Raw genomic sequence first — 113,801 nt, 5'->3', positions numbered from 1 at the left:
CCCAGCAGCGCCAGCGAGACCCCGGACATGAGCAGGATCGGCCCGCGCAGCAGCGCCTGATCGATGGTCCAGTCGCGTGCCAGCAGTGCGGTGACCGCCGAGGTGCCCTGCAACGCGACCACCACCAGGCCACCGGCCAGCGGTGTGCCGACGTGGAAGTGCACCTTCATGAGCGCGCCGCCCAGCGCCAGATAGAGCCCGCCCAGCGCCCACGTGGCCGCGATCGACGGCACCAGGGTGAGGAACGCCACCCGGACCTCTTGCGGCACCGACACTTTGGGCTTCAGTGACGCCAGGCCCCGCCCGTCGGGCGCGACCGTCTCCGGAATCAGCAGCACGCCGATCACGATGACGGTGAACGCCACCGCGAGCAGCCAGTACACCAGCCGGGTGGGCGCGGGCGCGTAGGCCACCAGTAGCCCGGAACTGATCGCGCCCACCGCGAGCCCGCCGCCGGCCGCCACATTCGTCATGAGCGCGCCCAGCCGCGATTCCGCCGGCTGCAGATCGATGAGCGTGGCGGTGATCGCACCCGTGGCCAGCCCGGTCGCGATGCCCTGCACGATGCGGGCGGTGAAAAGCCAAGTCACCGACTGCGCTTCGGCGAACGCCAGCGTCCCGGCCAGCTCCACCAGCACCGCCGCGACGAGCACCGGCCGCCGCCCGATGTGGTCGGACAGCGACCCCGCGAACAGCAGAGTCACCAGCAGCGCAATGGCGTTCGCGGCATACACACCCGTCGACACCAGCGACGAGTAGTGCCACATCTGCTGATACACCGGATACATCGGCGACGGGGCCGCCGACGCGAACAGCAGCAGCCCCAGCGCGATCGACAGCAGCCAGAACGCCGCGGAGTTCGAGATCCGGTAGCGCGCGGGGGTTTCGACGCGCACGGCGTCGTCGGGAAGGTTCTGCATCGTTCCTCGGGCGAATCGTCGTTTGAGTGCGGTTCGAGTGTGACCCATCGGGGACGGGAGTTCGACCCGTCATGCTGACCGGCCGCGCTGTCAGTCCGCTGGCAATCCGATACCAGGGCACTGCCAGCGGATTCGGCGATGCTGGCGGTGTTCGCCTCTCCCGGAACGAAAGTCGTCGAGTCAATGAACAGCGAAGAACACCGGCGCGCGGGCCGGCGGGAATGGAGCGCGCTCGCCGTGCTCGTCCTGCCGCTGCTGCTGGTCTCCATGGACGTCTCGGTACTGTATTTCGCGGTGCCCTTCATCGTGCGCGACCTGGATCCCAGTGCCACCCAGCAGCTGTGGATCTTCGACATCTACGGCTTCGTGCTGGCCGGGCTCCTGCTCACCATGGGCGCGCTCGGCGACCGCATCGGCCGGCGGCGGCTGCTGCTGATCGGCGCGGCCGGCTTCAGCGTGGCCTCCTTCGCGGCGGCCTACGCGCCGAATGCCGAGGCGCTCATCGCCGCCCGCGCCGTGCTCGGCATCGCGGGCGCCACCCTCATGCCGTCCACGCTGGCGCTGATCCGCAACATCTTCGTCCACGACGCCGACCGCACCAGAGCGATGGCGGTGTGGGCGGGCGTGATGAGCAGCGGCGTGGCCATCGGCCCGGTGCTCAGTGGCGCACTGCTGCAGTACTTCTGGTGGGGCTCGGTGTTCCTGATCAATATCCCGGCCATGGCGCTGCTGCTGGTGCTGGCCCCGGCGCTGCTGCCGGAATTCCGTGGGGCGCGGGCGGGACGGTTCGACTGGATCGGCGCGGTGCTGTCGCTGGCGGCGGTCATGCCGATCATCTACGGGCTCAAGGAATGGGCCGCCAATGGATTCACGATGTGGCGGTTGGTGATCCTGCTGGCCGGGCCGGCCGTGGGCGCGGTGTTCGTGATCCGGCAGCGGCGGGTGCCGGACTCGGTGCTCGACGCCGCGCTGTTCACCCGGCGCACCTACACGGTGTCGGTGTCGGCGCAGCTGCTGGGCATGTTCGCCCTCGTCGGCAACGCGGTCTTCGTGACCCAGTACCTGCAGTCGGTGCTCGGTATGAGCCCGTTCGTGTCGGCGCTGTGGAGCCTGGCCCCGGCCGTGGTGGTGGGCGGCGCGGCCCCGCTGGCGGCGGCGCTGGCCCCGAAGCTGGGGCCGGGCCCGGTGGTGGCAGCCGGATTCCTCATCGCCGCTTCGGGTTTCGTGGTGATGGCGCTGGTCGGGGTGCACTCGCTGGTGCTGGTGCTGCTGGCGGCCGCCCTGCTGGGCACGGGACTGGTGGTGGTGATGACCCTGGTCACCGATCTGGCCATCGGCGCGGTCGCGCCGGAACGGGCGGGCGCGGCCGCCGCGGTGCTCGAGACCGGCGGCGAATTCGGCGGTGCGCTGGGCATCGCCGTGCTCGGCAGCATCGGCGCGGCGGTATACGGCGGCAAGGTCGACCGCGCCCTGCCCGCGGATCTGCCCCCGGCCGCCGCGCACACCATTCACGAAACACTCGGCGGCGCAGTCGGTGTCAGCGCCGGCCTGCCCGGCGGGGAGGCCATCCTCTCGGCGGCCCGCGCCGCCTTCACCTCGGGTATGAACACCATGGCGATCCTCGGCGCGATCGTCATGGTGGTGGCCGCCCTCGGCTGCGGACTGCTGCTCCGCACCGACCGGCCCGCCGCCGAACCCAGCCCCGCCGACGACGCCCTGGTCTGATCGGCCTTCAATTCGGGCTGGATGCCAGGCGATTCCGCCCCCGCGCACAGCGCCGCGGGCCCCTCGTCCCCGACTCCGACGGATGTCTCCGGATCACGCAGGAGAAGTTCCACGACAGCTTCTGACCAGGACCTCACCGAGGACGAGGGTCTGGTCATGGCGGTCACACAGAAGCCCCGCTGGGCTCCAGCTTCGGTGACACCGTCACCGCCCCGGCCTGGAAGGCCGAGACGGCCTGGTGCCAGGTCTCCATCGAGGACCGCGTGATCAACCCGGGCAACGAGCGCCGCATGGCCGAGCGGATGGGCCCGCGCCGGACCGTCGAGCTGCCCTCGAGCCACGTCTCGCCGGCCTCGCAGCCGGTCGCCGTCGCCGACCTGGTCGATGCCGCGGTGACCGATCTGGGCTACCGGTAGCACGCTGCGGATTCGCGGCGCATTCTGGATTGGGGGTGCGCCGCGGAGTTCTTGACTTTCCCCTCCCGGGCGCCCATGGTGGAAATGTTAGCAAAGCTAATTGATGGGGAGAAAACCCGACGTCCGAACGAATTCGCGGCGTCGTGATCGCCGGAGACCAGGGAGGCCATTGATGGTCGAGGACGCCGTTCGGGCGGAGCTTACCCAGCGATTCGCGGATCGGCTCGCGCATGCCGAGATCGCGAAGCGGTTCGAGGAACTGATGGCCGACGATCAGGTACGGGCGCTGGTCCCGCTGCCCGAGGTCGCGGCCGCGGCCCAGCAGTCCGGGCAGGGTCTGGCCGGTGTGGCGGCGGTGCTCTTCGGCGGATACGCCGACCGGCCCGCCATCGCCGAGCGGGCCACCGAGATCGTGGTCGGCGCCGATGGGCGGCGTACCCGGCGGTTGCTGCCCGCGTACCGCACCACGAGCTATGGCGAGCTGTGGGTGCGTTCCGGGGATATCGCGGCCGCCTGGCACGCGGACCCGCGACACCCCCTACGCGCGGGAGACTTCCTGTGCATCCTGGGCTTCGCCAGCGGCGACTTCACCGCCGTCGAGCTGGCCGGCATCCGGCTGGGCCTGGTGAGCGTGCCGCTGCAGTCGGGTTCACCTGCCTCGCAATGGCATTCGATCATCACCGAGACCGGCGCCCGGACGCTGGCGGTGAGCCTGGAACTGCTCGCGCCCGCGCTCGACTGCGTGCTCGGCGGCACACCGGTGGAATCGATCGTGGTCTTCGACTTCGAACCCGGCGACGACCACCACGCCGAGACCTACGCCGCCGCACAGCGCCGCATCGCGGAGTCGGGAGCCGAGATCAGCCTGGAATCGCTTGCAGCCGTGGCGGACCGGGGCCGCGACCTGCCCGCGGTACCGCTGCACGTCCCCGCCGACGAGGACGAGCTCGCCCTGCTCATCTACACCTCCGGCAGCACCGGGACCCCCAAGGGCGCGATCTACCCGCAGCGCCTGGCGACCGGTATGTGGTTGGGGCCCACGGTCATTCCGGCCCCGGTCATCAATTTCTGCTATATGCCCTTGAGTCACGTCGCCGGCCGCATGGTGCTGAGCGGCACCTTCGCGCGCGGCGGAACCGCGTATTTCGCGGCGGCCAGCGACATGTCGACCCTGTTCGAGGATTTCGGCCTGGCCCGCCCCACCGAGGCGTTCTTCGTCCCACGCGTGTGCGACATGGTGTTCCAGCGCTATCAGAGCGACGTGCAGCGCCGCATCGCCGCGGGTGCGTCCCCCGCCGAGGCCGACGAGGCCGCGAAAGCCGCACTGCGGCAGGACTTCCTGGGTGGCCGCCTGCTCCGGGTCATGGTCGGCAGCGCGCCCATCTCCGCGGACATGAAGGAGTTCATGAACTCGGTGCTGGGCCAGCCGCTCGTCGACGGTTACGGCTCCACCGAGGCGGGCGGCGGCCTGCTCATGGACAATGAGATCCGCCGGCCGCCGGTCATCGACTACAAGCTGGCCGATGTGCCCGAGCTCGGCTACTTCGCCACCGACAAGCCGTACCCGCGTGGCGAGTTCCTGGTGAAGTCGACGCAGCAGATCCCGGGCTATTTCAAGCGTCCCGAGGTGACCGCCGAGATCTTCGACGAGGACGGCTACTACCGCACCGGCGATATCGTCGCCGAGGTCCGGCCCGACCATCTGGTGTACGTCGACCGCCGCAACAATGTGCTCAAGCTGTCGCAGGGCGAGTTCGTGGCCGTGGCCAAGCTGGAGGCCGTCTTCGCCACCAGCCCGCTCATCGCCCAGATCTTCGTGCACGGGTCCAGTGAGCGCTCGCACCTGCTGGCCGTCATCGTGCCCTCGGCGGCCGCCCTCGCGCTCGAACCCGCCGAGATGACCGCGGCCATCACCGAATCCATGCAGCAGATCGCCAAGGACGCCGAACTGGAGTCCTACGAGATCCCGCGCGAGTTCCTGATCGAGACCGAGCCCTTCACCCAGGACAACGGCCTGCTGTCCGGCATCGGGAAACTGTTGCGGCCCAAGCTCAGGCAGCGCTACGGCGAGCGGCTCGAGGAGCTGTACCGCGCGCAGGCGCGGCAGCAGGAGGACGAGCTGCTCGCGCTGCGTCGCGAGGCCGCCGACCGGCCGGTGCTCGAGACGGTGTGCCGGGCCGCCCGCGCCATCCTCGGCGGCGGCGAGCCGCAGGCGGATGCGCACTTCACCGATCTGGGCGGGGATTCGCTGTCGGCGCTGTCGTTCTCGACGCTGCTGCGCGAGATCTTCGATGTCGAGGTGCCGGTCGGCGTGATCGTCAGCCCCGCCAGCGACCTGGCCGGGCTGGCCGCCCGCATCGAGGCCGAACGGTCCGGTGCCGGCGGTCGTCCCACCGCGTCGGCCGTGCACGGCGGCAGCGAGATTCGCGCCGCCGACCTCACCCTCGACAAGTTCGTGGACGCGGCGACCCTGGCGGCCGCGCCCGGTCTGCCGCTCGCGCCGCAGCCGCCGCGTACGGTGCTGCTCACCGGCGCCAACGGTTACCTCGGCCGGTTCCTGTGCCTGGAATGGCTGCAGCGCCTGGACGACACCGACGGCACTCTCGTCTGCATCATTCGCGGCCGCGACGCCGAATCGGCGCGCCGGCGGCTGGACGAGGTGTTCGACAGCGGCGATCCCGAGCTGTCGCGGCTCTACCGGGAGCTGGCCGGGCGTCGCCTGCGCGTGCTGGCCGGAGACATCGGCGCACCGAATCTCGGTCTGGACCAAGCGGTTTGGCAGGAGCTCGCCGAGACCGTCGACTTCATCGTGCACCCGGCCGCGCTGGTCAATCACGTGCTGCCCTACGACCAGCTGTTCGGTCCCAATGTGGTCGGCACCGCCGAGGTGATCCGCCTGGCGCTCACCGCGACCCGCAAACCGGTCACCTACCTGTCCACGGTCGGTGTCGCCGATCAGATCGACCCCGCCGTGTTCACCGAGGACGGCGACATCCGCGAGATCAGCGCCGTGCGCACGGTGGGCGACGGGTACGCCAACGGCTACGGCAACAGCAAGTGGGCCGGTGAGGTGCTGCTGCGCGAGGCGCACGACCTGTGCGGGCTGCCGGTGGCGGTCTTCCGCTCCGACATGATCCTGGCGCACAGCGTGTACGCCGGGCAGTTCAACCTGCCCGACATGTTCACCCGCCTGCTGCTCAGCGTGCTCGCCACCGGTCTGGCCCCGAAGTCGTTCTACGCCTTGGATTCCGACGGCGGGCGGCGACGGGCCCACTACGACGGCCTGCCCGCGGACTTCACCGCTGCCGCCATCACGGCTCTCGGCGCCCGCGTCACCGCCGGTTTCGAGACCTACGACGTCCTCAACCCCCACGACGACGGCATCTCCCTCGATGAATTCGTGGACTGGCTCATCGAATCCGGCCATCCCATCGACCGCATCGACTCCTACCCGGACTGGGCCGGCCGTTTCGAGACCGCCCTGCGCGCCCTGCCGGAGCGGCAGCGCACCCACTCGGTGCTGCCGCTCCTGCACGCCTACCGCCGCCCCGGCCTGCCCGTCGCGGGCGCGGCGCTCCCGGCCAAGCGCTTCCAGACGGCCGTGCAGCAGGCGAAACTCGGCCCGAACGGCGACATCCCGCACCTGACAAGGGAACTCATCGACAAGTACGTCACGGACCTGAGGCTGCGCGGTCTGCTGTAGCCCTCAGTCGCCGCCCGCCGCCTGCCGCCGCGGGGATCTCGAGACCGTGCTGCAGCGCGGCGACGGTGCCGTCGAGGATCTCGTAGAGGCGGTCGAGGGACGGATCGGGGCTCGCCACCCAGTCGTCGAGCCCCACTCCGAAGGCCGCGAAGCAGGTCGCGGCGGCGAGTTTCGCCCGCAGATCGTCCTCGGCCAGTCCGCCGCGGCGGGCGAAACTCCGGGCCAGCGCGTCCCGGCGGCCGAAGGTGCCGGTGAAATTCTCCTGGCGCAGTTGCGGATTGGTGATCAGCACCAGCCGCGCCCGCCGGGCGGTGTCGGCCTGGCGGCGACGCAGCTCGGCCTCGGCATCGTCGAGGAGGAACTCGCGCAGCGCGGCCCGCAGCGCGACGAAGACCGCCTCGTGCGGCGGGCGGCGGTCCAGTGCGGCCAGCAGATAGGACATGACGTCCTCCTCGTGGCTGAAGACCACGGCCGCCTTGGCGGGGAAGTGGCGGTGGAAGGTGCGCCGCGAGACCTGGGCCGCGTCGGCGATCTCCTGCACGGTGGTCTGCTCGAAGCCGCGGCGCTCGAACAGCAGCAGCGCGGCGTCGATCAATTCGTGCCGCACCCTGGCCTTCTCGCGTTCCCGCAACCCGGTCGGTGCCGTCATCCCGCCCTCTCGTGTCGCCGATATCTACCCTGGTGTCTCAAAGTGACACTTCTCAGGATAGTCTGACCGAAGTGTCTCACTGTGACACCAAAGCGAGACGATACGAGAGGACTCCTCCGATGACGCGACGCACCGTGATCACCCTGGTCTCGGCGGCCGTGCTGGCCACCGGGCCGCTTGCCGCCACCGCCCAGGCCGACCCGCCCGTCCGGGCCGAGGGTGCGGCCCCGGGCGCCGTCGTCGGCAATGAGGCGCTGGCGCAGGACCTCTGGATCGACGGCACCGGCTCGGCCCGCAAGCTCACCTACTGGACCCGCGATTCCTCCGATCAGCCCGCGCTGTCCACCGGCGTGGTCTTCACCCCGGCGGGTACCCCGCCGCCCGGTGGCTGGCCGGTGCTGTCCTGGGAGCACGGCACCGTCGGCATCGGCGACGACTGCGCGCCCTCGGTGGCCGGCCGCTCCGACCGCGACATGGGGTTCCTCGCCACCTGGATGAAGCAGGGTTACGCCATCGTCGCCACCGACTACATCGGCCTGGGCACCCCCGGCGTGCACGCCTACCTCGACGGCCGCGCCGAGGCGCACGCCGCCATCGACATGGTGCGCGCCGCCCACGCCGTGGACGACTCGCTGGCCCCGAAATGGGTGGCGATCGGGCAGTCGCAGGGCGGCGGCGCCGCGGTTTTCACCGCCTCGCTCGCGACACGCTATGCGCCCGAACTGGATTACCGCGGCGCGGTGGCAACCGGTCCGGCCTCCAATATCGTCGACGCCGCGACCCTGATCGGGCCGGAGACCCCGCCCATCGGGTCCTCGCACATCACCGCCTACGCGACCTACGTGTTCAACGGCCTGAAGGCGGCCCGCCCGGACTTCGACCTGGACAGCTACCTGACCCCGCTGGGCAAGCAGCTGGTGATCGACGCCCAGACCCTGTGCTTCGCCCCGCTGGCCGAGCGTGCCGCCGGTGTGTCGCTGAACCAGCTGGTGTCGCGGCCGCTGGCGGACGGCGATTTCGTGCCCACCGCGCGGTCGGTCATGGATGTCCCGCTGACCGGCTACGACCGGCCGCTGTTCATCGGGCAGGGCACCAATGACACCGATGTCCCCGCGCCGCTGACCGCCAAGCTGGTCGCCGACATGGCCGCGGCCGGAACGCATCCCGAGGTGCACGTCTACGTGGGGAAGGACCACAGCGGCGCCATGCTCGCCTCCCTGGCCGACAGCGTGCCGTTCGTGGCGCGACTGTTCTCCTGACGCGAAAGGCCGAGTGGCACAGAGCCACTCGGCCTTGGCGACTGATGCTCCGGATCAGCCGATAGTGACGGTGGTGTCGATCAGACCGAAGACCTCGCCCTGCGGGCCCGACACGATGCCCATGCGCCCGAAGGGGCTGTCCGACGGGCCCATCAGTACGGTCGCGCCGAGCTCCTTGGCCTTGTCCAGCGCGGCGTCCGCGCCCGCGACCTGGAACCAGGTCAGCCAGTAGTTGGGACCGTCGCCGGGCTGGCCGGTGCTGTCGGCCACGCCGCCCATCGGGCGGCCGTCCGCGCCGGCGAAGGTGGAGTACGGCATCTGCTCGCTGCCGATCTCGTCGAAGGACCAGCCGAAGACCTGCTTGTAGAACTCCTGCGACGGCGTGTACGCGGCGGTGTGCAGGTCGTTCCAGCAGTACGCGCCGGGCTCGTTGAAGATCCCGGCGCCGGTGTGCGCCTTGGCTTCCCACACACCGAACACCGCGCCCCCCGGGTCCGCGCCGACGAACATGCGCCCGACGTCCATCACGTCGAAGGGCGGCATGAACACCGTGCCGCCGGCCGCCGTGACCGCGCCCGCGACCGCATCGGCACTCTCGGCGGCGAAGTAGGTGGTCCACACCGACGGCATGGCGGCCTCACCCATCTTGGGCCCGATGCCCGCGGCGGGCTTGCCGTTGAGCATCGCCATCAGATACCCGCCCGCCTCGGGCGGACTGTCGAGCACGTCCCAGCCGAGCAGCTGGGCGTAGAAGTCCCGCGCGGCGGCGGGATCGTCGACGGAACAGTCGACCCAACACGGAGTTCCTTGCGGCCAAACCTTGTCTGTTGTGGGCATACGGATCCTCCCGAGAGTCGGTCGGTTGCGGCCTGTCGGAGGGCAGGCACATGGTCAGCTAACCATGCTTCCCGGCATTCCGGTCACGGAATACCGACTGGTCACGAACTTGTGTTGAACATTCCGGGAGCACCCGGGCGTCGACCTGGCCAGTGACAACTCCGGGTTCACGGCCGGTATGGGTAGGCGCCGCCGTCGATGACGATGCGCTGGCCGGTGAGGTAACCGCCGGCGGGGGAGACGAGGAAGGCGACAACGTCGGCTACTTCTTCGGGGCGGCAGACATGGCCGAAGGGGGAGGTGGCGTCGAGGTCGGCGGCGTGGCGGTGGATGCCGCCGGACAGGGCCGCGGTCAGGCGGTCGCCCATGTCGGAGGCGACCAGGCCGGGGGCGACGATATTGACGTGGATTCCGTTGGGGGATTCCTCTTTTGCGAGGGTGTGGGCGAGGGCTTCGAGGGCGGCCTTGGCCATGTTGTAGGGGGCGCCGGCCGCGCCGAGCGCGTGGGCGGCGACGCTGCTGATCATGATGATGTCGCCGCGTTCGCAGGTGCGCATGCCGGGGAGGACGAGCTTGGTGAGGTGGTGCGGGCCGATGGCCTGAATACGCAGCAGTCGCTCGACCTCCGCCGGATCGGTGTCGGAGACCAGGCGGCCACGGCTGGCGACGCCGCCATTGTGGACGAGGATGCTGATCGGGCCGAGCTCCTTCGTCACGCGGTCGACCATGGCGGTCACGGCCACCGGATCGTCGACCGGGGCGTGCACGGCGAGGGCGGTGGCTCCCAGGGAATGCAATTCGGCCACAGTGTCTTTCGCCGATTGCTCATGGCGCACCCAGTTGACCGCGACCACGGCGCCGCGGGTGGCCAGCGCATGGCTGATGGCGCGCCCGATACCGCGCCCGCCGCCGGTCACGAGTGCGACGCGTCCCGCCAATTCGCCTGCTGCTGTGCTCACCTGATCAACATATGACACCCGCCACGATTGCGGTCGAGAGTGTCGGCCATTACAGTCCGACCGTTGGGTACGCAGAGGTTCCTCAACCACGGGGTCGGGATGCAATTCACCAAGTTCAGGGGACGAACGCTGGGCGCGCTCGCCCTGTTCGCCACCGCACTCACCGTCGGGGTGCTGGTCCGGCCGCTGGCCACCGCCACCCCGGACGCCGGATCACTGGGCGCGGCCTGGACCGCGACCGAGGACGGGCCGCCGAAATATCCTGGCGTGCACATCGATTGGGACGTCCCGATCGCCATGAGCGACGGCACCGTCCTGAAGGCCAATGTGTATCGGCCCATGGACGCCGACGGCCACATCGTCGACACCCCGCTGCCGACGGTCGTCAACCTCACTCCGTATACGAAACTCGTGTCCATGATCGCGGATTCGGCGCTGTCGATTCCCGGCCTGTCGGATGTGCTGTCGAACTTCCTGCAGGGTTTCGACCTGTACGGCGTCGGCCTCGGCGGTCTCTCCGACCTGGTGAAGGTGGTGCCCGGCGGCGCGGCCCGCGTCTTCACCGCCGACCGGAAGCTGGTCCAGTCCGGCTACACCCAGGTCGTGGCCGACGTGCGCGGGACCGGCTTCTCCGAGGGCGTCTGGCAGGTCTTCCAGGAGCGTGAGCAGCTCGACAGCGTCGAGGTGATCAACTGGGCGGCCCAGCAGCCGTGGTCGGACGGCAAGGTCGGGATGTCGGGCATCTCGTACTCGGCGATCAATCAGGTGCAGGCCGCCGAACATCAGCCGGACGCGCTGAAGGCCATCTTCCCGGTCGAGCCCGGCAGTGACCTGGTGCGCGATGTGCTCGCCACCGGCGGAGCACTCGGATTCGGTTTCATCCCACCGTGGTTGCTGGGCGTGGACAGCCTGAAACTGCTCCCGGATCTGACCTCGATCTTCTCCGGCGCCTTCGACTGGAGGTGGCTCGCCGACCGGCTGCAGAGCCCGTTCACCTTCTTCGACTACATCATTCAAGCGCTGACAGTGCAGTCCATCCCGGAGATCCCGGACAACCTGAAGAGCATCCTGGAACCCGACAGCAGCCTGCGCACCGCCTGGCTCGGGCATCCGGACCGGGTGCGGGTGCCGACCATGGTCTACGGCGGCTGGCACGACATCTTCACCTACTCCGAACCGCGCATCTACGACATGATTCCCTTGCCGCCCGGGCAGAAACAGCTGATCATGGGCGACACCTACCACGCCGATCCCGGCAGTGGCTTCGGCGCACCCGGGGCCCCGCCGCGCCTGGACGTGCTGGAGCGCGCCTGGTTCGACAAGTGGCTCAAGGGCATCGACAACGGCATCGACGGCTACGGCCCGGTGACGTTGTTCCAGCAGGGCGGCTCCTGGACCACGACGGACCAATTCCCGCGCATCGACGTCGATTACCGACGCCTGTACCTGTCCGGCGTGCCCAGCGGCACCGCTCCGATGAGCGTGCACGACGGCAGCCTGGTCGCCGATCCCGCCGGGCCGCAGCGGCTCACCGTCGCGCCCGGCATCAACAGCCTGTGCTCGCGTGATTCGGCGCAGATCACCGCGGGCGTCACGGCCATCCTCGACGCCTGCGCCAAGGACGCGCGGCCGATGGAGCTCAACGGCCTCACCTTCACCAGCCCACCGGTGGCCGCCGCGACTCTCGTCTCCGGGCCGGTGAACGTACACCTCAACACGGTGCTCGACGCCACCGACGGCTACTGGACCGCGACCCTCAACGATGTCGCGCCCGACGGCAGGTCCACGGTGCTGACCTCCGGCCAGTTGACCGCGTCGCTGCGAAAGGTGGACGAGGACAAGGCAACTCGCTCGGCCAACGGCGACTACACCGACCCGTACCCGGTCCTCACCCTGGCCGATCGCGAGCCGCTCGTCCCCGGTCGGCCCACCACCGTCGATCTGGGCCTGACCGCCACCGACGCCGTCCTGCAGCCGGGCCACCGCCTGCGCGTCGACGTCTTCGCGTTCAACTTCCCGCGCGGCCTGCCGCTGCGCCCGCTGTTGAACGAGAGCGAACTGCTGCCCCAGCACATCGACCTCGACCCGAACGCGCCCAGCTGGGTGAACGTCCCTCTCGGCGGAAATATCGGCTGGTAGGGAGAGAAAGAGGCCCTGTCGTCAGCGTGGACGGCAGGGCTTTCCGCTGTCCGGGTTCAGGATTCGAGCACGCCGACCACGTCGGCCTCGGCCATGACATCGTCGAAGGTGTCGCGGGCCAGCAGGTCGGCGTAGAAACCATTGCGCTCCACCAGTTCCCGGTGAGTACCGCGTTCCACGACGCGGCCCTGATCGAGCACCACGATCTGATCGGCGTCCCGGATCGTGGACAGCCGGTGCGCGATCGTGATGGTGGTGCGATTCGCGGACAGCGCGTCGATCGCCGCCTGCACCTCGCGCTCGGTCCTGGTGTCCAGCGCACTGGTCGCCTCGTCGAGCACCATGATGGGCGGATTCCGCAGGATGGCGCGCGCCACCGCCAGCCGCTGCTTCTCCCCGCCGGAGAAGCGGTAGCCGCGCTCGCCGACCAGGGTGCCGTACCCGTCGGGCAGGCTCATGATGTGGTCGTGGATCTGCGCGGCCCGGGCCGCGGCATGCAATTCCGCCTCTGTCGCATCGGGTTTCGCGAAGCGCAGGTTGTCGGCGACCGAGGAGTGGAACAGGTAGGTCTCCTGCGACACCACGCCCACCGCCGCGGACAGGTCGGCGAAGGACAGCTCCCGCACGTCCACGCCGTCGATGGTGACCCGGCCGGACGTCACGTCGTACAGCCGCGCCACCAGATACCCGAGAGTCGTCTTCCCCGAGCCGGTTTCGCCGACGATCGCCAGGCTCGACCCGGCGGGCACCTCGATATCGATGTCGCTCAGCACGTTCCGATCCGTGTCGTAGGCGAACCCCACGCGCTCGAACCGCACCGCGCCCGTCACCTGCTCCGGCAGGGGCGTCGGCTGCGCGGGCTCCTCGATGTCCGGTCGCAGATCCAGGTATTCGAAGATCCGCCCGAACAACGCCAGCGAGCTCTGAATATCGACGCCGGTCGACAGCAGCATGACGGTCGGCCGCAGCAGGCCGCTCTGCAGCGTGGTGAACGCGACCAGCGTGCCGATCGACACCAGCGGATGCCCCTGGGCCACGGTCATGCCCGCCGCCCAGTAGATGACCGCCGGCATGGCCGCCATCACGATCGAGATGGTCGACTGCCGCCATCGCCCGGCCATGCTGGAGCGGATCTCCAGATCCACCAGCCCCCGCGATTCCCGGGTGAAATCCTCGACCAGCGCGGGTGAGCGACCCATGGTGCGCGACAACAGGATTCCGCTCACCGACAGCGATTCCTCCACGATCGCCGACATGCCCGCCAGCTTGCGCTGCTTCTCCGCGGTGATGCGCCGGCGCTCGGAGCCGACCCGGCGGCTGATCCACACGAACAGCGGCAGCATGACCAGCGAGATCAGCGTGAGTCGCCAGTCCAGCGCGAACATGGCGATGACCGCCGCGACGACGGAGGTGAAGTTGGAGACCAGCGAGGTGATGGTCGAGGTGACCGTGGACTGCATGCCGCCGATGTCATTGGCGATTCGCGACTGCACCTCGCCGGTGCGGGTGGTGGTGAAGAAGGACAGCGGCATGGACTGCAGCCGCGCGTAGACGGCCGACCGCAGATCGTGCATGACGTCCTGGCCGACCGCGGTCGAGATATAGGTCTGGAAGACGCCGAACACGCTGTTCAGTGCGGCGACCGCGATCATGCCCACGGCCAGCAGGGTCAGCAGTCCGGTGCGACCGTGCGGCAGTGCGTCGTCGATGATGCCGCGCAGCAGGAACGGGGAAGCCAGACCGGCCAGCGAGGCCAAACCCACCAGGGCCGCGACCAGGGCCAAGCGCCCGCGATACGGATGGAAGAGCCGGACGATCCGGCTCAGTTCCGGTTGTGAAGCCATCAGCGCCTCCTTTCGCAGGGAGTCACGCGCTATAACTGAGTTTCGCTCATAATTGTTCCAAGGACAATGAGCTATGCTCTGGATCATGCCGAGCAGTCCTGCAGACGAGTCGCGTACGACGGGCGCGAGGCGTGTCGTTCCCGACGATGACCTGGCCGAACTCTTCCTGCGCACCACCAAACGACTGCGCCGCACGCAGTCGGCGCGGCTGTCGCCGCTCGGCCTCACCCCGGCCCAGGCCCGCGCGCTGCGCATCATCGGCCGTGCCGACGAGCACGGCGGCGAACCGTTGCGTATGTCCGCCCTCGCCGAGCGCCTCGGCATCGTGCCGCGCTCGGCCACGACCGTCGTCGACGCGCTGGTCGCCGCCGGACTGGTTGCCCGCGAACCGGATCCGGGCAACCGCCGCGCCACCCTGGTGACCCCGACCGCAGCGGGCCGCCGGGTAGTGGCTCGGATGTCCGACGCTCGCCGTGACGCCGCCGAAGAGATCTTCGCTGCTCTCTCGCCCGGCGAGCGTCACACTCTGCGCGAGCTTCTCGCCACCTTGGCAGTCGACGACTGCACACCGCCGAACGCCGCGCTGACCCCGCGAACCGGCCCGGAGTAGCAGGCCGAGGTTCCGGTCGGTCGCGCGGATGGGTGGCCGGGCTGTCGTGAGGCTCGAGTACGGTCGGGAGCGTTGTGCCGATCCGATCTTCACCTCGACCCGGTAAGGAACCGATATGCCACGGGAGCTGGCCGACCTGCCTTTCGCGCGTTTCCTGGAACCACAGGAGACGCTGCGCGATGAGGGCGCTTACGACTGTGCCCATTTCGACGGCCTCTCACTCGACGATCCGCAGTTGCGCGGGGTTACCTTCACCGAGTGCGCCATCTCGGCCACCACGGTGACCGGCGGTTTCTTCCGGTATTCGCGGTTCAACGATGTCTGGCTGAACGGCACGCGCTGGATCAGGACCGATCTGTCCGAAACCAATTGGATGGATGCGGAATTCGTGCTCGCGGCCATGTCGGGGGTGGAGGCGTTCGGGTCGGCGCTGCGGCGGGTGAGTTTCCACAACTGCAAGTTCGATTCGGTGAATCTGCGTGGTGCGGTGCTCACCGATGTCTCGTTCGTGGATTGCGTGCTGCGGGACGTGGATATCAGCGAGGCGAAGCTGGCCTCGGTGACCTTCCCCGGCTCGGAGATCTCCGGGCTGTCGCTGCGCAATGCCAAGTTGAAGAAGGTCGACCTGCGCGAGGCTCGGTCGATCGGTATCTCCGGTGGGGTCGAATCGCTGTCGGGTGCGCTGGTCACCAATACGCAGCTGCTCGAGCTGGCCCCGGTCTTCGCCCACTCCTTCGGAATCCTGGTCAAGGACCTGTAGACCGAAACGGCCGAGCGGCGCGAGTTAGTAGCGCTAGTGAACTTACTCGAGTTACGCTCCTCACATGACGGAGTGGCGGCCTACGGCGTGCATCCTGTGTGAGTGCAACTGCGGCATCCAGGTGCTGCTCGGGCCGGACGGCCGGTCCTTCGAGAAGATCCGCGGCGATAAGCTGCATCCGGCGTCGGAGGGCTACACCTGCAACAAGGCCCTGCAGCTGGACCGCTACCAGAACGGGCACACCGGCCGGCTGACCTCGCCGCTGCGGCGGCGTGCGGACGGCAGCTTCGAGGAAATCGATTGGGAGACCGCGATTTCCGAGGTGTCGGCCAAGCTGCTGGAGGTCGGGCACCACTTCGGCGGTGAGTCGATCTTCTATTACGGCGGTGGCGGGCAGGGTAATCACCTGGGCGGCGCGTACGCGCCGGCGACCATGGCCGCGTTCGGCATGAAGTACCGCTCCAGCGCGCTGGCGCAGGAGAAGACCGGTGACTTCTGGGTCGGCGCGCGGATGACCGGCTACCCGATGCGCGCGGACGTCGAGCATGCCGAGGTGGCGTTCTTCATCGGCAAGAATCCGTATCAGTCGCACGGGTTTCCGCGGGCGCGCACGGTGCTGAAGGAGATCGCCAAGGATCCGGCGCGGTCGATGATCGTGCTCGACCCGGTGCGCACCGAGACCGCCGAGCTGGCGGACTTCCACCTGCAGCTGCGGCCGGGGACCGACGTGTACCTGCTGACGGCCATGGCCGCGATCCTGGTTCGCGACAACCTGATCGACGAGGAATGGCTGGCCGAGCACACCAGCGGCCTGGATGCGGTGCTGCCGGTGCTGCGGGCTGTCCCGATCGAAAAGTACTGCGCCATAGCCGATGTCGACCTGGATCTGGTGGCCGCCGCGACGCACCGGCTGGCCCGCGCGGACTCGGTCGCCGCGCTCGAGGACCTCGGCGTGCAGATGAACCGGTACTCGACGGTCGTGAGCTATGTCGAGAAGCTGGTCTGGCTGCTCACCGGCAATGTCGGAAAGCCGGGCACCCAATACGCTTTCACCGGCCTGAGCAATCTCGGCCACGACCGCGGGCATCCGGCGGGCGAGGGCCCCAAGAGCCCGGTGGCCGGCGCGCAGATCGTGAGCGGTCTGGTGCCGTGCAATGTGATCAGCGAGGAAATCCTCACCGATCACCCGGCGCGTTACCGCGCCATGTTCGTCGAGAGCGCGAATCCGGCGCACTCCCTGGCGGATTCGGCCCGCATGCGCGAGGCGCTGGCGGCGCTGGAACTGGTGGTCGTCATCGACGTCGCCATGACCGAGACCGCGCGCCTGGCCGACTATGTGCTGCCCGCGCCCACCCAGTTCGAGAAGTACGAGGCCACGTTCTTCAACTTCGATTTCCCGCGCAATATCTTCCACCTGCGGCACCCGGTGCTGCCCGCGCCGGCGGGCGTGCTGCCCGAGCCCGAGATCCACGCCCGTCTGGTCGAGGCCGCGGGCGTGCTGAGCGAGGCGGACTACGTGCCGCTGCGGGCCGCGCTCGCGCAGGGGCGGGAGGCGTTCGCCCTGGCCTTCCTGGGGATCCTCGGCGATCCGGCGCGGTCGAAACTCGCTCCCGTGCTGCTGTATCGGACGCTGGGGGAGACGCTGCCCGACGGTGCGGCCTCGGCGGCACTGTTGTGGGCGGCGGCCTACAACATGGTGCGCAAGTTCCCGGCCAGCGTCGAACGCGCCGGGTACGGAACGGGTCTGGAGGCGGGGGAGCGGCTGTTCGAGGCGATCCTGACGGGCGAGCACGGCATCGTGATCTCCGAGGACGATTACGCCGAGACCTGGAATCGGGTGCGCGACAAGGTGATCCGGCTGGAGATTCCGGAGCTGCTGGAGGTGATCGCCACCCTGCCCGTACCGACCGAGGACGACAGCGCGGACTGGCCGTTCATCCTCTCGGCCGGTGAGCGCCGAGCCTTCACGGCCAACACCATCTTCCGTGACCCGGCCTGGCGCAAGCGTGATGCGGCGGGCACCCTGCGCATCAGCACCGGCGACGCCGAGCGGCTCGGGCTGACGGCGGGCGACCTGGTCCGGGTGACGACCCGGCGCGGCACCGCGCAGGTTCCGGTCGAGCCCACCGACCGCATGCGCCCGGGCCACCTGTCGCTGCCCAACGGTTTCGGGCTCTCGGTCGCCGCCCCGGACGGCACCTCTGTCACCACCGGCACCGCCCCGAACGAGCTGACCTCCGTCGACGACCGTGACGAATGGGTCGGCACCCCCTGGCACAAGTACGTCCCCGCCCGCCTGGATACCGTGACCGTATGAAACGAACGAGTTTCGCGAACTGGCCGTGCACCGTCGCCCGCACCGTCGACCTGCTGGGCGACTGGTGGACGCCGCTCATCCTGCGCGAAGCTTTCTACGGCGCCAAGCGTTTCGACGATTTCGAATCCACCCTCGGCCTCAGCCGCAATATCCTCACCCAGCGTTTGAACCGATTGGTGGACGCGGGACTGTTGACCAAGGTTCCGTATCAGGAGCGACCGGTGCGCCACGAATACCGGCTGACCGATCAGGGGCGCGATTTCTTTCCCGTCATCGCGGCCATGATGGCCTGGGGGGATCGGTACCTGGCTCCGGAATCCGGGGAACCGGTGGTTCTGCATCACACGGCGTGCGACCACGATACGCACGCCGAGGTGGTGTGCTCGCATTGCCGGGAGCCGTTGCGGCACGAGGACATTTCCGCTCGGCTGGGACCGGGGTTTCCGGCTCGGCTTCGGAATGCGGCATTAGCGACCGGTCGTTTTGGTGACGGTGATTGAAAATCCTTGTATCGGAATGGAATTCGGTACGAATGGATAGTGGGGGCGCAGTAGAATTAGTGCATAGGAATCAAGGCGGAGACACTCGACAGCTGTGGCATCGCTTGGGCTCGTCTGCTGTCGAGTCCGAATCGCCCGTCTCGGGTGAGTTGGGTCGGGATCGTTCGTCTGCTGTGGGTGGAGTCCTGGCCGCGGGTTTGGCGTGGGTGGAGTCTGAACCGGTTGTGGGTGGGGGCGGGGGTGGGCTCTAGGCTGCAGGGACTATGGCCCTGAACGCGACTCTCTACAACATGAATGTGCAGTTGGCTGATGTGGATCGGGGGGTCTACGAGGAGTTGGAGTTGCGGGTTGCGCGGCATCCCTCCGAGACCGGCGAGTACATGTTGACTCGGATCCTGGCCTTTTGCCTGGAGTATGAAGAGGGAATCGCGTTCAGTGATGGTGGCGTCTCGTCCACCGATGAGCCGCCGGTTCTCATCCGCGACCTCACCGGCCGCCTCACCACCTGGATCGACGTGGGCGCCCCGGACGCCGACCGCATCCACCGCGCCAGCAAACTGGCCGACCGTGTAGCCATTTACACCCACCGGGACCCTGCCAAGGTCCTCGCCCAACTCGCCGGCAAACGCATCCACCAGGCCGACCAGATCCCGCTCTACGCCTTCGACCGATCCTTCATCGACGCCGCCACCGCCCTCCTCGACCGCCGCAACACCCTCACGCTCTCGGTCACGGACCGCCACCTCTACCTGGACCTGAACGGCACCTCCCTCTCGACCCCCATCGAAGAACACTCCCTCGCCTAGCTCAACGGGTCGAGCGAGCCGAATTCCACCCCGGGTTTCAGGCGACCCGAGCACGCCGCCTCAGGCAAACTGGCAACCACGATGCGTCGAACCCGTCCCCGCCCAGCGATCGCAGGCCTGGCCGTCATAGCCCTGGCTGCGGCCGGCTGCGCTCAGAAGCACTCCGAGCCTCCGGTGGAACAGCCCACGTACACCGGTCCGGCCACTCAGCTCATCACCGTCACCGCCGATTCCCCCACCGCCACCACAGCCACCCTCACCGCCTGGGATCGCGACGGCACACAATGGGTTCGAGCGATCGGCCCCCTGCACGCCGACGTGGGTGCGCAAGGCATCGGCCCCACCAGCGAATCGGCCAACCGTTCCCCGGCCGGAATCTGGACGCTGACAGAGGCTTTCGGCATCTCTGCCAACAACGGCACCAGACTCCCGTATCGCCGAGTGACAACATCGGATTGGTGGGTCTCCGATACCGGATCGCCGTTCTACAACACCCACTACACCTGCGCCCCCGGCACCTGCCCGTTCGATGAGTCCGCGGGTGAGGACCTGGGTGCGGCCGGTCCCGCCTACGATCACGCCGTGGTCATCGACTACAACCGCTCCCCGGTCGTCGCCGGCGCGGGTTCGGCGTACTTCCTCCATGTCGGAGACGGCACCCCGACCGCGGGCTGCGTAGCCCTTCCAGGCGCGGATCTGGACCGCGTGATGCGCTGGCTGGACCCGGCCCATGGCCCGGTCATCGACATCGAGGTCCGGGATCGCCCGGCGAACGCCTGAATCGGCGAAACCTCTGTGCAGGTTCTCACAATGTCGCAAATGCGCCCGAACCGGCTTTGACGTGCGCAAATGCGGAAGCGTGGCGGTGCCATTCGGTATTTCCCCCGCCTGACCGGTAGCAATCCGAGTGATGTGCATCAGCTATCAGCTCGCATACCTGGGATGGCCGGATGTTTCGTTCAACTAAGGTTCGGGTATTCGACCTAGTCGAACGCGATCACCGCAGTTCGGTGATTGTCCGCTGGACGTGTTCGCGGCGTCCTTCGGACGAAAGGATATGGATGATGGGCGCGAGCCTGATGATCGTGGGGGACGACTACCGGGTCCGCAGCGCCCTGCGGGCGGCGATGGAAGGGGAGGGCTACGAGGTCGCCGAGGCAGGCGCGACCGAGGTGGCCCTGGAACGGCTGCGCAATAACGGCGCGCCGGATGTGATGATCGTGGACCTGCTGGTGGGCGGGATGGATGCCTTCACCTGTATTCGCGAGGTGCGGCGCGCCCACGAGGTACCGATCATGGTGGTCAGCGCCAGCGCGGACACCCACGACGTGGTCGCGGCCCTCGAGGCGGGGGCCGATGACTTCGTGACCAAGCCGTTCGAGCTCAAGGAGATCAGCGCGCGCATGCGGGCGCTGCGGCGTCGGCCACACCTCGGCGGGCTGCCGGATGATCCGGCGGCCGAGCCGCCGGTGGAGATCGTCCTGGACGCCGATGATGGTGCGCCGCTGGTGCTTTCACCGGACGGTGGCGTGGTGCGCCGGGGTGAGGAGCAGATCCCGTTGACCATCACCGAGTTTCGCCTGCTGTGTGAACTCGCGGCGAATCCCGGCCGCGTGCTCAGCCGCACCCTGCTGCTCGAACGAGCTTGGGACGAAGGCTTCTTCGGTGACGAGCGGCTGGTCGACGTCCACGTCCGCCGGCTGCGCACGAAGATCGAGACGGACCCGTCGGAGCCGCGCATCGTGGTGACCGTGCGCGGCCTCGGATATCGCCTCGATATGCCGCGGTAGGCGTATTCGCGGGTGTGCGAGGCCACGAAGTCATGGGATCGTCATGAGATCGCAATGAGTTCGCATGGAAGACCTCAAAACTTCACCGTCAGGCTGAAGTGGTCATGCAGATCCAAATCAGCAAATTTGACGCGATATCCCAGCAAACCATCCAGATCCGGGAACCCGTGCTCGCCGACGGCGCACCAATGTGGCGCATTGCGGAGGACTCCCGGGTCCTCGACACCAACTCCAGCTATGCCTATCTGCTGTGGTGCCGCGATTTCGCGGATACCTCGATCGTCGCTGAAATAGACGGCGAGATAGCCGGATTCGTCATCGGCTACACCAGGCCCGCATGGCCGCACATCCTTTTCGTCTGGCAGGTGGCGGTCGATCAGCCCCATCGTGGGCACGGCCTGGGCGTCGACATGCTCGACGCGCTGCTGGAAAGTGCGGCGGCGCGCGGAGTCACGCAGCTCGAGACCACCATTGCCCCCGACAATCCGGCCTCGGTCGCCATGTTCGCCTCGCTGGCCCGCCGTCGTGGCGCGGCCCTGACCCGCACCACATTGTTCACGGCGGATCAGTTTCCCGGCGGCCATCAGCCCGAGGACCTCTACCGCATCGCACCGGTCACCACCCAGGAGGAATGGCGATGACTAGCCCCGATATGACGGTTTTCGCGGATCTCGAGTCGAATGTGCGCGGCTACTGCCGTTCCTGGCCGACGGTCTTCGACACCGCGTCCGGCGCCTGGCTCCGCGACGAGTCCGGCCGGGAGTACCTGGATTTCTTCGCCGGGGCGGGCGCGCTCAACTACGGCCACAACAACCCCGTGCTGAAGCAGTCGCTGCTCGAGTACATCGCGGGCGACGGCCTCACCCACGGGCTCGACATGTCCACCGTCGCCAAGCGAGATCTGCTGCAGTCACTGCGCGACCGGATCCTGAAGCCGCGCGGCCTGGACTACAAGGTGCAGTTCCCCGGACCCACCGGCGCGAACGCGGTGGAGGCCGCGCTCAAACTGGCCCGCAAGGTGACCGGCCGCACCGAGATCCTCAACTTCACCAACGCTTTTCACGGTATGACGCTGGGCGCCCTGTCGGTCACCGGCAATGCCGCCAAGCGGGCGGGTGCGGGAGTGCCGCTGCAGCACGCCACCTCGATGCCCTTCGACGGGTATCTGTCCGGCGCGGACGATGATTCGTTCGAATGGATGGAGCGCGTCCTCGACGATGCCTCCTCCGGCCTGGACAGCCCGGCCGCCGTGATCGTCGAAACCGTCCAGGGCGAGGGCGGAGTCAACCTCGCGAGCGTGCAGTGGCTGCGCAAGCTGGCCGGATTGTGTTCCGCCCGTGAGATTCTGCTGATCGTCGACGACGTGCAGATGGGCTGCGGCCGCACCGGACCGTTCTTCTCCTTCGAAATGGCCGGTATCACACCGGATATCGTCACGCTGTCCAAGTCGATCGGCGGCTACGGCCTGCCGATGGCGCTGGTGCTGTTCAAGCCGGAACTGGACCTGTGGAAGCCGGGCGAGCACAACGGCACCTTCCGCGGCAACAACCCGGCCTTCGTCACCGCCCGTGCGGCGCTGGAGCATTACTGGGCCGACGACGCCCTGGAGACCGCCACCCGGGCCAAGGGTGAGCGCATCGACCGTGCCCTCACGGGCATGTCCGCGGCCTTCGACGGTGTCGGCGCGCGGGGGCGTGGCCTGGTGCACGGCCTGGTCTTCGATGACGCCTCGCAGGCGGAGAAGGTGTGTGCCGCCGCCTTCCAGCGCGGGCTGCTGGTGGAGACCTCCGGTCCCGAGGACGAGGTGGTGAAACTGCTTCCGCCGCTGACCATTACCGACTACGAGCTCGATCACGGCCTGGAGCTGCTGGCCGCCTCACTGGATGCCGTCAGCGGCGGGCGGGGGCGCTGACATGATCGTGCGCACCACCGCCGAGATCACCGGCACCGATCGGGATGTCGCGGGCCCGGGCTGGCGCAGCAAGCGCATCGTGCTCGGCGGCGACCGGGTCGGGTTCTCGTTCCACGAGACCACCATCGACGCCGAGACCGTCCACGAATTCCATTACCAGCACCACGTCGAGGCCGTCTGGCTGGTCGAGGGCGAGGGCACGCTGGTCGATCTCGACCACGGCACCACCTACGAGCTGGGCCCCGGCTCGATGTACCTGCTGAACGGCCATGAACGGCACCGCCTCTTCGCCCGGACCCGGATGCGCATGCTCTGCGTGTTCAACCCGCCGGTGACCGGGCAGGAGGTGCACGACGAGCACGGTGTGTACCCGCTCGTCGCCGTCGACTAGGAGTTTCGAATGACTGTGTCCGACAACGGAAGAATCGACCGCTATCGCACCCGCACGGTGGTGGGCACCCCGCCGATCGAGCGTGACGACCCGACGGTGTGGGGTGAGATCGGCAGCCATGCCCTCGCCGATTTCGACGACAATGGCTACGCCGTGGTCGACAGCCTGCTCGATCCGTACGAGGTCGGTGAGGTCGCGGCCGAAATCCAGCGGCTGACCGGCGATCCCGACCTCGTGCTGGACGAGCGCGTGATCATCGAGCGCGAGTCGCATCGGGTGCGCTCCCTGTTCGAGGTGCACCGGCTCAGTGCCATGATCGCGGATCTGGTGCGCGAGGATCGGATTGCCGGTCTGGCGCGCGAGATTCTCGGCTCCGAGGTCTATCTGCATCAGACCCGGGTGAACTACATGCCCGGGTTCACCGGCACCGGCTTCTACTGGCACTCCGACTTCGAGACCTGGCACGCCGAGGACGGCATGCCGACGCCGCGGGCGGTGAGCCTGTCGATCGCGCTGTCCGACAACTACCCGTTCAACGGCAGCCTCATGGTCATGCCCGGCTCGCATCGCACCTTCGTCCCCTGTCAGGGTGAGACGCCGGCCGATCATCACCGGGTTTCCCTGCGCGGTCAGGAGATCGGCGTCCCGTCGCAGGCGGCCATCACGGATCTGGCCGGGAAGCACGGCATTACGCAGTTCACCGGGCGGGCGGGTTCGGCGTTGCTGTTCGACTCGAATCTCATGCACGGGTCGGCGGGCAATATCACGCCGTTCCCGCGATCGAATCTGTTCCTGGTGTTCAACAGTGTCGAGAACACGCTGCTCGATCCCTATGCCGCGCCGCATCCGCGGCCGGAGTACCTCGCGAGCCGGGACTTCACGCCCCTGGTGTGATCGGGGAGCTGTCGAGGGTTCGTCTCGTATACCGATGTCGTTCCATGTGGGTGCGATCACATACTTTTCGGATGTGCTGTCTGAGCTGGCGATATGAGTGAGCTGACTGCGCTCAATGGAACGACAATGGTTCATCGTGATTGTGGAACGTTGCATCGTACCTCTATGGTTTGACGTGGGTCGAACATCGGGCACGCGCCGGTCGGCCGGCGCGTGCCCGGTCGATTCGGCTGCGTCCGAGGGATTTCCGCGCTCGTCGAATCCCGTGACCATTGAGGAACCTTTGCTGCTGGACAAGATTCGCTGGACCGTAGTCGTTCCCCTGCTCGCGGTGGTGATGCTCGCCGCGGTGTGGGGCCGGGAATTGTCGCTGCTGGCCGACATCCCGGTATTCGCTCTGCTGCTGGCAGCGGTACTGGCCGCGGTGCATCACGCCGAGGTCGTCGCGCATCGCGTCGGCGAGCCGTTCGGCGCGCTGGTGCTGGCCATCGCGGTCACCGTCATCGAGGTCGGACTCATTCTGACGCTGATGGTTTCGGCCGGGGACAAGGCCGCGCCGCTGGCCCGTGACACCGTGTTCGCAGCGGTCATGATCACCTGCAATGGCATCTTCGGGATGGCGTTGCTGGTGGGGGCGTTGCGGCGGCGGGTCGCGGTCTTCAATGCGGAGGGCACGGGCGCGGCGCTGGCCACGGTCGCGACCCTGGCCACGCTGAGCCTGGTGCTGCCGACCTTCACGACCAGCGAACCCGGGCCGCACTTCTCGCCCGCACAGCTGGCCTTCGCGGCCGTCGCCTCACTGGTGCTCTACGGCTGCTTCATCGCCATGCAGACCGTGCGGCACAAGGAGGATTTCCTCCCGGTGGAGCCCGGCGCCGACGACGAGGACGAGCACGCGGAGTGGCCGAGTGCGCGCCGCGCGTGGATCAGCGGCGGGCTGCTGATCGCCGCTCTGGTCGGGGTGGTCGGTCTGGCGAAGGCGGTGTCCCCGGCCATCGAATCCGGTGTCGACGCAGCGGGTCTGCCGCGTTCGGCGGTCGGCGTGGTGATCGCAATGCTGGTCCTGCTGCCCGAGGCGCTGGCCGCCGTGCGTGCCGCGCGGGGCGGGCGGGTTCAGGTCGGTCTGAACCTGGCGCTGGGCTCGGCCATGGCCAGCATCGGCCTCACGATTCCGGCCATCGCGGTCGCCTCGATCTGGCTGGACACCCCGCTGCTGCTCGGCCTGGGCGCGACCGAAATGGTGCTGCTGGCAATAACAGTGGTCGTCGGCATGCTCACCGTGGTGCCCGGCCGCGCCACCCTGCTGCAGGGCACGGTGCACCTCTCGCTCTTCGCGGCGTTCGGTTTTCTGGCCGTCGCGCCATAGGAACGCCTACTCCGCAGTCCCCTCGCCGACCTTGCGCCGGAACCGCCGGCTCCGGCGCTCCTCGCCGTCGGCCGCCTGCTCACCCTCGGGCGCTCGCCGCCGCACGGCCCGCCGCTCCCGCTCCACGGCCTCCTCCAGCAACTGCAACATGGGCACCTCGGCAAGCGCGTCCTTCGTTGCAGCATGATCGACATCGCTGCGCGTGATCAGCCCGGCGGCGATCAACCCCTCCACCGGATTCACCCCGTAGGCCCGCGCCAGCTCGATCACCGTGTCCGCCACCGGCGGATCCGACTCCTCCAAATGCCGCTTGATCCTGGGCCCATTGCTGTCCAGCTTCTCCGCAATGGCCCGGGTACTGGCCCCCCGGGTCACCGCCCGCTTCCAAGCATCGAACGCTTGCCTCATCGCATCACCTTCGGCTCGATCGGCCCGCACGCCAAACCCCGAGCCTATCGAACTCAGTCGATTATGTTCAATCACGCAACACTGGCGTTTCACCCACCGGCTGTCCGATAGTCCCTTGGGGGGAGCGGCGGGTGACACCGTGGGGTGACGCGGGTCAGTGTTCGGGGGTCCTACGTTCGGCGGTGTGAAGACAACAATTCGCGTTGGGGCGACAGTGGGGCTCGCAGTGATGGTGTCGTCTGTGCTCGTCGGCTGCCGGTCGGATTCGAGCTCGGGCATCGAGTGGGCCGCGTGTCAGGGGGTGGGGGTCGATTCGCGGCAGGAGTGCGCGACGGTGTCCGTGCCACTCGACTACGCGGATCCGGAGGGGGAGCGGGTTTCCCTTGCGGTGTCGCGGATTCGGAGTGCGCATCCGGAGCAGCGGCGTGGGGTGTTGCTGCTCGTGCCGGGCGGGCCGGGTGGCAGCGGGCTGAATCTGCCGTCCACCGCGGGGCAGACGCTACCGGAGTCGGTGCGGGACGAGTACGACCTGATCGGGTTCGACCCACGCGGGATCGGAGCGAGCACCGTGGCGAATTGCCATATCTCGCAGCAGGATCTGGCGCCGGAGCGGCTGCGGTCGTGGCCGGACGCGGACGGGGGGATCGCGGAGAATGTGGCGATCGAGCGGCGGGTGGCCGAGGCGTGCGTGCGGGACGGGGGTGCGCTGGTGCGGTCGATCGGGACCCGGACCGCGGCGCGGGACATCGACCGGATCCGGGAAGCGCTGGGGCAACGGCGGATCGCGGCGTGGGGAACGTCGTATGGGACGTACGTGCTGTCGGTGTACGCCACGCTGTTCGGGGAGCACACGGATCGGATCCTGCTGGACAGCAACGATGATCCGGATCCCGAGCGGGTCGAGCGGACCTGGCTGGGAAATTCCGCTGTGGGGGCGGAGGATCGGTTTCCGGACTTCGCGCGGTGGGCGGCGGCCGAGGGGAATCCGGATCGGCTGGCGGCGACGCCCGAGGCGGTGCGAGACCAGTTCCTCACGCTGGCGGCACGATTGGATCGCGCACCGCTGCCGTGGCCGGGTGCCGAGACCTCGGCGTTGAGCGGCAACGGATTACGGCAGATCCTGCTCGACGGGCTGTACAAGGATCAGCGGTTTCCCTATGTCGCCCAGGTGATCAATGCCGCGCTGCGGTCGGGCGCCCTGCCTGCCGCGCGGCTCTCCCCGCCGGAGCCGGCGGCCCAGGCATCGGCCGCGGTCATGGTGGCTACCCTGTGCAATGACGTGGCCTGGCCGACGTCGGTGGACGACTACGCGACCGCCGTGGCCGCGGATCGAGCCCGATACCCGCTCACCGCGGGTATGCCGCGCGGCGTCTCCCCGTGCGCCTTCTGGCCGTATCCGGTCGCGCCGCGCACGGTCGTGACCGGATCCGGACCGTCGAATGTGCTGCTGCTGCAGAATCTCCGGGATCCGGCGACCCCGTACAGCGGCGCGCTGCACCTGCGGCAGGCGTTCGGTGACCGCGCCCGGATGGTGGCGGTCGACGGCGGCGGGCACGGCGTGTATCCCTCGCCGGTCGCCTGCGCGAACGATGCCGTCGAGCGTTTCCTGCGCGACGGCACGCGTCCGGATCAGGACCTCACCTGCCGATGAAGTCTCGTCGAATCAGCTTGCGGCAGGCACGGTTCGGTGCCCGCGACGGCCATAGAGCTCGCGGGCGGCGGCCGGTGTGACCGTTTCGAGCCGGGTCGGGGGCTCCGCCTTCCGGTGCTGTTCGAGGATCTGCCCCGCCATCGGCGCGATGATCGGGGCGGCCATGATCAGACCCGCCTTGTCGAAGAGCGAGAACAGCCAGACCAGGACGCGCGCAGCGGGTCTCACCAGCAGGTCGACACTGCCCGGGCGGTCGAACTGGCCGAGCTTGCGCATCCACCTGGGCAGCGTCGCGATCGAGGCGAACGACAGCAGCCGTGCACCGAGTGCGTACGTCCAGCCCGCGCCGTGGCGCGGCGAGGTGAACAGCAGCTGCCGCATGCCGTCCTGGGCGCGTTCCGAAGTGCACAGGCGCGCACGGACATTCGCGTAGTACTCTCGCACGCCCTCGCGCGTGACCGGCACCTTCTCGGGCTTGCAGGTCTGCAGCTCGGCCGCGATCCGGCATTCCTGCCAGTAGCGGGCCTCCTCCTCGGGAGTCAGTCCGGGCCCGAACATTTCGTAGGCCTCGAGCACCGAGTGCCAGCCGGTGATGTGGATCCACAACTGGGTTTCGGGGGAATTGGCGCTGTAGCGCTGCCCGCTGATCGGCTCGATGCCCGTGTTCTCCGCATGCACCGTCATCAGATGCTCGGAGGCTTGGATGGCCGTGCGGGAATCGCCGATGGCCACGATCAGGAAGTACGCGAAGGTGGCGTCGAGGCGGTGGCGTGGCTCCGAGTAGATCTTGCCGGTGTCGGCCACGGCCGCGGTCAGGAACGGATCGAAGTGCTCGAGGGTCACCGCGCGCTGGAAGCCGATCACCGCGGTGGGTGCGGTCCACACCTTCCAGCTCGGCGAGTCCGGGCCGAAGAAGCCGTAGTCATCGCGGCGGAGAGTGGTCGGATCGAAGGTCACCGGGGCTCCTCTGCAGGCTCGATCCCATGGAATACAACGCCACCGTAGCAATTGTGGTCACCGAATACAACGGGGTCGTAGCTTTAGCTCGGACAGGCACGTGACCTCGCTGTCCGGGATGACAGAATGGGCCGGTGAAGGTGGAGCGGCAGTGAGCAAACCCCGTGTGACGGCAGACCGGCCGCGGCGGCGCTATGCGCCCCGCCTGCCCCCGGACGAGCGCCGGGCCCAGCTGCTCGACGCCGCCTTCGCCGTACTCGAGCAGGCCGAGCTGCACGAGCTGAGCATGGAGGCCGTCGCCGCCGAGGCCGGTGTCGGCAAACCGGTGCTGTACACGGTCTTCAAGACCCGCGCGGAGCTGGTCGCCGCGCTGCTCGAACGCGAGCGCGAGCGCGCCCTCGAACAGGTCGCCGACACCCTGCCCACCGACCTGCTCGGTGCGGACCCGGTCGTCGCCGCCTCGGCAACCGTCGAGGCGTTCGTCGATGTCGCCCTGCGCAATCCGACCCGCTGGCGACTGCTGCTCGCGGGCCCGGGCAATGCCCCCGACGAATATCGCGAGGCCATTCGCAGCTCCCGCGCCGGCATCTTCGACCGAGCCGAGGCGCTGGTCCGCATGGGTCTGATCGCCGATCCGCGCTGGGCCGGAATCGATTCCGGCCTGCTCACGAACTCACTGCTGACCATCGCCGAAATGCTGGGCCGACTGGCCGTCAGCGAACCGGACGCCTATCCCCGCGAGCGCATCGAAGGCTTCGTCCAGGCCATCGTCCACCTGCTGATCGGCGCCCGCTGACCTTGCCTTCGGGAAACCGGCGGCGCAACATTGACGCGATCCATACGGCGACTCGCCGATGCGCACGTGCGGAACTCGGGCGGGCGGGCCTACTATGCCCGCATGACGGTCGGCACTGACCTGCCCAAACCCGATGCCCTCTTCGATCTCGACGTCTGGCTACATCGTTGGCCGGCCAGTGTGTACGCCACCGAATTACATTACGGCGTACTGGTTTTCACCGGCTGCGACCAGTTCGATGAGCGTGACGTGGAGATCGCTCGGCGGACATATCCGGGGCGGCGCATCCTCATCGACGACACCGGCAAGCTCCAGGTGCATCCGGCGGGGGAGGGCCCGCCGATCTCGATCTTCGATCCCGCTCACCCGTTGCGGTCGGCGCTGTAGCCGACCGCTCCTGGCAGCGTTCCGGCCGTCGCGCGGCCCGGACTCGCTGAGGGTCGTCACGTGGCCCTCTCGCGTCCGGAACGTGACCCTTGCCACAGTCGGTACAGGCGCGTACCGTGCTGACGGTACGCAGATGTACCAGGCTGGGAGATGGCGCATGACCACAGTGACACTGCCCGACGGACCAACCACGCCGGCCTTCGTGCAGGGCATCGAGATCCTGGCCGGGCGCACCCGGGCCTGGCGTCGCCTGCACCAGCGCTACGGATCGGCGTTCATGGTCGCGATGCCCCGCTTCGGGCCCACCCTCGTGCTGTCGGAACCGGCCGAGGTCAAGGCGCTGTTCACCACGCACACCGACCTGGTGGACAACATCGACGCCAACCTCGGCCAATTCCTCGGCCCCGGTTCGCTTTTCGCGCTGCGCGGGGACGAGCACCGCAAGGAGCGCAAGCTGCTCACCCCGCCGTTCCACGGGCGGCGGCTGGCGGTCTACGAATCGCTCATCGAGGAGGAGGCCGTCCGCGAGATGGCCGGCTGGCCGTCGGGGCGCGAGTTCGCGACCATGGACTCGATGATGCGGATCACCCTGAACGTGATCCTGCGCGCGGTCTTCGGCGCGGAAGGCGCGGAATTCGACCAGCTGCGGGTGCTGCTCCCGAAACTGGTGCTGGTCGGGTCGGCGCTGGCGGCACTTCCGGTGCCGCGCAGGCTGTTCGGGCGCTTCGGGCCGTGGGCACGGTTCGCCGCCTACCGCGCGCAGTACGACGAGATCGTCGGACGGCTCATCCGGCGCGCGGCCGCCGATCCGGAGCTGAGCGAGCGTGACGACGTGCTGGCCATGCTGCTGCAGGCTCGCTACGACGACGGTTCGGCCATGACGCACAGCGAGATCGCCGACGAACTGCTCACCCTGCTCACCGCCGGGCACGAGACCACCGCCACCTCGCTGGCCTGGACCGTCGAACGGCTGCGGCGACATCCGGACATCCTGCGCCGCCTGGTCCAGGAGAACGACGCGGGCGGGTCCGCGCTGCGCGAGGCGACACTGCTCGAGACTCAGCGGGTACGGCCGGTCATCGACGCCACCATGCGCAAGGTGCGGACCGACTCGCTGCGACTGGGCCGGTGGACGCTGGCGCGCGGGCAGCACGTGATGGTGAGTATCCGGCTCATGCACGACAATCCGGAATTATTCACCAACCCAAGGGATTTCGATCCGGATCGGTTCGTCGGCGCCCGGCCGGGGACCTTCAGCTGGATTCCGTTCGGCGGTGGCGCGCGCCGGTGCATCGGGGCGGCCTTCGCGACCATGGAGATGAATGTGGTGCTGCGGGTGCTGTTGCGGGACTTCACACTGGAGACCACCGACGCGCCCGATGAGCGCCCGCACTTCCGCGGTGTCGCACTGGTTCCGGCGAAGAAGGGGCGGGCCGTCGTGTATCGGCGGGCGCCGCGGCCGCCGGCGGTCGAGGCCGCCGCAACCAGCGTGGAGCGTGGCGCCGAGGTGACCGCATGAGCGAGCGGGTGGCCGAGGTCGGGCGGGGGATCACCCTCACCTACGAGCGGGAGGGATCGGGCGTGCCGCTGCTGCTGATCGCCGGGCTCGGGCAGCAGAAACACGAATGGCACGACGGGCTGATCGCGCAGCTGGTGGTGCGCGGATACGACGTGGTGCGGTTCGACAATCGCGATGTGGGGACCTCCACACACGCCGGGTTCCGGCCGCCGGGCGGGCTGGCGCTGGCTCGCAAGCTCTGGGACCCACAGCAATACGATCTGGGGGACATGGCCCTCGACACCGTCGGGCTGCTCGACACCCTCGGCTGGCGGTCCGCGCACGTGGTCGGCATGTCGATGGGCGGGATGATCGCGCAGACCGTCGCGGCCCGCTATCCGGCTCGGGTGTCCTCACTGACATCGATCTTCTCGACCACCGGTGCGGCGCGGGTCGGGCGGCCCGCGCTGTCCACCTGGGCACGCATGTTCCGCAAGCCCGCAGGGACCCGCGAGGAGCACCTGGATCGCGCGGTCGGCATGTACCGGCACATCGGCTCGGCGGGATATCCGTTCGACGAGGCCAGGATTCGCGCGACCGCCGGGACCACCTGGGACCGCGATCCGCGCCCGGCGGCGGGAGTGGGACGCCAGCTCGCCGGAATCATGAAGTCGGGCGACCGGACCGCCGAGGTACGGACGATCACCGCGCCCACCCTCGTCCTGCACGGCGACCGCGACCGCATGGTGAACCCGACCGGCGGCAAGGTCACCGCCGCGGCGATCCGCGGCGCGCGCCTGCACACCCTCCCCGGCATGGGTCACGATCTGCCCGCCGCACTCTGGCCCACCTTCGCCGACCTCATCGACTCGCACGTCCGCACCGCCGAATCCAGGAGTTCCGATGCCCCGAACCTCTAGGCCCCTGTCCGGCCACCCGGTCATGATCACCGGCGCGGCCTCCGGAATCGGGCGGGGACTGGCCCAGTTGCTGTCTCGCCGTGGGTCGCCGGTGGCCATCGCGGATATCGACGCCGAGGGACTGAAGCAGACGGCGGCCTCCCTCAGCGGGCCGGTGCTGACCCGCGTGCTGGACGTGCGCGACGCGGCCGATCAGCTGGCCTTCGCCGACGAGGTGCGCGAGTGGCTGCCCGCGCCCCTGGCGGCGGTGTTCAACAATGCCGGGGTGGCGGTGTCCTCCTCGGTGCTCGACAGCGTGCCCGCGGACGACGAATGGTTGCGGCAGATCAACTTCGACGGGGTGGTGAACGGGACGCGCGCGTTCCTGCCGATCCTGGTCGAGCAGGGCAGCGGCGCCATCGTCAACACCTCCAGCGTGTACGGGCTGGCGGGGATGCCGTATCAGAGTGCCTACTGCGCGGCGAAATTCGCGGTACGCGGGTTCACCGACGCACTGCGGCAGGAACTTCGGGGCACGGGCGTCTCGGCGGTGACCGTGCATCCCGGCGGCATCCGGACCAATATCGCCCGCAACGGCCGGGTGCGCAAGGATCCCGAGGGCAGGGGCCGCACCCACGAGCAGATGGCCGCCGAATTCGAGGCCATGACCATGACCACGCCGGAGCAGGCGGCCGAAATCATCTGCCGCGGAGTCGAACGCGGCAAGGCGCGCGTTCTCGTCGGACCCGACGCCTACCTGTTCGACACGCTGGCGCGGGTGACCCCGACGCACTACTTCGACGTGCTGTCGGTCGTGATGGGCCTGGTGCGCGCCCGGGCCGCGAAGGGAGCGAAGCAATGACCGAACACGTGGACGTGCTGATCGTCGGGGCCGGGCTGTCGGGCATCGGGGCGGCACATCATCTCCAGGACGCGTTCCCGGGACGCAGCTACGCCATTTTCGAGGCGCGCGAGGCCATGGGCGGGACCTGGGATCTGTTCCGGTATCCCGGGGTGCGGTCGGACTCGGATATGCACACCCTCGGGTACCGGTTCCGGCCGTGGGTGGCGGCGGAGGCCATCGCGGACGGGCCCGCCATTCTCGGCTACATTCGCCAGACTGCCGCCGACGCGGGGATCGATCGGCGAATTCGCTACGGGCACCGGGTGGCCGGGGCCTCGTGGTCGTCGGAGGAGGCGCGCTGGACCGTCGGGTTCGAGCACGACGGGATGACCTCGACCATCACCTGCGACTTCCTCTACCTGTGCAGCGGCTACTACCGCTACGACGAGGGCTACACCCCCGAGTTCGCCGGCATCGGCGACTTCCAGGGGCAGATCGTGCATCCGCAGCACTGGCCGGCCGAACTCGATTACGCCGGAAAGCGTGTCGTGGTGATCGGCAGCGGGGCGACCGCGGTCACACTGGTGCCGGCCATGGCCGAGAACGCGGGGCACGTGACCATGCTGCAGCGGTCGCCGACCTACATCATGTCCGCGCCCAGCGTGGACGCCATCGCCACCAAACTGCGCGGGTGGTTCGGGACGCGGCGGGCCTACGCCATCACCCGGTGGAAGAACGTCGCCGTCGGCACGCTGATCTATCAGCTCAGCCAGCGGCGGCCGCAGATGATGCGCAAGTTCTTCCGGGACCTGACCATCAAGCAGCTGCCCGAGGGCTACGACGTCGATACGCATTTCAACCCGGCCTACAACCCGTGGGATCAGCGGCTGTGCCTGGTCCCGGACGGGGACCTGTTCCGGGCCATCCGGGACGGGCGGGCCTCGGTGGTGACCGATCGGATCGAGCGGTTCACCGCGGACGGGGTGAAGCTGGAATCTGGCGCCGAACTGTCCGCCGACATCGTGGTGACCGCCACCGGGCTGGACCTGCTGGCCCTCGGCGGTATCGGGCTCACTGTCGACGGGCGCGAGATCCAGCCGCCGGACACCATCGCCTACAAGGGCATGATGCTCGGCGGCGTGCCCAACTTCGCCTTCACCATCGGGTACACCAACGCGTCCTGGACGCTCAAGGCCGACCTGGTCGCGGAATTCGTGTGCCGGTTGTTGCGGCACATGGACATTCACGGGTACTCGCAGGCGACGCCCTGGCCGGATCCGGCGGTGACCACCGCGCCGCTCTTGGACTTCCAGGCCGGCTACGTGCTGCGGTCCATGGACCGGTTCCCCAAGGCCGGATCGCGCGCGCCGTGGCGGCTGGGCATGAACTACGCCCAGGATGTGATCACCCTGCGGCACGGGCGAATCGAGGACGGCACCATCCGCTTCGGCCGCCGCCCGGCTCATACCGCCGCCGCGGCCGAACGCGGTCCCGAACAGGTCACCGCCTGACCGGGGTGTGAGGCGACACCGCCGCCTGACCGGGCGCGAGTGGTACCACCGAGAACACACCGACATGCCGCGATGCTCACCGAGATCGGAGAAACTAGGCTGATGCTCGTGACCCACGTCGACACCGCCGACACCACAACCAGCGCCGAACCCGCCATCGACTCCGGGTTCCGGCGGCGGCTGCTGGATGCCATGGCCGACGCGGTTCGCGAGCGCGGTTATCGGGATACCACCGTCGCCGATGTGGTCCGCCTCGCGCGGACCTCGCGGCGGACCTTCTACGAGCACTTCGTCGACAAGCAGGACTGCTTCGTCGCCATGCTCACCGAACGCAACAACGACACCGTCCAGCAGATCTACGCGGCCGTGGACCCGACCGCGCCCTGGGACACCCAGATCCATCAGGCGATCGAGGCGTGGATCGGGGCCTCCCGTGACGACACCTGCATCACCCTGGCCTGGATCCGCGACACCCCGGCGCTGGGGGAGCGGGCGCGGCAACTGCACCGGGACGCCGCGGAATCGTTCATCACGCTGATCCAGGACCTCACCGCCACATCGGAATTCCAGGCGGCCGGGCTGCATCCGCCGACCCGGCAGATGGCGACCATCCTCTACGGCGGGTTCCGGGAGCTCATCGCCTCGACCGTGGAGGACGGGCGCGACATCACCGAAATCATCGATGTGGCAGTCGAAACCGCGCTCGCGCTGGTCGGTCCGCGGTATCAGGGATAGCTGTCGGTCTCCCTTGGGGCGGGCCCGTCAGTCTCCCTTGGGGCGCGCACGGAAGTGGGCCCGCTCGCCCTGTTTGCCGAAGAGACTGAGGAATTCGACCGGCTCGTCGTCCGCCGCGCCGAACCAGTGCGGTTCTCTGGTGTCGAATTCGGCGGCCTCGCCCGGGTGCAGGATCAGGTCGTGCGCACCGAGGATCATCCGGAGCCGGCCGTTGAGGACGTAGAGCCACTCGTAGCCCTCGTGGGTCTGCGGATTGGGTTCGGTGCGACCGGATTTCGGGCCCAGCACGATCTTGAATGCCTGAATGCCACCGACGCGGCGGGTCAGCGGCAGCATCTGCATGCCACCCCGGTTGATCGGGCGCATGTGCACGCGCGGGTCGCCGGTGAGCGGGGCGTTCACCAGTTCGTCGAGGGTCACATTGTGGGCCCGGGCCAGCGGGAGCAGCTGCTCCAGGGTGGGGCGGCGCGCGCCGGACTCCAGGCGGGACAGTGTGCTCACCGAGATGCCGGTTTCGGCGGACAGCTCCGCCAGCGTGGTCTCGCGCTGTTTGCGCAGCTCACGCAGCCGTAGTCCCACCCCTTCCAGGGCTCTGTCGATATCCTCGGTCATGACTTCAGTTTGCCATATCGGCAAACAAGGTTGCCAGGATCGCGGCATGGTCCGCATGGTCGTAGGCAGGAGGTGGTCATCAATGACCGATCAGCTGAACAGCAGCTATGACGTGGTGGTGGTGGGCGGCGGCGCGGCCGGACTGAACGGAGCGCTCATGCTCGCCCGCGCCCGGCGCTCGGTGGTCGTGATCGACGCGGGCAGCCCGCGCAACGCGCCCGCGGACGGGGTACACGGATTGTTCGCCCGCGAAGGCGTGCCGCCGGCGGAACTGCTGGCGCGGGGGCGCGAAGAGGTGCGCGGCTATGGCGGACACGTGGTTCCGGGCGAAGTGATCGGAATCGTCAGGGACGGCGAGGAATTCGTCGTCACCCTGGCCGACGGGCGGTCCGTCCGCGCCCGCCGGCTGCTGGTGACCTCCGGCCTGGTCGACGAACTCCCCGATATCGCGGGCCTGCGCGAGCGCTGGGGCCGCGATGTCATCCACTGCCCGTACTGCCACGGCTGGGAGGTCCGGGACCGCCCGATCGGCGTCCTCGGCTTGGGCCCCATGGGAATTCATCTCGCCCTCCTCTTCCGCCAGTGGAGCGACGACGTCGTCTACTTCGCCCACACCAACACCCCTCCCACCGAGGAGGAGTCGGAACAGCTGGCGGCCAGAGGGATTCGCGTCATCACCGGCGAGGTCACCGCCGTAGAGATCGCCGCCGACCAAATCTCCGGCGTCCGCCTTGCCGACGACACCATCATCCCCCGCGAGATCCTGGCCGCCCCCACCCGCATGGTCGCCCGCGCCGCCTTCCTGGCAGCTCTGGGCCTGACCCCCACCTCCCACCCCAGCGGCGCAGGTGAATACATCCCCGCCGACCCCACCGGCCGCACCGAAACCCCCGGCATCTGGGCCGCAGGCAACGTCACCGACATCTCGGCCCAGGTAGGCAACTCCGCCGCCGCCGGCGCCATGGCCGGCGCCCACATCAACGCCGACCTGGTAACCGAAGAAACCCGTCTGGCAGTCGAAGCCCACCGCGCCCTGGCCACCGCCTGACCAGTAGGCCGGACCGGCCCACGCCGGTCCGGCCTACCGAGCGTGGGGAATCGGACCGTTCACCCCGCGAACAATCTGCATGGGCAGTGCAATTTGTTAGGGTAATGGCGAACCGACGGCTGTCGCTCACAGGAGGGTGGAGATGGCGGACCTGACCCCACGCGTCGTGGCCTGGCAGCGATCGGGCACCTTCGAACAGGTCGGACGCCACCGGATCTTCGTCCGCGAACGAGCAGGTTCCCCGGACCTGCCGCCGCTGGTGCTCCTGCACGGCTACCCGTCCAGCTCCTACGACTGGCGGGACGCCTTCGACTCGATCGACGGGCACCGCCTGCTCGCCTTCGACTTCCTCGGTTTCGGGCTGTCCGACAAGCCGCGAGATATGCAGTACTCGTTGCGAATTCAAGCCGATATCGCCGAGGAACTCGCGCAGCGGTACGTGGGTGAACCCGTCGTCATGGTGTCCCACGACATGGGCAGCTCGGTCGCCACCGAACTCCTCGCCCGCGACATCGATGGAACATTGTCGTTCACGCTGAAATCGGCTCTGTTGTTCAATGCGAGCCTGGTCCGCGAACGGGCCAGCCTGCTGCTCGGACAGAAACTCCTGCTGAGCCGGCTCGGCCCGCTCGTCACCCGAGCGACGAGCGAATTCTCGTTCCGTCGCTCGTTCGGCGGTATCTTCTCCACGGCACATCCCCTCACCGCTGAGGAGGCAGCCGATCAGTCGTCTTTGCTCTCCCACAACGACGGTCATCGCATGCTCGACAAACTCATCTACTACAACCACGAACGCGTCACACCCCCGACTTCCACGCGCTGGCACAACGCAATACGCACCTGGCCGGGCGTGCTGGAACTCGGCTGGGCGGGTCTGGACCCCATCTGCACCGAGGCCGTACTGCAAGCAGTTCTGAACCTCAGGCCGAACACGCCGGTAACTCGACTGCCAGGTCTGGGTCACTACCCCCAACTAGAAGACCCCAAGCCCGTATACGAACTCATCCAGCGACACGCGTCGCAAAGCTGAGCGAGCTTCTCAGACCAGTCGGCGGCAACCCACTTCAGCGTGATGCGCTCGGCTGCAACGAATTACGGGTGAGTGCATGAACGAGCCGTTCGAGTCATATCTGGCTCGACCGTTCTGATCACGCACTGTGCCTTTGGAATTGGCAAGAAAATGCTGCCCGGCGGTCGAAGGTGCGAGATACGACCGGTGCTCCGGCGTTCGGCATTACGGCGCGCGGGGTGGGGTCCGTTCGACTGCCCGGACATGGCGATCAGCGGCTGAACGAGATATTTGCAGGCTACTGACGGGTCTGGACGGTCCGCAAGGTCTACCGTAGGTCGGTATGTCGAGCAAGGACATTGTGGTGACGGTGGGTGAGGATGATTGGCTCACGTTGCGCGATGCGGCGGAGTGCGCGGGGATGAGCGTGGAGGCCTACGTGTCGTGGGGAGTTCGGGTGTTGGCGTTGCAGGCCCGGCCCGGCGGGGTGAAACAAGGCGGGCGCACGGGCAGTCTGCGTGCGAGGCGACGCGCCACGGGGACTGCGGAGGAATCGGAGTCGGCTGCGTGGACCGAAACCTTCACCCAGCGCTTGTCGCACCGCGTCGATCGCCGGCAGGGCTGAGTTGCGCCTGACCGGGCTACGCCTGCCGCGCCCTCGTGCTCGGACGTGGTGGTCCGGTCAGCACTTGCTCTTGTAGAAGTACTGGTCGTCGGTGGACATGGTGTCGGCGGTGATGGCGATCATGTCGGTTTGGATCTTGCGGGTGACGGGCTTGCCCTGGAGGGCGGCGTCGGCTTGGTCCACGCCCTGTTTGCCTATGTCGGCGGGGTTTTGGGCGATGAGGGCTTGGACTGTGCCGTCCTTCAGGTCTTGGACCTGTTTGGGGCTGGCGTCGAAGCCTACGACCTTGACCTGGCCGAGCTTGCCGGCGTTGCGGAGGCCGGTGGCGGCGCCTTCGGCGGAGCTGAGGTTGGTGGCGAAGACGCCGGCCAGGTCGGGGTGGGCGGCGAGGGTGGCGGTGACGATGGAGGCGGCCTGGGCGGCTTCGTTGTTGTTGTATTGGACGCCCAGTGACGACATGCCCGGGTGGTTCTGTTTCAGTTCGTCCTCGAAGCCCTGGGCGCGCTGGTCGGTGGTGGAGGTGCCGGCCTTGGTGTTGATCACCAGCACGGATCCCTTGTCGCCCACCAGTTTCGCGAGAGTGACCGCGGCCAGTTGCCCGCCCTTCACATTGTCGGAGGAGATGGAGGACAGGGCAATGGAGGTGTCGCCGAGCGCGGTGTCCACCTCGATGACCTTGATGCCCGCGTCCTTGGCCTGCTTGATCGGGCTGGCCATCGCCTGGGCGTGGGTGGGCGCGATGAGGATCGCGCCGGGTTTGCCGGCGATGACGCCGGTGACGATCGGCGTCTGCAGCGAGGCGTCGAATTGGGTGGGGGCCTGGGTGTCCAGGGAGTATCCGAGTTTCCTCGCCTCGTCCTGGGCGCCGCACTGCATCGAGATGTAGAAGGGCTCGTTCGCGACGCCGGGAATGAGCACCAGCTTCTTCGCGTCGGCCTGGCCCGAATTGCTCACCGAGCCACCGCATCCCGCCAGTAGCCCGGCCATCGCCACCACTACGCCGGCCATTACGGCCGCCCGCCCACCGGTCCTCATCATCAGGCCCTCACCTTCGAACTGCGTTGTGTTATTTTCGGTCCCGGGACCGCCTGCGGATCTGGTCGAACCACACGGCCGCCACGAGCACGACGCTCACCGCGATGGGCTGCCAGAACACCGGCACCCCCGCGATGACGAAGCCCTTGCGCAAAACCGACGGGATGAACACCCCGATCACGGTGCCCAGCACCGACCCCACCCCGCCGAACAGACTGGTCCCGCCGATCACCACCCCCGCGATGGCATCGAGATTGTCGGTCCCGTGGCCCGCGATCGTCGTGGTCCCGAAATATGCCAAATTCATGAAACCCGCCAGGCCCGAGAGCATTCCGGCCATGAGATACACCAGGATCAGATGCCGCGTGACCCCGATCCCGGCCCGCCGCGCAGCCTCCGCACTGGAGCCGATCGCAAACGTGTACCGGCCGAACCGAGTGGTGTGCAGCAGCCAGGCGCCGACCGCTGTCACCGCGACCGCCACCAACACCAGATCCGGAATCCCGCCCAGCATGGTGCCGAAACCCAGTGAGTCACGCAGCTTCCCGGGAACCGTGCGGGTATCGACCCCGCCGGTGATCAACTGCGCCGCCCCCAGCGCCGCCCCGAACGACCCGAGCGTCACGATCAATGGCGGAATCTTGGCCATGGCCACCAGAATTCCATTCACCAGCCCCCAGAGCGCCCCGCCCGCCAGCGATATCAGCAGCCCGAGCAGAATGATGCCCCAGCCCGCATGCGTCGCATCCTCACCAGGGCTGAGCCACTCCATGGTCTTGGCCGCGAGCACACCGGAGAAGATCAGCACCATCCCCACCGACAGATCGATGCCCGCGGTGACGATCACGAAGGTCATCCCGATCGACAGCACCAGCAGCACCGACGTCTCGATCAGCAAGGTCTGCAGCGTGAATCGCGTCGGAAACGCGTCCGGCCGCACGATGCTGAACGCGGCGTACAGCACGACCAGCACGCACCCGATCCAGAACGTGCCGGTCCCGGCCAGCCGCCTCATGACTGGTCCTCCGTGGTCAGCGCGCCGGTCATGGCCCCCACCAACTGCTCCAGCGTGGCATCGGCGGCGGTGAAGCGGGCGACCCGCTGCCCCAGCCGCAGCACCTCGATACGATCGGCGACGGCCAGCACCTCGGGCATATTGTGGCTGATCAGCACCACCCCGATGCCTTGATCGCGCACGCGGCGAACGACATCCAGCACTCGCTCCCGCTGCATCACGCCGAGCGCCGCGGTCGGCTCGTCCATGAAGACGACCCGGCTGGCCCACATCACCGCCCGCGCCACCGCGACAGTCTGCCGCTGCCCGCCCGACAGCGACCCGATCGGCACATCCGCACTGGGCAGCACGACACCGAGCCGTTGAAAGTGTTCGGCCGCTTGCGTTCTCATGGCCTTGCGATCGAGCATCCCGAGCCGCCCGGGCAGCCCTTTGCGGAGCAACTCGCGTCCGAGGAAGAGATTGGCGGCGGGATCGAGGTCGGGGGCCACGGCCAGATCCTGGTAGACCGTTTCCACCCCGAGTCGTCGCGCCGCGGTCGGCGACGCCATCCGAACGGGCTTGCCGTCCAGCAGAATCCGCCCGCCGTCGGGTTGTTCGGCCCCCGAGAGGCATTTCACCAGTGTGGATTTCCCAGCGCCATTGTCGCCGATCAGCGCCACCACTTCGCCCGCACCGACCTGAAAACCGGCCCCGCGCAAGGCCTCCACACCGCCGTACCGCTTCTGAAGCCCATCGGCTTCCAATACCATGGCTGGCATCGGCGATCACCCCGGCGACATCGACTGAGCGGACGTCCGGTCCGCAAACCGAGCGTACTGATGATCTCGTCGCGTCGGGGTGGATATGGAAAACACCGCTATCGTGGGATCGGTGACCCGCCTTGGATTCCGCGCGTTGAAGGTGCTCCCCGCCGTGGCGCTGTGCACGCTGGCCGTCGGCTGTGCCCAGACTCCGCACACCGCGCACTCCTCCGAGAAAGCGCGCCCTGTGCCGACCGGTTCACTCGACACGCTGGGCACCACCTCGCAGGCGGCCACGACCACCCCCGCGCCGGTGACCATCACGCCGACGCAATCCGCTCCCGCCCAGCCCCCTTTCACCGAGGACGACGCCCGCTACACGGTCCACCGCTACCTGTCGCGCTGGATCGGACAGCCGCTCCAGCCCGATGACACCGAGGGCAAGTACCCCCTCGTCTGCGCGGGCTCGACGCTGGCCAACAACCCCGGAAGGCTCACCGGCACAACAGCCTTCGACGCCGACCGGATGACGGCCCGCACCGGCGACACCGGCGCGGCCGTGACCGTCCCGGTGACGAATTCCTCCGCCGTCACCACCGTGCTCACCTTCACCCTGCGCGCCGCGACCCAGGGCTACTGCATCGTGGACATCGCGAGCTGACCCATCGGCCGCCCCGACCGCTTCAGGAACTCCCGCGCCAACTCCCGATACTGTTCCGCGCCACGGGATTTCGGTGCCCACGTGGTGAGCGGTTCACCCGCGATGGTGGAGTCCGGGAACCGCACCGTCCGCGAGATCACCGTGTCGTACAGCTCCGCCTTGAACGTCTCCGCCACCCGGTCCCGCACCTGCCGGCAGTGCAGCAGCCGCGGATCGAACATGGTGACCACGATGCCCGACAGCTCGAGCCGAGGATTGAGTCGTTCGCGCACCTTCTCCATGGTGTCGTTGAGCAGCGCCAGCCCGCGCAGCGAGAAGAACTCGCACTCCATGGGAATGATGACCCCGTCCGCGCAGGCGAGCGCGTTGACGGTGAGCAGGCTCAGCGACGGCTGGCAGTCGATGAGGATGTAGTCGTAGCGATCCCGGATCGGATCGAGCACCCGGCGCATCGAGTGCTCTCGGCCCACCTCGTTGACGAGTTGGATCTCCGCCGCCGACAGATCGATATTGCTGGGCAGCAGATGCAGGTTCGTGACGCCGGTCTTGATCAGCACGTCGTCGATCGGCGGCGCCGACCGGCTCAGCAGGTCGTAGACGGTGAGTTCGAGATCGTGGTGCGCGACGCCCAGGGCCGCCGACAGCGCCCCCTGCGGATCGAGGTCCACCAGCAGCACCCGCAGCCCGCACTCGGCAAGCGCGGCACCCAGATTGACCGTCGAGGTGGTCTTCCCGACGCCGCCCTTCTGATTGCACAGCGCAATCACCTGGGCTTCGCCTCCGGTCGCCCCGGCCTCCTCAACAGCAATGTTTGCCGACATTTCGCCAGCCTAACCCGTCACGTGGCGGATCGGTCGGACCCGCTCCGGAGTCCTTTCGCGCATCGTCAAGTGCGGCGATCTACCAGTGATTTTCACAATCCGGACAATGAACCAGCATGTCGGACAACGGTGGAGCCCGGCGCGTGCCGGTCATCAGCCGAACGGGTGGCGGTCGTCGGGGCAATAGACCACGACGCCCGCCACACCGAACCCGGATGAACCGGACATATCACCTTCAGTGATCCGGCAGCACCAGGATCTTCACGTGCTCCTCCGGATTCCGCAGCGCCGTGAAGGCATCCGCCACCCCGTCCAGCCCGACCCGCCCGGTGATCAGCGCCTCGGCGTCGATCGCCCCGGACGCCAGCCGCTCCAGCGTGATGTCGTAGGCGTTCTCGTAGGGTCCGTGCCCGAAATTGACCGCGATCCGCCGGAACTGCCCGACCACCGGAATGATCGGCTCGTCGGCGAACGGCGCGGCCAGCACCTGGATCCGCGAGTTGAACGGCATGGTCCGCATGAGCGTGCCGATAATCCCTGCGCGCCCGCTGCATTCATAGGCGATGAGAATGCCCGTGCCCGACTGGCCCACCACGCTGTCGCCCTGCGCGACCGCCGTCATCCACGCCTCGATCGGATCCTGCTCGTTCGGATCCACCACGATGTCCGCGCCGACGGCCCGCGCGAGTTCCCGCCGCTTGGGCGAGGGCTCCGAAGCCACCACCAGCCGCGCCCCCTGTGCCTTGGCCGCGATGATCGCGCCCAGTCCGATGGTTCCGCAGCCGATGACCAGTGCCGAATCCTCGGCGGTGAGACCGGATTGCTGCACGTGCATCTCGCCGACGTGCAGCGGCTCGGCCAGCGTCGCATGCTCGAGCGACAGCCCCTCGGGCACGTGCCGCACCCAGAACGCGTCCACCACGATGCTCTCGCCGAACGCCCCGTGATAGTCGTTGGAGTACCCGATGATCGTCGGAATGCCGGTCGCCGCCTCGGTCGCGAGCCCGATCCCCGCGACGCGGTCACCGACCGCGAAATCGGTTACCCCGGCGCCGATTTCGGTGACGGTCCCGGCGTACTCGTGCCCGAGCACGACCGGTCGCTCGGTGTCGAAGGTGGCCAGCGGATACCCGCTGTCCGCCGCCACCTGCACGAACCGGCACGGATCCTTCGACATGGACAGATCGCTGCCGCAGATGCCGCACGCGGCCACCGCGATCCGCAACTGCCCCGGACCCAGTGCGGGCGGCTCGGCCACCTCGGCGGCGGAGAACTGCCCGTTCAGAAACTGTGTGGCGCGCATCGGATCACGCTCCCGTCGCGGCGGTCTCGCCGTAGTAGTCGGTGTGTGCCTTGGTGATCGCGGTGACCAGCTGCCCGATCAGCAGCTCCCGGTTGTCCTGCGCGTACTGCAGGCTGTCCTCGCGGCGGCGGTTGCGATTCTTGAAGTGCGGGATCACCTCCGAGGCGAACAGCTCGTAGCTGCGCTTGGTGTCCTCCCGGCTCGCCATGTCCACGTGCAGGACCAGCATGGTGCCGAACCCGCCGGTCTTCTCGATGAGCTTCTCGATGCGCGCGATCGCCTCGTCCGGCGTGCCGATGATGGCCTGCCCGAATTCGCCGAGGTTGTCATTGCGCCACTGATCGATGATGCCCTTGGGGGTGTCCGCCCACGCCGGCTGCTCGCCGGTCTGCCGGTTCACGTACGCGGCCATCGAACCGATGCGGCGGCTCACCGCGCGCTCGGCGTCGGCGCGGGACTCGGCCAGGAAGATCGGATTGACCAGCCGCCACCGCGACCGGTCCGCGGTGTGCCCGTGCTCGGCGCACACCTTCTCGTAGACGCCCCAATTGCGGTCCAGCACTTCGAAACCCATGGGGGAGCTGGCCGCCAGCGACAGCAGCGACAGCCCGTGCGTGCCGGCCAGCACCGAGCCGTTGGGGGAGATGGTGGAGGCGGTGGCGACCTCGATGCCGGCCGGATCGTAGGTCGGCAGCTGGGCGCGGGCGTCGCGCAGGGTGAACCAGTCGGTGGTCATGTTCACCACCTCGCCGCACAGCAGCGCGAGGATGGCCTCGAGCGCCTCGCCCTGGCGGCGGCGCTGATCCGATGGATTGATGCCCATCATGTGCGCGTCGAGCGGGATCTTGCCGGGGCCGGTGCCGAAGATCAGGCGGCCGCGGGTCTGCAGGTCCAGTTGCGTGATGCGGTCGACGGTGACCAGCGGATGGTGATAGGGCAGCGACACCACGCCGGTGCCGAAGCGCAGCCGCTCGGTGCGTTCGGCGGCCGCGGCGATGAAAACGTCGGGCGCGGGCACGATCTCGGCTCCGGTCGAGTGGTGCTCGCCCATCCACGCCTCGTCGAAGCCGAGGTGGTCGAGGTGTTCCATGAGATCGATGTCGCGACGCAGCTGCAGGGCCGGGTCGGCGTCGAGGGGGTGGTACGGGGCCAGGAAGGCCCCGAATTTCATCGATTCAGCGGTCCACACGGATGGATCTCCTTCACCCAGTGCCCCGGGCTTCGTCGCCCGGTGCGGTTCCCCGAGTAAACATGGATCAACTGATCCATAAGTTTGGCTGTCCCGGTGAGTGGGCACGATTCGAAAACGCAGGTAGTGAAGCTGATTCAACGTCGATAATGAGCGCTGTGCTGTGCCGAAATCGGATTGTCGAACCAGTTCCTGGCCCCGCGATGCCGGCACCGCGCCTCCGGTGTGCCAAGCTCATGCCGTGACCGTCCCCATGCAGAACCGCCAGGGCAATGCGACCCGCACCCGGCTGGTGAAAACCGCCGAGCGCCTGTTCGCCGCCCACGGCGTGGACGCGGTGTCGGTGCGCGCGGTGAACGCCGCCGCCGGCCTCGGCCCCTCCTCGGTCAACTACCACTTCGGCACCAAGGACGACCTGATCGCCGCCGTGCTGCTCGATCTCGGCGCGACCGTCCGCGACCGGATTCGCGCCAATGCCGACGTGCTCGCCGCTCGCGCCGAAGCGCCCACCGCCGAGACCCTGGTCCGCGCGGTCACCGAGCCCTATCGAGACCTGTTGCTGCAGCACCGGACCCGTGGCATGCGCTGGATCAAGATCGTCACCCAGCTCTCCCTGCACTCGCATCCCGCCCTCACCGCCGCCGAGCAGGACCTCCCCGATCAGCTGCACGTTCAGCTCCGCCGCGCCTTTCCGCACTCGGATCCCAGCCGCCTCGAGGCACGCTGGGCGATCTCGCTCATGGGTTTCCTGCAGGCCCTGAGCCGCGCGGACGAATGGCATCCGGGTGCGACCCCACCTCCTGCCGAGGAACTGGCCGCCCTCTACGAGGACCAGGTCGTCTTTCTCATCGGCGGCCTCGACCGTTTGCTGGGCGGAACCGGCCGCTGAATCGCCGGTGACGCACAAGTGGACGAAACATGACATACTTCGCCCACTCCCAGCTCGAAAGCGGTTGCCCATGCCCGAAGATCCCGAACTCGCCCAGGCCCGTGTCCTGGCCCGCGAGCTCCAGAGCCACGCCGATATGCTGACCCGCGAGCTGCAATACGTCTCGCGCCCCGAAGCTCAAACTCGCGCCCAGGCCGACCTGACCGCGGTCGAGCGCCAGCTCGACGGCCTGCGCCGCCGCTTCCCGGAAGTCGCCGACGCCCCGGACACCCTCGCCAGCTGAGCGCCGATTCAGCGGTCCCGCAATCCATACACGATCCCGAGCTGGCCGCCCGGCTGTCCGAGGTGTCCTTGCCGGCGCTGCTCCTCCGGGGCGAAAGCGACGGCATCGCCACCTCCGCCTACGCAGCCGCCCATGCCGCTGCATTCCGCGATGCCCGCCTCGAAATCATCGCCGCCGCAGGCCATCTCCCGCATCTGGAACAGCCCCCGGTAACGTTCGCCCATCTCGACGCCTCCCTGCGCCAGCTCCGGGCAGGCGCCTGACGCCCGCAGCCGGGGCGTGCCCGTGTCGGCGAATCTCGTTGCCGGGCACGGTGATTCGTGGTGATCGCACGGCGGGCCGACGTGGTCGGCGACGGCGCGGCCCGGACTAGGCGCTCGGGCGGACCGGCTGGTCGGCCGATTCGCCGGACCAGCTGATCCGGTGGTCGAACATCCAGTTCAGCGAGCCCACGCCCTGCTTGGCGGCCCTCTTCAGGAAGAACGGCGTCAGTTGGCGGACGAGGAAGCGGGCCAGGCCGTTCTGGGCCTTGTCGCCGCTGGTTTCGGCGCCGTACGCGACCACCCGCTCGACCCGGTCACGGCGGCGGTGCTCGAATTCGGCCAGGGCGGTGGCGGTCTCGGGCAGGTCGCGCAGGCAGATGGCCAGGGTCACCGCGTCCTCGACGGCCATGGAGACGCCCTGGCCCGAGGATGAGGCCACCGCGTGGGCGGCGTCGCCGATGATGACCATGCGGTCGTTGTGCCAGGTGGGGACCGACGGCATGTCGTACTGGTTGAAGCCGGTGACGAAGGTGGCGTCGGGGGTCGCGGCGACGATGGCGGCCGCGGGGCCCCGGTCGGCCGCCAGCATCCGTGCCAGCTGGTCGCGCCACTGCGCGGGCGTCGTGGATGCCACTGTCTGCTTCGAAAGTTCCTGTGCGCCGGGCATGTTCGCGAACCACCAGATCTCGCCGCCGGGTGCGACCAGATAACCGAAGAAGGCCTTCTTGCCGAAGATCATGCTGTAAACGCCCGGCCGCAAACCGAGTTCGTGAACCAGGGCCGGGTCGGTGACGAATCCGCCCAGGCCGTAGATGCCCAGGTAGTGGGCCTTCGGCGCATTCGGGTCGATGATCTCCCGGGTGCGGGAGTGGATGCCGTCCGCGCCGACGAGCAGGTCGGCCTCGGCCCGGCTGCCGTCGGCGAAGGTGGCGACGACGCCGCCCGTGGCCGTCGCTTCCGCGTCGACGAGTCGCTTGCCGAACTCGTACCGGATACCGCGCCGTGCGGCTTCGGCATTGAGTGCCCGGTACAGGTCGCGCCGCTTCACGCTGTGGGTCACGGTGCCGTCGGGCAGCGTGCCGCCGATGGGCATGTCGGTGATGTGCTTGCCGGCGCTGGTGTAGAAGCTCAGTGTGTCGGTGGCGTGGCCGGTGTCCATGACGATGTGGTGGGCGTCGATCTCGGCCAGCGCGGACAGGCCGTTCACCGCGACTGTCAGATATGCGCCGATCTGCCCGGCGGCCGTGTCCGTGTAGGCCTCGTAGACGACGGCTTCCCAACCGGCCTGCTGCAGTGCCATCGCGGTGACGGGACCGGCGATGCCGCCGCCGATGACCAGTGCCTTCTTCATGCCGTGTCTCCCTCTGAACTCTCTTGAGCGTGATGTATCTTGGTTATCAAGATATCAATAGTTTGACGATCAAGAGGTTTGAATGTCAAGAGAAAATCTGGACGAGTTGCGTGCCCGGGTCGGACAGGAGTCTCAGGCGTTGCAGGCAGCCGTCGACGATGTCGACCAGGCCGCCGCGACCGTGTTCGGCGTCAATCGCACCGACCTGCGCTGTCTCGAGTTGCTGGTCCGGGGTGAGTCGACGCCGGGCGCACTGGCGGCCGAATTGGGCCTGACCAGTGGCAGCGTCACGACGATGCTGGATCGGCTCGCCAAGCTCGGTCACGTCACCCGCGAGCCGGAACCGGGCGACCGGCGCAAGGTGCTGGTCCGCATCACTCCGGCGACCATGGCCCGGGCCTGGGAGATATACGGGCCCATCGCCGAGGAGGGTGCGGCCGAGATGGCGGGCTCGTCGGCCGCCGAGCTGCGCACGATCCTCGACTTCCTCACGCGCAGCCGCGAACTCCAGCAACGCCACCGTGAGCGAATCTCGGCCCTGCCCAAGGCGGTTCGGGGTTCGTAGTCGAGGGCGGTGATCGGTACTGACAGTTCGTGCCGGAATTGTCCGAATAACTGGACGCTCTGATTAGTTAGCTGTAGCGTCACTGCACGATTCGCGAGAGGCTTGCTGGCGCATGCTCTTCCGGTTCACCGGCTCGGCTGTGCCGAGTGCCAATCCATTGCTTTATTGGTCGATCGTTCTTTCGCGCGCGGTCGGGAGCGAGATGAGAACGACTGAAGTGTGAGGGACGTCGTTGTTCGCAGTGTCCGTCAGGGCTGTGGTCCTGGCTCTGAGCATCCTGACCGCGGGGGCGGTAGGCGCCGCCCCCGTGTCGGCTCAACCCCTGTATCCCACGCAGGATCCCGATCCGTTCTACGGTCTGCCGGCCGATCTGGGTGCGCTCGCGCCCGGTGACGTGGTCCGGACGCGCAAGATCGATACCGGGCTGTACGTGGGCACCGAGGGCTGGCAGGTGGCCTTCCGTAGCACCAACTCCCAGGGTCAGCCGATCCTCGGCATGACCACGGTGCTACTCCCGGTGGGGGTCTCGAACCCGCCGCTGGTGTCGTATCAGGCGCTCATCAACTCCCTGGGCGCGCAATGCAATCCGTCGCGCTCGCTGTTCAACGGAGAGCTGCAGGACGGCGTGGGCGCCATGCTGCCGATCGGGCGCGGCTGGGCCATCTCGCTGCCCGACTATCTGGGGCCGAATGTCGCCTACGGCGCGGCCAAGCTCAGCGGCATGGTGACCCTGGACAGCGTGAAGGCGGTCCGCAAGGCCACCGAGCTGGGACTCGGGAAGTCGCCCGTCGCGCTGGCCGGGTATTCCGGTGGCGGCATGGCGACCGCCTGGGCCGCTGCCCTGCAACCCGACTACGCGCCGGACCTGAAGCTCGATGCCGTTGTGGCCGGGGGCATTCCGGCCGATCTCGAGCAGATGGCGCTCTCGCTGGGTTTCGAGCCGCACCCGGGCTTCGGCCTGGCCTTCGCGGCGGCCATGGGCCTGGAGCGCGAATACCCGAACCGCCTGCCGATCTCGGATCAGCTCAATGAGAACGGGCTCTGGTTCCGCGAATTCACCCACGACGCCTGCCGTCGCTTCCTGCTGTTCCACGGCGCCTTCCGCAACGCCGACCAGATGGCGGCCTCCAAGAGCCTGATGGACAGCCCGGAGGCGCACGCGGTGCTGCGGGAGAACAGCCTGCGCTACTTCCCGGGCACGCCGGCGGTCCCGACCTACTTCTGGCAGGGGCGGTTCGACACGCTCACCTTCTTCGATCCGGTCGCCGAGGTCGCCGACCGGTACTGCAAGGCCGGTGTGCCGCTGGTGTTCCGGCCCTTCGAAATCGCCGAGCACATGACCACGGCCGTCGCCGGATTCGCCGACGCGTGGAACTACGTGGAATCACGTTTCCGCGGAGATCCGGTCCCGGTGAGCTGCTGATTCTGGCCGCCCACCGCCAGGCGTGCGCCCGGCCGGTGCAGGCGCTGGTACCTCCCGGTTCAGGTGCTCAGCGGGGCCGCTGACCACACCGGACCATCTGCTCGGCTAGCCCGCTGGTTCGCGGCAGCTCGGCGTGCGTTCTCGGCGGTGAGCAGCTCGACCAGGCCGGGGAAGCGCCGCGTCAGATCGGCTCGGCGCAGCTGGGCCATATTGCTGTTGCCGCGGTTGACCTGACGGATCAGCCCGGCCTGGCGCAGCGCTCGAAAGTGGTGTGTCCGAGTGGCTTTCGACACCGGGAGCCCGAACGAACTGCAATGTCGTTCCGCGCCGTCGGCATCGGCGAGGAGGGCCAGGACGACCTCCATGCGGTGCCGGTCGGCGAGGGCCGCCAGCACCGCGCCGAGGTCCATGTCCTCGGGCTCCGGCTCATCGTCGGCCACCCAACCACCTCCTTCAGGTACGACTTGCATCGTACCTCACGCCCGGCTAGCGTCCGAAGGTATGACAGATCTCGTACCTGATGAGGGGACCCCCTTCGCGCTCATGGGCCTGGCCCACCCCAAACCCGAACGCGTTGACGAACTCCGAGAGCTACTCCTCTCGTTCGTCGCACCGACCCGCGAGGAAGCCGGCGCGCTCGAATACCACTTCCACGAAGACGCCGCCGACCCCTCGACCTTCGTGTTCTACGAGGTTTGGCGCTCGAAAGCCGATCTTGACCGCCACCTCGAACTCCCGCACATGCGCGACTTCTGGCAGCGCCGCATGGACTACCTCGAACGCGACCTCGAAATCCGTTACCTCTCGATGCAAAGCCCCTACCCCCACCCGATCCCAGCCTGACGCGGGCGACCTCGCCCGCGTCAATGACGTTCGGCGCCAGCAGCTTTCGTGGTCGACCCGTCCTCGCGCTCGCAGACGATCAGACCGCAGCGTTCGTGGTTGATCGGGTGGAGTGTTCGTGGTCGATCGGGCCAAAGCCTCCGCGGTCGATCTGGCGCCGGTGTCCGCGGTCGATCGGGCGCAGCGTTCGCGGTCAATCGGCCAATTCCGCCAGCCGAGAAGCGATTCCGGCGCGGCTGGTCAAACCGAGTTTGCGCAGGATGCGGCCGAGGTGATCCTCGATGGTGCGGGGGCTCAGGTAGAGCTGGGCCGCGATCTCCTTGTTCGCGAGGCCCTTGGCGGCCAACTCGGCGACCTCGCGCTCCCGCTCGCTCAGCTTCGTCGCTCCGGAGACCGTTCGATGTCCTGCGAGTCGACGTTGGACGGCCGTCGCGGCACGTTGGAGTTCCGTGGCTCCGGCTGCCGCGAATTCGGCGCGGGCGGAGGCGATTCGGGCGGTGGCTGTGGTGAAATCGCCGCGCTGCCCTGCTATCTGCGCCGCCACCAACAGGGCCTGCGCGCGGAACACCGGCATATCGGCCCGCGCATACGCTTCGGCGGAGTCCCCGGCGGCGCGTTCGGCGGGGATGAGATCCCCGCGGGCGCACAGGTATCCGGCCCGAGCCCGGGCAGCCGCAGCCAGCGCGCCGGGTAAGCCCAGGCGCTCGGCCACATCCTCCGCCTGGGCCAGCAGGGTTTCGGCCGCGTCGAGGTCACCTCGATCGACGGCGCTCAGGCACGCGACTGCGAGCTCGGCCGCTCGCATCGGGTGCAATCGGCCGCCGTTGGCTGCGCCGTCTTGTAGTGGTTCCACCCGTCCAGGCAGTATGCGGTCGCCTCGGAGCGGGTCTCGCAGTTGTGGTCCCGGCGGCGGACCAGGGCGCAGGTTCGTATCTTCGGCCGCTGTAGCTGCGGGTGTGCGAGGGCTCGGTTGCTGGGTGGGCAGCTCATCCAGGTTGAGCCGGGTGGCCAGTTCCAGGAGGGCTGCCTCGACCGCGCCGCGCCACCAGCGGACGGCGGGGCGGGGGAGGGCGTTGAGGTCTCGCCAGCATTGGATGACGTCTGCGCGCGGCGAAGTTGCCTCCAGGACACGGAGTTTGAGGGCTCCGGCCAGTGGGGCGATACCTGGGTACGCGTAGAGTTCGGCGGTTTCGACGGCGTCATCGGCGGCGGCGAGGGCGTCCGCGTAGCGTCCCAGCTTGGCCAGCGAGTAGGCCTGTACTGTCAGGAGTTCGGGGAGGATGAAGCTGCGGCCGCGGCGGCGGCTGACGCGGATGGCCCGCTCGATGTGGGTGAGGCCGGTGCGCTGGTCGTCGAGGAAGTACGCCATCCAGCCGAGGGCGGAGACGGCGTGGATGCCGTCGAGCAGCTGAGTGTCGGTGAGCTGTGCGAATTCCCGCTGCGCGACGCGGTAGTCGGCTTCGGCGGCGCGCAGGTCCAGGTCATTGAGCCGGCCCATGCTCCGCAGTGTCACCGCGGCCGCGCGCATGGCCGGATCGTGCACGGCTTCGGAGGTGAACAGCTGCCGGACTCGTGCCGCGCCTTCGGCGTCGTGGTTGTCCTGGATCTGCAGGATGGCCAATTCCAGCCGGGCGGGTCCGTGTTCGTGACTGCCGGGCCGATCGACCAGCCGGGTCAACAGGTTTCGCGCGCTGTCCACGCGCCCGAGGATCCGTTCGCAGCGCGCATGGAGGAGAACCGCTTCGACCTGCTCGGGGGTGGGATCGCCCGCAGTGCCCGGCAGCAGGGGTTCGAGGGTCTCGCGCGCGGATTCCGCGGATCCCGACAGCAGCAGCGCCCGGCCGAGCAGGACGCGGGCCGGAACATCGGCGCGCCCACCCGAATCCGGCTGAGCGTCGAGGGCGGCGGCGATCCAGCGGGCACTGGCGGCCGGATCGGTGCCGAGGGCCTGCTCGGCGGCGCAGAGCAATTCGACCGTAGCGAGCTCGTCGCGACCGAGGGCATGTTCCAGGTGGCGGGCCCGGGCGAGCACGGGAGCGTCCTCGGCGCGGAGCACCTGTGCCGCGCGAGCGTGCGCGGCCGCCCGCCACCCGTGCCCGGCCAGCCGGTACGCCGCCGCGCGCACCAGCGGATGGCGGAAGCTCACCAGGCCGGCGGTGACGCTGACCCAGCCGCGCCGCGTGAGATCGTCGATCGCCTCGCGCAGGTCGGCCGGTGCGACTTCGGCCGTGCCGCAGAGCAGTTCCACGTCATCAGTGCCGCCGCACACCCCGATCGCCTGCGCGACCAGCCGCTCCCGGGCGGGCAGGTGTGCCAGTTCGGCCCGGATGGTCCGGTCCAGTGCGGTCTGATCCGCCGGTGCCGCGGCCGGATCCTCGGCTCGAATCGTGGCGTCGAAATCGGCCGGGGTGAGTTCGGCGAGCAGTCGCAGATACAGCGGATTGCCGTGCGCCGCCGCCACCACCTGCGTGCACCGGCCCGCCGGCAGCTCCGGCAGTAGCGCTCTCGCGTCGGCATCGGACAGCGGCGGCACCGCGAGGTGTCTGCTCGCGACGCCCGGTGCGCGCAGCGCGGATCCGAGCGATTCCGGAAATTGCCCTTCGCGGTAGGCCAGCACAATGCGAGCCGATTCCGGCCGCTGCCGAATCAGCAGTGCCAGCACCCGCATCGAGGCGCTGTCGGCCCAATGCGCATCATCGATGATCAGCAGCGACGGCGTGGCTTCGAGCCGCTGCCGAATCCATCGGGCCGAGTCCCGGGTATCGGTCCCGATTTCGCTTTCCGTGCCGCCCAGTCGATCCGCGATATCGCGCACGAGATAGTGCGGTGTGGGCTGATCGTATTCGGTGCCCGCGACGGCGACCGTCCGCCACCGGCCCGGCTCGAGCCTGTCCGCGAATTCCGAAAGCAGCCGCGATTTTCCGATTCCGGCCGGGCCCTCCACCAGGAATACACCGTCTCCACCGGGAGCGTGGCAGGCCGCGTTCAGGGTGGAGAGCTCGCGGGTGCGGCCGACGAATGGCTGGATCGCGCACTCCTTCCCGAGTGAACGGCCTTCGGGTGAGCCTAACTCGGCACTCTCGCCTCTCGGCCCCCGCCCCGATCCCGTGGTTTCACGGATGCTGTGGCGTGCGGAAACGGGTTGGGTAGTCCGGGTTCGATCGATTGGCGAGTGGGAGAGGTACGTAGCTTCAGATGCAGAGGATTTCGTCGAGTGCGCGGCGGCTGGTCCCCGTGATCCTGGCCATTGTGGCCCTGGCCCTGGCGGGTTGTTCCGCCGTGCAGAAGGGCGCCGATGTAGTCAAGGACGCGGGCAAATCCGATACCGGTCGCTCGAAGGTCGGCGATTGTATCGATGTCATCGAAGGCTCGATGATCGATTCCAAAACCGCGCCGGTGGACTGCGGTTCCCCGAAGGCGGTGTACCAGGTCGCCAAGGTCTACAGCAGCAAAACCGATTGCGCAGCCGATTACACCTCGTACGAGGAAACCCTCAATGGCATGTCCATGGCATACCTGTGCCTGGCCCCGAATTTCAAGCAGGGCGCCTGCTATCACGAGAGCATGCTGACCGGATACCAGTACGCCGAATGCGGCACCTCCAACGCCAGCTTCCAGGTCCTGACCCGCATCGACGGCCAATCCGACGAAACCCTGTGCGGCGAGGACGCCGACAGCGTCATCACCCTGGCCGAACCCCGGACCACCTTCTGCCTCGAGAAGGTGTGACCCCCCTCAGATTTTCCCGACGCACTGTCGGTAACATCCCGACGGTGCGTCGGTAAAAGTGCCCGGCGCCGGACAAGGGAGTTCGGATGTTCCTGGCGGTGCGCGAACTGTGGTTCGCGCGAGCGAGATTCGGGTTGATGGCCGCGGTCGTCGCCCTGATCGCGGTGCTCATCGTGATGTTGGCGGGCCTGTCGTCGGGCCTGGTCGACGACGGTGTCTCGGGATTGAAGGCCATGCCCGTGGACGCCTTCGCCTTCGCGCCGAAGACGGAGACCGAATCGGCCTTCACCCGCAGCACGGTCGACGACGGACAGGTCGCGGCCTGGCGCGAGCGCGGCGATGTCGCCGATGCGGCGCTGTTCGGAAACACGCTGGTCAATGCGAAGACCGGCAACGGGGTCGCGATCGATCTCGCGCTGTTCGGGGTCGAGCCGGGGTCGTTTCTGGCCCCGAGCCCGGCAGAGGGGTCCGGGCTCGGGGCGCCGGACGGCATCGTGGTCAGCCCGACCACCCTCGACAAGGGCGTCCGCATCGGCGATGTGGTGATCATCGACCGCATCGGCACCTCCCTGCGGGTCGTCGGCGCGACCGCCGAACAGCGCACCTTCGGGCACGTGAACGTCGCCTATGTGCCGCTGCGACTCTGGCAGGAGATCCACGCCGGACTGCGGCCCGGCGACATCGCCCGGCCGGAGATCTATCACGAGGCCAATGCCGTGGCGCTGCGTGCGCGGCCCGGCGGCATCGATCTGGCGGCCGGAGATCGCGCCGCGGGCACGCACGCCATGACGCTGTCGGCCTCCTTCGATGCTTCTCCCGGCTACTCGGCCGAAATGTCGACCATGACCCTGATCCGGGTCTTCCTCTACGCCATCTCGGCCCTGGTGGTCGGCGCGTTCTTCATGGTCTGGACGGTTCAGCGCACCCACGAGCTGGCGGTGCTGCGGGCGCTGGGTGTCTCCACCGGATATCTGTTGCGCGACAGCCTGATCCAGGCCGCGATCGTGCTCGTCGCCGCGACGGCCGCCGGGGTCGGCGTGGGAGTGGGCGGCAGCCGGTTCGTCGGCGGCATGCCCTTCGCGCTCGAACCCGGCGCGGTCGCGGTCGGTGCGGTACTGCTGATCGTGATGGGCATGGTGGGCGCGGCGCTGACCACGTTGCGCGTCACGCGGGTCGACCCGCTCGAGGCTCTGGGGGCGCAGCGATGAGCATCGAATCGATTGTCCGCCAGGGCATCTCGCTCAGCGATGTCTCGCTGACCTTCGGCAGCGGCGACCATGCCGTGGCGGCCCTGGACCGCATCGACCTGACCGTGCGGGCGGGCGAGCTGCTGGCCGTCGTGGGACCGTCCGGATCGGGCAAATCCACGCTGCTCGCGGTCGCGGGCGGGCTGGCCCGGCCCGACACCGGGCAGGTGCTGGTGCACGGCACCGAGATGACGACCCTGCCCCGGCGGCAGTTGGCGCGATTCCGCCGCGAGCACATCGGGTTCGTGTTCCAGACCGGGAATCTGATTCCCGCGCTGACCGCCCGCGACCAGGTGCGGCTGCTCGATCGCACCGGCGGGCGGAAGCGCGGCACCGCACCGGCTTCGAGCGGCCCAGCGGATCCGGATGCCCTGCTCGCCGCCGTCGGCATGGCCGCGAAGGCGGTGCGGCGGCCGCATCAGCTCTCCGGCGGGGAACGCCAGCGCGTCGGTATCGCCCGCGCGCTCGCGACCGACCCGACGCTGCTGCTGGTGGACGAGCCGACCGCGGCGCTGGATCGCGCCCGTAGCCACGAGGTGATCGAGCTGCTGGCCCGGCAGACCCGCGAGCGGAAGGTGGCCACCATCATGGTCACCCACGATCACGACATCCTCGGCCACTGCGATCGGGTGCTCACCCTGGTGGATGGGAGACTGAGCGGGTAACCCCCTACGAGGAGATCAGGTGCCGAGGATCCAAGCCGCCACGCTCGCCGAACATCGCGAGGCGCAACGCCGCGCCCTGCTCGACGCCGCGCGCGCCATCCTCACCGAGGACCCGGCCCGCCCGCCCACTCTCACCGAGGTGGCGGCGCGCGCCGGGCTCGCCCGGCCCAGCATCTACCAGTACTTCTCCTCCCGCGACCAGCTGCTCGCCGAGCTGCTGGCCGACACCTTCCCGCAGTGGGCGCGACGGGTGGCGGAGCGGATGGCGGCCGCGTCCGGCCCGGCCGATCAAGTTCTCGAATACGTCCGCGCCAACCTGGAATTGGTCGCGAGCGGTGAGCACGCCCTGGCCCGCGTGCTCACCACGATCATCGACGACGATATCGCCGCCTACAGCCGCGAACTGCACGACGAGCTCCGCACCCCGCTGATCGCCGCGCTCGAGACGGCCGGTGCGGCCGACCCGGCCGCCACCGCCGGACTCATCGACGGCATCGTGCATGCGGCTTCGCGCATGCTCGAGAGTGGCCAGGATGCCGACCGGACTGTCACGGCCGCAACGGAACTGGTCGCACCCTACCTGTCGGCGCTGTCGCCGAGCGCGGCCCGGCGGCGCTGAAACCGCTGACAGAGAAGCTCGGGAATGCACCGATGAGGCCGCGCGGGGCGGTGGAGCGACCTCACCGGAGCGCGAACGGCGGCAAGGAGAGTCAGCGTGCGCACGATCGGGGAGCGGTACTGGTCAGTGGCCCTGCGCGAGACGCGTCAGCAGGATCACGCCGCCGAACAGATGGATATCGGAGGGTGTCCGGAGGGTTTGTCCAGTCGTCCTAGGCTCTGTATCAACTCCGGTGGGCCACGCGTGGCGCGGCAATCGAGGCGGCACCGGCGAATGTGAGACAGAGCGATTGGCCTCACCGCTGCTGGTAACCGGTTGCGGCGTTGCGTACTTGGTCGACGTAGACGGCGGAGTGGTTGTAGGCCAGGATGGCTCGGCGCCAGCCACGGGCGGTGGCCAGGTCGCCGCCGGCCGCGCACAGGTAGCGGCCCGCGGCCAGGGCCGCGTCGTCGATATCGTCCGGGCTACCCGAAAGATCGCTGGTGGCCGCTGGTTTGCCGCTCTGCAGGGTGCTGGCGAGGGTGTGGTAGTCGGTGCCGGCGCGCACGCCCCAGCGCTTCCAGGTGTCGGGGATGAACTGGAACGGACCCATTGCGCGGGCATACACCGTGTGCCCGGCCCGGGCCGTGGCGGTGGGGTCGACGATCCGGGCGTTGCCGCCGGTGCCGTCCAGGGCGATTCCGCGGATCGGTGGCCGCACCAGACCGTCGGCGGCAATGGTGGCACCGCCGAAACGGGCGTGATCGCTTTCCACACGGGCGATTCCAGCCAGGGTGACCCACCCGAGATGGCATCCGGGCTGCGCCTTCGACATCACCACCGTCGCATATCCGTAAGCCTGCAGCGCGCGCACGGGAATTCCGTATTCCTCGGACCGCGCTCGAGCCCAGTCACGAAGCTGGTCGAGCGGCTGTTCGACCGCGTCGAGGCGAATCGCCGGTACCGGCTCACCCGCACCGGGCGGCACCGGATCGGGAGTTCGATTCGATGCGCCGCATCCCGAGAGGATTGCCGCGATCGTGGTCACCAGCAGCGCCGGGAGTGCTGTCATCGCACCCCGGCCGCGCGGGCCAGGTGGAGAGGAATTCGTCATCGGCCCTCGAAATGCACTGTCGCAGTGGGTCTTCCATCCGGGTTACTTGGCCGGGACGGGCGCAGACGTCGTGGGGTTCGGCTTCGTGGGCTTGGGCGCCGCCGGGTGACGCGGAGTCGTGGTCGGTGGGTGCGCAATCGTCGGCTCGGACGGTGGTGGTGCCGGCTTCCGCCCGGTCGTCTTAGTGGTTGGCGGTGCCGTCGGAGTGCGTCGGTCCGTTGTGGTTGTCGGCTTGCCGGACGGTGTCGTCTGCCCGGCGCTTGCCGGTGTCGTCGTCCCACCGATAGACGTCGTGGTTACCGGAATGGACGTCGTGGTTGTCGGGAGGGACGTCGTGGTTGTCGGGACCGCTTGCGTTGTCGTCGGGATGACCGTTGTTGTCGTCGTCTCGGTCGGCGAGGGACTCGTCGACAGGGCGGTGGTACTGAAGGGGGCGACGACCATCGGAACGGTGGTTGTGGTGATGGGATCCTGGCTGGGGCTCACGCCGGGCTGAACAATCTGGCTCGCGTCCGATGGTGGGGCGACCTGCACCGAAAAACCCGCGCTCGCACTGATACTCGCGGTGAAGGATGGACCGGGTGCCGGGGTGGAGGTCGGGGTATCGGTGATCGTCGTGGCCGGATCGCTCGCGGTGGGCTCGGTCGACTCACCGGTGGCCGGGTCGGTCGCAGGGGCTGCCTCGCTGCCGAGGGTGTCCGTTGCCGCGGTGTCATCCGGAACGTCTACATCATTCGGGGTTTCCGATACGTCGGCGACATCGCTGATGGCTCCGACCTGGGTGGTCGAATCCGCCTCGTTCGACGTCTCGGAGACATCCGACGACGCCAGAACATTGCTCGCCCTTTCGTTTCGCCGCGAATCCGTTGCCAATACGGACCCTCCGATGAGGAGCGCGATCAGCGCCGCGGCGGCCGCGGCGTGGGGCAGATGCCGGCGCGCGTCGCGGACCGTGAGATGCGGCAATTTCTGCCGAAGGTCGAGGAATTCGGTGGCATCGGTGTCAGGCGTACCGGCGGGTCCGGTTGCGCTGGAATTGTTTCGGCCGGATTCGTTGTCATCCAATGACTGCATCAGGAATTCTTGTCTTTCCGAAATGAATTCTGCCCGTCAGGACTTCTGCATTTCTGGTCAGCCGAGTGCCGCCGGGGATTCGGCGTGCGGGATGAGTAGCCGCGAACTGCCCGAGCCGTCGGCCGGGACCGCCCAGATATCCGAATCGGTGCCCCGCGCAATGGCGTAACCGATCGTGTTCGAATCCAGCCAGGCCGGCTGGTCGTCCACGCTGCGGGTTTCGGCCAGCGGGGTCCGCGCGCCCGAGGCCAGATCCAGTACGGACAGCCGCCAGCCCTTCTCGGGGTTCCCGTCGATCGCCGACTTGAAGGCGATCCGCCGGCCGTCCGGGGACAGCGATGGGCACTCCACGTTCTGCGCGATGGTGCGAATGCTCTTCGCCGCGATATCACCTTGCACGAGGAACCGGCGTCCGTCGGTGGCCATCGTGGCGTAGAAGGTGTTGTCGTCGGCGGCGAACGTGATACCCCAGAAGTTGAGATCGGCCGCGGTGTAGGGACGGCCGTCCAGGGTCACCGGGAGGAATTCCAGCGAGTCGATCATGTCCCCGGTGTCGAGGTCGATCAGTCCGGCGCGGGTGGAGAACCGTCCGTTGTTGTACGAGTCGCCCGCCACGAATACCGTCCAGGCCACCAGCCGCCCGTCCCCGGATACCCGGGTGCGGTTGGGCACGCCGACCAGCGGGATCTCCCGCTTCACAGTGAGTGTGCTGTCGAGGATGGCGGCCTGGAAGGTGGAGAGCGCGCCGTCCTGCCGTAGACAGACGCCGGTTCCGCCCGCCGCGTGGACCCGCAGGCAGTCGAGCGCGGATACCGAGCGTGGTCCGCCCGGATCGTCCGTGGCCACCATCGCCAGGCGGCCCTTGCTGTCGGGTGCGGTGCTGCGGAACAGAATTCGTGGCCCGCCGGTGAGACTCAGCGCGTCGGACGCCGATACCGCCGGTGGCGTGCGGGTCGTCACGAACACTCCGTAACCGACCGCGACGGCGGTCAGGAGCACGGACCCGAGCAGTGCGAGCAACATTCGCCGAGTCATGCGTGCTCCTCGGCGAGGTCGCCGGTGCCGGAAGCGTCGGTGTTCGTGGCCGGGATGCCGCGCAGCAGGAGGCCGAGAATGAGCACAGCCACCGCGACCAGAACCGCGGCGACCCGGCTCGCGCTCGCCGGTCCCCACACCGTCCAGGCCAGCCCGAACAGCACCGAGGACACCAGGTAGGACAGCGCCTGTCCGGTCTGGATCAGTGCGATTCCCGTGGTACGCAGGGATTCTGGCAGGACCGGGCCGGCCAGCGCGATGAGTACCCCGTCGGTGGCCGCGTAGAACAGGCCGTAGAGGGCGAGCACCACCAGGAGGAGAGCAGTGCCACCGAACGGCCCGAACAACATCAGATACACCAGCACCAGCGCGGTGTAGCCGCCGAGCACCACCTTCAGCCGGCCGATCTTGTCGGCGAGCATGCCGAGCGGCGTGGCCAGCAGCAGATAGGACAGGTTCGTGCCGACGGCCAGCAACGGAAACCAGTTGACGCTCAGGTGTTCCCGGTGTTGCAGCAGGAGGTAGACGAAGCCGTCGCCGATGGTCACCATCCCGGCCAGGCACGCGGCCAGTACCAATCGTCGCACCGGCGCCATCGCGATGAGGCCGCCCAGCGCCGAGACCGACACCGTGCCCTTGGGTGGCTGTTCGTCGCGGTGATCCCGAACGAACAACACCAGGACGAGGACACCGAACGCGGCGATGCAGAAGCTGGCGACGAACACCGCGTCATAGGCCTGCGCGGTTGCGGCGAGGATGCCGAGCGCGACCAGCGGCCCGGTGAACGCCCCGATCGTGTCCATCGTCCGGTGCACGCCGAATGCCCGGCCGTACAGTTGCGGCGGGGTGGACAGGGTGATCAGTGCGTCACGTGGCGCCGTGCGCAGGCCCTTGCCGGCGCGGTCGATCGCGATCACCGCGCCGATCGCGCCGACGGCACTGCCCACGGCCAGCAGCCCGAGTTTGGCCACCGCCGACAACCCGTAGCCCAGGCCGGCGATCAACTTGCGGCGGCGCGTCGAATCTGCGATGTATCCGCCGACCAGCCGCAGCAGCGCCGTCGCCCCGGTGTAGGCGCCGTCGACGACGCCGTAGACGGCCGGGCTCAGGTGCAGCGCGACGACCAGGTACACCGGTAGGACCGCGGTCATCATTTCCGAAGAGATGTCGGTGACCAGGCTGACCGTGCCGAGCGCGAACACGTTGCCGCTCAACAGGAAGAACACTTTCCTGCGCGATGGTTTCGCGCCGTCGTCCCCGGCGTGCGGACGGTCGATCGTGGACAGGTACATGGGTGTGCCACCTCAGTGTGTTGCGGGAGCCGCTCGCGGACACGCCGTCGGCATGCCCGCGAGCGGGGTGATTACCAGCTACCGATCAGTCGCGGACAACCGCGAATGGTCAGTTCCACACGTTGGTGATCTCGGCGGCCGAGTTCAGGTGGGACAACCCGTACGCACTCTCGATGGTGCTCAGGACGTTGTAGTGGTTGATCTGGTTGGAGAAGCTGCCGACCTGGGTGTGCGCGCCGACGAACGTGGTGAAGATGTGGTTCGACGAACTGCCGTTGTCCTCGTCGAAGGTGACGATGAGCAGGCTGTTGTGCGTCTTGGCCCACTGCGCGTAGGCATCCATGTTGTTCTTCAGCCAGGTGTCACCGGTGCCGATCGAACAGTCGTGCATGTCGTTGCACAGGTTGGGCGCGATGTACGAGACCGTCGGCAGGCTCGCGTAGTTCGACGAGTTCGGGAAGTCGCTGTACATGAGGTTGCTGGTCGCGGGCACGTTGCTGAAGAACGGCGCGGCGTTGTGCTTGCGCGCGTACTGGCCGCTGGTGCAGCCGGTGTAGCCGTCCGAGGGCATGCTCTCGGAGTAGCTCTTGAAGCTCTTGCCGGCGGTGATCAGCTGGTTGGCAATGTTGTTGCCGCTGAAGGTGTGCGGGCAGCTGTCGTCGGTGATGCCCTGGGTCGACCCCGAGAACATCGCCAGATAGTTGGGCTCACTCGGGTGAGTGACCCCGAAGGACTGGGTGAATTTCGCACCCTGGCCGGCCAGGCTGTTGAAGTACGGCGCGCTGGAACTGCCGTTGATCTGCGAGTACGAGTGGTTCTCGAACATCACCAGCACGATGTGATCGAACACGGGCACGGTCGTCACCGCCTGCGCGGTGGGTGAGGTGACAACGGCCGCCGTCGTCACGCCGATGAAAGCTGCGGCCGCAAGCAGTGCGGGCACAATGCGCTTCCTGAACACGAATCCTCCTGAAGGATAACCAACCCTGGCACAGCCAGGTTCGGGAAATCCTGGAGCCGACCCGTGGCGTCGAGCCCAATGTTTCGAAGCCAGTGGATGTTCGAAAAGTGAACAGATAAAGCGCGGAAGCCATTGTCTGACCAATGTGCTTTTTAGTCAATTGATCTCAAGTGTTCAACTGGTCGAATGACCGTGCAATAACTGGACGAATGATTCGAAATCGGTTGTCGAGTATTCGTTTTGCGTTTCGGTGCAGGTTTGATTGCTGTTCCCGGATGTTTATCGGTTCATACGTATGCCGACTCGGCCTGGATTCCTGTGGTTTCGAAGATGATCCGCCCGGAATGCGTTGCGCTACATATAGTTCCGGGCCGGGCCGCACCCGCCACGACAGACTCGCTCCGGCTCCATGTGCCGGAGAGGCTGCATCACAAGCGATCTCGAGCAGCACGCTTCTGGCGTGATGGCCCCACTCGGCCCTGGCGTCAAGCGGAGCCGGCTGAATCCGCGGGCGCGAACGCTCGCGTAAAGGTCGGTGAGGCCGCGCGGGCGGGGGCGCGGCCTCACCGGAGTGCGAACGGCTGCAAGGGGAGTCAGCGTCCGCACGATCGGGGTCAGCGACCCTGGGCGAGGTGGGTCAGCAGGATCAGGCCGCCGATCAGCGTCAATCCGGTCAGCATGACCAGGACGCCATAGGGCAGGCGGGGAATTCGGAAGGTCGAGAGTTGCTGGGGCCTGGTCATTTCGCCTCCGCGGGCGTGGTCTCGGTGACGTGATGGGCGGTCGCGCCCCAGCCGACATGGGCCTCGGCGCGCATGCGGTCGATCATGTGCGGGTAGTGGAGTTCGAAGGCGGGTCGCTCGGAGCGGATGCGCGGGAGCTCGTAGAAGTTGTGCCGCGGCGGCGGGCAGGAGGTCGCCCATTCGAGGGAGTTGCCGTAGCCCCACGGGTCGTCCACGGTCACGACCTCGCCGTAGCGGTAGGACTTGAAGACGTTCCACAGGAACGGCAGCATCGACGCGCCGAGCAGGAACGCGCCGATGGTGGAGACCTGGTTCAGCAGGGTGAAGCCGTCGGAGGGCAGGTAGTCGGCGTAGCGACGCGGCATGCCCATGTTGCCGAGCCAGTGCTGGGCCAGGAACGTCAGATGGAAACCGAGGAACGTGGTCCAGAAGTGCCACTTCGCGAGGCGTTCGTCGAGCATACGGCCGGTGATCTTGGGGAACCAGAAGTAGATGCCCGCGAAGGTGGCGAACACGACCGTGCCGAACAGGGTGTAGTGGAAGTGCGCGACCACGAAATAGGTGTCGGACAAATGGAAATCGAGTGGCGGTGAGGCCAGGATGACGCCGGACAGGCCGCCGAACAGGAAGGTCACCAGGAAGCCCAGCGAGAACAGCATCGGGCTCTCGAAGGTGAGCTGCCCCTTCCACATGGTCCCGATCCAGTTGAAGAACTTCACGCCGGTCGGCACCGCGATGAGGAAGGTCATGAACGAGAAGTACGGCAGCAGAACGGCTCCCGTGGCGTACATGTGGTGCGCCCACACCGCGATGGACAGCGCCGCGATGCCCAGTGTCGCGTAGACCATGCCGGTGTAGCCGAACAGCGGTTTACGGCTGAACACCGGGAAGATCTCCGACACGATGCCGAAGAACGGCAGCGCGATCACGTACACCTCGGGGTGGCCGAAGTACCAGAACAGATGCTGGAACAGCATGGTTCCGCCGCTGGCCGGATCGTAGATGTGCCCGCCGAGGTGCCGGTCGTAGTACAGCGCCAGGGCGGCCGCGGTCAGCAGCGGGAACACCAGCAGCACAAGGAAACTCGCGACGACGACGTTCCAGGTGAAGATGGGCAGCCGGAACATGGTCATGCCCGGGCAGCGCAGGCACACGACGGTGGTGAGCATATTGACCGCGCCCAGAATGGTTCCCAGGCCCGAGACGCCCACCCCCAGAATCCACAGGTCCGCGCCGACGCCGGGGGAGTGGATGATGTCCGACAGCGGCACATACGCGGTCCAGCCGAAATCGGCCGCACCGCCAGGGGTGACGAAGCCTGCGGTCGCCATGGTCGCGCCGAACAGATACAACCAGTAGCTGAGCGCATTGAGCCGGGGAAACGCGACATCGGGCGCGCCGATCTGCAAGGGCAGCAGGATATTCGCGAATCCGAAGATGATGGCGGTCGCGTAGAACAGCAGCATGATCGTGCCGTGCATGGTGAACAGCTGATTGAACTGTTCCGGCGACAGGAACTGCATGCCCGGCTGCGCCAGCTCCGCGCGCATGATCAACGCCATCAGCCCGGCGATCATGAAGAACGCCATCGAGGTCACCAGGTACATCTGCCCCAGTACCTTCGGGTCGGTCGTGGTGACCATCTTGTAGAGAAACGACCCCTTTGGTGCGTGCCGCACGGGATGGGGTCGCGTGATCTCGGGTAGCGGCGGGGTTTTCGGGGAAAGGGCGGTCACCCTGCGGACGGTAGTGAGCCGCAGGGTTGCCGGTGAATACCCGCGGGCCGGGCCGATGACCTTCGACGAGCGATCGAGGACCTTGGGCCGCGCAGCCGGTGACCTTCGAACCGGGATCGTCCTCGAACCGGGCTAGGGTGCGGTGGCCGTGGTCACATCGCGCCGGCGCAGGTTCTCGGCGACCTCGACCTCCCAGACCTCGTTGGCCCGCGAGGTGTCGACTTCGAACTCGAAGCGCCGCACCGACTTCGGATCGACGTCGGCGACGTCGACATAGAACTGCTCGTACCAGCGGCGCAGCTGGTAGACCGGGCCGTCCTCGTCGCAGAGCAGTGGGTTCTCGATCTTGGACTTGTGCTTCCAGATCTCCACGTCCTGCAGGAAGCCCTCGCCGATGCCCTCGGTCATCCTGTCCGCCAGGCGGTTCGCGGTGTCCGCCGGTACGCCGGTGGGCCTCTCCATCGTGATGCCGTACTGCAGGACGAACGAGTGCTGGGTGACCGGGTAGTGACAGTTGACCAGGACGCTGCGGACCTCGTAACCGCTGTAGACATTGAGCAGTGGATTGATCATGTAGGCAGGCCCGAAGTACGAGGCCTCCGATTTCAGCAGCGTGTCTCCGCGGTACTTGGTCGCCATGCCGACGTCCGGGCGGCCCTTGGTCTCGAGGTACTGCGTCGCGACATGGCCCTCGAAGACGTTCTTGAAAAAGGTCGGGAACGCGTAGTGGATGTAGAAGAAGTGGGCCATGTCCACGATGTTGTCGATGATCTCGCGGCAGTTGGAGCCCTCGATGAGGATCGAGCGCCAGGTCCACGGGGTCCAGTCGGGGGAAAGCAATGCCGCGGGGTTGCCTTCGGCGTCGGTGTACGGTCCCCGGATGATCGGGATGGTGACCTCGTCCGGTGGCGGGTTGCCCTCGTGGTCGTGCCAGACGAAGAGCTGGCCGTTGCGCTCGAGCGTGGTCCACGCGCGGGTGCGGGCCAGCGGGGGTACCCGCCGCGCATAGGGAATGTCGGTGCAGCGGCCGTGGCCGTCCCAGCGCCAGTCGTGGAACGGGCAGGCGATCCGGCCGTCCTTGACCGTGCCCGTCGACAGGTCGCCACCGAGGTGGCGGCAGTAGGCGTCCAGCACCCGCAGCTCGCCGGTATCGTCGGCCCAGACGGCCAGCTTGGTGCCGAAGGCATTGACCGAGTGGGGTTTCCCGTCCCGGAAAGCGTCCGCCAGGCCCAGGCAGTGCCAGCCGCGGGCATAGCGGGTGGGCATCGTACCCACGTCGATGTCCCGGATCTTTCTGCCGAACCCGTGTGACGTCGTCGCCATTGCACCCTCCTAGGTCTAGAACCAGTTTCAGATCGGTGTCAGCTTCCGATCGGTGAGGTCATCCAGAAAATGGTCGAAAGACTCTTCTTTTAGGGATTTCCGTCCGCTTGTCGCGGACCTGGAGCTGCTCAATAGTGACTGGAACGTGTTCTAGATATGTGGCGGAGAGTGTGCGTTCGCCACCCGACCGGTCAGGAGAACCCGGCAAGATGACCCGTGAAATCACCGAGCGCGTCGAGGCTTTGGTGCCGACCCTGCGCGAGCGCGCCCAGCGGACCGAGGCGCTGCGGCGCATTCCCGACGAGTCGATCGAGGATCTGCGGGAGGCGGGGTTCTTCACCCTGATGCAGCCGCGGCAATGGGGCGGATGCGCCGCCGATCCGGTGGTCTTCTACGACACCGTGCGCACCCTGGCGAGCGCCTGTGGATCCACCGGCTGGGTGGCGGGGATCCTGGGGATTCACAACTGGCACCTGGCACTGTTCGATCAGCGTGCGCAGGACGATGTCTGGGGCCACGACAGCGATGCGCGGATCGCGTCGTCGTACGCGCCGATGGGCGCCGGCGCCGTGGTGGACGGCGGCTATCTGGTCAGCGGTTCGTGGGCGTGGTCCTCCGGGGTGGACCACGCCGACTGGGTCTTCGTCGGCGGGCCGGTGCTCCAGAACGGCAAGCCTGTCGATTTCGGCTCCTTCCTCATCCCGCGCAGCGACTACACCGTCGACGACGTGTGGAACGTGGTCGGTCTGCGGGGCACCGGATCCAATACGGTGGTCGTCGAGGACGTCTTCGTTCCGCGGCACCGCTTCCTGAGTTTCGGCGTCATGAACTCGCTGACATCGCCCGGGCTGCAGCGAAATTCGGAGCCGGTCTACAAAATGCCCTGGGGGACAATCCATCCCACTACCATCGCCACGCCGATCGTCGGCATGGCCTACGGCGCCTACGCGGCCCATGTCGAGCATCAGGGCAAGCGGATCCGGGCCGCGTACGCCGGCGAGCACGCCAAGGACGACCCCTTCGGCAAGATCCGCATCGCCGAATCCGCCAGCGATATCGATGCCGCGTGGCGGCAGTTGTCCGGCAATGTCGCCGACGAGTACGCCCGGCTCCGGGCCGGCGGAGACATCCCGCTCGCCCTGCGCGCCCGCGCCCGCCGCGACCAGGTCCGCGCCACCGCCCGCGCCATCGCCGCCATCGACCGGCTCTTCGAGGCCGCCGGGGCCGGCGCCCTCGCCGACGACACCCCGCTGCAACGCCTCTGGCGCGATGCCCATGCCGGACGCGTCCACGCGGCCAATGACCCCGAACGTGCCTACGTCATGTACGGAAACCACGCTTTCGGCCTCCCGGTGGGGGACACCATGGTGTAGTCGGATCGGGTCGGCGCCTGATCGCCGCGGCAGGGAGCCTGCCGTCGTCAGCTCGCGACGGATTCGACCTTGGCCGTATCGAATTCGACGTATTCGATGCGTGCGCCGCCGGGGTGCCGCACCGTCAGATTGCGGCCGGTGGGAACGTCGTTCGGACCGTCGAGGATGTCGCCGCCGAGGGTGGTGACGATCGTGAGCACCTCGTCCAGGTCGTCCACTATCGCGGTGGCGTGTGTTTCCCGGTAGGGGGCAAGGGCTTCCGGGGTTCCGGCGATGAGCAGGTAGGCGCCGATGCCGGCCAGTTCCAGCTCGCGGTAGGCGAAGCGGAGTCGGGGCTGCTCACCGGTGAGCGCGGTGAATGTGGGCAATGCGGCGTCCAGATCGTCGACGTAGACGCGGGCCAGGGTGCTGAGGACAGTCACTGCGAACTCATTTCGATATTTCCGAATTAACGAAACGAACGTAAGCTGGTGCCCCGGTCATGTCAACCGAACGAGGAACCCGATGCCGCCGCTGACCCAGCCGAATACCGCGGACCTGAACCTGGTGACGGTGCTGCACGCCCTGGGGGACCCGGTCCGGATGGAACTGGTGCGCTTGATGGCCGTCCACGGCGAAATCTCCTGCAGCCCCGACCATCTCGTAATCGCGAGATCGACCCTGTCGAACCATTGGCGCACCCTGCGCGAGGCCGGCCTCACCGTCACCCGCGTCGACGGCAAGGCCCGCTACATGACCCTGCGCCGGGCCGACATCGACGAACGATTCCCCGGCGTTCTCGACGCGGTGCTCGGGTCCCTCGCTCAGAGTTCTGCCAGTGCCAGTCCGGTGAGCGCGCCACCGGGGCGGGCGATTTCGGTGTCGATGCCGTCGTCGAGGTCGACGAGGCGGATCGCACCGCCGAGATCGCTGACGTAGAACCGGGATTCGCTGATCGCCACCACGCCGATGGCCTCGCGGTAGCCGCTGGACAGGATGGTCACCGGTCCCGGAACCGGGTCGACCGAGGCGCGGTTGAGGGTGTTGCCCGCGGGTTCCGCGCCGCGGTCGGTCCACAGCAGGTTCCCGTCGCCGGACAGTGCCAGGTCGATCGGTTCGGGGAGGTCGTGCCAGAGCACCTCGATATCGGTGCGGGCCGCGGGGGAGGTACCGGTGGGGAGCTCCAGTGGCGCGCGGAAGATGCGGCCCTCACCGGCCTTCGGTGCGCCCTTCTGGGTCCAGTAGAGGTGGCGGCGGTCGAGGTCCAGGCAGATGCCGACCGGCCAATTCCGAGAGTGCACAGCGTCTTCGGGGCCTTCACCGGTGACCACCAGCGGGCGCAGCTCGCCCCCGGCGAGATTGCAGGTGAGGACCTGCATGCCCTCGCGGTCGCACCAGTACAGGTGGCCGGTGTCGAAATCGGCGGTGAGCTGCTTGCCGGTGGTGAACGCACCGGGCGGGACGATCACCGTGCGATTGCCGCCGTCGAGGTCGGCGCGTTCGAGCATGCCGGTCCGGTGGAAGAACACGGGTTCCGTGCCGGGCGTCGGACGTAGGTCGGGTGCGCCCATGCTGGTCCAGTACACGTGCCCGCGATCCTGATCGACGGCGACGCCGTCGGGGTAGGCGTCCAACCCGGTGATCAGGGTGCGCACATCACCCCCGTCGAGCGAGATCGCGTGCATGGCACGGGCTTTGAGGTCGAGTGCGAGCAGATGTTTCATCGCGGCCTCCTGCCGTCAGAGCCGATTCGGGTCGGGGTAGTCGTCGTAGAAGCCGGCACCGGATTTCACGCCCAGCTTGCCGTCGGCGATATAGCGCTTCAGCAGAATGCGCGGGCCCTCGGGTAGATGCGGATTCTCCTGGGCGTAATGCTCTTCGATATCGAGCACCACATCGAGGCCGACGCTGTCCATCATCCGGAACGGACCCGCGTTGGTGCCGAAATTCAGCTTGAACATGGCATCGACATCCTGCGGGGTCGAGACGCCCTCGTAGACGACATCGAGCGATTCGCGTTTCAGCGCCGCCCAGATCCGATTGAAGATGAAGCCGGTGCTCTCCTTACGGCACAGGAAAGGATGCAGACCGTATTCGGGGAACGTCGACATGACGAAGTCGATGATCTCGGGCGCGGTATCGCCATCGGACATCACATCGAGCGTCGTCGACGCGGGCGGCATATAGAAATGCGTATTGAGCATGCGGTCGCGGGTCGAAAGCCCCTCGGTGAACAGCCTGCTCGCATACGACGACGAATTCGACGAGACGACCGCATCGGCCGCGCACAGTTGGTCGAGCTGACCGAAGATCGACTTCTTGAGGTCGAGCCGCTCCGGCACCGCCTCCACCACCAGCCACGCCTCCGCCACCGCGTCGGCCAGGTCCGGCACATAACTCACGATCCCCGGCGTGCCGCCGTCGATGTGGGCGGCCACCGCGGGCAATTCGCCGGTCGCATACCCGGCGGCCTGCGTCCCCTGCGTCCCGTTCGGATCGGTGATGAGCACGGTGCCGCCCCGCGTGGCGAACATCAGCGCAATGCGCCGGCCCAGCGTTCCCGCGCCGATCACGGCCACCGGCCGATTGCGATAGTCATTCGGTATCGCGGCCATTCCCCGCTCCTTCGATGAAAGGTCCGAGCTGTGTATTCGCGTTATCGATCGCTATACCGTAGCGGGGCATACTCCTCTCGCGGGGTAGCGGCAGCATTGTCGGCGCGGTGGGTGGGTGTGGACTCGGTGGTGGTCCGGCGGGCGGACACGGTTCGGGCTCAGAGCGCTCGTCAGGTCCATGGCTTCGGTGCCATGCGGGATGTCGGCGAGTAATCGATAACCCGGCCATTTGGTTACGTCGTAGCCGCCGTAAGCGTCGAAAAAGCTTTGATACCGGCAGTCGGTGATCCGCCGGAAGTCGGTGTAGTCCACCGCCAGTTGGACGAGATCCCACTCACGCCGACCAACCGATACGTTGTCGAGGTCGAAAACGGTGGGAACCCGAGGGCGGTATCACAAGATTTCCTTGCCATGCATCGTCGTGTATCACGCAAGGTGCCGAGGGACCATCAAGCTCGTTGTACTGCTGCTGAAGTTGCGCATACTGCTCCAAACGCCGAGAACGGGCGCCTTGGTAGATCGTGACTGCGGACTCGGTGCGTTCTCGCAGTCCATCAAATGGGTTGCGGCTCGGCAGCTGAAACTGTTGGCGCAGTTGATATCCGGCGCGATCCCGGAGGCCGTCGCCGGCGGTGCTGTGGCCGCCGAGCAGGGCCGAGGTCGACGTGTGCACGGCGGTGTGGTGCTCGCTGATCACCGCACGCAGCGCGTCGCCCGGCAGCGTCCCGCACGGGACCGCGGTCTCCACGAAATGCCCGACCATGCGCCGCGACAGCTCGCGGGGCCACTCGGCCTGTGAATATTCGGCAAACTTCACCGGTCTCGGACTGTTGGCTATTACATATGGCCACGTCAAACCAATACTTGAACGGTGTTCAAGCTCGAGGTAGATTGCCTTGGCATGACTGATGGACTGTTGAATCTGTTGGTGGACAAGGCGTTACGCCGAGCGGCCCCGACCCGGGTGGAGGCGCTGGCGTTGCTGAGCGGCGCGCAACCGCTCATCGACGTCGTGGCGGCGGGCTCGCGGGTGCGACACGAATTCTTCGGCGCGCGTGTCAAACTCAACACGATCGTCAATATGAAGAGCGGCCTGTGCCCGGAGGACTGCGGGTACTGCTCGCAGCGGCTGGGCTCGGCATCCGATGTGCTGAAGTACTCCTGGATCACGCCCGAGCAGGCCGCGCGGGTCGCCGGGCAGGCGATTGCGGGCGGGGCCAAACGAGTGTGCCTGGTCGCCAGCGGGCGCGGGCCCGGCGAACGGGATCTGACCAGAATCGAGCAGACCATCGCCGCCATCACGGCCGACCATCCGCAGACGGAGATCTGCGTGTGCCTGGGCCTATTGGGGGAGGGGCAGGCCGAGCGGCTCGCGGCGGCCGGGGCCCACGCCTACAGCCACAACCTCAATACCTCCGAGGCGCGCTATGCCGACATCTGCAGTACGCACACCTTCGACGATCGCGTCGACACCGTGCTGCGGGCGAGCGCGGCCGGGCTGTCACCTTGTTCCGGAGCGATTTTCGGCATGGGGGAGTCGGACGAGGACATCGTCGATCTGGCCTTCGCGCTGCGGGCGCTGGACCCGGACTCGGTGCCGGTCAACTTTCTGATCCCGTTCGATGGAACGCCATTGGCGGGACAGTGGGAGCTGACACCCGACCGCTGCCTGCGCATCCTGGCGCTGTTCCGCTTCTTCTTCCCCGACGTGGAGGTGCGGCTGGCCGGTGGCCGTGAGCTCCACCTGCGCAGCCTGCAACCGCTGGCGCTGCACCTGGCCAATTCGATCTTTCTGGGCGATTACCTCACCAGCGAGGGGCAGCCCGGAGCCGACGACCGGCAGATGATCACCGATGCCGGGTTCACCATCGAGGGTGCGCAGGAGCAGACCCTGCCGCCGGCGCGCCACGACCTGGTCGCGGTGCGCAAACGTGGTGCGGGGACGGATCTTCCGGCGAACGCGTAGGTTTCGCCGTGGGCGGCTCGCCGACTGGGCCGCCCACGGCCGGGCGCTACCAGACGACCGGAAGCGCTTTCGGGCCGCGCAGCAGCATGCCCGTCTTCCACTCCACCTCGTCGGCCGGAACCGCCAGACGCAGGTTCGGGAAGCGGCGCAACAGGGCGGTCAGCGTCACGTGCAGTTCGAGGCGGGCCAGTTGCGCGCCCACGCAGTGATGAAAGCCGTGGCCGAAGGCCAAGTGCGAGTTGTGATGTCGGGTCAGGTCCATGGTGTCCGGATCCGGGAAGACCGTCTCGTCGCGGTTCGCGATCGCCAGATCCACGAAGACGGCCTCGCCCGCGCGAATGAGCGTGCCCGACAGTTCGACATCCTCGACGGCGATGCGCGGGAACGCGCCGCCATTGCCGAGCTGGATGTAGCGGAGCAGCTCCTCGACGGCGGCCGGGACGAGATCGGGATCCGCACGCAGCCGGTCCCATTCGCCCGCGGTGAGCAGGACATAGACGAAATTGGCGATCTGATTGGCGGTGGTCTCGTGACCGGCGACCAGCAGGGTGAGGCCGAGCGTGATCAGTTCGTCCTCGCTGAGCCGGTCATCGTTGTCGCGGGCCGCCACGAGTGCGCCGAGCAGATCATCGGTGGGGTGCGCGCGTCGCTCGGCGATCTGCTCGGTCAGGTATTCGGCGACGGCGGCCAACGCGGCCACCCGCTCCTCATCGGGGACGGCGGTCGTCGACATGATCGCGTCGGAGAAGTCGCGGAAACGATGCTGGTCCTGCGGTGGCACGCCGAGCATTTCACAGATGACGGTGACCGGCACCGGGAGCGCCAGCGCCTCCACCAGGTCGGCGGGTGAGCCGGCCGCGGCCATGGCCGTCAGCATGTCCTCGACGATCTCCTCGGTGCGCGGGCGCAGTTCCTGCACGCGACGGGTGGTGAACGCGGTCATGGTCAGCTTGCGGAGCCGGGTCAGCTCCGGCGGGTCCATGCTGGTCGGAATGTTCGGCATGGCCGGTGTCTCGCGCACCCGCGGCACATCCTCGCGGCCGACCGTGGCGGCGCGGCCGAACCGGGGATCGCTGAGCACCGAGCGCACGTCCGCGTAGCGGGTGACGAGCCAGGCCTCGCCGCCGTAGGGCAGCCGGACACGGGAAATCGGTTCCTCGCGGAGCAGTTTCAACGCCGTCGGATGCGGATCGAGCCGGACCGGATCGCCGAACGGGTAGTGGCGGACTTCGGTAGGTGTGGACACGCGAAACTCCTTCTGGTGTAAGCAAATGCTTACAGCGGTCGATCGTAGGAGTGCGCCATCGAACCGTCAACGCTCGATTTCCGTTATGACGGAGGGAAATTCGTGCTCACCCGCTCCAGAAGGACACGTGCTGAACGCAGAACATGATCGGCCACATCGGCCGGGTCGGCGCTTGCCAGCGGCTCCCAGTGGTAGACCGATCGCAGCAGGCCGATTCCCAGCAGCCAGGCCACCACCAGATCGGCCCGCAACTCGGCGTCCGGGCCGTCGCCGAGTTCGGAGAGTGCCCGCACGTATCGTTCGTCCAGCTCCCGCCGGATCACGGACACGCCGCTGGCGTGTCCGCTCGATCGCAGCGCGGCCTGCAGCCAAAGCTGTTGATCCGCCGCGGTATTCAACATTCCAGCCAGCAGTCGGCCGAGCAGCTCGTCCGCGGGGCTTTCCGACAGCACCCGATGTCCGCGATCCGCGACGACCGCCCGGAACAGCTCGTCCTTGTTCCCGAAGTACCGGAACAGCAGTGCCTGATTCGCTCCGGCCCGCGCCGCGATCTCCCGCACGGTCGTGCCCTCGAACCCCTTCTCGGCGAACACCTCCCGCGCCGCGGCCAGCAGGGCCGAACGGGTGGCATTGGCGTCCTTGTGCCGTCCGCTCGTTTCGCTCCCGGTACCCATTCGCCCTCCGATGTCGCCTCGCCGACGCGCGGCTGGTACACCGTCGGCTCCTGCCGCGACCATAGACTCGGCGGCGACGGCAGTGCCGGGCTACCTCGGCTCACCCTTCGCGTCGGAGACCACCGGCCGCGCGCTCCGCTTCGACGGCGGCTACGTCCGCTCGATCCTGTCGGACCCCGGTTTCGGTGCGTATTCTCTTGTAGCTGTAAAAGATTCCTACGACGAGAATGATCACCAGAACTGCGGTGGTGCCCCAGGTGCCGAAACCGAGCCCGCCCTTGTCGTGCGATTTGGACAGCAGATCGCCCACCGTCGCACCGAGCGGACGGGTGAGGATGAACGCAAGCCAGAACAGCAGGACCCCCGAGATTCGGGTCAGATAATGGGCGGCAAGCAGAGCGGCCATGACCGCGGCGATGAGCAGCGCGCCCCCGCCGTAGCCGAGTCCGGAACTGTCGGAGAGGTAGTCGCCCAGGGAGGTACCCAGTGTGTTGGACAGCAGAATGGCCGTCCAATACAGCAGTTCGCCACGCGCGTTGGTGATTCCGGTGACGTCGTAGGTCTGGCCGCTGAGTTTCCAGATGACGAAGACGACGGCCAGGCCTGTGATCAGGACGGCCGCGCCCGCGCCGTAGCCCAGGCCGCCGTCGGTGGAGGTGCCCGAACCCGGTCCGCGATTGAGGAAATCGGAGATGGTGGTGCCGGCCGTGCTGGTCGCGGCGATCACGGTCCAGTACAGCGCGGGATGGAACTGGCGGGCCCGCAACTGGGCGACCAGGCTGACGGCGAAGATACCCAGGAACAGCGTCGACGCCGCCGCATAGCCGAGGTTCAGGGTCTGGGCCAGCAGATCCCCACCGGTCTCGCCGAGCGTGGTCGCCGCGATCTTCAGCACCCAGAACAGGGCGGTGACCTGGGGGAGCTTGTAGTTCGTATGCGGTTGCGCCGCGGACATGCGGATCCCTTTCGAACAGTCGGTTACCGGACACGGGGGAGTCTGCCCGGCAGTCGCTGAGAAGCCGCTGAGACACGTCCGATCCGGGCGTGTGCGATCATGGGGACGGACATCTGACGGAGGGACCGACCGTGGGCATGGGAATGGTGCTGGGCGACAACCGCTCCTGCGCTTCGCTGCGGGAACGGTCCGAATCGCCCTTGTTCTGACGGAAAGTCGCTCTCCGGACTCCTGCCTCGAAGCGTCGCCGGCCCCAGGCACCTTCGTTTCCGCAGGAGTTCGTCATGTCCACCCTCAGTTGGACCGAGAATCGATCGGTCTACACCGCCCACTGGCATTCCGAGAATGGGGCTCCGGCCCCGGCCCGCATCGTCGTCGCCGACGATCGCATGACCGCGCAGACCGCCCACCGGCTCGCGCGGGCGGGCACGGGCCTGGTGTGGCGCGGGGATTTTCACAATGCTCGTCAGTTGCTGCGAGCGCTCGACCGTCGGCTGCGGCGAGCCGCGCGACCGGTTGGGCGCGACAGCAGTCCGGCAGCGGTGTTCCATCAGCAGCGTGTCGTGCAGGCCGGGCGCGCCGAGATGCTGGGCAGGCTGCTGATCGTGCTCGAACCCGGTTACTCTCTCGGGCTTCGGCGCGCGCCCGATGTTCGGTCGGCGTGCGAACACGCGTACGCGGCGGTGCGCCCGAATTGCCCAGATATCCAGCGGATGTGCGTGTCGCTGACCGAGCTGCTCGGGGTGCTCAGCGCCTATCAGTGGCATTGCAACGGCGTCGAGATTCCCGCGCTGGGAGCGCGCATCCATCCCGACTACGGTGTGTTCTCCCCGGTTCGCGGCGAGTATGTCGATCTGGTCGCCGGCGCGCCGTTTCCGGCGAATGCGCAGCGGCCCTCCGTATTCGATCTCGGCACGGGGACCGGGGTACTCGCCGCGGTTCTGGCCCGGCGCGGTGCGCGGGTGACCGCCACCGACATCAATCCTCGCGCGGTGGCCTGTGCCGAGGCGAACCTGGATCGCCTCGGTCTCACCGGCCTGGTTCGGGTCGGCGAAGCCGATCTGTGGCCCGAGGGTCGTGCGGACCTTATCGTCTGCAACCCGCCCTGGCTGCCGGCGCACCCGACCTCAGCGCTGGAGCTCGCCATCTACGACCCCGGATCGACTGTGCTGCACCGCTTCCTGGACGGATTGCGCCACCACCTCGCCCCGCACGGTGAGGGCTGGCTGATCCTCTCCGACCTCGCCGAGCGCCTCGAATTGCGAAGCCGGGACGAGTTCCGTGCTCGCGTCGCTGCCTCCGGGCTGCGCGTGGCAGCCCGGTACGACACACCTCCGCGGCATCCGCGAGCGTCGGACAGCAGCGATCCTCTCTACGAGGCCCGGCGGGATGAGGTCACCTCATTGTGGCGACTGGTGCCAGAAGATTGATCGGTCCGAGCGGTGGTGCCGGCTCCCCCCTACCGGAGCCGGCACCACCGCTGAACAACCTGCTACCCGTCGACCCACACGGCCGAGCCGTAGCACACCCGACGGCTCAACTGCCGCTCGGCAATCCGCTCCACGAGCAGCGGAATGAACTCCCGAACCCGGTGCCCCTCGAAATCCCGATGAATGCCCCGAACCACCTCCCCGACGACCCGACCCGTCAGATCAGGAAATCGATTGGACAGCCGCGCGACAAGGTCGCTCATCTGCTGCTCTTCATCGGGCTCGGTCATACCGTGAGTTCGCCTCCATCACCAGCGTTCGTGCGCCGTCACCCGTCCCGTCCCAACGGATGACCAGCGAAGTGGACAACGGCCCGGGGTGCGCTCACCCCGGACCGTGCCCCTCGAGTGTTGCGGCAAAGAACGAGCTTTTCGCCCCGGAACCGTTTTCTGGCACATTTTGTCGCGCACTAGGCACACCAGGTCCTGGCCGCTTGCGGATGAGAAATGCAAATGAAATTACATTTGCAACAACGCCATTCGAACCGGCATCGGCACCCCCAGAGCTACCGGGCGGGAAGCGGCCGGGCTCGTTCCCGAACCTCGGCCAGATGCTCCCGCGGAGTCCATTCGTTGAGCCACCCAGGGAACCGGAATGCTCGCCGCCACACCCAGGTCGTCACGAGCGGCACCACACCGGTCGGCGTGCCGAAGAACTGGGCAAAGACGACCAAATCTTGTCCACTACAACAGATTCTGTCGGGAGGCTGGCCGGCCGCGGGCTCGTTGTCACGTTCGGTCACCTTTTCGGCGTGAATTGACCACCGGGCGGGGCGGTGGCCGCTCGTAGGGTCGGCGGGTGTCCTCGGGTGAGATGGGGATGTGAATGATGAGGATTGTCGGATGTCGTTGAACCCGTTCATGCTCGGTGTGCGATTTCTGCTGGAGCTGACCGCTGTGGTGTCGTTCGGAATTCTGGGGTGGCGAGGGTTCGATGCGCCGTGGCGGTTTGCGCTGGTGTTGGTACTGCCGATCGTGGTGGCGGCGGTGTGGGGGATGTTTGCCGTGCCGGGGGATCCGAGCCGGAACGGGGAGGCGGCGGTTGCCGTGCCCGGCGGTGTGCGGCTGGTGATCGAAGTGCTCGTGCTGGGTGGCGGGGCGGTCGCGCTGTGGGGTGCGGGGCTGTCGATGGCGGCGCTCGTGTCGGCGGTTGCCTTGGTGTTGTACCAGGTCCTCGCATATGACCGAGTCGGCTGGCTGATTGCGCATTGAGTGGAGCTCTCGTCGCGAGCGGTCCGACGGCTGTGTGACTCTCCGGATCAAGGACCGGCAACGGGGGTTCGATCTGGTCAGAGTGCCCCGAGCCCGGTTCTCCGGGAGGTAATCTCGATGCGATGGGACAACGTGCACTGTTCACACTGGCATGTATCGTTCTCACCGCCTGGTGCATGGTCGCCACGCCCGGCAGGGTTGCCGCCGATCCGGGGCTACCGCCGGTGGGCGGCAATTTCCTCTGGGGAGTGTCCAGTTCCGGGTTTCAGAGTGAAGGCTTCGCGCCGGACAGCAATTGGAGCCGGTACGCGAGATCCGGTCGCGCCGAGGACTACCGCAATTCGGTCGACTTCTTTCATCGCTACGATGAGGATCTCCAGCACGCCGCCGACCTCGGTGTCGGCGTCTACCGGATCAGCGTGGAATGGGCCCGGGTGCAACCGAATCCGGGCGAATGGGATTTCTCCTTCTACGACAGCATGATCGCGCGGATTCGCGCGGCCGGCATCCGGCCGATGATCACCCTGGACCACTGGGTGTTCCCGGGCTGGGAGTTGAATCGCGGCGGCTGGCGCAATCCGGGCATGGTCGATGACTGGCTCACCAACGCCCGCGCGGTCGTGGACCGCTACGCGCACTTGGATCCGCTGTGGGTCACCTTCAACGAGCCCCTCGCCTATGCCGGAAAGGAGCAGCAGATCGGCGATCTCGGCGCGCTCGACGTCGCACCCATGATCGATCGGATGGTCGCCGCGCACCGCGCGATCTACGACCACATCCACCTCCGGCAGCCCGGCGCGATGGTCACGAGCAATATCGCCTTCTCGGCCATCGGCACGGCACAAGCCGACGCGTCGTTCGTCGACCGGATCGCGGACAAGCTCGACTACATCGGAATCGATTACTACTACGGTGGATCCCTGACCAATCCGCCGAATCTGGCTGCCCTGCTGACCAACCAGCCCTCGAGCCTCGTCCTGGAACCCGAGGGCATCTACTACGTCCTGCGTCGATACGCGCAGAAGTTCCCGGGCCGCCCCCTCTACATCGTCGAGAACGGCATGCCCTCCGACAACGGCTCACCCACCACCGACGGCATGACCCGCGAGGACGACCTGCGCGACACCGTCTACTGGGTCCAGCGCGCCAAGGCCGATGGCATCAACGTCATCGGCTACAACTACTGGAGCATCACCGACAACTACGAATGGGGCAGCTACTCACCACGTTTCGGCCTCTACACCGTCGACGTCACCACCGACCCCACCCTCACTCGCCATCCCACCGCCGCCGTCCCCGCCTACCGCGACATCACCACTTCCGGCGGCGTCCCCGCCAACTACCTCCCGACCCGCCCTCCGGCCCTCTGCTCCATCCAGGACCTCCCCTCCAGCTGCTTCAACCCGGTAACCGTCCCAGGCCGCTGACCCACACCCCTCTGGCTTCCACTTGTAGTGGCGATTCCGGGCTGGGGTGGTGGGCGGTGCTATGTTCGGGTTTGCGAGACCCACTGGTTCTGCTCGGTTCACGGCATCCCAGGAGGTGGGCAAGTCATGAGTTCCCCGAAGTCGCGCGATCCGCACTCGATATCCACCGCACCGATCGTGGTCGGTGTCGACGATTCTCCGGCCGCGCTGTCGGCCGTACGCTGGGCGGCGCAGACCGCGGCGGCGCGCGAACGCGAACTGTTGATCGCGCACGGCACGAACGTGAATGTGATCGTGGGGGTGATGGGCACCTTTTCGAGTGCGAATTCCGAAGTCGAGCAATCGATTCAGGCTTTCGGCGCCGACCTGGTGGCACAGGCCCGGGAGGTCGCCGAAAAGGCCGCGCCCGGCGTGATGGTGCGCACCGAGGTGTCCCCGCAGCATCCGGCGAGGATGTTGATCGACCTCTCGGCCACCGCCCATGTGACGGTGCTCGGCGGTCCAGCCGAACGCCGGGGCCTGAACCGGATCGGTTCCATCCTGGTCTCGGTGGCGAGCCAGGCGGCCGGATCGGTGGTCGTGGTGCGCGACGACGACCCCGAATGGGTGGACCGCCGCACGGCGCCGGTCGTGGTCGGCGTCGACGGCAGCCCGGTCAGCGACGCGGCGGTCGGCGCCGCGTTCTACGAGGCGTCCGTGCGCAATGCGCGGCTCGTGGCTGTGCACGCGTGGAGCGACCTGTACCTGGCCCGGTACTCGGGATTCATCGATACCTCCATCGAGGCCGCGCAAGTGACCGAGGCGGAGCGAGCGTTGCTGGTCGAACGGCTGGCGGGGTGGCAGGAGAAGTACCCCGACGTCGAGGTCACCCGTGACATCCATCTCGCTGATCCGGTCGAGCACCTGCTGACCTGGTCCGAGGGGGCCCAGCTGCTGGTTGTCGGCAGCCGCGGCCGGGGCGGGTTCGTCGGCATGCTGCTCGGCTCCACCAGCAATGCGCTCGTGCAGCGCGCGAACTGCCCGGTCATGGTGGTTCACCCGGAATCGTAAGCGGCAGGTGGGCTATTCGGCGTTCGGGGCTCGGTGTCGGGAACGAGTTCGTCGTGTGGGTTCGGGTTTCGGTGGGATCTCCACGTCGTAGCGGCGGACGTACGCGGCCAGGAAGGCTTGCGCGCTGGCTGTCACCGGGATGGCGAGTAGCGCGCCCGTCGCTCCGAACAACGCCGCGCCCGCGAGAACCGCGCCGAAGGCGACCGCGGGATGCATGTCGAGGGTGGTCGCGGTGATGCGCGGTTGCAGGACGTAATTCTCGAATTGCTGGTAGACGACGATGAATCCGAGAATCCACAGCGCCGACCGTGGGTTGTGGGCCAGGGCCACCAGGACTGGCAGTGCACCCGCGAGGTAAGTGCCCACGGTCGGAATGAACTGGGACACCACGCCCACCCACAGCGCGAGTGCGAACGCCGACGGAATGCCCAGCACTCGCATCGCCGCGTAGTGTGCCAGCGCCGAGCAGAACGCGAGCAGCGCCCGCGAGTAGATGTAGCCGCCCGTCTTCTCGACCGCGATATCCCAGGCGCGCAACACATGTCGCTGCCGCTGCGGCGGCAGGAGCGAGCACACCGCATTGCGGAAGCGCGGTCCGTCAGCGGCGAAATAGTAGGTGAACAGCAGCACTCCCAGGCCCTGGAACAGCACGCCGAGTGCCGTGGTGCCGATGCCCCAGACGTCGTCGGCCAGGTCCAGTGCCCAGGACTGTAGTTTCGAGCTGATGTCCGAGGTGCGATCGGTGATATCGGTGACCGAGAGGTCGGTGTGGAACGTGCTGTTGATCCAGGTGACCGCACTGTGCATATCTCGCGGCAGGTTCTCGATCAGTGTCGTCACCTGACCGACCACCAATTCGCCCATGGTCCAGACGAATCCGACCAGCACCACGGTCACCACCACGAACACCGCCAGCGTCGCCGCACCGCGTTTCCAGCGGCGCGCCGCCAGCCAGTTCACCGCGGGTTCGATGGCGAAGGCCAGGAACAGCGACACCACGAGCACCGTCAGCAGACCGCGCAGGCGCATCAGCCCCCAGAAGGTGATGACGACCCCGGCCACCGTGGCCGCCGCCAGCAGATAGGCCCGCGGCAACCAGGCCGGGATCACCGACGCGACCAGCCGGTCCGGCCTGACCTCCGCGGCAGCGTCGTCGGGGCTCTGCTCCCGCTCTCCGGAGTCGGATTCGTCCTTGGGCACTCCGCAAACGTACTGGCGTCCGGGCGATCAGCGCCGCAGTGGGTGCGTGCCCGCGTGTTCCGGCCGCGCGGAAGCTGCAGCAGCCCAGCGCCGACGGTCGCTCGATCGAGCGGGATCCCGCCTCTGCCGCGGTCATGCCCCCGAACCTGCCACATCTTCGAGCCGCTACTCCACGTGGCGCAGCGCGATCAGCGCATTCTCGTGAAACTGGCGTAGTGATCGCCTGTGTACCACGCCGAACCGTCGTTGCCGGTCACGATCCGCTCCGCATCGCGGGATCGGCCTGGTTGCTTGCAGTTGACATCCCACTCTCGATAGCCGACATCATCGGGCAACTGGCCTCCTCTGTTCTGCCACGTGGTACCGCCCTTGGTTCCGGGACAGTCGGTCGGGGGCCATTTGCCTTGGTCGATCAGACTCAATGTCGTCCAGGCTCGCTGGGGAACCGTGGAGTCCACCAGGCGAACCTCGACACCGACCACCGTCGAGTGCTGGGTCACCTGCTCCGTGTGCCCACCCGACACAAGCAATGCCACCGTGGCGAGTGCCACTGAAGCGACAGCAATTGCCTTGCCCCACAACGTTCTCAGCGCGATCGTCTCCACCGTCATGAGTGCCCACGGTGTCATACGGGTCTGAATCGGCCCTCACGTCGAGCTGTCGTACGGGTGAATGCGGACCGGATGGAACAGGCTCGCGGCTCCAGCCGTCCCGTGGCCCGCCATCGATCTCATATCTCGGTCACGCTCAGCTCGACCCCGCTCGATATCCGAGGCTGGACCGGTGTCGGCGTAGGTTTCCCTCGTGAAATGGCCTCGGGTACACTGCTTTTCGCTCGCAGAATCGCGGTGCCCTATCTCGCCGTCGCCTGTGTGTGCTGGTGTGAACGCCGCACGTGGTCGAAGACCCTCGCCCCCAAGCCTTGCCGCGTGAACCGGTCGCCACCACGCGGCCGCAGCGAGATACCACCGCCACCTGGTGAACGTAGATGTAGCTCGGCAACTACGCAGACGGCTTCACGATGTACGTCATCTGCACCTGCGGAGCGGACAACATGACGCCCCCGGCCCGGATCCATTCACCGATGACGCGGGCGGCATCGCGCGCCGGGTGTGTGCCGGGCGGCGTCGGGAGGCTTCGTTCACCGGAGTGACTTACAGAGTCAAGAGGCCGCGCTCGATCGCATCCAGTACTCGCTCGAGTGAGTCTTCGATGTTCTCGGGCGTGGTGGGGAGTGGGCCGTCGAGGAGTAGGCCGGCGAGGCCGTGCACAGCTGACCATGCTGCTATTTCGGCGCCGGGGCGGCGGATTGGGTTGAGGAGGCCTGCGGTTTGGGCTTCGTCGAGGACCTGGCCGAGGATTTCGAAGGGGCCGCATTCTTCGGTGGGGAGGGCTACCGGGGGAAGCTCGGGTGCCGGGGGATAGGCGATGAAGGCTGTTCGGAACAGGCCTGGTTCGGCCAGGGCGAAGTGGACGTAGGCGGTGCCGACTGCACGGAGGCGGAGGCGGGGATCGTTGGTGCGGGCTACTTGGTGGCGCATCTCGGAGGCGAGGGCCTGGCGAGCGTGATGCGCTACCTCGGCGAGGAGTGCTTCTCGGTCGGTGAAGTGGCGGTAGGCGGCTGAATGTGTCACGCCGGCGGCTCGGGCGGCTTCACGGAGGATCACTCGGTCTGGGCCGCCTTCCCGGGCCAGGGCGATGCCGGCCTCGATCAAGGTCGCGCGCAGGGCGCCGTGGTGGTACGGCTTCGCGCGATCGCGACTGGTGGTGGCCTGACCCATGGGGTAAGGATTCCACGGATACAGGATGTTGACAACGGTCACATGAAGTCGCACACTCGGATGTAACCAGTGGTTACATCCTGCCGGTTCGACTGAACGGCACTCCTGACACACCGAGCGGAGCATGTGATGTCTTCTGCACCTCTCTATCTCTGGGCGCTCGAGATCATCGGGCTGGTCGCGATAGTTTTTGTCACTGTCCGCACCTTGTGGTCGTCGGCCGTCGAGGTCGGCATCGACAGGGTTGTGGCGCAACGAATTTCGATCATCTTCTGCGCCGGCTGGATGGCGTGGACGGCCACGGTCGTCGTGCTGGCGGCCAACAACGCCCTACGGCTGGACGAGGACACGGTCAAACCGTGGCTGGGCGTGGCGATCCTCGCACCGATCGTCGTCCTGCTGGCCAGTTCCCGGCTACCGCTTATCCAGCGGATGCTTTCTCATCCAGGTATTGCCGCAACGTTGGTCCGGCCGCACGAAGCGCGCTTCATCGGCATCGTCTTCTTGACCGCCTTGGCGTTGGGTGAGTTGCCGCCTGCGTTCGCACTTCCGGCCGGAATCGGTGACATAGCAGTAGGTCTGGCTGCGTCATGGCTGGTCCGCAGTCCACATGCTGCAGGTCGAACCCGAAGTATGTTCTGGCTCAACGCATTCGGTTTGGTCGACTTCCTGTACGCCTTCGCCGTCGGGTTCCTGGGCGGACCGGGGCGTACCCAGCTGCTGCACCTGACGCCATCGACACAGCCACTGTCGATGCTGCCGTTGGTGCTCATACCGACGACCGGAGTTCCCATCCTGTTCGTCTTCCACGCCATCTCGCTGGCCAAGCTGCGGGCCACCGCGCCCGTCGCGGCCGTTCCGGCCTGAATACTCCTCGGCAGAAAAGGAAGCACAATGAGCACCACCCCCATCGACAAAAGCGCTCGCGTCCACCGTGTTCGGCACGAGGTGAACCGGATCACCATCGCAGTCGACGCCACGTTCGAGGAGCTGCGTACGCGTTTCGAGCAGCTGGTCCCCGACATCGAACTCGACGAGCTGAGTCAGTTGATCGCAACCGGTGATCTGGAACGGGTGAAGAAGTACACCGAAGCGCGAACACCTAACTCCTTCGCCAACTTCTGGACCTTCGACCCGACTGCCATGATGGCGCTGCGGGGGAGCACCGCGCAGTTGGTCACCTACATGGTGGGCAACAACCTGATCGCGGAACGCATGTTCCGCCACGATCCGGGCGTGATGCTCTACGCACCGATCCGCGTCGCCATCTACACCGACAACGATCGGACGTTCGTCAGTTTCGACCAGCCGTCGACACGCTTCGACACCTTCGACGACGAGAACATCAGCGCGGTCGGCCGGCTTCTCGACGAGAAGATCGCCGCACTTCTGACGCTGCTCGGCGTAGAGGTGCCGGACGAATTATCACGGCAGACCGTGTAGTTCGTACATCTGTTCCCGCAGGTAGATTTGCTGAAGGATTACCGCCTGACGGGCCTGTGGTGTGGCGCGGAGGCGGGGCAACGATCAAAGGGCGCTGATGAACGATGCCGGGCAGGTAGCCGGGCTGTGGTGGCAGGCGTTGACCGACCGCGGGTGGTCGGCCGACCGAAAGCTGCTGGGAGAGTATGCCGCGGCAGTGATCACCGGGCTGGTCGCGGAGGAGTTCGAACCGGGGGTGGGGGCTCGGGTGGGCGCGGCGCTGGCCGATCTCGGTCTCACGGATCCGGATGTGCCGCTGATCTCCGCGCGGGTGCTGTACACGGCGGTGGATCACGGCGTCGACAGTGAAGCGGGACAACGACTCGCCGCGGTGCTGGCGGCGCTGGGCGCGGGACATCGAGCGCGGTCGCTGAGTCGAAGACCGAGATGTCGTGCACGATCTCCGACGGAATTCCGATCAGGTCGGTGAACTCCTTGTTCGGGACCAGCAGAGTGCCGTCGACCTCACCGATGGCGGCAACCACCGAGACGTGTTCGAACATGATCCGGTAGACCTCGGGGCTCAAGGGCTCGCGCGCCGGACCGCCCGAGTCCGGCGCTGCGGCGTGCTTGACCACCGGTTGGCGGTGTCGGCCAGTATCGGGGCAGTGGTCACTTCGGCCATGGCCACCGACGCCGAAACGCTGCTCGACGCCGCCGACACGAGCCTGTACCAGGCCAAGACCCACGCTTTGGGTCAGGTGGTGCTGCACACCGTCCATCCCGGACCGGGCCTGGCAGGCGGACGTTGAACCGCCACCGGGCTACATGACGCGATCGACGTCCCGGAAGTAGCGCAACAAGGCCGACCCCAGTGCACACCCGGCAACGATCCCGGTCGCGGCCCAGTCGTGGCGGTAACTCCGCTCGTGTCGAGTAGGGCCCGCCGGTGGCCGGGTCGCGCGGGTGAGCGAGTTCGGTGGGCTCCCGGGCATGGGTGACGTGAAGAATGTTGTGCCACAACCGGTTGAAGGTCTCGTTGCGTTTCAGATGATCGAAAACCTGGTGCGCTTCAATGGTGGGTCCACCACGGCGTTGCGGTTCGGTTCGCAGCCGTGCACGCAGCCTTCGAAGCAGCGCGACGGTCAGACGACGACACCGCGATGAGCACGCTGTTCGTCGCCCATATCGACCCACGCCTACGGGTGATCCTCGACGCCGCCCAGGGGCCACTGCACCGCTGCACGCCCGAGCGTCACGTCCCGCAGCCAGGTACGCCGGCCATATCCGGACAGGATGGTTCGGCGGCCCAGGTGCTTACGTAGCAGTCGAGGAGCGCGGATTCGGGCCTGACTTCAGATCCTTCGGTGATCTGATGCGAGGACAGTGACGGCCGCCTATGACCTCGAGGGCGCCAGATCCTGTTGTGCGGGAAGGCTGTCGGCCGGTCGATGGACGAGGCCCTCGCCTTCGATTTCGACCTTCGGGAGCAGGCGCTCGAGGACGCGCGGCATCCACCAGACGGCATCGCCGAAGATCGACATGACGGCGGGAACCAGCAACATGCGCACCACGAAGGCGTCGACGACGACGCCGACCGCCAATGCGAAGCCGAACTGCCGGATCATCGGGTCGTCGTTGAAGATGAAGCCCGCGAAGACGGCGGTCATGATGGCCGCGGCGGCGACTACGACTCGTGCGGCCTGTTCGAAGCCGTGGGCGATGGCGTCGTCCCCGTGTCGTCCGTGGGCGTGGGCTTCCTTCATGGCGGAGACCAGGAAGACCTCGTAGTCCATGGCGAGCCCGTACAGCAGGCCGGTGGCGACGATGGGCAGGACCGCCAGGATCGGTGAGGTGGCGTGGAATCCGAGGATCGCCTGACCCCAGCCCTCCTGGAAAACGGCGGTGGTGGCGCCGAACGCGGCGAGAATGCTCAGCACGAAGCCGAGGGTGGCCTTGATCGGGATGAGGATGGAGCGGAACACCAAGGCCAGCAAGAAGATCGACAACACCGCTACTACTGCCAGGTAGACGGGGAGCGCGTGGGCGAGTCGTGCGGACACATCGATACCCAGCGCGGTGAATCCGGTGACATCGACGTCCACATGCCGTTCACTCGCGAAAGTTGGTGCCTCGCCGCGGATTTCGTGAACCAGCTGCTCGGTGGCCGAGTCCGTGGGCCCGCTGCTCGGCACAACCGAGAAGACGACGGTCCGGCCATTGTCACTCACAGCGCCGAGTGTCACCGACGTGACGCCGGGCAGCTGCGCCAGATCGCGATAGAGGGCAGCGATATCGGTGGTGGCGATCGGACCTTCCCGGTTTCCGGCGTCGGCGACGACGACGAGCGGCCCGTTGTATCCCGGACCGAAGCGGTCCTTCACAACCTCGTAGCTCTCACGCTGTGCGGTTCCCTGGTTGTAGCTCGCACCCGAGGGTAGGCCGAGGCTCATCTGTGTGGCCGGGAACGCGAGCAGCCCGGCAATGATCAGCGCGGCCGTAGCCGCGAGGAACCGGTGCCTGGTCACCATGCCCACCCAGGCGGTCGCGAGCCTGCGTGCCCGCCGCGAGGGTATATCGGTGGCCCGCCTGACGGCAGCCCGCCGGCGCGCTTTGGACGAGCAGATTCGATCGCCGGCCAGGCCGAGCAGCGCGGGCAGCAGCGTCACCGCGGCCAGGACGGCGATCACGACCGTCGCCGTGGCGGCGATACCCATGGTCGTGATCAGGTGGATCCGGACGATGGCGAGCGCGGTCAGTGCGATGGCGACCGTGCTGCCCGCGAAAACCACTGCGGTGCCCGAGGTCCCGAGCGCGCGGCCCACGGCTTCCTCGGCGCTCGCGTCATTGTCGAGGATGTAGCGGCGCTGCCTGTTGACGATGAACAGCGCGTAATCGATGCCGACGGCCAGGCCGATCATGAGCCCGAGGACCGCACTGAGCGAGTGCAGCGAGACCAGATGCGACACCACCAGAGCGCCACCGACGCCCACGCCGACACCGGTCAACGCGGTCACCAGCGGTAGCCCGGCCGCGACCACCGATCCCAGGGTCGCCAGCAGCACGAGTGCGGCGATCGCGACGCCCGCCACCTCACCCGCGCCCACGATGGCGGGCACCTGGACCATCGATGCCGACGGCAGCACGGCGATGTCGTGTCCGGCGGTGACGTGTTTCGCGGCCGCCACCGTGTTGCCGATCGTGTCGGTGGGGAGTTCGAAAGTCTGCTTGTCGAACTGGAATTGGAGAATGGCGCTGGTCTTGTCCGGGGAGATGATTACGCCCGGTACCGCCTGTCCGTTGATGGTCAGCGGGGTCGCGGCGGCGGAATGACCCGATGAAGCTCCGGAGAGCGTGGTAGCTCCGGCGGCGCGAATGGTGGGACTGTTCATCCCCTTCGCGGCTTCCTGCTTCAGTACCGCGCGGGCGTCGATGACGTGGTCACTGGTGTACACCTTGTCGACTGCCGCGAGCAGCGTGCCGAGGTTGTCTCCGGAGTCGATCCGTGAACCGTTCTCGGTCTCGAAGGCGATGATGCCCTGGCCACCTGCCATCAGCGGCATTTTCCCGGCCAGGTCGTCGATGAGGTTCTGGGCGGGCGTGCCGTCGATCCGCACCTCGCTGCTCAGCTGGGGTGGGTAGACGGCGAGCAGGCCGATGATCGTCGCCAGCACGACGGCCCAGGGCGCGATGAAGTACCAAGGTCGCCGATAGGCGGTTCTTCCGATGCGATACAGCAGGGTCGACATTGCGTGATTCCTCTCGGCGCACCCCGGCGGCGGCCACAACGGTCCTGCCACGGAGAAAACTGATAGTCAACTATCAAAACGGTAGTGAACTATCGCTTTGGCTCGCAAGGTACGCTCGGTCACAACCCCGGTACCGGTGAATCGACTGAAGGAGCGAAGTCTGCGTGGCGACGAAACCGCTTCGGACGGACGCCTTCACGAGCATCTCCCGGATCATCGATGCGGCCCGGCGGCTGTTCGCCACCGAGGGCGGCTCGGCGACCCTCGCTCATATCGCGCGCGAAGCGGGCGTCGGCGTCGCGACGTTGTACCGCCACTTTCCCAATCGCGAAGCGCTGGCCCGCGCCGTCTATGAACGGATCCTCACCGCTGAGGTCCTGCCGATGCTGGCCGAACTCGACAAGGGTGGTCTGCCTCGATCCGTCCTGCTCGACGTCGCCGAACGAGTAGCCGACATCATTCAGAACGAACGGGGACTCGCCACCTCGGTCGGAAACCTGACCGAGGTCACCGCGGATTTCCTTGCGCAGAGTGACGAGATCTTCGGTCCTGCGGTGGAACGCGCTCAAGCCGCAGGAAACCTGCGCCCCGATCTCCAGCCGCGCGACGTGCCATACGTTTTCGCCATGGTGATCACCGCGCTCGGCGCCGTCGAACTCGAGAAGCCCGCGCGGCGGCGCTACCTGAGTTTCCTGCTGGACGCACTGAATCCCGCTCAGGCGACGCTGCTTCCGCCGATGTAGCGGTATCTAGTGGAGGTCGAGATGCATAGTGGCGATCTCGAATTCACGACCGGTCGGCGGTGGGAACCTCTGTCGCCATCGAGCAACTCGTTGGTCCGCTGGAAACTCCTGCGCGGAGGAGCAGCAATGTTGCCGGGCACCATCCAACCGCACTGTAGAACACGAGGTTCGCGCCGACGAAGCCGGTGAAGATCAGCCACCATTGCGAGAACGCCGCGGCCAGCAGCGTGCTGATCAGTACGAAGGTGCCTGCCAGTAGTGGAACCAGGCGCGGGATGGACCAGCCGTCATGGCGGTGCAGTCGGGGCATGGGTTTCTCTCCAATCATGTTGCTTACCTGCACCTTTGGGTCAAGCAAGGGCGAGGAACAGTTTTTCGAGTTCGGCTTCCGTCATGGGTTCGGATCCGTCGGCGGTGTCGCCGGTGAGGCATTCGCGCAGGCCGGTGGCGACGATCTTGAAGCCGGCGCGGTCGAGAGCGCGGGAGACGGCGGCGAGCTGGGTGACAACGTCTTTGCAGTCGCGGCCCTGTTCGATCATGGAGATGACGCCCGCCAGTTGACCGTGGGCGCGGCGGAGGCGGTTGAGCACCTGGGCGATGCTCTCCTCATTGCTGACCATGGTGGTGTCCTTTCTTTGTAATGCCTCAGCTCATAATACCCCCGGGGGTATTCACGGGCTCGGCGAGCGCCGAGCCCGGGAAGGGGATATCAGTTGTGGGCGAAGCTGATCGACGGCAGCACCTTGCGTAGCCAGACGGGTGACCACCAGGCGCCGTGCCCGGTGAGCCGCAGCAGCACCGGCAGCAGCACCAATCGCACCGCGAAGGCGTCCAGCAGCACGGCGACGCCGAGGATGATGCCCATTTCCTTGGGCGGCAACGGGTCTGCCAGAGCGAAGGTGAAGAACACGGCGACCATGACCGCGGCGGCTGCGAAGATCACTCGCCCGGAGTGGGCCATACCGTCGATTTGCGCGACCTTGGGGTCGTTGGAGTGCTCGTAGTGTTCCTTGGCGGTCGCCAGCAGGAACACGGTGTAGTCCATCGCGATCGCGAAGATCATGGCGAAGAAGAACACCGGGCCCCAGCCGTCGAGGAAGCCCTGCGGGGTGAAGCCGAGCAGACCGGCGCCGTGGCCGTCCTGGAAGATCAGCTTCGCGACGCCGAAGGCCGCGCCGGTCGACAGCAAGCTCACCAGGGTGCCGAGGGCGGCGATCAGTGGGGCCTGTAGTGCGATCAGCAGCAGCGCGAAGCCCAGCACCAGGATGACGCCCACGATGATCGGCAAGTAGTGGTTCAGGGCGTGCTGTAGATCCAGATTCTCGGCGGGTGCACCGCCGACCAGCGCATCCGAGGGCAGCGCGTCGCGCAGGTGGTCGAGGATCTCGCCCATCCGCGCATCCGAGGGATCGACGGTGGGCAGTGCCTGCATCATGGCCAGGCCGCTGCCGTCGGTGGCCGGTTGGGCCGGGGTGACCATGCTGATTCCGTCGACCGTCTTGGCGGCCTGGGCGACCTGCGCGGTCTGGTCGGCGGGCGCGATGATCTGCAGCATTCCCGGTGCGCCCGTGCCCATTTGGGCTTGCACCAGTTCATAGCCTTGGCGCACGGGTGCGTCGGCGGGCACGACCTGGATCGAGGGCATGGCCACCTTCAGGCTGAAGACGGGTATCGACAGGGCGATCAACACGAGCAGCGCGCCGATGGCGAACGGCCAGGGCTTGTCGTGCAGCAGTTGGCCCCAGGCGGCGAATCGCGGGGAGCGGTGCTGCTGGCGTTTGGCGTGCGGCAGTGCGCCGGCGTTGACCTTGTTGCCCAACGCGCCCAGCGCGGCCGGTAGCAGGGTCATGGTGGCCAGCAGGACGAAGGCGACGGCGAACATGATGCCGACCGCCATGGTGCGCACGGCGGGGGCCGGTACGATCAGGACCGCCGACAGACTGACGAGGACCGTAAGTCCGGACAGCAGAACGGCTTTGCCCGCGGTATCCATCGTTTGCGCGACCGCCGCGCGCGGGTTCGGAGCGGTGGTGAGCGCGTCGCGGAAGCGGGCGACGATGAACAGCGCGTAGTCGATGCCCAGCGCCAGTGCGAACATCATCGCGAAGTTCATGGCCCACACCGAAATCGGTGTGAGGTGGTTGAGCAGCACCAGGCCGCCGGCGGAGGCGACCAGTCCCGCCAGGGTCAGCAGCAGCGGCAGGCCGGCGGCGACGAGCGACCCGAACGCCAGCACCATGATCGCCAAGGTGACAGGCCAGGAGAACATTTCGGCCTTGATCATGGCGTCGTGATTCGCCTTGTTGAAGTCGCTCCACAGTGCCGAGGCGCCGGTGGGGTACACGTCGATGCCGTTGCCGGACAAGGCGGTCAGCGTGTCTTTGTGGTCGTCGACGGCTTTGACCATATCGTCGGTGGAGGCATTGGCGCCCGCGATCAGAATGCCGGTGTGCCCGTCGGGGCTGATCGACATCCCGGGCTGCGGCGAGACCACCTGGCCGAACCGGGCGTCATCGGAGAACGCTGCGGCGATCTTGCCGAGGACCTGCTGCACCTGCGGGCTGTCGATGGCCTGGGTATCGGAGTGCACGACCACCTGCACCGCCGCGGAGGAGTTCCCGCCGAAGTGCTGTTGCGCCAATTCGCGCACCGTGACCGACTCCGAGCCGTTGGCCTGCCAGCCCGCGCCCGCGAGGGAGTCGAAGACGGTCGGCGCGGCCGCGCCGAGTGCGACGAGCAGGGCCAGCCAGATGCCGACCACGATCCGGGCCCGGCCCGCCATGGTCGCCCCGAGCCGGCCCAGCACTCCGCCGGATGGGCGCGGTGGTGAGGGGGCGTGGGCTGGGGGCGCTGTCAGAGAGTCGCTCATCAACTTTTCCTTTCATACCCCTGGGGGTATATCGGCTGTCGAATCGACGATACCCCCTGGGGTATGAAGATCGGAAGAGTGGCATCCGGCACAAGCGCTGCCGTGGCCCCTCTGGGAGGTGTGGGATCAAGGTTCTGATCATCGGCGGAGTGGCCGGGGGTATGTCGGCCGCGACCCGGTTGCGGCGGCTGCAGGAGTCCGCGGAGATCGTCGTGCTCGAACGCGGCGAGCACGTGTCGTTCGCGAACTGTGGGCTGCGCTATCACGTCGGCGGCGTGATTCCGAAACGGGAATCGCTGCTGTGTCGCCGACGCGGGAAGCCTGGTTACTCCGGTTGTGGCAGCCATGTCGAGCAGGTGCTCGGTGATGTGCCGAAGGCGCAGCGAAGCACCTGCGCCGAACAGCCGCAGCCACGTAGGCGCTGGCCTTCGGCAATTGACATCGATCTGAGGTGTACCTGGCTACCAGGTAGTAGCTCGCAGGCATGGCCGGCGCGTGGTCGGCATCCGTTTAGGCTGTCGTAATTCGAAAGGGGGCGGGCCGGATCGAAGGGTTCCTACCGTGGCTGACGCTGTCGAGCATGTCGATGTGCTGATCGTGGGGGCTGGGCTGTCCGGCATCGGCGCGGCGAGTCGCCTGCGGCGGGCCTTTCCGCAGCGCCGCTGCGTGATCCTGGAGGCGCGGGCCGACATCGGGGGGACCTGGGACCTGTTCCGGTACCCCGGCGTCCGGTCGGACTCGGACATGTTCACCCTCGGGTACCGGTTCCGGCCGTGGGCGGGGGACCGGTCGATCGCCGACGGGGCATCGATCCTGACGTATCTGCGCGACACCGTGAGCGAGGAGGGGATCGGCGAGCAGATCCGATTCGGGCACCGGGTGGTCGCGGCCGAATGGTCGTCGACGATGCGGCGCTGGACGGTGAGCGCGCAGCGAACCGACACCGGCGAAACCGTGGTCCTGACCGCGTCCTTCCTGTTCTGCTGCTCCGGATACTATCGCTATGATCGCGGCTGTACGCCGAAGTTCACTGGGCGGCAACGCTTCTCGGGGCCAGTAGTGCACCCGCAGCACTGGCCGCACGATATGGATGTGGCCGGCAAGCGAGTCGTGATCGTGGGTTCCGGAGCGACCGCCATGACCCTCGGTCCCGCGCTGGCCCGGCTGGGAGCGCGAGTGAGCGTGGTGCAGCGCTCACCGAGCTACATCATGTCCGTGCCGGCTCGCGACCGCTGGGTCGCCTGGCTGCCACGGATTCTTCCCCGCGGAGTCGCACACCGGGTGCTGCGGGCGAAGGGCATCGCCGTCGACACCACGATCTATCAACTCTCCCGCCGGTATCCCGACCGGGCGCGGGCATGGCTGCGCGCCCGTCAAACATCGGCCTTGCCGCACGGATACGACATCGACACCCACTTCACTCCCCGCTATGACCCGTGGGATCAGCGGATGTGCCTGGTGCCCGACGGCGACCTGTTCGAGGCGATCCGTACCGGCGCGCTGGAGATGATCACCGACCGGATCGACACCCTCACCGAATCGGGAGTCCGGTTGACGTCGGGTACCGAGGTCCCTGCCGACATCATCGTGACGGCAACAGGTTTGGAGTTGCAGGTATTCGGCGGCATCGCGCTGAGCGTGGACGGAGAACCGGTCGATGTCCCGAAGCGGCTGGCCTACAAGGCGATGATGTTGTCCGGCGTCCCGAACTTCGCCTTCACCATCGGCTACGTCAACGCCTCCTGGACGCTCAAGGCAGATCTGGTGTGCGATTACGTCGTCCGGCTCCTGCGTCACCTCGACAGGCGCGCCTACGCCAGCGTGACGCCTGTCCACGACCCCGACGCAGTCCGCGCACCGTTCGTCCCCGACTTCACTCCGGGCTATTTCCGCCGGGGCGGCGCCCACTTCCCGAGCGGCGGCGACCGCGCCCCCTGGCGGCTGCGAATGAACTACCTCCGCGACCTGCCGACCTTCCGGCACCACAGACTCGAGGACGGCATCCTGCAGTTCACCCATGCGGAGCGCAGGCTCGCGGAAGATGCCGAACCCGAAGCGTCACAGGTGGTTACGGGTCGGCCGTGATCGAGGAACAGGCCCGAGTGCTGACCGCGGGCGCACGCCTATGACCCTGTATCTGGCCGGTGCGCGCATGGTCGGACTGTTTCTCCTCGACCAGGTCGCCGCCGCCGGGTACGGATGTATCTGTCAACATCCAGCACTTCTGATGCTCTTATCAGAATTGCCTTGACAAGGGATGCCATCGCAACTGATGATTTGATCAACATCGGTTCTGGAGGCGGAGATGACAAGCATCGACAAGGGCGTCGACACCGGGCGGACGGTCCGGGTCGGCGGACGGCAGATCTACTTCAACGAGGCCGGTTCCGGGTCCGCGGTGGTGCTGCTGCACGGTGGCGGGCCCGGGGCGTCCGGGTTGTCGAACTACTCGCGCAATATCGAGGCGTTGGCGCAGCGGTTCCATGTCATCGTGCCGGACATGCCCGGGTACGGGCAGTCGTCGAAGTGGATCGACCCGGCGGACCCGTTCGGTGATCTCGCACGGGCGGTGGGCGGGCTGCTCGACGAGCTCGGCGTCGCTTCCGCGCATCTGATCGGCAACTCTTACGGCGGTGCCGCGGCGCTGCGGCTGGCCATGGACCGGCCGGAGAAGGTGAACCGGCTGATCCTCATGGGACCCGGTGGTGTGGGCACCACGCGTGCACTGCCTACCGCCGGACTCCAGCAGCTGCTGAACTACTACACCGGCGGTGGCCCGAGCCGGGAGAAGCTCACCCGCTTCATTCGCGAATACCTGGTGTTCGACGGTGATGCGGTCCCCGAGGAGCTCATCGAGGCGCGTTATCAGGCCAGCCTCGATCCGGCCGTGGTGGCGAATCCGCCGTTGCGGCGACCGTCGGGGCCGCTGGCGCTGCGCACGCTGTTGCGCATGGATTTCACGCGCGACTCGCGTCTGCACAAGGTCGAACAGCCGACGCTGGTGGTCTGGGGGACCGGCGACAAGGTGAACCGGCCCGAGGGCGGTCGCATGCTGGTCGACGCCATGCCCAACTGCGACCTGTACCTGGCGGCCAACACCGGCCACTGGGTGCAGTGGGAGCGCGCGGACCTGTTCAACACACTGGCCACCGCTTTTCTGGAGGCGTAGCAGTGAAGGAGTTCCTGCGTCCCAACACGGACGGCTCGGTCTTCGGCGCGGTGCATCTGGGATACATCGTCGTGCAATCGAATCGGCACGCCGATTGGCGGCGCTTCGGTGCCGATGCGATCGGGATGCACGTCGATGCCCTCGACGGCGCCGGTCTGCGTTTCCGCCTCGACGACCACACCTGTCGCTTCCTGGTCCAGCGTGGGCCCGCCGAGGACGTGACCGCACTCGGCTGGCAGATCGATGACCACGAGACCTTCGATCGCATCATCGCCCGGGTCGCCGATCGCGGTGTGCCGATCGCCGAGGGCGCCGCCGACGAGGCGGCGCTGCGCGGAGTAGAGCGGTTGTGGCGCTTCGCCGGGCCGAAAGGCATGGTGCAGGAGATCTTCACCGTGCCGGTGACCACCCCCGAGCCCTTGCGGATGCTCAGCTCCGGCTGGGTGACCGGTGAAGCCGGCATGGGGCACGTCGCGATCGTCTCGCGGGAGCCCGAGGCGTTGCGCGGCTACTACGAGACCGTTTTCGACTCCCGGTTGTCCGATTACATCGACGAGAACGTCTCCGGGCTGAAGATGAAGATCCGTTTCCTGCGGGTCAACGAGCGCCACCACTCCATTGCCATCGCCAATCTGCGTGGCGTGAAGATCGATCCGATCCGAACCCGGGTGCAGCACATCAATATCCAGTCCGTGACGTTGGACGACATGCTCGCCTCCTTCCAGCGGGTCAAGGATCTGGGCTTCCGGATGGCGTGGTCGGTCGGCCAGCACACCAACGATCGCCAGCTGTCGTACTACAGCGTGACCCCGTCGGGCTTCGAACTCGAGGTCGGCTGGAATCCGATCATCATCGGCCCGGAACTCGAATCCACCTGGGAGCCGACGACTTACCAGGGCATCAGCAAGTGGGGACACACCCCGATGGGGGAGACGGTGCTGGACCGGTTCGGCCAGTTCCGCCAGGCGCTGCGCACCGTGCGCACGCCGGAGATCACCGTGCCGGAACTGGCAGGAGGGCGCATCCGATGAACACCGACTACGACGTGGTGGTCGTGGGCCTCGGCCCGAGTGGCCTGACCCTGGCCAATCTGCTCGGCCGGCGTGGAGTCAGTGTGCTCGTCCTGGAACGCGAGCCCGAGTACTACGGCCTCGCGCGGGCGGTCTACACCGACGACGAAGGCATGCGGATCTTCCAAACCGCCGGTGCCGCAGACGAACTCGCGGCAGACATGAACGTCGACTCCGCCGTGCAGTGGGTGCGCGCCGACGGCCGGGTACTGATCCAGTTCCAGCAGACCGAACGTCGGCTGGGCTGGCCGGTGGTGAACTTCCTGTACCAGCCCTACCTGGAGAACACCCTCGAACGCGCGCTGGACCGGTACCCCCACGTGACGGTGCGCCGCGGCCGGGAAGTCGTCGACTTCAGCCAGAACGCGGACACGGTCACCGTGGTACACGCCGCATGCCGCGGCACCGGTTACGGCAAGCATGTGCCGATTACCGATTCGGACGCCGCCGAGCGGGTAACGGCGAAGTTCCTGGTCGGCTGCGACGGCGGCCGCAGCGTGGTGCGCACCAATCTCGGCATCGATATGACCGGCACCAGCTTCCCGGAACGCTGGCTGGTCGTGGACTTGAAGGCCCGCGACGGAGTGGACGCGTTCCGGCATCTGCCGTACTTCGATTTCGTCTGTGATCCCGAGCTGCCGATCGTGTCCTGTCCGCAGCCCGACGGGCACCACCGGTTCGAGTTCATGCTCAACGACTCGCAGACGAAGGAGGAGATGGAGGACGACGAGACCGTGCGCCGCCACATCGAACGCTTCGTGAATCCGGACGAGGTCGAGGTGTTGCGGAAGCTCGTGTACACCTTCAATGCGGTCATCGCCGACCGCTGGCGGGTCGGGCGGATCCTGATCGCGGGTGATGCCGCGCACATGACCCCGCAGTTCATCGGTCAGGGTATGAACTCCGGCGTGCGCGATGCCGACAATCTGTCGTGGAAGCTGACCGCGATCATCAAATACGGTGCGAGCCAGACGATTCTGAGCAGCTACGAATCCGAGCGCCGCCCACACGCCAAGGCCATGATCGACCTGTCGGTGTTCAACAAGGCGCTGGTGTCCGTGGACAACAAGCTGATCGCCGCCGCCCGTGATCTCGCGCTGACCACCGCGCTGCGGGTGCCGGGCCTCGGTGGCTGGATCCGGGGCGCGAAGATGAAACCCTCGCCGCGCTTCCGTCGCGACGCCTACCTCGGCCTGCCCCGCCGCGGATGGCGTGGAGTCGAAGGGGAACTCGCCCCGCAGCCGGAGATCCGGACCTACGACGGGCATCATCGTCGATTCGATGATGTGCTGGGCCTGGGCTTTTCGGTGATCGGCTACGGCGTCGACCCGCGCGCCGGACTCGGCGCGGACGACCTGGCGGCATTGCGCGCGCTGGGCGCTCGTTTCGTCACCGTCTACCCGATCGGCGGCCGGCCACAGGGCAAGCCCGGCGACGGCCGCAATGCCGGTGCCGACTACGTCGACGTCGAGGATCACACTGGAGCGCTGACTCGGTTCTTCGCCAAGGCCGGCATCGGCATCGGCGGGCTGCTCCTGCTGCGCCCGGACCGGTATGTCTTCGGCACAGCCACAGCGGGCCGCGGTGGTGTGCTGATCGCCGAATTGTTCCGCCAACTCGGGGTTTCCGCGGGCGAACTCGTCTCCGCGGCGACCCTCGCGCGAGCTGACCTGGCCGAATCCGATTCAGCGCCAGCAGATCCGGAATCGATCGAGTCCGCAACTGACGAACATCATCTCGAGGAGGCCCGGTGACCTCGAGCTTCCTGCGGCATGCCGAAAAGGCTTCCGGCACTCATGGAGTCGATGTCCGCGACGTGCTGACCGAGGCCGGCCGGCGCAACCTGGTGGGCGGGCAGGAGGACATGATCGTCGACATCGCCCTCGACCTGATCGGCGGCGCGGCGGGGTGACCTCAGGATTCCGGCAGTTGCGGCAGCTGCGGCAGCGGACTGCTGGTGAGCTTCTGCGCGGCGCGCTTGTTCATGCCGAACATGCGCAGCACGTGGAAGGCCATCTCGTCGGTGCGCGCGTCGGCGTCGGCGTCCGGCTGGGCGTCCAGCAGCTGCAGCAGGCCGAGCAGGGCACCGCCGGCTGCCATGATCGCCATGTCCGCATCCATCGGCTCGAAGCGGCCCGCCTCCTGCGCGGCGAGAATGTCGCGGCGGGCGCGCGGGGCCAGGCCCTCCTCGCGCAGCAGGATCGACATGCCGGAATGCAGGATCACCCGCACCATTTCCGGCATCTGCCGCTGCAGTCGCCCGGTCATCCGGAAGCTGACCGCGAACACCTCGGCGGGGTCGTCGTAGAGCTGCACGATGCCGTCACGCAGCTCGGCGTAGATCTGCAGGGCCGAGCGCACCGCCTCGTCGAAGAGCTGCTCCTTGGAGTCGAAGTGGTTGTAGAAGGATCCGAAACCGACATCGGCCGCGTCGGTGATCTCTTGAATGCTGACCGCGGATCGCCCCTCCGACAAGAACTTCCGTGCGGCGCCGAGCAGCGCGTTGCGAGTGCGCTCGCGCCGCCGGTCGACGCGATTTCGAGTGACGGGTTCGGCTGCCATGGTCTCACTTCCGGTCGAAAACGGTACGCGAATCATATCTGAGAAATCCATCAGACACGATTTCGCCCTCCCGCCCGCAATTCCCCATTCAGAAAGCGATGAACGAAGTGCGCGAATCCTTCCCACAGCCACCGGCGACGATGAGCCGTCGCCGGGTTCTGGGCGGCGTTGTCGCCGGTACGCTCGGCGCCGCGGCAACCGCTGCGGCCGTGCCGATCGACCTGGCGGTTCCTGCCCGCGCCCAGCAGCCCGCACCGACCGGCGTCTACCGCATCGATCTGCATGCGCATTTCCTGCCGCCGGACTACCGAGCCGCACTGCTCGAGCACGGGCACCTCACCATCGGTGGCTATCCGACGCCCGAGTGGTCGCCGGAAGCCGCGATCGCGTTCATGGACTACTACGGCATTCAGGCGCAAGCGCTTTCGGTGTCCGACCCGGGCGTATCGTTCCTGTCCGGCAAGGAAGCCGCCGACATGGCCCGCTACTGCAACACCTATGCGGCAGGGCTCTTCAAATCCGACCCGACCCGCTTCGGCGCGTTCGCGGTGCTGCCGATGCCCGACATCCCGGCCGCCATCGAGGAGGCGAGCTACGCCTTGGACGACCTGCATCTGGACGGGGTCATCCTGCTGTCGGCCTACGACGGCGTCTATCTCGGCGATCCGCGTTTCGAACCGCTGATGCTCGCGCTCGAACAACGCCGCGCGTATGTCTTCGTCCATCCCGCGGCCATCCCCGGCACCGCGAAACCTGCGCTGCCGCTGCCGGATTTCCTCGAGGAATTCACCTTCGACACCACCCGCGCCGCCACCATGATGATGCTCACCGGGGTGACCCAGCGGTACCCGAGTATTCGCTTCCAACTCGCCCACGCCGGCGGCACCCTGCCCTTCCTGTCCTGGCGGGTCGGGGTGGCCTCGGAAACCGTGGTGGGGCAGATGTGGCCGCAGGGGTGGCCGAAGCCCTCGCTGCTCGATACCGCAGGGCAGATCTCGAACTTCTACTACGACACGGCGCTGAGCGGCTCGGCCGCGGCCATGTCGAGCGTGCTCGCGGTCACCGCTCGGGAACACATCGTCTTCGGCTCGGATTGGCCGTTCAGTGCCATGACACTCCCGCAATCGGGGACACACGATCCTGCTCCGGGGCTGAGCGATATCTTCGATACCGATCAGCGTATGGAGGTCGAACGGCTCAACCCGCTACGACAGCTTCCCCGGCTCGCACAGGCAGTGGGCGGGTGACCCGTAGCTTCGGCTCGCACTGCGCGGCGCGCCGAATATTTCGCCGACCGTGAATCGTCCCTGAAGGAGGAGAACCGTGGGACACGGGAACCGCATCGACACCCATCAACACCTCGTGCCGCCGAAATACGCGGACTTGCTGCACGCCAGGGGAATTCGTCCCGGCGGCATCGATCTACCACGGTGGTCGGAATCCGAGGCCGTGGATTTCATGGATCGCCGCGGCATCCGGACCGGCATCCTGTCGCTGTCCACACCGGGAGTCTGCCTGGGAGACACGGCCGAAGCCCGCACCTGGGCCCGTGAGGTGAACGAATACGGCGCGGAGATCGTGCGGCGGCGACCCGACCGGTTCGGGCTGTTCGCCACGCTGACGCTGCCGGACGTGGACGGAGCACTGGCCGAGGCCGAATACGCGCTCGACGCCCTGCACGCCGACGGGATCGTGCTGCTGGCGAACAATGATGGCCGATACCTCGGGGATCCGGAGTTCGCGCCACTGCTGGAACTGCTGCACGAGCGCGAGAGCGTGGTCTTCGTTCACCCGGGTGAATTGCCGGCCGAGCCGGTGCCGGGCATCCCGAGCTTCGCGGCCGACTTCCTGCTCGACACCACCCGCACGGCGCTCAGTCTCATCCTGTCCGGCGCCATGCACCGATATCCCGGCATCAAATTCGTTCTCGCCCACGCCGGCGGATTCGTCCCCTACATCGCCTCTCGGATCCTCTTGGCGATGTTCGTCGCGAAAACATCTGCGCAGCAGCCAATTCCGGCCGACGATACCGCCGTCGACCCGACCGTGCTGAAGCGGTTCTACTACGACGTCGCCCTGTCCGCCTCTCCCGCGGCACTACCGAGCCTGCTGGCGGTCGCCGAACCCGACCACATCACCTATGGCAGCGACTTCCCCTTCGCCCCGCCCGCCGCGGTCGACTTCATCAATCACGAATACGAGAACTACCCGCTGGACGACTCCCTGCGCGCGGCCATCGACCGTGGCAACGCGGAGGCGTTGTTCCCCCGGTTGAAGGCTTGAGGGCCTCGCGTATCGGTGTGTGCTCGATGGTTGCGCGATACGCTTTGGAGGTGCCGGTAAGGGGATGGCACCGAAGCTGTGTCGTTTATTCAGGTGTGGTTGTCGATCGTCGCGTGGGGCCACACCTCGGGGATTCACGTCTCGGGGTACCGATGTGGTGCATGAGCCCTTCGAGGATCTGATCATCGATCCGGCCGAACGGAGCCGCACGGCGCTCGCCGCGGCCGCGGCCCGGTTCGAGCAGGCGTGGGCCGCGTCCGGGTGTCCTCCCGACCTGTCGGCGTACCTGCCCGACGCCGATGCCGAGCGGCGTGCGGTGCTGGTGGAACTGATCAAGGTCGACCTCGAGAACCGCTGGGTTCGCCACCACTTTCCCAAGCGACTCGCCGAATATTGCGAGCAGTACGCCGAACTGCGCAGCGGCCCACCGCCTGCGGACCTGGTCTACGAGGAATACCACGCCCTCCGCCGTGGCTCCGGCTCGCAGCCGGTCGCGGGGGAGGAGCCGACGCAAGCCGGGGCTGCCGAGCCCGAAGCCACCGAGATCGGCCGGCCTCCTGTCGAGCTGGAAACGACCGAATATCGCAGCACGATGGTTGCTCGTCCGAGCGCGCAGGTCGCGCTCGGGGCGATCAATCCCGGTGACCGGGTCGGGGACTTCGATTTGCTGACGATGATCGGGGAGGGTGCGTTCGCGCGCGTATATCTGGCGCGGCAGCGGTCGATGCAGCGGCTGGTCGCGGTGAAGATCTCGCACAACCACGGCACCGAGCCGGAGACCCTTGCCCAGTTGGACCATGAGTACATCGTGCGGATCTTCGACCAGCGATTGATCGCCGACGGCGAGCTCAAGCTGCTCTACATGCAGTATCTGCCGGGCGGCACGCTGCTCGACGTGTTGAATCGACTGCGGTCGACCCCGGTTGATGCCCGTAGTGGGCGGGTGTTGCTCGACACCATCGACGGGGTACTCGAGGACAAGGGTGAGGTTCGTGCTGCTGATACGGCGGTGCGGGCCCGGATCGCGGCGATGACGTGGCCGGAAACGGTTGCCTGGCTGGGCCGCCGGCTCGCCGACGCGCTCGGGCACGCCGCCGGGCGCGGGGTGCTGCATCGCGACATCAAACCGGCGAACGTGCTGCTGAGCGCCGATGGCATACCCAAGCTCGCCGACTTCAATGTCAGCTTCAGTCAACACATCCGGGGAACCAGCCCGCTGGCGTACTTCGGTGGATCGCTGGCCTACATGTCACCCGAACAGCTCGAAGCGTGCCATCCGGAGCTTCCGGCGACCGCCGGTGACCTCGACACGCGCAGCGACATCTACGCGCTGGCGGTGATGTTGTGGGCGCTGCTCACCGGACGGATCCCGTTCGCCGACGAGGAATGCGCGGGCATGTCGGAGACGTCGCTGGGTCGCATGCTCGAACTGCGTCGCCGTCCCATCGATCCGCGGTTCCTGTCCGAGGTTCCCGCCGATTGCCCTGCGGCGCTGCGGCAGGTGCTGCTGACCTGCCTGTCACCGGATCGCGAGTCCCGCTACGGCAGCGGATCGGAATTGGCCCTGCAGTTCGATCTGTGCCTCGACGAGCGCGCCCGTGACCTCGTCTATCCACCGGAGAACAGTTGGCGGGCACGGCTTTCGCCCCATTACGTCCCGATCCTGTGGCTCATCGCGCTGGCCGCCGACGGCTTGGCGGCGGGCTACCTGTACGGGCAAACCGTGCAGTTCGGCAGCGGGCTCTTGTCCGGCGCCACCCGCTCGGAGCTCTTACGGTTGACGAACCTCTTCCACCTGATCGCCTGGCCGCTGGCCGTCGTGAGCTGGTTCTACATCTGTCGGCATCTGATCGCGGTGCCCCGCGGGCTGCGCAAGGGCAAACGCTACGACGAGGCGATGCTTGCCCGGACCCGGTCGTTCACCCTGTACTGGGCCGACCTCGATGCAGGTTTCGGCCTCGTGTTCTGGACGATCGGCGCGGGGGTGTTCGTGGCCCTGCTCGCCACGGTGGTCCGCCTTCCGCCGCGGCTGCTGGTGCATTCGGTGGAGTTCGTGCTGGTGTGTGCCGCGTTCGCGGTTTCCTACACGTTCTTCGTGCAGACGTTCTACATCGTCCGTTGCGTGTACCCGATCTATTTGCGCCATGGCCGCACGACGGCTCGCGATGCCGCCCACCTGCGCGCGCTGCGCCGCAGATGCACGGTCTACCTCGGCATTGCGGCATCGGTGCCCCTGGTCGCCGTGGTGACCGGATTGAGCTTCCTCGGGCAGGACGAGCGGGCGCGCATCATGGATACGGTGCTGTGGCTGTGCGTGATCACCGGGCTCGCGTTCGTGGCCACCTACTGGCTGTTCCGAAAGCTGGAGGCCGACCTGCGGGCCCTCGAGCGGGTCGTCGAGAAGCGATCGGGCATCGAGGACGCATGACAACTCCCGGCGCGGGCCGCTAGGAGGCCGCTGCGCCGGCCATGCCGCGCTCGATGGCCGCGACGATCTGCGGGCGGAGCGCGGCCGCGGGGATGATCGAATGCACCGAACCGACCTCGCGGGCGCGCGCGATGGTGTGGATCGCCTCGAACTCGGCGGCGACCTCGCCCAGCTTGTCCGAGCGCACCGCGGCCTGCCGGGCGGCCAGTTCGACTCGCAGCCGGGCCCTTTCGGCGCCGTCGGCGGCGATTCGCGCCTCGAGCTCGCGCACTTCCGGGTCCGCCGCGGTGCGGTTGTTCACCTCGCGGGAGAACACCACCGCCGCCGCGGGTGCGCCGCCGATCACGGAGGCGAACGAGCCTTCGACCGCGAGCACCTCCATATTGTCGTTGAGCGCGCCGGAGAAGACCACGAAGGCTCCGCCGTGGTAGCGCGAGATCACGCAGAACACGATCGGGCCGTCGAAATTCACTATCGCGCGGCCGATTTCGGCGCCGTATTCCAGTTGGATATTGCGCAGTGATTCGGGCGAGCCGTCGAAACCGGAGAGATTCGCCAGAATCACCACGGGCCGGTTGCCGCTGGCGGCGTTGATCGCGCGGGCCGTCTTCTTCGACGACTGCGGGAACAGGGTTCCCGAGGTCCAGGTGTCCGGGCCGTCGGCCGGGACCCAGCCCTTGCGCTGGATCGTGCGAGATTCGAAGCCCACCACGGTCACCGGATAGCCGGCCAGATGAGCGTCGAACACCACCGAGGTGTCGGCGCCGGCCATGTCCGCCCACCGCTCCAGCACCGTGTGGTCCTGGTCGACCACCGACCGCATCACCGTGCGGATATCGAACGGCTTCTTGCGCTCCGGGTTCCGCTCGGCGGAGAAGATGTCGCCGACGACGCTGAAGTCGCTGGAGCGGTGCACGTGCGGGTAGCTGCGCACGTCGCGGTCGACCGGATCGGTGGTGACCGCCCGACGCGGGAAACGTTCGCCCGGAGCGACATACGCGTGCTCGTAGTGCGCGAACAGGATGTCGCAGGCGGCGGTCAGGTTCGGCGCCCAGTACTGCGCCTCGCCGTTCGGGCCCATCACCCGGTCGTAGCCGCCGATGCCGAAGTTGTCCTCGGCCGAGACACCACCGGAGTAGTCCAGCGACTGCTTGCCGGTGAGCACCATCGCGCTGTCCGGAGTCATCACCAGAATGCCCTTGGTGTGCGCCAGCATGGTCGCCTCGGCGTTCCAATACGGCTGGGCGCCAACATTGATGCCCGCGACGATGATGTTGATCTCGCCGCCGCCCTGGGTGAAGGTGATGATCCGGCGCAGCGCGCGCGACACCCAGTCCATGTTCTCGGTGCCGCTGTCCATCGAGATGGTGGCACCGGAGGACAGCGTGAACCATTCCACCGGCACGCCAAGGCTTTCCGCGACATCGATCGCCGCGACCACGCGTGCGCATTCGTTCCCGGCGACGGTTCCCAGCGCCTTGGTCGGGTCGCCGAACAGGGCGATACGGGTCATGCCCTCGGGATAGCGGTCGGTGATCGTGGTCACCTGCCCCACGATCACACCGGCCGTATTGTGGCCGTACGGGCGGTCCACCGGCACCAGCGTTCCGGACGAATCGAGGTCGAGCTCGGTGAAGCTGCCGCGACCGCGGGTCAGCAGCGGAATCAGTTCGTACGGGTAGACGGTGCCGCGAGCCCTGGCCCGCTGCACCCGCTGGGCGTACTCGTCGAGGGGGCGCAGCGGATCGGTCGGCGGCTCGGTGATGGCGAAGCTGATCTCGTCGCTGGAATGATACGAGAAGCGCAGCGCCACATCACGAATCGGTTCGTCGGGGCCCGTCGAGAGGCGGCCGATGACGGTGATCTCCTCCAGGCCGGCGCCCAGGGTCAGTGGCGCGATGGTGCGCGCGATCACCTCGATGCGGTCGGCCGGGATCTCCATCACCGGCCAGACGAACAGCGCAATCCGGTTGTGGTCCAACCGCTTCGGCTCACGTTGCGTCTGCGCCCGGCGGATGCCGTCGAGGCAGGCCGCGATCTTGCGCTCGATCGCCGGTACGGTCACGATCTCGCCGTTCTCGTCCCGCTGGGCGGAGAAGTCGCGAACCTCGGCGAGTGCGATGAACCGCTCGTCGGCCGGATTGTGCTTGGCGACAGAGTGATACAGATAGATGCCGGACGGCGCGGGCAGACGGGTGCCGTTGAAGTTCTTCAACCGCCACAGGTCCAAGCGCTGGCCGGTGAGCGGATGCATGTCGCGGATGATGAGGTCTTCGGAGAGTCCGGATTCCGTGCGGCGGAAGGTGACGTGCCGGACGTCGGCGGTGTCGCCGTCCAGGACCGCCACCGAGATACGCCGCCAGGTGCCCGATTGCGGATGCGCTTCCAGCTCGGTGCGCAGCGCCGCCGACAGCTCGTCCCCGTCAGCCGGTGCATCGGCCCACGAAATGTATACGTCGACAACGAGATTCGGCACATTCGGCCCCGCCACATCGGCCACGACGTCGAGCGTGGCCGCCAGGTCGGCATGTTCGGCCACCGTGGAGACCAGGTGCAGCCGCTCCCCGGCGAGCTCGAACGTGCCGGTCACCAGGTGCCGGCCCGAGCGGTCGAAGGCCATCACGTTGTCGAGGTCGTGGATCCGGTAGTACTGCCGGGTGATCACCTCGAGCAGCGGGTTCGGATCCGAGATGTATTGCCCCAGTAGGCCGGTCAGTGGTTCCGGGGCGTTGACCATGGCCGCGACGCGCCGCGCGTAGAAGGAGGCGCCGGGCCGCCGGGCCAAGTAGGCGAGGCTGCCGCGCACCTTGTCGTACACATCCTCGCGGGCCGCGCGGATCAGCGGCTCGTCGAATACCCGGAAGCGCAGGGTGCGTGCCACGTCGCCGATCAGCGGGTAACGCAACTGCGTGGCCAGGATGAGACGGTCGAGCACCTCCCTGAGCTCGGGCACCTCCGCGGTGCGCTCGTCGGCGTTGGCCAGCCAGCGCTCGAGTTCCCCGGCGATCACCGGTACCTGGTTGTCCATCCGTTGCAGGGCCAGGAACAGACGATAGACCGCCTCCTCCAGTTCGGGCGTGCGGTCGAGCGAGGTCACATCGTAGTGTCCCAACGCGCGAGAAAGCCTGGCGCGGAAGGACTCCGGCAATCCCTGCACATCCACGTCGAGTGACTGCAGGAACGAGTGGAAGTGCTCGCGCGGGCTGTGCACGGGATCGGCCACCTCGCTCTCGCCGATGGTCGGGCGGTTGCGGGACAGCTCGCAGACGTCGGCGAAGGTGGTCAGGATCGCCAGTTCGGCCTGGGTCAGCTCCGGGTCGTCCCCCGACAGCTCGTTGCGCAGCTCGTTGTACTCCCCGAGCAGCGTGCGGGCCCGGGCGGCGCTGACGTCGTAACCGGTGAGCAGGGTGCTCAGGGCGTCCAGCCGCGCGAAGGCCTCGGAGCGGGCGTCGCCGCGGATCTGCTCGAGCGGCGCGAACTCCACGCGGCGGCTCTCGGCGACGCTCCCGAGGGCGTCACCGGTATCGACGGCGTCCACCCGCAGCAGCGGCGCACCGGCATCCACCTGCGAGTTCACCACGGCGTTGAGTTCCCGGACCCGGCCCGGACCAGGGGCGCGGACCGCGGTCTCCATCTTCATCGATTCCAGCACCACCAGGGTGGCGCCGGCCTCGACCTCGTCACCGACGGCGACCGGAACCGCGACCACGACGGCGGGCGCGGGCGCCCGCACGATGCCGGCCTCGTCCTGACTGATCTGGTGGCCGACGCCATCCACCTCGACCAGGTAGCCGGTCGGCCCGGCCACCGAGACGACGTGATGGCGGCGGTGAGCGATCGCGTAACGGCTTTCGAAGGCGCTGAGCCGATCGACGACGACCTCCAGATCACCGGAATCGCCGCTCACCTGGTAGCGCCGCGGGCCCACCTGGCCGACCACCAGCGTGTAGGGCTGGTTGCGATAGGACAGTTCCACCGTCCGCCCGATGGCGTGCCTGGCCCGTGGGCGGCCGCCGCGTGCGGAGGAGAGGAAGGCGGCACGCTCGTGCGCTTCCTCGGTGTCGTAGGTGTCGATGGCGGCGGCCAGCAGCGCGACATCGGCGACCGCGGTCGGGCCGTCCGCGGTGCCGGCGCCGGTGCGATCCAGCCAGCCGGTATCGGCCTCGCCGGAGATCAACTCGGGGCGGTTCAGCAGGTCCAGCAGGAAGGACTTGGTGGTGGTGCCACCCTCGACGACGACCGTGGTCTCGCGCAGGCCGGTGCGCAGCCGGGCGAGCGCCTCGTCGCGGTCGCGACCCCACGCGATCACCTTGGCCACCATCGAGTCGTAGTCCGGCGGGATCACATCGCCCTCGGCGATGCCGGTGTCCACCCGCAGGCCCGAGCCCAGCGGGAACCTGAGCAGTTGCAGCCGGCCGGGTGCTGGAGCGAAACCGTTGTCGGCGTCCTCGGCATTGAGCCGGGCCTCGATCGCGTGGCCGAATTCCGACGGGCAGTCGCCGTCGAGCGCGCCACCGGACGCCACGTGGATCTGTAGCTTGACCAGGTCCAGGCCGGTGGTGGCCTCGGTGATCGGGTGCTCGACCTGGAGGCGGGTGTTCACCTCGAGGAAGGTGAACCGCCGCTCGTCGGGCTGGTAGAGGTATTCGACGGTGGCGGCGCCGCAGTAGCCGGCCGCTTTCACCAGGTCGGCGGACACCTTGCGCAGGTGATCGGCGTCGTCCTTGGTCACCACCGGAGACGAGGATTCCTCGATCACCTTCTGGTTCTTGCGCTGGATGGAACAGTCCCGCACGCCGGGCGCCCACACCGTGCCGTGGCTGTCCGCGATCACCTGGACCTCGATGTGGCGGGCGCCGGTGACCAGGCGTTCCAGGAACACGACGGGATCGCCGAAGGAGCGTTCTGCCTCGCGCTGGGTGCGCTCGAGCGCGAGATCCAGTTCGTCCTCGGCGTACACCTTGCGGATGCCGCGGCCGCCGCCGCCCGAGCGAGCCTTGACGATCAGCGGATAGCCGATGGCGTGTGCGTGCCGGCGGGCGTCGGCGCCGGTCTCGACCGGGCCACCGGACCAGGGCGCGACGGGGACCCCGACTTTCTCGGCCAGCAGTTTGGCCTCGATCTTGTCGCCGAGCAGGCGCATGGCGTGCGAGGAAGGACCGATGAAGGTGATGCCGAGCTTGCTGACGAGATCGGCGAACATCGGGTCCTCGGCCACGAAGCCCCAGCCCACCCAGACCGCGTCGGCCGAGGCCTCGATCAGCGCGCGCTCGAGTTCGGCATGGTCGAGGTAGGGGTTGGTGGCGCCGTTGCGCCGCAGCGTGACGGTCTCGTCGGCCTGGCGAACGAACAGCGCACGCCGCTCGGCATGGGTGTGCAGGGCGATGGTGCGGATCCCGTGGTCGTACTCGGCATTGAGCTCGCGGACAGCCCGGATCAGACGCACTGCTGGTTCGCCTCTATTGACTATGGCAATCCGCTGGATCATTTCTCCGTCCATTCTCGTGTCGGCGAATCGCGTCGTCGGCATTCATTGTTAACACCGCTTCGACGGTGTGGCGCGCAACGGCACCGAGAGAGTCATCAAAAAGTGTCCCACCCCCGGACGTCACCTCAGGTGTTGATTGTCTTCACCCTGGGGACGAGTCGGATGGCCTCGAGGGTGATGGATACCGACCGGTCTCAACTCGTAGGTTCGTTGTACCCCGAAAAGACAGATACCGGGTTCCACGTTCCCCACCAAAGCTCAAGTAGGAGAAGGCCGATGGTATTTCAACCACATCGTTCGCTGATCGTCGCTCACGTGCGTCCGGATGCTATTTCCAACGTTGGCGAGATCTTCGCGGAATCTGATTCGTTGACGGATCTGCCGGGGATTGCGGGTGTGACCCGGCGTGAGCTGTGGGCTCTGGATGATCTGTATGTGCATTTGGTGGAGACCGAGGAGCCCGGTGGCGCCGCTATTGGCAGGGCTGCGCGGCATCCGGAGTTCGCCCGGGTGAGTGCCCGGTTGCGCGAGTTCGTTTCGCCCTACCTCCCGAACTGGCAATCGCCGGAGGATGCGCGGGCTCGCATGTTCTACAGCTGGACACCGGAATCCGGTCCGAGGCTGGAGATCCCGAACCGATCAGCTTCGGGTTTCACCACACGAGGGAAGGAAGAGAAGTAAATGTCGGATGTATTCACCATCGAGACGCTGCGCGCGATCCTGGACGAGCATGTCGGGGTCGACATCGGTCCGGAGGAGTTGGAGCGGGCGGACGCGCTGACTCTGGAGGAGATCGGTGTGGATTCGTTGGCGGTCTTCGAGATTCAGAGTGTTGTGGAACGTGACTTCGATGTCAGGTTGCCTGCCCAGCTGCTCGGGATGACCGGTGGTGACGTGGTTCGGTTCGTCGAGTTCGCTTTTATCAAGGAGGTTGCGTGATGTTCGGTCATACAGAGAATTCGATCCTGATCGATGCGCCGCTCGAGGTGGTGTGGGATTCGACCAATGATGTTCGGTCCTGGCCGGATTTGTTCTCCGAGTATGCCGCGGTCGATGTTCTCGCCGAGGACGGTGACACGGTTCGTTTCCGGCTCACGATGCATCCGGACGAGGCGGGGCAGGTGTGGAGCTGGGTCAGCGAGCGGACCGTCGATCGGGTGAATCGGACCGTGGACGCGCATCGGGTGGAGACCGGGCCGTTCGAGTACATGCAGATCCATTGGAGTTATGCCGAGTCCGGGTCGGGCACCCGGATGACCTGGGTCCAGGACTTTCACATGCGTCCGGCCGCACCGATCGACGACGCCGGCATGACCGATCGCATCAACACCAACAGCGTGATTCAGATGCAGCTCATCAAGGAAAAGGTCGAAGGACATCTCGTCGGCGCGCCGCCGCGTGCCTGACCGCCACACCAAGAAGCCCCTGAAGCCACCGTGTCGCATCACTCATCGAGAGGAATTTTGACTATGACGAAGTTACCGCCGGCTCGCATCGATATCGCCGACCTGCCCGCCGACCGTCGCCGGGGCGGTGAAATCAAGACTGTGCTGAGTCCGAAAACCGTTGGCAGCACGTCCGGTTTCACCGGAGTTGCCACGCTGGAGCCGGGGGAGCGCATCGCCGAGCACTATCACCCGTATTCGGAGGAGTTTCTGTATTGCGTGCAGGGAGACCTGACCGTCGACCTCGACGATGAGCAGTGGTCGTTGTCCGCGGGGCAGGGATTGTTCGTGCCGATCGGTATCCGGCATCGGGTGCGCAATACCGGGACCGAGACCGCCAGCATCGTCTTTCACCTCGGACCGCTCGCGCCGCGACCCGAACTCGGCCATGTGGACACGGAAGCGTCTACCGATGGCGCCGCGACCGCGCAGAGAGCGCGATGAACCGCCGCGCAGTGATCACGGGGATCGGTGTCGTCGCCCCGAGTGGAAACTCGGCGAGCGAACACTGGAAAACCGTTGTGGCAGGCGAGAATCGGATCGCACCGATCACGCATTTCGATGCCTCCGCGTATTCGACCACGCTGGCCGGAGAGGTCCGTGACTTCGTGCCGGAGGAGTACCTGGATCGCCGTCTGATCGTGCAGACCGACCGGTGGACGTGGATGTCGCTGGCGGCGACGGCACAGGCCTTGACCGATGCCGAGCTCGATCCATCCACCATCGATCCGTACCGGCAGTCGGTGGCCCTGGCGGCCTCGACCGGCGGAAATCAGTTCGGCCAGCGGGAGATGCAGCGGCTGTGGTCGGGATCGACCCACACCGTCGGCACCTATCAATCGATCGCCTGGTTCTATGCGGCAAGTGCTGGGCAAACCTCGATTCTGCATCAGATGAAGGGTCCGTCGAGCGTGCTCGTCGCCGAAGCGGCGGGCGGCCTGGACAGCCTCGGATATGCCGCGCGCGCGATCGGTCGCGGCGCCGCCGACGTCGTCCTGGCCGGCGGCACCGAGGCGCCACTGTGCCCCTACGCGATCACCGCCTCGCGCCGCAGCGGATGGATGAGCCGGCAGACGGACCCCGAACGCGCATATCTGCCCTTCGACGCCGATGCCGCCGGATATGTCCCCGCCGAGGGCGGCGCCATCTTCGTGGTGGAAGAAGAGCAGCACGCACTACGGCGCGGCGCACCGTACGTGTATGCGGAGCTCGCCGGGTATGCGGCCACCCAGGACGGTCGTACCTCTCGCCCCTGGGGTGACACGACAGTCGAGCCGCCGTCGAGATACCTTGCCGCCGCACTGCGGCGAGCACTGGACCGGGCGCAGGCCGCGCCAGGGCACACGGATGTCGTGTTCGCCGACGCCGTCGGCGTACCGGCTGCCGACCGGGCCGAAGCCGACGCGATCCGCACCGTCTTCCCTGACGGGGTACCCGTCACCGGTCAGAAAGGACTGCTGGGCAGAGCTTCCCAGGGCAGCTCCGCGCTCGACGTCGCAACCGCCGTGCTGGCCATGCGGGAACGCACTCTGCCCGCGTTCGGGGCATTGCCCAACCCGGCCCCGGGGTGCGAACTCGATTTCGTCGCTGCTCCGCAGCGAGCAGCCATCGACATCGCCGCCGTCGCCGCACGCGGATACGACGGCTTCAACAGTGCGCTGATTCTGCGCCGACCCGAAGGAGTCTCACTGTGAACGACACCGAGAGCACCAACGGCAGCCGCCTCGGGCGCGGTCGTGTCGTCTTCTTGATCACCGTGCCACTGGAACGGCAAAGCGAGTTCCTCGCTGCCTACGAGGACATCCGGCACGTCGTCGCCGAGGGCGTGCCCGGGCATATCGTCGACCAGGTCTGCCAATCGGCGACCGATCCCGAGCAATGGCTGATCACGAGCGAGTGGCAAGACCTCCAGGACTTCTACGACTGGGAAGCCACGCCGGAACACCGCACGCTCGTCGGTCCGATGCGTGAATGTTTCACCGCCGCAAGGTCATTGAAGTTCACCATCGTTGCGGTCACGACCGGCGCAGCTCGCGAGACGGCCTGGTAGATCGGGCCGAGCCACCCCAACACCACCGAAACATCAACCCGACACGGTCGGAGAAGTGATCATCATGCGCATTTCGAAAGTCGTATCGAACAAATCTGAAGAAGACATCTCGGCACCGACTGCCGCACGCATTCGCGCCGGCGCCGAGCACTATAATCGGTCGGAATTGGCCGTGTATGACCGGATGGTATTAGGGACAGTGAGTCGCTGGATCTGGCGATGTCCACGCACAAGAATGTTGGCGCACTATGACGCCAATATTGCCGGTCGCCATCTCGACATCGGCCCGGGAACGGGATGGTTTCTGGACAACTGTCAACTCCCGCCGAATCCGTCGATTACCTTGCTGGATCTGAACGACGTGGTGCTCGACACCGCCGCGAGACGCATCGAGCGCTTTCACCCCACCATCTGCAAGAGCAACGTTTTCGAACCACTGGACCTCTATCCTGCCGCACAGTTCGATTCTGTCGGGATGAACTTCCTCTTACACTGCTTGCCCGGTTCGGTCCGGCAAAAATCGGTGGTCTTCGACCACGTGATACCTCATCTCGCGCCCGGCGCCCGGGTATTCGGAAGTACTATTCTGGGCGAAAGCGCCGAACATACCCCCTGGTCACGCGCACTGATGCGTTACCTGAATCGGGAAAAGGTATTCGGCAATAGGGGGGACACCATCGAGTCCATCTCGCACGAGCTGAAGACGCGTTTCGCCGAGGTGCATATCCAGCAGTCAGGTGTCGTCTGTCTCTTCTCCGCACGCGATCCGCATTGAGCCTGACGACCGAATTCTCAGCCCGGCTTTGGCCGGAGAAAAGTGATGATTATGCGTAATGACAGTGATTCCTGGGACATCAAGACGAGTGTGGGTGCTACCG

Annotated in this window: 108 protein-coding genes and 3 pseudogenes (1 of these 111 running past the window's edge); 68 read left to right on the top strand and 43 right to left on the bottom strand. The window is 67.3% G+C overall.

Annotated features, from left to right (window positions below):
- A protein-coding gene (locus ABZV44_RS32565) for an MFS transporter (protein WP_354844770.1) crosses the window boundary here: on the bottom strand, positions 1–920 show its 5' portion. 385 nt of this gene lie to the left of the window's left edge; only the first 920 of its 1,305 coding nucleotides appear in the window; the start codon lies at positions 918–920; its stop codon lies beyond the left edge, outside the window.
- A 183-nt stretch (positions 921–1,103) separates the two neighbouring features.
- Between ABZV44_RS32565 and ABZV44_RS32560 the strand changes: the two genes are divergently transcribed.
- The 3 genes and pseudogenes from ABZV44_RS32560 (at position 1,104) to car (ending at position 6,764) form a co-directional block, all read left to right on the top strand.
- Entirely contained in the window at positions 1,104–2,645 is a 1,542-nt protein-coding gene (locus ABZV44_RS32560; RefSeq protein ID WP_354844767.1) for an MFS transporter, read from the top strand.
- A 62-nt stretch (positions 2,646–2,707) separates the two neighbouring features.
- Positions 2,708–3,061: pseudogene (locus ABZV44_RS32555) on the top strand (alpha/beta hydrolase); the annotation flags it as partial.
- A gap of 262 nt (positions 3,062–3,323) precedes the next feature.
- Positions 3,324–6,764, top strand: coding sequence for a carboxylic acid reductase (car, locus tag ABZV44_RS32550; RefSeq protein WP_354844881.1), 3,441 nt, complete (start codon positions 3,324–3,326; stop codon positions 6,762–6,764).
- Here the strand turns inward: car and ABZV44_RS32545 are convergent.
- Positions 6,733–7,413: a TetR family transcriptional regulator gene (locus ABZV44_RS32545; protein WP_354844765.1), complete on the bottom strand. Its 681-nt coding sequence runs from the start codon at positions 7,411–7,413 to the stop codon at positions 6,733–6,735. The two genes, car and ABZV44_RS32545, sit on opposite strands and share 32 nt — an antisense overlap.
- A gap of 119 nt (positions 7,414–7,532) precedes the next feature.
- Between ABZV44_RS32545 and ABZV44_RS32540 the strand changes: the two genes are divergently transcribed.
- Complete coding sequence (locus ABZV44_RS32540; RefSeq protein WP_354844762.1) at positions 7,533–8,672, top strand: lipase family protein; 1,140 nt, start codon at positions 7,533–7,535, stop codon at positions 8,670–8,672.
- Positions 8,673–8,726: 54 nt separating this feature from the next.
- Here ABZV44_RS32540 and ABZV44_RS32535 read toward each other — a convergent pair whose 3' ends face one another.
- The gene (locus ABZV44_RS32535; RefSeq protein WP_354844760.1) at positions 8,727–9,509 is read right to left on the bottom strand and encodes a VOC family protein; all 783 of its coding nucleotides are present in this window, start codon (positions 9,507–9,509) and stop codon (positions 8,727–8,729) included.
- 167 nt (positions 9,510–9,676) lie between these two features.
- Positions 9,677–10,468 carry an SDR family oxidoreductase gene (locus tag ABZV44_RS32530; RefSeq protein WP_354844757.1) on the bottom strand — a complete coding sequence of 264 codons (792 nt, stop codon included), beginning with the start codon at positions 10,466–10,468 and terminating at the stop codon, positions 9,677–9,679.
- A 99-nt stretch (positions 10,469–10,567) separates the two neighbouring features.
- On the opposite strand from ABZV44_RS32530, the gene ABZV44_RS32525 reads away from it, so the two are divergent.
- Positions 10,568–12,607 (top strand): CocE/NonD family hydrolase, encoded by a 2,040-nt coding sequence (locus tag ABZV44_RS32525; RefSeq protein WP_354844878.1) that lies wholly within the window; start codon positions 10,568–10,570, stop codon positions 12,605–12,607.
- Between the two features lie 56 nt (positions 12,608–12,663).
- On the opposite strand, the gene ABZV44_RS32520 is transcribed toward ABZV44_RS32525, so the two are convergent.
- Entirely contained in the window at positions 12,664–14,451 is a 1,788-nt protein-coding gene (locus ABZV44_RS32520) for an ABC transporter ATP-binding protein (RefSeq protein WP_354844755.1), read from the bottom strand.
- Positions 14,452–14,536: 85 nt separating this feature from the next.
- On the opposite strand from ABZV44_RS32520, the gene ABZV44_RS32515 reads away from it, so the two are divergent.
- The 12 genes from ABZV44_RS32515 to ABZV44_RS32460 all read left to right on the top strand — a co-directional run bounded on the left by ABZV44_RS32515 (position 14,537) and on the right by ABZV44_RS32460 (position 25,797).
- Positions 14,537–15,061 (top strand): MarR family transcriptional regulator, encoded by a 525-nt coding sequence (locus tag ABZV44_RS32515; protein WP_354844752.1) that lies wholly within the window; start codon positions 14,537–14,539, stop codon positions 15,059–15,061.
- Between the two features lie 115 nt (positions 15,062–15,176).
- The gene (locus ABZV44_RS32510) at positions 15,177–15,821 is read left to right on the top strand and encodes a pentapeptide repeat-containing protein (protein ID WP_354844749.1); all 645 of its coding nucleotides are present in this window, start codon (positions 15,177–15,179) and stop codon (positions 15,819–15,821) included.
- A gap of 64 nt (positions 15,822–15,885) precedes the next feature.
- The gene (locus ABZV44_RS32505; RefSeq protein WP_354844748.1) at positions 15,886–18,138 is read left to right on the top strand and encodes a molybdopterin-dependent oxidoreductase; all 2,253 of its coding nucleotides are present in this window, start codon (positions 15,886–15,888) and stop codon (positions 18,136–18,138) included.
- Positions 18,135–18,638, top strand: a complete 504-nt coding sequence (locus ABZV44_RS32500) for a helix-turn-helix domain-containing protein (RefSeq protein WP_354844746.1) — start codon at positions 18,135–18,137, stop codon at positions 18,636–18,638. The genes ABZV44_RS32505 and ABZV44_RS32500 overlap by 4 nt, the downstream gene beginning before the upstream one ends.
- 263 nt (positions 18,639–18,901) lie before the next feature.
- Positions 18,902–19,444, top strand: coding sequence for a YaeQ family protein (locus tag ABZV44_RS32495; protein ID WP_354844744.1), 543 nt, complete (start codon positions 18,902–18,904; stop codon positions 19,442–19,444).
- A 174-nt stretch (positions 19,445–19,618) separates the two neighbouring features.
- Positions 19,619–20,224 (top strand): L,D-transpeptidase family protein, encoded by a 606-nt coding sequence (locus tag ABZV44_RS32490; protein WP_354844741.1) that lies wholly within the window; start codon positions 19,619–19,621, stop codon positions 20,222–20,224.
- 284 nt (positions 20,225–20,508) lie between these two features.
- Entirely contained in the window at positions 20,509–21,234 is a 726-nt protein-coding gene (locus ABZV44_RS32485; RefSeq protein WP_354844739.1) for a response regulator transcription factor, read from the top strand.
- Between the two features lie 104 nt (positions 21,235–21,338).
- The gene (gene ectA / locus ABZV44_RS32480; RefSeq protein ID WP_354844736.1) at positions 21,339–21,875 is read left to right on the top strand and encodes a diaminobutyrate acetyltransferase; all 537 of its coding nucleotides are present in this window, start codon (positions 21,339–21,341) and stop codon (positions 21,873–21,875) included.
- A complete protein-coding gene (gene ectB / locus ABZV44_RS32475) occupies positions 21,872–23,146 on the top strand; it encodes a diaminobutyrate--2-oxoglutarate transaminase (RefSeq protein WP_354844733.1) in 1,275 nt (424 codons plus the stop codon). The genes ectA and ectB overlap by 4 nt, the downstream gene beginning before the upstream one ends.
- Before the next feature lies 1 nt (position 23,147).
- Entirely contained in the window at positions 23,148–23,537 is a 390-nt protein-coding gene (locus ABZV44_RS32470; protein WP_354844730.1) for an ectoine synthase, read from the top strand.
- Positions 23,538–23,546: 9 nt separating this feature from the next.
- A complete protein-coding gene (gene thpD, locus ABZV44_RS32465) occupies positions 23,547–24,431 on the top strand; it encodes an ectoine hydroxylase (RefSeq protein WP_354844728.1) in 885 nt (294 codons plus the stop codon).
- 286 nt (positions 24,432–24,717) lie between these two features.
- Positions 24,718–25,797 carry an ionic transporter y4hA gene (locus ABZV44_RS32460; protein ID WP_354844876.1) on the top strand — a complete coding sequence of 360 codons (1,080 nt, stop codon included), beginning with the start codon at positions 24,718–24,720 and terminating at the stop codon, positions 25,795–25,797.
- Between the two features lie 6 nt (positions 25,798–25,803).
- Here the strand turns inward: ABZV44_RS32460 and ABZV44_RS32455 are convergent, their stop codons facing one another.
- Positions 25,804–26,205: a hypothetical protein gene (locus tag ABZV44_RS32455; RefSeq protein WP_354844725.1), complete on the bottom strand. Its 402-nt coding sequence runs from the start codon at positions 26,203–26,205 to the stop codon at positions 25,804–25,806.
- A gap of 334 nt (positions 26,206–26,539) precedes the next feature.
- Here ABZV44_RS32455 and ABZV44_RS32450 point away from each other — a divergent pair, with 334 nt between their 5' ends.
- Positions 26,540–27,856 (top strand): alpha/beta hydrolase, encoded by a 1,317-nt coding sequence (locus tag ABZV44_RS32450; protein ID WP_354844723.1) that lies wholly within the window; start codon positions 26,540–26,542, stop codon positions 27,854–27,856.
- A 12-nt stretch (positions 27,857–27,868) separates the two neighbouring features.
- Here the strand turns inward: ABZV44_RS32450 and ABZV44_RS32445 are convergent, their stop codons facing one another.
- Positions 27,869–28,813, bottom strand: coding sequence for an oxygenase MpaB family protein (locus tag ABZV44_RS32445; protein WP_354844721.1), 945 nt, complete (start codon positions 28,811–28,813; stop codon positions 27,869–27,871).
- A gap of 151 nt (positions 28,814–28,964) precedes the next feature.
- Here ABZV44_RS32445 and ABZV44_RS32440 point away from each other — a divergent pair, with 151 nt between their 5' ends.
- From ABZV44_RS32440 to ABZV44_RS32410, 7 genes are all read left to right on the top strand, one after another.
- Positions 28,965–29,609: a helix-turn-helix domain-containing protein gene (locus tag ABZV44_RS32440; RefSeq protein ID WP_354844718.1), complete on the top strand. Its 645-nt coding sequence runs from the start codon at positions 28,965–28,967 to the stop codon at positions 29,607–29,609.
- A gap of 102 nt (positions 29,610–29,711) precedes the next feature.
- The gene (locus ABZV44_RS32435) at positions 29,712–29,996 is read left to right on the top strand and encodes a hypothetical protein (RefSeq protein WP_354844716.1); all 285 of its coding nucleotides are present in this window, start codon (positions 29,712–29,714) and stop codon (positions 29,994–29,996) included.
- Between the two features lie 157 nt (positions 29,997–30,153).
- Positions 30,154–31,515, top strand: coding sequence for a cytochrome P450 (locus tag ABZV44_RS32430; RefSeq protein WP_354844713.1), 1,362 nt, complete (start codon positions 30,154–30,156; stop codon positions 31,513–31,515).
- Entirely contained in the window at positions 31,512–32,414 is a 903-nt protein-coding gene (locus ABZV44_RS32425) for an alpha/beta hydrolase (protein ID WP_354844710.1), read from the top strand. The genes ABZV44_RS32430 and ABZV44_RS32425 overlap by 4 nt, the downstream gene beginning before the upstream one ends.
- Positions 32,398–33,255 (top strand): SDR family oxidoreductase, encoded by an 858-nt coding sequence (locus ABZV44_RS32420; protein WP_354844707.1) that lies wholly within the window; start codon positions 32,398–32,400, stop codon positions 33,253–33,255. The genes ABZV44_RS32425 and ABZV44_RS32420 overlap by 17 nt, the downstream gene beginning before the upstream one ends.
- Positions 33,252–34,748: an NAD(P)/FAD-dependent oxidoreductase gene (locus ABZV44_RS32415; RefSeq protein WP_354844704.1), complete on the top strand. Its 1,497-nt coding sequence runs from the start codon at positions 33,252–33,254 to the stop codon at positions 34,746–34,748. The genes ABZV44_RS32420 and ABZV44_RS32415 overlap by 4 nt, the downstream gene beginning before the upstream one ends.
- A gap of 108 nt (positions 34,749–34,856) precedes the next feature.
- Positions 34,857–35,483, top strand: coding sequence for a TetR/AcrR family transcriptional regulator (locus ABZV44_RS32410; protein WP_354844701.1), 627 nt, complete (start codon positions 34,857–34,859; stop codon positions 35,481–35,483).
- Positions 35,484–35,510: 27 nt separating this feature from the next.
- Here the strand turns inward: ABZV44_RS32410 and ABZV44_RS32405 are convergent, their stop codons facing one another.
- On the bottom strand, positions 35,511–36,095 hold the full coding sequence (locus ABZV44_RS32405; protein ID WP_354844698.1) for an XRE family transcriptional regulator: 585 nt from the start codon (positions 36,093–36,095) through the stop codon (positions 35,511–35,513).
- An 82-nt stretch (positions 36,096–36,177) separates the two neighbouring features.
- Here ABZV44_RS32405 and ABZV44_RS32400 point away from each other — a divergent pair, with 82 nt between their 5' ends.
- The 3 genes from ABZV44_RS32400 (at position 36,178) to ABZV44_RS32390 (ending at position 38,777) form a co-directional block, all read left to right on the top strand.
- Positions 36,178–37,143 carry an NAD(P)/FAD-dependent oxidoreductase gene (locus tag ABZV44_RS32400; RefSeq protein WP_354844695.1) on the top strand — a complete coding sequence of 322 codons (966 nt, stop codon included), beginning with the start codon at positions 36,178–36,180 and terminating at the stop codon, positions 37,141–37,143.
- 142 nt (positions 37,144–37,285) lie between these two features.
- Positions 37,286–38,173 carry an alpha/beta hydrolase gene (locus ABZV44_RS32395; RefSeq protein ID WP_354844692.1) on the top strand — a complete coding sequence of 296 codons (888 nt, stop codon included), beginning with the start codon at positions 37,286–37,288 and terminating at the stop codon, positions 38,171–38,173.
- Positions 38,174–38,495: 322 nt separating this feature from the next.
- Complete coding sequence (locus ABZV44_RS32390; RefSeq protein ID WP_354844690.1) at positions 38,496–38,777, top strand: hypothetical protein; 282 nt, start codon at positions 38,496–38,498, stop codon at positions 38,775–38,777.
- Positions 38,778–38,834: 57 nt separating this feature from the next.
- On the opposite strand, the gene ABZV44_RS32385 is transcribed toward ABZV44_RS32390, so the two are convergent.
- The 3 genes from ABZV44_RS32385 to ABZV44_RS32375 are packed head-to-tail and all read right to left on the bottom strand — an operon-like array spanning position 38,835 to position 41,588.
- Positions 38,835–39,815: an ABC transporter substrate-binding protein gene (locus ABZV44_RS32385; RefSeq protein ID WP_354844687.1), complete on the bottom strand. Its 981-nt coding sequence runs from the start codon at positions 39,813–39,815 to the stop codon at positions 38,835–38,837.
- Between the two features lie 28 nt (positions 39,816–39,843).
- Complete coding sequence (locus tag ABZV44_RS32380) at positions 39,844–40,827, bottom strand: ABC transporter permease (RefSeq protein WP_354844685.1); 984 nt, start codon at positions 40,825–40,827, stop codon at positions 39,844–39,846.
- On the bottom strand, positions 40,824–41,588 hold the full coding sequence (locus ABZV44_RS32375) for an ATP-binding cassette domain-containing protein (RefSeq protein WP_354844682.1): 765 nt from the start codon (positions 41,586–41,588) through the stop codon (positions 40,824–40,826). The genes ABZV44_RS32380 and ABZV44_RS32375 overlap by 4 nt, the downstream gene beginning before the upstream one ends.
- A 112-nt stretch (positions 41,589–41,700) precedes the next feature.
- On the opposite strand from ABZV44_RS32375, the gene ABZV44_RS32370 reads away from it, so the two are divergent.
- On the top strand, positions 41,701–42,231 hold the full coding sequence (locus ABZV44_RS32370; RefSeq protein WP_354844679.1) for a hypothetical protein: 531 nt from the start codon (positions 41,701–41,703) through the stop codon (positions 42,229–42,231).
- Here ABZV44_RS32370 and ABZV44_RS32365 read toward each other — a convergent pair.
- From ABZV44_RS32365 to ABZV44_RS32355, 3 genes are all read right to left on the bottom strand, one after another.
- Positions 42,204–43,052: a ParA family protein gene (locus ABZV44_RS32365; RefSeq protein WP_354844676.1), complete on the bottom strand. Its 849-nt coding sequence runs from the start codon at positions 43,050–43,052 to the stop codon at positions 42,204–42,206. The genes ABZV44_RS32370 and ABZV44_RS32365 overlap by 28 nt on opposite strands.
- Positions 43,053–43,287: 235 nt before the next feature.
- The gene (locus ABZV44_RS32360) at positions 43,288–44,355 is read right to left on the bottom strand and encodes an alcohol dehydrogenase catalytic domain-containing protein (protein WP_354844673.1); all 1,068 of its coding nucleotides are present in this window, start codon (positions 44,353–44,355) and stop codon (positions 43,288–43,290) included.
- A 4-nt stretch (positions 44,356–44,359) separates the two neighbouring features.
- Positions 44,360–45,544 carry an LLM class flavin-dependent oxidoreductase gene (locus tag ABZV44_RS32355; RefSeq protein WP_354844670.1) on the bottom strand — a complete coding sequence of 395 codons (1,185 nt, stop codon included), beginning with the start codon at positions 45,542–45,544 and terminating at the stop codon, positions 44,360–44,362.
- Between the two features lie 241 nt (positions 45,545–45,785).
- On the opposite strand from ABZV44_RS32355, the gene ABZV44_RS32350 reads away from it, so the two are divergent.
- Positions 45,786–46,433 carry a TetR/AcrR family transcriptional regulator gene (locus ABZV44_RS32350; RefSeq protein WP_354844667.1) on the top strand — a complete coding sequence of 216 codons (648 nt, stop codon included), beginning with the start codon at positions 45,786–45,788 and terminating at the stop codon, positions 46,431–46,433.
- A gap of 70 nt (positions 46,434–46,503) precedes the next feature.
- Positions 46,504–46,716: a hypothetical protein gene (locus ABZV44_RS32345; protein WP_354844664.1), complete on the top strand. Its 213-nt coding sequence runs from the start codon at positions 46,504–46,506 to the stop codon at positions 46,714–46,716.
- 8 nt (positions 46,717–46,724) lie between these two features.
- On the opposite strand, the gene ABZV44_RS32340 is transcribed toward ABZV44_RS32345, so the two are convergent.
- Both ABZV44_RS32340 and ABZV44_RS32335 read right to left on the bottom strand, forming a co-directional pair.
- Positions 46,725–46,940: a hypothetical protein gene (locus ABZV44_RS32340; RefSeq protein WP_354844661.1), complete on the bottom strand. Its 216-nt coding sequence runs from the start codon at positions 46,938–46,940 to the stop codon at positions 46,725–46,727.
- 145 nt (positions 46,941–47,085) lie between these two features.
- Positions 47,086–48,330, bottom strand: a complete 1,245-nt coding sequence (locus tag ABZV44_RS32335; protein WP_354844658.1) for an FAD-dependent monooxygenase — start codon at positions 48,328–48,330, stop codon at positions 47,086–47,088.
- Positions 48,331–48,412: 82 nt separating this feature from the next.
- Between ABZV44_RS32335 and ABZV44_RS32330 the strand changes: the two genes are divergently transcribed.
- Both ABZV44_RS32330 and ABZV44_RS32325 read left to right on the top strand, forming a co-directional pair.
- The gene (locus ABZV44_RS32330; RefSeq protein ID WP_354844655.1) at positions 48,413–48,895 is read left to right on the top strand and encodes a MarR family transcriptional regulator; all 483 of its coding nucleotides are present in this window, start codon (positions 48,413–48,415) and stop codon (positions 48,893–48,895) included.
- A 262-nt stretch (positions 48,896–49,157) separates the two neighbouring features.
- Positions 49,158–50,318, top strand: a complete 1,161-nt coding sequence (locus ABZV44_RS32325) for a lipase family protein (RefSeq protein WP_354844873.1) — start codon at positions 49,158–49,160, stop codon at positions 50,316–50,318.
- 59 nt (positions 50,319–50,377) lie between these two features.
- Here ABZV44_RS32325 and ABZV44_RS32320 read toward each other — a convergent pair whose 3' ends face one another.
- Positions 50,378–50,758 (bottom strand): helix-turn-helix transcriptional regulator, encoded by a 381-nt coding sequence (locus ABZV44_RS32320; protein ID WP_354844652.1) that lies wholly within the window; start codon positions 50,756–50,758, stop codon positions 50,378–50,380.
- Positions 50,759–50,819: 61 nt separating this feature from the next.
- On the opposite strand from ABZV44_RS32320, the gene ABZV44_RS32315 reads away from it, so the two are divergent.
- Positions 50,820–51,161 (top strand): putative quinol monooxygenase, encoded by a 342-nt coding sequence (locus ABZV44_RS32315; protein WP_354844651.1) that lies wholly within the window; start codon positions 50,820–50,822, stop codon positions 51,159–51,161.
- A gap of 193 nt (positions 51,162–51,354) precedes the next feature.
- On the opposite strand, the gene ABZV44_RS32310 is transcribed toward ABZV44_RS32315, so the two are convergent.
- The gene (locus tag ABZV44_RS32310; protein WP_354844870.1) at positions 51,355–54,189 is read right to left on the bottom strand and encodes an AAA family ATPase; all 2,835 of its coding nucleotides are present in this window, start codon (positions 54,187–54,189) and stop codon (positions 51,355–51,357) included.
- Between the two features lie 167 nt (positions 54,190–54,356).
- Between ABZV44_RS32310 and ABZV44_RS32305 the strand changes: the two genes are divergently transcribed.
- The 4 genes from ABZV44_RS32305 to ABZV44_RS32290 all read left to right on the top strand — a co-directional run bounded on the left by ABZV44_RS32305 (position 54,357) and on the right by ABZV44_RS32290 (position 57,421).
- A complete protein-coding gene (locus ABZV44_RS32305; RefSeq protein WP_354844649.1) occupies positions 54,357–54,890 on the top strand; it encodes a hypothetical protein in 534 nt (177 codons plus the stop codon).
- Between the two features lie 86 nt (positions 54,891–54,976).
- Positions 54,977–56,098, top strand: coding sequence for an ABC transporter permease (locus ABZV44_RS32300; protein WP_354844647.1), 1,122 nt, complete (start codon positions 54,977–54,979; stop codon positions 56,096–56,098).
- Positions 56,095–56,802, top strand: coding sequence for an ABC transporter ATP-binding protein (locus tag ABZV44_RS32295; RefSeq protein WP_354844645.1), 708 nt, complete (start codon positions 56,095–56,097; stop codon positions 56,800–56,802). Before ABZV44_RS32300 ends, ABZV44_RS32295 begins: the two co-directional genes overlap by 4 nt.
- 19 nt (positions 56,803–56,821) lie before the next feature.
- The gene (locus tag ABZV44_RS32290) at positions 56,822–57,421 is read left to right on the top strand and encodes a helix-turn-helix domain-containing protein (protein ID WP_354844642.1); all 600 of its coding nucleotides are present in this window, start codon (positions 56,822–56,824) and stop codon (positions 57,419–57,421) included.
- A 295-nt stretch (positions 57,422–57,716) separates the two neighbouring features.
- Here ABZV44_RS32290 and ABZV44_RS32285 read toward each other — a convergent pair whose 3' ends face one another.
- The 8 genes from ABZV44_RS32285 to ABZV44_RS32250 all read right to left on the bottom strand — a co-directional run bounded on the left by ABZV44_RS32285 (position 57,717) and on the right by ABZV44_RS32250 (position 66,678).
- Complete coding sequence (locus tag ABZV44_RS32285; protein WP_354844639.1) at positions 57,717–58,472, bottom strand: murein transglycosylase; 756 nt, start codon at positions 58,470–58,472, stop codon at positions 57,717–57,719.
- Positions 58,473–58,556: 84 nt separating this feature from the next.
- Positions 58,557–59,588, bottom strand: coding sequence for a hypothetical protein (locus ABZV44_RS32280; RefSeq protein ID WP_354844636.1), 1,032 nt, complete (start codon positions 59,586–59,588; stop codon positions 58,557–58,559).
- 57 nt (positions 59,589–59,645) lie between these two features.
- Positions 59,646–60,623, bottom strand: coding sequence for a hypothetical protein (locus ABZV44_RS32275; protein ID WP_354844633.1), 978 nt, complete (start codon positions 60,621–60,623; stop codon positions 59,646–59,648).
- Positions 60,620–61,915, bottom strand: coding sequence for an MFS transporter (locus tag ABZV44_RS32270; protein WP_354844620.1), 1,296 nt, complete (start codon positions 61,913–61,915; stop codon positions 60,620–60,622). The genes ABZV44_RS32275 and ABZV44_RS32270 overlap by 4 nt, the downstream gene beginning before the upstream one ends.
- A 109-nt stretch (positions 61,916–62,024) precedes the next feature.
- Positions 62,025–62,876, bottom strand: a complete 852-nt coding sequence (locus tag ABZV44_RS32265) for an alkaline phosphatase family protein (RefSeq protein WP_354844617.1) — start codon at positions 62,874–62,876, stop codon at positions 62,025–62,027.
- Positions 62,877–63,490: 614 nt separating this feature from the next.
- Complete coding sequence (locus tag ABZV44_RS32260) at positions 63,491–63,619, bottom strand: hypothetical protein (protein WP_354844614.1); 129 nt, start codon at positions 63,617–63,619, stop codon at positions 63,491–63,493.
- Positions 63,616–65,355, bottom strand: coding sequence for a cytochrome c oxidase subunit I (gene ctaD, locus ABZV44_RS32255; protein ID WP_354844611.1), 1,740 nt, complete (start codon positions 65,353–65,355; stop codon positions 63,616–63,618). Before ctaD ends, ABZV44_RS32260 begins: the two co-directional genes overlap by 4 nt.
- Positions 65,356–65,487: 132 nt before the next feature.
- Entirely contained in the window at positions 65,488–66,678 is a 1,191-nt protein-coding gene (locus ABZV44_RS32250) for a Rieske 2Fe-2S domain-containing protein (protein WP_354844608.1), read from the bottom strand.
- 209 nt (positions 66,679–66,887) lie between these two features.
- On the opposite strand from ABZV44_RS32250, the gene hsaA reads away from it, so the two are divergent.
- Entirely contained in the window at positions 66,888–68,051 is a 1,164-nt protein-coding gene (gene hsaA, locus ABZV44_RS32245) for a 3-hydroxy-9,10-secoandrosta-1,3,5(10)-triene-9,17-dione monooxygenase oxygenase subunit (protein ID WP_354844605.1), read from the top strand.
- Between the two features lie 47 nt (positions 68,052–68,098).
- Here hsaA and ABZV44_RS32240 read toward each other — a convergent pair whose 3' ends face one another.
- The gene (locus ABZV44_RS32240; protein WP_354844602.1) at positions 68,099–68,473 is read right to left on the bottom strand and encodes a VOC family protein; all 375 of its coding nucleotides are present in this window, start codon (positions 68,471–68,473) and stop codon (positions 68,099–68,101) included.
- 82 nt (positions 68,474–68,555) lie between these two features.
- On the opposite strand from ABZV44_RS32240, the gene ABZV44_RS32235 reads away from it, so the two are divergent.
- Complete coding sequence (locus ABZV44_RS32235) at positions 68,556–68,969, top strand: helix-turn-helix transcriptional regulator (RefSeq protein WP_354844599.1); 414 nt, start codon at positions 68,556–68,558, stop codon at positions 68,967–68,969.
- On the opposite strand, the gene ABZV44_RS32230 is transcribed toward ABZV44_RS32235, so the two are convergent.
- The 3 genes from ABZV44_RS32230 to ABZV44_RS32220 all read right to left on the bottom strand — a co-directional run bounded on the left by ABZV44_RS32230 (position 68,855) and on the right by ABZV44_RS32220 (position 71,462).
- Positions 68,855–69,754 (bottom strand): hypothetical protein, encoded by a 900-nt coding sequence (locus tag ABZV44_RS32230; RefSeq protein ID WP_354844596.1) that lies wholly within the window; start codon positions 69,752–69,754, stop codon positions 68,855–68,857. The genes ABZV44_RS32235 and ABZV44_RS32230 overlap by 115 nt on opposite strands.
- Positions 69,755–69,769: 15 nt before the next feature.
- The gene (locus ABZV44_RS32225) at positions 69,770–70,645 is read right to left on the bottom strand and encodes a 3-hydroxyacyl-CoA dehydrogenase NAD-binding domain-containing protein (RefSeq protein WP_354844593.1); all 876 of its coding nucleotides are present in this window, start codon (positions 70,643–70,645) and stop codon (positions 69,770–69,772) included.
- 334 nt (positions 70,646–70,979) lie between these two features.
- The gene (locus tag ABZV44_RS32220; RefSeq protein ID WP_354844591.1) at positions 70,980–71,462 is read right to left on the bottom strand and encodes a hypothetical protein; all 483 of its coding nucleotides are present in this window, start codon (positions 71,460–71,462) and stop codon (positions 70,980–70,982) included.
- An 84-nt stretch (positions 71,463–71,546) separates the two neighbouring features.
- Here ABZV44_RS32220 and bioB point away from each other — a divergent pair, with 84 nt between their 5' ends.
- Complete coding sequence (bioB, locus tag ABZV44_RS32215) at positions 71,547–72,611, top strand: biotin synthase BioB (protein ID WP_354844589.1); 1,065 nt, start codon at positions 71,547–71,549, stop codon at positions 72,609–72,611.
- 46 nt (positions 72,612–72,657) lie between these two features.
- Here bioB and ABZV44_RS32210 read toward each other — a convergent pair whose 3' ends face one another.
- The 3 genes from ABZV44_RS32210 to ABZV44_RS32200 form a co-directional block, all read right to left on the bottom strand.
- Positions 72,658–73,857 carry a cytochrome P450 gene (locus ABZV44_RS32210; RefSeq protein ID WP_354844586.1) on the bottom strand — a complete coding sequence of 400 codons (1,200 nt, stop codon included), beginning with the start codon at positions 73,855–73,857 and terminating at the stop codon, positions 72,658–72,660.
- 83 nt (positions 73,858–73,940) lie between these two features.
- Positions 73,941–74,531 (bottom strand): TetR family transcriptional regulator, encoded by a 591-nt coding sequence (locus ABZV44_RS32205; RefSeq protein ID WP_354844583.1) that lies wholly within the window; start codon positions 74,529–74,531, stop codon positions 73,941–73,943.
- Between the two features lie 100 nt (positions 74,532–74,631).
- Entirely contained in the window at positions 74,632–75,486 is an 855-nt protein-coding gene (locus tag ABZV44_RS32200) for a hypothetical protein (protein ID WP_354844581.1), read from the bottom strand.
- Positions 75,487–75,770: 284 nt separating this feature from the next.
- Between ABZV44_RS32200 and ABZV44_RS32195 the strand changes: the two genes are divergently transcribed.
- Positions 75,771–76,916: a class I SAM-dependent methyltransferase gene (locus ABZV44_RS32195; RefSeq protein ID WP_354844578.1), complete on the top strand. Its 1,146-nt coding sequence runs from the start codon at positions 75,771–75,773 to the stop codon at positions 76,914–76,916.
- Between the two features lie 62 nt (positions 76,917–76,978).
- Here the strand turns inward: ABZV44_RS32195 and ABZV44_RS32190 are convergent, their stop codons facing one another.
- Entirely contained in the window at positions 76,979–77,206 is a 228-nt protein-coding gene (locus ABZV44_RS32190) for a three-helix bundle dimerization domain-containing protein (protein WP_354844575.1), read from the bottom strand.
- A gap of 591 nt (positions 77,207–77,797) precedes the next feature.
- Between ABZV44_RS32190 and ABZV44_RS32185 the strand changes: the two genes are divergently transcribed.
- From ABZV44_RS32185 to ABZV44_RS32175, 3 genes are all read left to right on the top strand, one after another.
- Positions 77,798–78,187: a YrdB family protein gene (locus tag ABZV44_RS32185; protein ID WP_354844572.1), complete on the top strand. Its 390-nt coding sequence runs from the start codon at positions 77,798–77,800 to the stop codon at positions 78,185–78,187.
- A 176-nt stretch (positions 78,188–78,363) separates the two neighbouring features.
- Positions 78,364–79,614 carry a family 1 glycosylhydrolase gene (locus ABZV44_RS32180; RefSeq protein ID WP_354844868.1) on the top strand — a complete coding sequence of 417 codons (1,251 nt, stop codon included), beginning with the start codon at positions 78,364–78,366 and terminating at the stop codon, positions 79,612–79,614.
- 126 nt (positions 79,615–79,740) lie between these two features.
- Complete coding sequence (locus ABZV44_RS32175; protein ID WP_354844570.1) at positions 79,741–80,664, top strand: universal stress protein; 924 nt, start codon at positions 79,741–79,743, stop codon at positions 80,662–80,664.
- Positions 80,665–80,676: 12 nt separating this feature from the next.
- Here ABZV44_RS32175 and ABZV44_RS32170 read toward each other — a convergent pair whose 3' ends face one another.
- The 3 genes from ABZV44_RS32170 to ABZV44_RS32160 form a co-directional block, all read right to left on the bottom strand.
- The gene (locus ABZV44_RS32170; RefSeq protein WP_354844567.1) at positions 80,677–81,864 is read right to left on the bottom strand and encodes an AI-2E family transporter; all 1,188 of its coding nucleotides are present in this window, start codon (positions 81,862–81,864) and stop codon (positions 80,677–80,679) included.
- A gap of 188 nt (positions 81,865–82,052) precedes the next feature.
- Positions 82,053–82,475 (bottom strand): ribonuclease domain-containing protein, encoded by a 423-nt coding sequence (locus ABZV44_RS32165; RefSeq protein ID WP_354844564.1) that lies wholly within the window; start codon positions 82,473–82,475, stop codon positions 82,053–82,055.
- Positions 82,476–83,018: 543 nt separating this feature from the next.
- A complete protein-coding gene (locus ABZV44_RS32160; protein WP_354844561.1) occupies positions 83,019–83,645 on the bottom strand; it encodes a TetR/AcrR family transcriptional regulator in 627 nt (208 codons plus the stop codon).
- A 129-nt stretch (positions 83,646–83,774) separates the two neighbouring features.
- On the opposite strand from ABZV44_RS32160, the gene ABZV44_RS32155 reads away from it, so the two are divergent.
- From ABZV44_RS32155 to ABZV44_RS32130, 6 genes are all read left to right on the top strand, one after another.
- Positions 83,775–84,512 (top strand): hypothetical protein, encoded by a 738-nt coding sequence (locus tag ABZV44_RS32155; protein WP_354844558.1) that lies wholly within the window; start codon positions 83,775–83,777, stop codon positions 84,510–84,512.
- 27 nt (positions 84,513–84,539) lie between these two features.
- The gene (locus ABZV44_RS32150; RefSeq protein WP_354844555.1) at positions 84,540–85,088 is read left to right on the top strand and encodes a DUF302 domain-containing protein; all 549 of its coding nucleotides are present in this window, start codon (positions 84,540–84,542) and stop codon (positions 85,086–85,088) included.
- A 97-nt stretch (positions 85,089–85,185) separates the two neighbouring features.
- The gene (locus ABZV44_RS32145; RefSeq protein ID WP_354844552.1) at positions 85,186–85,557 is read left to right on the top strand and encodes a hypothetical protein; all 372 of its coding nucleotides are present in this window, start codon (positions 85,186–85,188) and stop codon (positions 85,555–85,557) included.
- Positions 85,558–85,735: 178 nt separating this feature from the next.
- Positions 85,736–85,879 (top strand): hypothetical protein, encoded by a 144-nt coding sequence (locus ABZV44_RS32140; RefSeq protein ID WP_354844549.1) that lies wholly within the window; start codon positions 85,736–85,738, stop codon positions 85,877–85,879.
- 181 nt (positions 85,880–86,060) lie between these two features.
- Positions 86,061–86,234 (top strand): hypothetical protein, encoded by a 174-nt coding sequence (locus tag ABZV44_RS32135; RefSeq protein WP_354844902.1) that lies wholly within the window; start codon positions 86,061–86,063, stop codon positions 86,232–86,234.
- Positions 86,183–86,392 (top strand): DUF4913 domain-containing protein, encoded by a 210-nt coding sequence (locus tag ABZV44_RS32130; RefSeq protein WP_354844546.1) that lies wholly within the window; start codon positions 86,183–86,185, stop codon positions 86,390–86,392. Before ABZV44_RS32135 ends, ABZV44_RS32130 begins: the two co-directional genes overlap by 52 nt.
- 72 nt (positions 86,393–86,464) lie before the next feature.
- Here the strand turns inward: ABZV44_RS32130 and ABZV44_RS32125 are convergent, their stop codons facing one another.
- Positions 86,465–88,816 carry an MMPL family transporter gene (locus ABZV44_RS32125; RefSeq protein ID WP_354844543.1) on the bottom strand — a complete coding sequence of 784 codons (2,352 nt, stop codon included), beginning with the start codon at positions 88,814–88,816 and terminating at the stop codon, positions 86,465–86,467.
- A 164-nt stretch (positions 88,817–88,980) separates the two neighbouring features.
- Here ABZV44_RS32125 and ABZV44_RS32120 point away from each other — a divergent pair, with 164 nt between their 5' ends.
- Positions 88,981–89,559: a helix-turn-helix domain-containing protein gene (locus ABZV44_RS32120; RefSeq protein ID WP_354844540.1), complete on the top strand. Its 579-nt coding sequence runs from the start codon at positions 88,981–88,983 to the stop codon at positions 89,557–89,559.
- A gap of 43 nt (positions 89,560–89,602) precedes the next feature.
- Here ABZV44_RS32120 and ABZV44_RS32115 read toward each other — a convergent pair whose 3' ends face one another.
- The 3 genes from ABZV44_RS32115 to ABZV44_RS32105 all read right to left on the bottom strand — a co-directional run bounded on the left by ABZV44_RS32115 (position 89,603) and on the right by ABZV44_RS32105 (position 92,428).
- A complete protein-coding gene (locus ABZV44_RS32115; protein WP_354844538.1) occupies positions 89,603–89,869 on the bottom strand; it encodes a DUF2892 domain-containing protein in 267 nt (88 codons plus the stop codon).
- A gap of 40 nt (positions 89,870–89,909) precedes the next feature.
- Positions 89,910–90,179, bottom strand: coding sequence for a metal-sensitive transcriptional regulator (locus tag ABZV44_RS32110; RefSeq protein WP_354844535.1), 270 nt, complete (start codon positions 90,177–90,179; stop codon positions 89,910–89,912).
- A gap of 89 nt (positions 90,180–90,268) precedes the next feature.
- Positions 90,269–92,428 carry an MMPL family transporter gene (locus ABZV44_RS32105; protein ID WP_354844533.1) on the bottom strand — a complete coding sequence of 720 codons (2,160 nt, stop codon included), beginning with the start codon at positions 92,426–92,428 and terminating at the stop codon, positions 90,269–90,271.
- A 125-nt stretch (positions 92,429–92,553) separates the two neighbouring features.
- On the opposite strand from ABZV44_RS32105, the pseudogene ABZV44_RS32100 reads away from it, so the two are divergent.
- The 6 genes and pseudogenes from ABZV44_RS32100 to ABZV44_RS32075 all read left to right on the top strand — a co-directional run.
- A pseudogene (locus tag ABZV44_RS32100) lies at positions 92,554–92,736 on the top strand (FAD-dependent oxidoreductase); the annotation flags it as partial.
- 253 nt (positions 92,737–92,989) lie between these two features.
- Complete coding sequence (locus ABZV44_RS32095; protein WP_354844530.1) at positions 92,990–94,513, top strand: NAD(P)/FAD-dependent oxidoreductase; 1,524 nt, start codon at positions 92,990–92,992, stop codon at positions 94,511–94,513.
- Positions 94,514–94,733: 220 nt separating this feature from the next.
- Positions 94,734–95,597: an alpha/beta hydrolase gene (locus ABZV44_RS32090; RefSeq protein WP_354844528.1), complete on the top strand. Its 864-nt coding sequence runs from the start codon at positions 94,734–94,736 to the stop codon at positions 95,595–95,597.
- Positions 95,598–95,599: 2 nt separating this feature from the next.
- Entirely contained in the window at positions 95,600–96,628 is a 1,029-nt protein-coding gene (locus tag ABZV44_RS32085; RefSeq protein WP_354844525.1) for a VOC family protein, read from the top strand.
- Positions 96,625–98,421 carry a bifunctional 3-(3-hydroxy-phenyl)propionate/3-hydroxycinnamic acid hydroxylase gene (locus tag ABZV44_RS32080; protein ID WP_354844523.1) on the top strand — a complete coding sequence of 599 codons (1,797 nt, stop codon included), beginning with the start codon at positions 96,625–96,627 and terminating at the stop codon, positions 98,419–98,421. The genes ABZV44_RS32085 and ABZV44_RS32080 overlap by 4 nt, the downstream gene beginning before the upstream one ends.
- Positions 98,418–98,579 (top strand): annotated as a pseudogene (locus tag ABZV44_RS32075) (4-hydroxy-2-oxovalerate aldolase); the annotation flags it as partial. The gene ABZV44_RS32080 and the pseudogene ABZV44_RS32075, both read left to right, overlap by 4 nt.
- 2 nt (positions 98,580–98,581) lie before the next feature.
- On the opposite strand, the gene ABZV44_RS32070 reads toward ABZV44_RS32075, so the two are convergent.
- Positions 98,582–99,229: a helix-turn-helix domain-containing protein gene (locus tag ABZV44_RS32070; RefSeq protein WP_354844520.1), complete on the bottom strand. Its 648-nt coding sequence runs from the start codon at positions 99,227–99,229 to the stop codon at positions 98,582–98,584.
- Positions 99,230–99,327: 98 nt separating this feature from the next.
- Between ABZV44_RS32070 and ABZV44_RS32065 the strand changes: the two genes are divergently transcribed.
- The 3 genes from ABZV44_RS32065 to ABZV44_RS32055 all read left to right on the top strand — a co-directional run bounded on the left by ABZV44_RS32065 (position 99,328) and on the right by ABZV44_RS32055 (position 103,940).
- Positions 99,328–100,476: an amidohydrolase family protein gene (locus tag ABZV44_RS32065; RefSeq protein WP_354844517.1), complete on the top strand. Its 1,149-nt coding sequence runs from the start codon at positions 99,328–99,330 to the stop codon at positions 100,474–100,476.
- Positions 100,477–100,552: 76 nt separating this feature from the next.
- Positions 100,553–101,512, top strand: coding sequence for an amidohydrolase family protein (locus ABZV44_RS32060; RefSeq protein WP_354844514.1), 960 nt, complete (start codon positions 100,553–100,555; stop codon positions 101,510–101,512).
- Between the two features lie 154 nt (positions 101,513–101,666).
- Positions 101,667–103,940 (top strand): serine/threonine-protein kinase, encoded by a 2,274-nt coding sequence (locus ABZV44_RS32055; protein ID WP_354844511.1) that lies wholly within the window; start codon positions 101,667–101,669, stop codon positions 103,938–103,940.
- 19 nt (positions 103,941–103,959) lie between these two features.
- Here the strand turns inward: ABZV44_RS32055 and ABZV44_RS32050 are convergent, their stop codons facing one another.
- Positions 103,960–109,428, bottom strand: a complete 5,469-nt coding sequence (locus tag ABZV44_RS32050; protein ID WP_354844508.1) for a biotin carboxylase N-terminal domain-containing protein — start codon at positions 109,426–109,428, stop codon at positions 103,960–103,962.
- A gap of 276 nt (positions 109,429–109,704) precedes the next feature.
- Between ABZV44_RS32050 and ABZV44_RS32045 the strand changes: the two genes are divergently transcribed.
- The 7 genes from ABZV44_RS32045 to ABZV44_RS32015 all read left to right on the top strand — a co-directional run bounded on the left by ABZV44_RS32045 (position 109,705) and on the right by ABZV44_RS32015 (position 113,698).
- Entirely contained in the window at positions 109,705–110,109 is a 405-nt protein-coding gene (locus tag ABZV44_RS32045) for a TcmI family type II polyketide cyclase (RefSeq protein ID WP_354844505.1), read from the top strand.
- Positions 110,110–110,367, top strand: coding sequence for an acyl carrier protein (locus tag ABZV44_RS32040; protein ID WP_354844502.1), 258 nt, complete (start codon positions 110,110–110,112; stop codon positions 110,365–110,367).
- On the top strand, positions 110,367–110,834 hold the full coding sequence (locus tag ABZV44_RS32035) for an SRPBCC family protein (RefSeq protein WP_354844499.1): 468 nt from the start codon (positions 110,367–110,369) through the stop codon (positions 110,832–110,834). Before ABZV44_RS32040 ends, ABZV44_RS32035 begins: the two co-directional genes overlap by 1 nt.
- Before the next feature lie 63 nt (positions 110,835–110,897).
- Positions 110,898–111,317, top strand: a complete 420-nt coding sequence (locus ABZV44_RS32030; protein ID WP_354844496.1) for a cupin domain-containing protein — start codon at positions 110,898–110,900, stop codon at positions 111,315–111,317.
- Complete coding sequence (locus tag ABZV44_RS32025; protein ID WP_354844493.1) at positions 111,314–112,567, top strand: beta-ketoacyl synthase N-terminal-like domain-containing protein; 1,254 nt, start codon at positions 111,314–111,316, stop codon at positions 112,565–112,567. Before ABZV44_RS32030 ends, ABZV44_RS32025 begins: the two co-directional genes overlap by 4 nt.
- Positions 112,564–112,923, top strand: coding sequence for an antibiotic biosynthesis monooxygenase family protein (locus ABZV44_RS32020; RefSeq protein WP_354844490.1), 360 nt, complete (start codon positions 112,564–112,566; stop codon positions 112,921–112,923). The genes ABZV44_RS32025 and ABZV44_RS32020 overlap by 4 nt, the downstream gene beginning before the upstream one ends.
- Positions 112,924–112,987: 64 nt before the next feature.
- On the top strand, positions 112,988–113,698 hold the full coding sequence (locus ABZV44_RS32015; RefSeq protein WP_354844865.1) for a methyltransferase: 711 nt from the start codon (positions 112,988–112,990) through the stop codon (positions 113,696–113,698).
- The last annotated feature ends 103 nt before the right edge of the window (positions 113,699–113,801 follow it).

The organism is Nocardia sp. NPDC004860, from assembly GCF_040609015.1.
GTDB lineage: Bacteria > Actinomycetota > Actinomycetes > Mycobacteriales > Mycobacteriaceae > Nocardia.
This window is presented reverse-complemented; position numbering and strand designations above follow the sequence as displayed.

Bases quoted from the DNA above. Each gene is read 5' to 3' on its own strand.
- ABZV44_RS32560 (WP_354844767.1), top strand. From the start codon at position 1,104: ATGAACAGCGAAGAACACCGGCGCGCGGGCCGGCGGGAATGGAGCGCG.
- car (WP_354844881.1), top strand. From the start codon at position 3,324: ATGGCCGACGATCAGGTACGGGCGCTGGTCCCGCTGCCCGAGGTCGCG.
- ABZV44_RS32545 (WP_354844765.1), bottom strand. From the start codon at position 7,413: ATGACGGCACCGACCGGGTTGCGGGAACGCGAGAAGGCCAGGGTGCGG.
- ABZV44_RS32540 (WP_354844762.1), top strand. From the start codon at position 7,533: ATGACGCGACGCACCGTGATCACCCTGGTCTCGGCGGCCGTGCTGGCC.
- ABZV44_RS32535 (WP_354844760.1), bottom strand. From the start codon at position 9,509: ATGCCCACAACAGACAAGGTTTGGCCGCAAGGAACTCCGTGTTGGGTC.
- ABZV44_RS32525 (WP_354844878.1), top strand. From the start codon at position 10,568: ATGCAATTCACCAAGTTCAGGGGACGAACGCTGGGCGCGCTCGCCCTG.
- ABZV44_RS32520 (WP_354844755.1), bottom strand. From the start codon at position 14,451: ATGGCTTCACAACCGGAACTGAGCCGGATCGTCCGGCTCTTCCATCCG.
- ABZV44_RS32515 (WP_354844752.1), top strand. From the start codon at position 14,537: ATGCCGAGCAGTCCTGCAGACGAGTCGCGTACGACGGGCGCGAGGCGT.
- ABZV44_RS32510 (WP_354844749.1), top strand. From the start codon at position 15,177: ATGCCACGGGAGCTGGCCGACCTGCCTTTCGCGCGTTTCCTGGAACCA.
- ABZV44_RS32505 (WP_354844748.1), top strand. From the start codon at position 15,886: ATGACGGAGTGGCGGCCTACGGCGTGCATCCTGTGTGAGTGCAACTGC.
- ABZV44_RS32500 (WP_354844746.1), top strand. From the start codon at position 18,135: ATGAAACGAACGAGTTTCGCGAACTGGCCGTGCACCGTCGCCCGCACC.
- ABZV44_RS32495 (WP_354844744.1), top strand. From the start codon at position 18,902: ATGGCCCTGAACGCGACTCTCTACAACATGAATGTGCAGTTGGCTGAT.
- ABZV44_RS32485 (WP_354844739.1), top strand. From the start codon at position 20,509: ATGGGCGCGAGCCTGATGATCGTGGGGGACGACTACCGGGTCCGCAGC.
- ectA (WP_354844736.1), top strand. From the start codon at position 21,339: ATGCAGATCCAAATCAGCAAATTTGACGCGATATCCCAGCAAACCATC.
- ectB (WP_354844733.1), top strand. From the start codon at position 21,872: ATGACTAGCCCCGATATGACGGTTTTCGCGGATCTCGAGTCGAATGTG.
- ABZV44_RS32470 (WP_354844730.1), top strand. From the start codon at position 23,148: ATGATCGTGCGCACCACCGCCGAGATCACCGGCACCGATCGGGATGTC.
- thpD (WP_354844728.1), top strand. From the start codon at position 23,547: ATGACTGTGTCCGACAACGGAAGAATCGACCGCTATCGCACCCGCACG.
- ABZV44_RS32455 (WP_354844725.1), bottom strand. From the start codon at position 26,205: ATGAGGCAAGCGTTCGATGCTTGGAAGCGGGCGGTGACCCGGGGGGCC.
- ABZV44_RS32435 (WP_354844716.1), top strand. From the start codon at position 29,712: ATGACGGTCGGCACTGACCTGCCCAAACCCGATGCCCTCTTCGATCTC.
- ABZV44_RS32430 (WP_354844713.1), top strand. From the start codon at position 30,154: ATGACCACAGTGACACTGCCCGACGGACCAACCACGCCGGCCTTCGTG.
- ABZV44_RS32425 (WP_354844710.1), top strand. From the start codon at position 31,512: ATGAGCGAGCGGGTGGCCGAGGTCGGGCGGGGGATCACCCTCACCTAC.
- ABZV44_RS32420 (WP_354844707.1), top strand. From the start codon at position 32,398: ATGCCCCGAACCTCTAGGCCCCTGTCCGGCCACCCGGTCATGATCACC.
- ABZV44_RS32415 (WP_354844704.1), top strand. From the start codon at position 33,252: ATGACCGAACACGTGGACGTGCTGATCGTCGGGGCCGGGCTGTCGGGC.
- ABZV44_RS32405 (WP_354844698.1), bottom strand. From the start codon at position 36,095: ATGACCGAGGATATCGACAGAGCCCTGGAAGGGGTGGGACTACGGCTG.
- ABZV44_RS32400 (WP_354844695.1), top strand. From the start codon at position 36,178: ATGACCGATCAGCTGAACAGCAGCTATGACGTGGTGGTGGTGGGCGGC.
- ABZV44_RS32395 (WP_354844692.1), top strand. From the start codon at position 37,286: ATGGCGGACCTGACCCCACGCGTCGTGGCCTGGCAGCGATCGGGCACC.
- ABZV44_RS32390 (WP_354844690.1), top strand. From the start codon at position 38,496: ATGTCGAGCAAGGACATTGTGGTGACGGTGGGTGAGGATGATTGGCTC.
- ABZV44_RS32385 (WP_354844687.1), bottom strand. From the start codon at position 39,815: ATGATGAGGACCGGTGGGCGGGCGGCCGTAATGGCCGGCGTAGTGGTG.
- ABZV44_RS32380 (WP_354844685.1), bottom strand. From the start codon at position 40,827: ATGAGGCGGCTGGCCGGGACCGGCACGTTCTGGATCGGGTGCGTGCTG.
- ABZV44_RS32375 (WP_354844682.1), bottom strand. From the start codon at position 41,588: ATGCCAGCCATGGTATTGGAAGCCGATGGGCTTCAGAAGCGGTACGGC.
- ABZV44_RS32365 (WP_354844676.1), bottom strand. From the start codon at position 43,052: ATGTCGGCAAACATTGCTGTTGAGGAGGCCGGGGCGACCGGAGGCGAA.
- ABZV44_RS32360 (WP_354844673.1), bottom strand. From the start codon at position 44,355: ATGCGCGCCACACAGTTTCTGAACGGGCAGTTCTCCGCCGCCGAGGTG.
- ABZV44_RS32345 (WP_354844664.1), top strand. From the start codon at position 46,504: ATGCCCGAAGATCCCGAACTCGCCCAGGCCCGTGTCCTGGCCCGCGAG.
- ABZV44_RS32340 (WP_354844661.1), bottom strand. From the start codon at position 46,940: ATGGGCGAACGTTACCGGGGGCTGTTCCAGATGCGGGAGATGGCCTGC.
- ABZV44_RS32335 (WP_354844658.1), bottom strand. From the start codon at position 48,330: ATGAAGAAGGCACTGGTCATCGGCGGCGGCATCGCCGGTCCCGTCACC.
- ABZV44_RS32330 (WP_354844655.1), top strand. From the start codon at position 48,413: ATGTCAAGAGAAAATCTGGACGAGTTGCGTGCCCGGGTCGGACAGGAG.
- ABZV44_RS32315 (WP_354844651.1), top strand. From the start codon at position 50,820: ATGACAGATCTCGTACCTGATGAGGGGACCCCCTTCGCGCTCATGGGC.
- ABZV44_RS32305 (WP_354844649.1), top strand. From the start codon at position 54,357: ATGCAGAGGATTTCGTCGAGTGCGCGGCGGCTGGTCCCCGTGATCCTG.
- ABZV44_RS32300 (WP_354844647.1), top strand. From the start codon at position 54,977: ATGTTCCTGGCGGTGCGCGAACTGTGGTTCGCGCGAGCGAGATTCGGG.
- ABZV44_RS32295 (WP_354844645.1), top strand. From the start codon at position 56,095: ATGAGCATCGAATCGATTGTCCGCCAGGGCATCTCGCTCAGCGATGTC.
- ABZV44_RS32285 (WP_354844639.1), bottom strand. From the start codon at position 58,472: ATGACAGCACTCCCGGCGCTGCTGGTGACCACGATCGCGGCAATCCTC.
- ABZV44_RS32280 (WP_354844636.1), bottom strand. From the start codon at position 59,588: ATGCAGTCATTGGATGACAACGAATCCGGCCGAAACAATTCCAGCGCA.
- ABZV44_RS32275 (WP_354844633.1), bottom strand. From the start codon at position 60,623: ATGACTCGGCGAATGTTGCTCGCACTGCTCGGGTCCGTGCTCCTGACC.
- ABZV44_RS32270 (WP_354844620.1), bottom strand. From the start codon at position 61,915: ATGTACCTGTCCACGATCGACCGTCCGCACGCCGGGGACGACGGCGCG.
- ABZV44_RS32260 (WP_354844614.1), bottom strand. From the start codon at position 63,619: ATGACCAGGCCCCAGCAACTCTCGACCTTCCGAATTCCCCGCCTGCCC.
- ABZV44_RS32250 (WP_354844608.1), bottom strand. From the start codon at position 66,678: ATGGCGACGACGTCACACGGGTTCGGCAGAAAGATCCGGGACATCGAC.
- hsaA (WP_354844605.1), top strand. From the start codon at position 66,888: ATGACCCGTGAAATCACCGAGCGCGTCGAGGCTTTGGTGCCGACCCTG.
- ABZV44_RS32235 (WP_354844599.1), top strand. From the start codon at position 68,556: ATGCCGCCGCTGACCCAGCCGAATACCGCGGACCTGAACCTGGTGACG.
- ABZV44_RS32230 (WP_354844596.1), bottom strand. From the start codon at position 69,754: ATGAAACATCTGCTCGCACTCGACCTCAAAGCCCGTGCCATGCACGCG.
- ABZV44_RS32225 (WP_354844593.1), bottom strand. From the start codon at position 70,645: ATGGCCGCGATACCGAATGACTATCGCAATCGGCCGGTGGCCGTGATC.
- bioB (WP_354844589.1), top strand. From the start codon at position 71,547: ATGACTGATGGACTGTTGAATCTGTTGGTGGACAAGGCGTTACGCCGA.
- ABZV44_RS32205 (WP_354844583.1), bottom strand. From the start codon at position 74,531: ATGGGTACCGGGAGCGAAACGAGCGGACGGCACAAGGACGCCAATGCC.
- ABZV44_RS32200 (WP_354844581.1), bottom strand. From the start codon at position 75,486: ATGTCCGCGGCGCAACCGCATACGAACTACAAGCTCCCCCAGGTCACC.
- ABZV44_RS32195 (WP_354844578.1), top strand. From the start codon at position 75,771: ATGTCCACCCTCAGTTGGACCGAGAATCGATCGGTCTACACCGCCCAC.
- ABZV44_RS32190 (WP_354844575.1), bottom strand. From the start codon at position 77,206: ATGACCGAGCCCGATGAAGAGCAGCAGATGAGCGACCTTGTCGCGCGG.
- ABZV44_RS32180 (WP_354844868.1), top strand. From the start codon at position 78,364: ATGGTCGCCACGCCCGGCAGGGTTGCCGCCGATCCGGGGCTACCGCCG.
- ABZV44_RS32175 (WP_354844570.1), top strand. From the start codon at position 79,741: ATGAGTTCCCCGAAGTCGCGCGATCCGCACTCGATATCCACCGCACCG.
- ABZV44_RS32165 (WP_354844564.1), bottom strand. From the start codon at position 82,475: ATGACGGTGGAGACGATCGCGCTGAGAACGTTGTGGGGCAAGGCAATT.
- ABZV44_RS32160 (WP_354844561.1), bottom strand. From the start codon at position 83,645: ATGGGTCAGGCCACCACCAGTCGCGATCGCGCGAAGCCGTACCACCAC.
- ABZV44_RS32155 (WP_354844558.1), top strand. From the start codon at position 83,775: ATGTCTTCTGCACCTCTCTATCTCTGGGCGCTCGAGATCATCGGGCTG.
- ABZV44_RS32150 (WP_354844555.1), top strand. From the start codon at position 84,540: ATGAGCACCACCCCCATCGACAAAAGCGCTCGCGTCCACCGTGTTCGG.
- ABZV44_RS32145 (WP_354844552.1), top strand. From the start codon at position 85,186: ATGAACGATGCCGGGCAGGTAGCCGGGCTGTGGTGGCAGGCGTTGACC.
- ABZV44_RS32135 (WP_354844902.1), top strand. From the start codon at position 86,061: ATGGGTGACGTGAAGAATGTTGTGCCACAACCGGTTGAAGGTCTCGTT.
- ABZV44_RS32125 (WP_354844543.1), bottom strand. From the start codon at position 88,816: ATGTCGACCCTGCTGTATCGCATCGGAAGAACCGCCTATCGGCGACCT.
- ABZV44_RS32115 (WP_354844538.1), bottom strand. From the start codon at position 89,869: ATGCCCCGACTGCACCGCCATGACGGCTGGTCCATCCCGCGCCTGGTT.
- ABZV44_RS32110 (WP_354844535.1), bottom strand. From the start codon at position 90,179: ATGGTCAGCAATGAGGAGAGCATCGCCCAGGTGCTCAACCGCCTCCGC.
- ABZV44_RS32105 (WP_354844533.1), bottom strand. From the start codon at position 92,428: ATGAGCGACTCTCTGACAGCGCCCCCAGCCCACGCCCCCTCACCACCG.
- ABZV44_RS32090 (WP_354844528.1), top strand. From the start codon at position 94,734: ATGACAAGCATCGACAAGGGCGTCGACACCGGGCGGACGGTCCGGGTC.
- ABZV44_RS32080 (WP_354844523.1), top strand. From the start codon at position 96,625: ATGAACACCGACTACGACGTGGTGGTCGTGGGCCTCGGCCCGAGTGGC.
- ABZV44_RS32070 (WP_354844520.1), bottom strand. From the start codon at position 99,229: ATGGCAGCCGAACCCGTCACTCGAAATCGCGTCGACCGGCGGCGCGAG.
- ABZV44_RS32065 (WP_354844517.1), top strand. From the start codon at position 99,328: ATGAACGAAGTGCGCGAATCCTTCCCACAGCCACCGGCGACGATGAGC.
- ABZV44_RS32050 (WP_354844508.1), bottom strand. From the start codon at position 109,428: ATGATCCAGCGGATTGCCATAGTCAATAGAGGCGAACCAGCAGTGCGT.
- ABZV44_RS32045 (WP_354844505.1), top strand. From the start codon at position 109,705: ATGGTATTTCAACCACATCGTTCGCTGATCGTCGCTCACGTGCGTCCG.
- ABZV44_RS32040 (WP_354844502.1), top strand. From the start codon at position 110,110: ATGTCGGATGTATTCACCATCGAGACGCTGCGCGCGATCCTGGACGAG.
- ABZV44_RS32035 (WP_354844499.1), top strand. From the start codon at position 110,367: ATGTTCGGTCATACAGAGAATTCGATCCTGATCGATGCGCCGCTCGAG.
- ABZV44_RS32030 (WP_354844496.1), top strand. From the start codon at position 110,898: ATGACGAAGTTACCGCCGGCTCGCATCGATATCGCCGACCTGCCCGCC.
- ABZV44_RS32025 (WP_354844493.1), top strand. From the start codon at position 111,314: ATGAACCGCCGCGCAGTGATCACGGGGATCGGTGTCGTCGCCCCGAGT.
- ABZV44_RS32015 (WP_354844865.1), top strand. From the start codon at position 112,988: ATGCGCATTTCGAAAGTCGTATCGAACAAATCTGAAGAAGACATCTCG.